Consider the following 113,957-nt stretch of genomic DNA (forward strand, 5'->3'; position numbering starts at 1 on the left):
GTTGGGTCGTATTGCTTTGGCTTGCAGGCTCATTCGGGGGTACCGATACCGAAATCGTCTATAGTGACGAAGTCCCAGCCAGCGACGTACTTGTCGTCGAAGAACTCTTTCATCCACTTTCGAAGGCCCTCATCGCCGCCGTCCTCATAAGCCCGCAACAGGGCCTCGATCTCCTCGGGACTGATGTCGTTGGCCACGCGGCGATCGCGCGCATACCCCTGGTCGTAGCCGCCCACGCCTTGCTCACCGCTGACCCAGATTTTGCTGCCAGTGCGAAGCGCCTGCCTGCCTTGTGAGCTGCTGCGGAAGTCCGCCGTGGCCCCCCGTCGACCCCGTTTGGTCGTCGTGACGCGCCGCGCCGCTGCCCGGATCGACGCCAGTCGGCCCTTCGACGGTTGTTGGGTGCCAGCGGCCCAGCGCCGTACGGTGCCCTGGGAAACTCCGAGTGATTGCGCGGCGGCTCTGGCGTTGACTGTCCCACCACGCGGGCCCCGGCCGAACACTGCCTGCAACATGCCTCGCATGCTGCTGCCCTCTGCGGAGTCGGCCTCACGCCGGCCTGAGATCCGCCGCAAGAACGTGTTGCTTTGCGCTGCTTGTGCTTGCCGGATCGCTTGGCGGACATCGCGTTTGGATGCACCCAAGCCCCGTGCGGCGCGGTCGACGTCGACCGTTCCGTTAGCGACCGAGCCGTACCCCGCCAGGTCGCTGGCACTGATTCGGCTGCGTCTGCCTCGGCGCGCCATCAGCAGCCCTCAGCGTCAGTGCACAGATTGGCGCGCCACTCACGGGCGGGGATCAAGTCTCGTTTGCCGCGGTAGTCACGTCCGTTGAGGTGCTCGAGGTGCTCGTCGAGCAGCCCAGAGCCTTCCGGCTTGTACTGCCCGAAGCCGCGGCCAAACGACTCTGGCCCGCCAGGCCAGGCTGTCACCGGATCCGGGTCATCGGAGGCGTAGAGGACCGTGTCGGTGGCCACCGCCAAGGGCCATTGCCCCGTCTTCTCACCGATTTGGTGTAGCCGGTAGACGATGTTGGCCTTGGCTTTGGCGAGTACGTGCAGCCGCCGTTCGGGGCTGTAGGCGGGTTTGCCTTTGAGGTGCTCATCGGAGCCGATGATGCCGATCCCGTGGGTGCGGATGATTTTGGCTTGATCACGCGCGGCTTGAGCGTCGGGATCGTCGAGGTCCAGCATCGCACTGGCGTCGCGGAACCGTTCGTACCAGCCCAGTAGCACTCGGCCGTGGCGCGACCACAGCCATGCTTGCAGGATTTGTGGTTGGTAGCCGAGCTCGATAGCGCGCTCCAACGTCGGGGTGCATACCCACTTGGGGCCGGTGAACTGCAGTCCTCTCGGGTTGAGGACATAGGGCAGCCGCCAGTCGGGGGTTTCGGGGATGTCGACTAGCCAGTAGCCCGGTGTCTTGGCGTTAAATGGTGCCCCATCGGGGTGGTGGATTGGGTCGCCGATGGGCAACTCCAGACCGGCGATGCCGGCCACGTAGGAGCCGCCACGGTCATAGGCGTGGATGTAGCGGCGTTGGCGTTCGTCGCTGGTGGGTCGGCGTGACCAATCGAAGTCCGATTCCACATCTCCGATACCGAACGGCGGCGCGGTTGTCGACGGCGCGAAGACGACGTCGCGCCACTCCTGTGGGGACCACGTCTTGGTTCTGGTCTGCAACATCAAGTCCACCGCGGTGACACCGGCGTTGATTTTCCACGGGAACCGCAACGCGTCAGCCAGTAGCTGCAGCCGCTTGGCGATCTGAGCTGGCGCCGGTTCATCGGACAAGATCGGCATCTCATCCGCGCCGGTGCCCATGCCGGGGATGAGCGCGATCATCACACCGCGCTTGTCGTCTCGATAGACGCGGGTCCAGGTGCCCAGCCGGTGAGCGTTAGGGTCCTCCCCCGCCCCGCCTAGGCTCCATCCTTCGTTGACCGCGCCGGTGACGAAGTCGATGTTTTCGGTGAGTTGGCGCAGCGACTTGGCGCGATCGCGGCGACTGATGGCAGCGACGTCGATACCGAATTCCTGGCACGCCGCTTCGGTGATCCAAATTTGTCCTGGCTCATTGTATTTCGCGGTGAGGCGGTACCCGAGATGGTGCGTATAGGCAAGCTCGGCGACCTGACCCACGTGCACGATCGGTGGGCCCAGTTCGACTCGGGTGCCATCGGCCAGCCAGAGCCCGTCGGTGTGTAACACCGCGGCCGGTGCGCCGCCAGATACGGCCCTGTTCGAGGCGCGGCCAGATTGGGTCCCGGCCGTCGTCGGCGACGGTGTCACATCGTCCTTGGCTGCCGATCCTTTAGCCGTTACCGACGCCCCGTTGAGGGGCCCCTGGTCAGCATCCACAGCAGCGGTTTCCGATGCCGGGCTCTCCACACCTCTTGGATTGCTGGCTTCCATCTTGGGCGCGACGGCGATGGGCGTTCGTTGGCCGGGTCCCTCGAGTGCAGCGCTCAGCGCAGCGGCGACCTCGGCGGTGTTCTCAGCGGTCAGGACCTCGAGGATGAGCTCGTCAGTCACCGCCGCTTGGTGGGTCACCGTCATGCGTCCCAGGCGGGAATGGGTGTCGGACAGATCCACTGGCTCACCCGTCGCTTCGTCGAGGCCAGTCGCATAGATCATCGCGGCATCGCGCGCATACACCGGCCACAGCCGGTATTCGCGCGAGATCCGCATCGCTGCCCGCCGGCCACGGAATCGCACTCGCGCGGCGATCGCCGCGGCCCAGGCTGGCTGGAAGTGCTGTCGCCACGCTGGATCAGCCCACGGTTCGGGGTCGGCCAGCGCCTGCAGATATTCCGCGGCAGCCGAATCGACGAGCGCACGTAGTGGCGCATCGTTGGCGAACTCTTCCCGGGCTTCGCGCAGCCGCGTCGACCAGGCTTCCAAGAGGCGGGTCTGCTGGGGCCACACGATCGCCTGCTCGATGCCGAGCCGAGCGGCGGGCAGGCCGGCGCCGCCGTCGCGGACGTCTTTGGCCAGCCCGTCAAGATCCTCGGTGGTCACCCAGGCCAGGGTTGGCGTATCAAGGCGCATCTGTGGGTGAGGCGGCGGCAGCATCTGAGGCAACCGCATGTCACCAGCTGGCGGGAGCGTGACCCTCCACAGTCCGAATGGCCGCTTCTGGCCGGTGCTGGCTGCAGCTGCTGTTATGGCGTCCAGCACCTGCGGTTGGCCGTATCCGAACGTCAGTGTTCCCGCGGCCGCCAGCTCAGGGCATTCCTGGGTCAGCCACACCAGCTGGTCGCTGTGCTCGAATTCCTCTTCGACCTCCGAAGCAGGCGCACACCAAGGTGGCTGAACGCGGATCTCGGCCATAACGTTCGCCGGCAGCACCCCGGGCTCGGACACGACGGCCCCCCGCCGCCCGGCGCGGGCCCGCATGATGCGGTCATTGATCACCGCTGCCGAGGCCGCTCCGCTGCCTGCGGGCAGCGCTCCCAGCACGGCCGACCACCGGTGCAGGCGGCGCCCCAATTCAGCCGCGTCCTCGACAAGATCGTCGCGCTCACCGACTAACCAGGGATGCAGCTCGGCCACGATCTCGACCGAAACACGTTGCGCGCCAACTCCCCGAGCCAGAACGACCGCACGTCCCTTTCCGTGCCGCAGCTCCCAACCGCGCCCCACCAGCGGCGCCAACGACCGCCCCAGCTGCTCGACCAGTCCGGAATCCCCCGCGCCGGGGTCGGGAGTAATCAAATGGCGACACCCCGCACCTACCACCCATATCCGGGCAGGGTCCGCATCGGCATCCCCGGCAGGTATCGGCTGCAGTAGGCCACGATTGCCGTGCGCCCACTCGATTAGCTTCTCAAGCTTGTCGACGGAGTCCACCGGCCCGGTAAGGACATCACCGCCGACCGTGAACGCACCCGAGCCGGTGACAATCACGACGTGACGCTCAACGATTAGCGACGCTGTGTTTGCGTCCGTCATAGGCGGCCTTCAGGCGTGCGGGCGGCCAGGTACGGACGGATGCGCGCGCTGGCCCCCTGCTGGGTCATCCCGAGTACGGCACCGACTTCGGTGTAGGTCGCACCGGCCGCGATCGCCGCCGCGGCGGCGGGTCGCTCATCGAGGCCGGCGGCGCGTAAGAGCGCGGCGCGCGTCAGCTGCACCGCTTTGGTTTCAGCGGCACTGGCTCGTTCCACAGCTTTAACCAGTCGAGCACGTTGCGCAGGTGTAGCTTTGCGACGGGCCACGCGGCGCAGCCAGACATCCACTGCGGCCGCCAGAGATGAATCAGCCATCTTCGAGGCAAAGCTTGCCGATTCCCGTTGCGCGGCAGCCTGAATCGACGCGACGCTAGGATCCGTCGTCGTCATGGCCGCCTGCGTTCTGCAGCTACGTTCAGCACGGGTGTGATGCTATCCACGAACTGTGACACCAACAAGCATTCGTTGTGCTTGTCTACAAGTGTTTCTTGTGCCCCTTGATGACCTGGTCCAGGTCTGGCCTGCATAAAGGCACGACGCAAAACTGCTTATTTGTCACACTCAACGCTTTCAGCTAGTCAGTCCACGTGCGATCACTGTGTTCGCCATACTGAGCCGCCACGTCGTGTGGCGACCCACCGTGCCTGCGCGGATTACCTGGCCGCGTTTCTCGAGGATCTCCAAGTTGTGATAGATGCGTTCGTGAACCACGTCCGCGCCGAAACTAGTTGAAAGACCGCGCCGTAGTTCAGCGGTCGTCATTGGCCCGGCCGCTTTAGTCAGCGCGGCGAGCAGTCCTTGTCGCACCGCCTCCGGCGGGAGGCTAGGCATACGATGGACCTTCGTGGGTGGTCTGCGCCGTACTCGCCGAGGTTGGGAAGAACCGCCGCCCCCACCGCTGTGCCCCAACGGCCACAGGCTGCGAGGTGGCGGACGTGTCCTGGTCGGCAGCCAACAATGTTCCTGCGGATCCGTTCATCGCAGCTTTCACTGCCGCGAACGGGCGGAATTGCATCTGCTGCAACATAATTACTCTATCTCCGCGCGAGTATAGCGTGCGGTAAAGCGCATCCCGCGGGTGTCGGATCACGCCCACAAATGGGCGCCGCCTAACATTAAGACTGGCGCATCATTGTTGCATCTGATACAACACCATGGTGGATGTCGAGTTGCCGGGGTCAGTGGCGCTGTCGCTGGTGTCAAAGGTGCTTCCGTTGGATCCGGAGGCCACGGTCTTCACTGCGATGCTGTCTGGTTGGGCTGATCAGCAGCGAGCCCGGGTGTGCAAGCCACCGACCGTGCAGGCACGGGCGAGCGTGGTCCGTCGTTTCGCCGAGTTCACCGGGACGTTTCCCTGGCAGTGGCAAGCAGACGACGCGGATGCGTTCTTCTCGCACCTGCTTTCCGGTGCGGAGCCGAAAGCTGACTCGACGGTACGGGGATATCAGAACGCGTTGCGGTTGTTCTGCGGCTTCGTCACCGACGCGCGATATGGATGGGCGTCACTGTGCTTTGAGCGGTTCGGCCAGGTCCCGTCACAGATCCTGCACGACTGGAACACGGTGAATCACGTCAACGAGTTTGAGGGGCGGCCCGGACGGCGCCCGCTGAGCTATGACGAGGTTCAAGAGCTCTTTGATGCCGCTGATGGCTTGGTAGATCAGGCGCGACGCCGGCACCGCAAGGGGGCGGTGTCAGCGTTGCGGGACTCGACGCTGCTCAAGACCGTCTACGCGTACGGATTGCGGCGCCAAGAGGTGGTGGGACTGGACCTTGTGGATCTGAGATCTAATCCCAAGTTGCCGTCTTACGGTCGCTTTGGCGGCGTGTTCGTCCGGTTCGGGAAAGCGTCGCGAGGTAGTTCGCCGAAGCGACGTATCGTGCTGACCGTGCCGGAAATGGATTGGATTGTCCAGGTTTTCGAGTCCTATCTCGAGGAGGTTCGTCCGTGCTTTCGACCGGGTCGGCATCCGGCGTTATGGGTCACTGAACGTTGCGGCCGTCTCTCGAAACGCGGTGCCAACGAAGCCTTTGTGGCGGCGCGGGAGGCCGCGGGGCTGCCCCAGGTGCTAGATCTGCATTCTCTGCGCCATTCCTATGTCACACACTTGACCGAATTCGATTACCCGGAGCGCTTCGTGCAAGACCAGGTCGGACATTCCTATGCGAGCACCACGTCGATTTATAGCCACGTCTCCGACGAGTACCGCAACCGTTTGCTCCGTGAAGCGTTCACCAAGCGCGGCGTTGCCGTCGGGGAGGATCAACCGTGATCAAGAAGATGGGTTACCAGTGGCGGCTGCGGGTGCTGATGGCGCAACGGGAGCTCTACCAGACGACCGATCTGGTGCCGCTGTTGGCAGAACGTGGCGTGGTCCTGTCGCGAGAGCAAGTGTTTCGGCTCGTTACTGCGCCTCCCCACCGGCTCTCGATGGACGTGCTGGCAGCGTTGTGCGACATCCTTGAATGCTCACCCAACGACCTGATCGAAATCGAAACCGTCAATCAATCGGTGAAGAAGGCTGCCGGAGACCAGCCACAATCAGTACCGAAGGTGCGGCGCACGACCGTGCGTCGACCTGACCACCGCTCATGAGGGGATCGGCGAATTTCAATCCCGACGCGTGGGATCGAGTCCGCGCTCACCTGGTGCGGGCTCTTCCCGGCCTCACGCTTGCAGATGCCGACCGCCTCCTCAAAGCCGCTCGTATAGATCGCCCGAAAACGCTCAATCAAGTCGACGCGTACCTGGCCGGTCATGGTGACGGGGTGCTCAACCCGGACGCGTCCTGCCCGCGCGGGCTCATGCGCTTTGCCCACGTACTGGTGGCCGATGGCCACCCGTCGGTGCGGCCGCCGGCCTGTACGAATTGTCAACAGCGCACGCCGCTGATCGCGGTCGGTCCGACCGGCCATATTTGTGGCCGCTGCAGGGATCTCAACCGACCGTTCACGTGCGCGCGATGCGCAAAGGCCTGCGTCAGCAGACGGTTCAATGTCCCCGACGGACCGGTCTGCTCGACTTGCTACAGCCGAGACCCGTTGTCGCGCAAGCAATGCAGCAAGTGCGGACGCCTGCGTCCGCGGGCGCGCCGACTCGCTGACGGCGGGGTGCTCTGTCCCGCCTGCGCCCCAGCGCGCATCGACACCTGCTCACGATGCGGGCAACGCCGCCCCGCCCCGTACCTGGCATCGGAGGGACGCATCTGCAAGAAGTGCTACGGCAGGGCCAACACCGTGTGGGTGTGCGGGTTGTGTGGAGTCACCCGTCGGCGGCAAAGCGGCAGCGTCCTGGGCCCGCACTTGTGCGGCACCTGCCGCGGCCGCGCGACGACAACCTATTCCGGGATCCGCTCACCACACTCGAAGTCCACCTGCGCGTTCTGCCGGCAACGGCGCGTAGTAGGCCGCCATTGGCCAGCGGGGCCGGTCTGCAAACCGTGCTACCGCAAGGCCAAGGTGTACCCGTCTCCATGCGCGGGGTGCGGCCAGCTGGCGGTGCTGATCGGATTCGACCCCGACGGGCGCCGAATCTGCGGGCCATGTTCTGGTTCCATACTCGACTACCGCTGCGCCCATTGCGGGCAACCCGGTGTTCGTGCACATAACCGTTGTAGCCGCTGCCACACCGCCGAACTGCTGCACACTGCCTTGGCCGGGCCCGATGGCGCGATACCGGCGCAACTGAAACCATTGGCGGGCGCCCTCGCCAGCGCCAATGATCCACGCAGCGTTGCCGTCTGGCTCGGCAAGAGCGCGGCCGCTGAGCTCCTCATGAACTTGGCCCGCACCGGGCAGACGATCACTCACCACGCACTCGACCAGCTCCCACCCAGTAGGCACGTCAACTACGTACGCGAAATTCTCGTTCGCACAGCAGTATTGACGCCTCGCAACGAATACCTCGAACGTATCGAACCATGGTTGGACCGCTATCTAGCGAACTGTCCGACCGAACATGCACAACTGGCGCGCAGCTACGCCATCTGGTACCTCCTGCACCGAGCCCGCCGTGCCAAACAGCCACTCAGCAACCCTGGGGCAGCACGCATTCGCCGCCAGGTCGGCGTCGCACTGGAATTCCTCGCGTGGCTCAAGACCCGGGGACGCACCCTGGCGACCATGGATCAAGGTGACATCGACAACTGGTTGGCCCACGGTACCTGGCGACACCGAGAGATCCGGCCCTTCCTGCACTGGACAACGCAGCGTCGTATCACCCACGGCACCTGCGCGCCGGCCACCCGAACAGGGCCGCCCTCGGTGTTCATCGAGGAAGCCGCGCATCTCGAACAGCTCCACCGTTGCCTCGACGACGACACCATTGACATCGACGTGCGCGCCGGTGGTGCGATCATCCTGCTGTACGGAATCACCACCACCCGAGTCCTCGGGCTGCGACAGAACCAGATACACGCCCGGGACGACCACACCTACCTCACCCTGCGCGACCATGAGATGGTTTTACCCCCCAAGCTCGCCCAACTGGTCGCGCAACTGCCGCGTCCAACTCGGCGCTCGACCCTGCCCGAGCCCCCAACGCCGGACCGGTTGCTATTTCCCGGACGCACGCCCGACCGTCCAGTCAACGCTGGCGCGTTCGGCAAGCGACTCAAACGCAGCGGTCTCACAATCCGCGGCGGCCGCAACACCGGCCTCATCGGCCTGGCAGCAGAACTGCCCTCCGCCGTGCTCGCCGATCTGCTCGCCATCGATATCGTCACGGCGACGCGCTGGGCCGGATATGCAAAGCGCGACTGGAACGACTTTCTCGCCGTACGTCACGCCAACCCTCGATCGGCGGGACGCGACCGCCGGCACCGTTTGTAGCGGGCCCTACCGCCCCTTACCACTGTCAACACCGACACCACACCGCCGGCGGCTGGAACCGAAACCAGCATCATCGCCCGCCCTGCGGTACTGACTGACCGTCAAAGACGTCGAGATCGCCGAACTCAAAGCCCCGTTGGCGACCGCACCATCGCGGTCCTGCAACCAACTCGACAAACTCCACGACACCAACAGTTAAGCGCAGCAGGTGGGATCCAGCGCAGTGCATAACGCCTGCAACGCATCCGGGCGCACCCGGTGAAACACATTCATCCCGCGCCGATCCGAGATCACCAGACCTGCCTTGCGCAACTGCGTCAAATGATGGCTGACCGTGGACTCACTGAGATCCAGCACTGCGGCCAGCTCCCCGGAAATCTCCTCGCCAGCAGACGAGCTGAAGAGATACGAAATGATCTTGACCCGCACCGGGTCAGCCAATGCTTTGAGCCGCAACGCGACCGCCAACGCATCGGCATCGCTGATCGGGCCTGAGGCCACCGGCGCGCAACACACCGGCGCAGTCGTATCGATCACCGGCAACGCTTTGGGCATCACACCATCCTGCCACAGAGATTGACATATATCGAAAAGGTGGGCATGCTGGGGCCCAGACCACTAGTTCGATATATGTCTCACACCTTGGAGGTTCGCTGCCATGTCACGGGTTCAATTGGCTCTCAACGTTGACGATCTCGATGAGGCAATCACGTTCTACTCCAAGCTGTTTCACACCGAACCGACCAAACGCAAGCCCGGCTACGCCAACTTCGCCATCGCCGATCCGCCGCTGAAGCTGGTGCTGCTGGAAAACCCCGGCCAGGGTGGGACGCTGAATCATCTCGGTGTCGAAGTCGAGTCCAGCGAGGTGGTGCACACCGAGATCGCCCGGCTCACCGAAGCTGAGATGTTCACCGAAGAGGAAATCGGCACCACCTGCTGTTTTGCCACTCAGGACAAGGTGTGGGTCACCGGTCCCAGTGGCGAGCGCTGGGAGGTCTACACCGTGCTGGCCGACTCCGACACCTTCGGCACCAGGCCGGGCCAGTCTCAGACCGGTGATTGCGGGCCGGGTGTCTGCGCTAGCAGCACTGCCGGCACCGCGGCAGCAGCGACGTCGTGCTGCTGACCGCCGACTGCGACTGCGTAAACGGAACGATTCCATGACGCAGACTACCGCTGCTGCTGCCCAAACCAACGCGGTGGCAAGGCTTTCCAGGCTGGATCGGCTGTTGCCGGTCTGGATCGCGGTCGCCATGGCCGCCGGGCTGCTGCTGGGCCGCTGGGTGCCCGGTGTCAACACCATCCTGCAGAAGGTGCAAATCGATGGGATCTCGCTGCCGATCGCGCTGGGCCTGTTGATCATGATGTATCCGGTGCTGGCCAAGGTCCACTACGACCGCCTCGACACCGTCACCAGCGACCGGCGTCTGCTGGTCAGCTCGCTGCTGCTGAACTGGGTGCTGGGCCCTGCGGTGATGTTCACGCTGGCGTGGCTGCTGTTGCCCGATCTACCCGAATACCGCACCGGGCTGATCATTGTTGGGCTGGCCCGCTGCATCGCGATGGTCATCATCTGGAACGACCTGGCCTGCGGAGACCGCGAAGCCGCCGCCGTGCTGGTTGCGTTGAACTCGATCTTCCAGGTCTTCATGTTCGCCGCCCTGGGCTGGTTCTACCTCTCAGTACTGCCCGGATGGCTGCACCTGCCCCAAACCACCATCTCCACCTCACCTGGGCAGATCGCCAAATCCGTGCTCATCTTCCTGGGCATCCCCCTGGCAGCCGGTTACCTGTCCCGACGATTCGGCGAAAAAGCCAAGGGCCACACCTGGTATGAAACCCGCTACCTGCCCACAATCGGGCCCTGGGCACTCTACGGGCTGCTGTTCACCATCGTGATCCTGTTCGCCCTACAAGGGCATCAAATCGCCAGCCGGCCATGGGATGTCGCCCGCATCGCAGTGCCACTGTTGGCCTACTTCGCCATCATGTGGATCGGCGGCTACCTGCTGGGCGCCACACTCGGGCTGGGCTATGAGCGCACCACCACCCTGGCGTTCACCGCAGCCGGCAACAACTTCGAACTAGCCATCGCGGTCGCGATCGCCACCTACGGAGCCACCTCCGGACAAGCCCTGGCCGGAGTCGTCGGACCCCTGATCGAAGTGCCCGTGCTCGTCGCCCTGGTCTATGTGTCATTGGCGCTGCGACCACGCGTATTTCCCACACGATCAGCCGTCGCTGAGACCTCCAGGAGCGCTCACTGATGAGCGGCACACCCAGCGTTTTGTTCGTCTGCGTGCACAACGCCGGTCGTTCCCAAATGGCCGCCGCGTTACTGACCCACCTAGCCGGTGATCGCATCGAGGTCCGTTCCGCGGGAACCGAACCCGCCGACCAGATCAATCCCGCCGCGGTCACAGCGATGGCGGAAATCGGCATTGACATCACCGTAGCCAGCCCCAAAATCCTCACTCCCGACGCGGTGCAAGCCAGCGACATCGTGATCTCCATGGGCTGCGGCGACACCTGCCCCTACTTCCCCGGAGTCGCCTACCGCGACTGGAAATTTAACGACCCAGCGGGCCAACCGCTTGCGACCGTGCGCCACATCCGCGACGAGATCGCCGAACACGTCCGGGCACTCATCGCCGAACTCCTCCCGACCACCAACACGGCGTAAACACCGGGCGGCCCGTCGCGTTCGGGCGCCAGACACAACCCCGCGGCGGCCCGTCGCGGACACTCGTGGCGACCGGCGCTTAAGCGGAAAAGCGTTGTGCTCGCGGCATCATCTCGATGGTCCTACTGGACTGTCCCAAAGCTCGGGCGCCCGAGGGGGCGTGGGTGTTTGGGGTGTGTGCAGTCCGGGTGGTCGCGGATGTTTGGGCACTAATGGTGGTGTCGCGCGAGACCGGTCGTGGGCATGCACCCGCTTCAGAGTGGACCGAGCTCACAGCCGAAATCAAAGTACTTGACCAAGGCCGCGCCGCCTTAGGATATGAGGTGGGTGACAAACGTGGGGTGCACGAGTAGCGCAACACCGAGAACGACGAGTATGGCGGCTGTCAGACGGCGAAGCTGATCGCCGTAAGGGGCCACTTTTTCCAGCCAGATGACAACCGAGAGCGCCAGCATCCACGCCAATTGCATTGTGCCAAAAGCGATCAGCACCACCATCAGCATCCAACAAGAACCCAGACAGTAGATGCCGTAGCGGCTTCCGGCAAGCAACGCCCGGGCAGGACTGTTGAGGTTGTCGTCTGACCCCCCGGACCGCGACGTGGTCCGGCGGCAGTGGCGCAGACAGGTCGCCTTGAACGAGCTGAGCTGATGCATCCCCGCGCCCAGCGCCACCGCGCCGGCGACCCGCCCGACCCACGGACAACTGTGGAGCACCGGGTTCAGGTAAGTCGAGGCCACAAAGGCCGGGATGCCCACGACGGTCCACACGGCCAGGTAGCCGGCCACAAAGATGATCGCTGCAGCGGTGTTGCCAGCCGCGGCGCGGGCATACCGGCCAACCATGGGTAGGGCCGCGGGAAGCATCATCGCCGCCATCATGGCGACCCACGCAATCAGGAACGCGGCCAACGACATCGTCGATCGGGCGTCCATCGGCATGGTGTCGCCGCGCATGCCCGCGGCGCTGACTACTGACCACCACCAGCCCAGGCCTGCCACACCCAGCAGCACTGCCGGCAACCAGATATCGGTCCACAATCGCCCACGTCCTTGGCCATTGTCCACGTAGCGACTCCCTTCGGGTTGGTGCCCAGAATACGATCTTGCACTACCCACCCGGGGTGGGGTGGGGTATGATTCGTTACGTCCGGTGTCGATGGGAGTGATGAGGCGGTTATGAGCGAGGAATTGACAGCGAAAAAGCATGCGGCGCTAAATCGGCTCAAGACGGTTCGCGGGCACCTTGACGGGATCATTCGGATGCTGGAATCCGACGCTTACTGCGTGGACGTGATGAAGCAGATCTCCGCGGTGCAGTCCTCGCTGGAGCGTGCCAATCGGGTGATGTTGCACAACCACTTGGAGACGTGTTTTTCGTCGGCGGTGCTCGATGGCCGCGGGCAAGCGGCCATCGACGAGCTGGTTGATGCCGTCAAGTTCACCCCGGCGCTGACCGGCCCGCAGGCCCAGATCGGCGGTGCGGCGGTCGGTGAACCTAACGGTCAAGAACCGGCCACGGTGGGCAGCCCGAAGTAACGGCCACCATATTTTCGTGTCGGACAGTAGCTAGGACACGCCGCGCTGCGGCGGTGCGATGAGATGACAAGGGAGCGTTGAAGATGTTGGCGTTACATGGATTGATGGCTAAGGCGGTGCCCACCGTGGTCACCGGCGCGGTCGGGGTTGCGGCCTACGAGGTGCTGCGCAAAGGGGTGGCCAAGATTCCGTTGCGTGGGGCCACCGTCACCGTGACCGCCTGGGGGATCCGTGTTGGCCGTGAGGCCGAGCGCAAGGCCGGCGAGAGCGCTGAGCGGGCTCGACTCACCGCCGCCGACGTGATCGCCGAGGCCAAAGAACGCCTCGGGGACGACGTCCCACCGGTAGCGGTGGTGGACTCGAGCAACAACGATGACCACTGACACTGCGACCGGCGCCGATCTCACGCTGAAAGTCGTCTCCGACGCGTGCGGGCGAATGCGGGTGCACGTCACCGGGTTTCGCGTCGACACGGTGCGGGCTGTGGCGATCGAGGAGACGGTTGCCACGGTGGCCGGCGTGCAAGCTGTGCAAGCGTATCCGCGCACGGCCTCGGTAGTGGTCTTGTATTCACCCGACAGTTGCGATACCGCCGCCGTGATGGCGGCGATTGCTGACGCCCAGCACATCCCCGCCGCGTCGATACCTGCGCGCGACCCGCACTCAGCTGATGTCGGCCGCATCGGTGTGGTGCGACGAATTGCCAGCGGGATTGGGCTGGCGCTATTCGGCCTGCGCCGTGGCGTGCAAGCCCGCCCGCCGGAGGTCGACAGTGGCGGTAGCTGCGGGTCGGGTTCGGCCACCTGCGGCCAGCTATCGCCGCGCGAGGAGAATCGGCGTCAGCGCCGGACGTGGCTGCGACGGCTGTGGCTAGCCCTGCCGTTGGGGCTGCTGGCGATGGCTGCGCCGATGTTGTTCGGCGCTTATCCGTGGGCGGGGTGGGTGGCGTTTGCCGCGACGGTCCCGGTGCAATTCGTGGCTGGGTGGCCGTTCCTCACCGGGGCGGTGCGGCAGGCGCGGGCAGGGTCGGCGAATATGGACACGCTGATCGCGCTGGGCACGTTGACCGCGTTTTTCTACTCCACCTATGAGTTGTTCGCCGGTGGGCCACTGTTTTTCGACACCGCAGCGTTGATCATCGCGTTCGTGGTGCTGGGCCGCTATTTTGAGGCCACCGCCACCGGCAAAGCCTCCGAGGCGATTAGCAAGCTCCTCGAGATGGGCGCCAAGGAAGCCTGCCTGCTCGTCGATGGCCAAGAACTCCTCGTGCCAGTTGATCGGGTGCATGTCGGAGACCTGGTGCGGGTGCGCCCGGGAGAGAAGATCCCGGTCGACGGTCAGGTCACCGAGGGGCGCGCCGCGGTCGACGAGTCGATGCTTACCGGCGAATCCGTCCCGGTCGAAAAGGCGGTGGGTGACCATGTCGCTGGGGCAACCGTCAACACCGATGGTGTGCTGACCGTGCGCGCCACCGCGGTCGGGGCCGATACCGCGCTAGCCCAGATCGTGCGTCTGGTGCAGCAGGCGCAGGGCGGCAAGGCCCCGGTGCAGCGGCTGGCCGACCGGGTCTCAGCGGTGTTCGTGCCCGCCGTCGTAGGGGTTGCCGCCTTGACGTTTGTCGGCTGGACACTGCTGGCCGCCAACCCGGTCGCGGGCATGACCGCGGCGGTCGCGGTGCTGATCATCGCCTGCCCGTGCGCGCTGGGCCTGGCCACCCCCACCGCGATCACCGTCGGCACCGGCCGGGGCGCCGACTTGGGGATCCTGGTCAAAGGCGGTGAGGTGCTGGAAGCCTCCAAGAAGATCGACACCGTGGTGTTCGACAAGACAGGTACCCTCACCCGCGCCCAGATGCGGCTCACCGATGTCATTGCCGGCAAGCGCCGCCAGCCTAATCTGGTGCTGCGGCTGGCCGCCGCGGTCGAGTCGGGCTCCGAACACCCGATCGGCGCGGCCATCGTGGCCGGTGCACGCGAACACGGGTTGAAGATCCCGGCCGCCGCAGAGTTTGCCAACCTGGCTGGCCACGGCGTGCGCGCCGAGGTTGACGGCCACACCGTGCTGGTCGGGCGGCGCAAGCTCATCGACGAAAACGATCTGGAGTTGCCCGAGCATCTTGGGGCGGCGGCCGCAGAGCTCGAAGAACGGGGCCGCACCGCGGTGTTCGTCGGCCGCGACGGTCAGGTTGTGGGGGTGCTCGCGGTGGCCGACACGGTTAAAGACGACGCCGCCGACGTGGTCGCCCGGCTGCACGCCATGGGGCTACACGTCGCCATGATCACCGGCGATAACGCCCGCACCGCGGCCGCCATCGCCGGGCAGGTTGGCATCGACCGTGTGCTGGCCGAGGTGTTACCGGAAGACAAGGTCACCGCGATCCGGGCCCTGCAGGACGAGGGCCGGGTGGTTGCCATGGTGGGCGATGGCGTGAACGACGCCCCCGCGCTGGTGCAAGCCGATCTGGGCATCGCGATCGGCACCGGCACCGACGTGGCCATCGAAGCCTCCGACATCACGCTGATGTCCGGACGACTCGACGGCGTCGTGCAGGCCATCGAGCTATCCCGGCAGACCCTGCGCACCATCTATCAAAACCTGGGCTGGGCCTTCGGCTACAACACCGCCGCGATCCCCCTTGCCGCATTCGGCTTGCTCAACCCCGTCATCGCGGGTGCGGCGATGGGGTTCTCTTCAGTCAGTGTGGTGACCAACTCGCTGCGGCTACGGCGCTTCGGCCGCAACACCGGACAGCAACCAGATCCGGCCCCGCACCGTGCGCCTGCACCGGCATTGACTCAATAGTTTCAGACCGGCGCAGTAATCGTCCCCGAATCGGAGAAAGCGATGACACGACCAACGGATTTGCGTGCATCAGAGGCTATTTCAGCCTTCGGCCATGCCGCAGATCACCCTTCGGTGTGGCGACGGTGCACACCGATACCTAACACCACAACCGGTCACCAACGATGGGAGGCACTGCGATGATGACGTGGTACGGCGGACCTGGCTCGGGCTGGTGCAGCGTGCTCGTCAACATTCCGTTGATGGTGGCGTTATGGGGCGCCCTCGTGACCGCCATAGTCCTGGCGGTCCGCATTGCCGCCAGGCAGCCAAACGATCCACCTGTCCCGACGCGCGCCACCCACCCCCGCCCCGACGGCACGGTCTCAACCCACGTTGCGGAATGCGGAAGCGGCGACGACGACTTTTACCGCCGATTGATGTAGCTGCCCGGGCAGCCTTGAGCGCCAAGCTCATTCGCCGCAGACACGGGATCACGGTGCCTAGGAGGTTATGGCATGGCGACATTCACTCGGCGAGCAGCACTGGCTGCGCTCGGTGCTAGCGCCGTGATGGGTATCGGGTACGCGCTGCGCGGAATCCTTGGTTCACCCGGCCTGCGCATCCGCCTGACCGACGGTGGCATGATGGGCGCGAGTCCGGCCGACATGAGCCTGTACATGGACATGTTCAACCGACACACTGAGATCACCCGCACCGTCGAGGAAATCCCGGGCGGCGTGCGCACCACCACCCAAACGAACGCTGCCGATCTCGCCGCGCAACTGCACGCACATGTCTCCAGCATGTACTCCCACCTCGACCAGGACTCCGAAGTCATGTGCATGAGCCAAAGCCTGCCAACACTATTCCGCAACGCCGGCGGCTACCGCCGCCAGCTCACGCTCACGCCCACCGGCGTCATCGCCGAGGAAACCTCCGACGACCCCGCCCTCACCGACGCCATCCGCAACCATGCCCGTGAAGTCAGCGGGTTCGTACGCGACGGCATGCCCGCAATGATGCAAACCATGATGGGCGGAATGATGGGACCTGGTGGCATGATGGGACCTGGTGGCATGATGGGACCCCGCGGACGACCATAGTGGCCGGCAACACCGCCGAATCTCGTTATCCCCCTTAGGTGAAATGCGGTCCAATAGCAGGCCTGGGGTGAACACACCGCTCAAGCACGTGTCCGCGAAGCCGCCTACCCTCGCTTCGGTGCCACCACAGAGCAGGCTGCCGCACGCCAACGCAGCCGCGACCGGGAGTATGGACTCGAATTGTGAAGGTGCCCATGGCCTTGAACGGCTCAGTGCCGTCTCCCTTGGTCCGTGAATGCGGTGTCAACCGGAGCGGACGGGAACTACGGTGGCGCGGTGAGCCAGGCGAGCATCCAGTGATATTGCGCCAGCACCGACCATGAGAAGAAAGAGGCTGCCGCACAGCTGCGCTAGGTCGACTCGGGATTCATGGATGAAGTCCCACCAGCCGTGTTCGCCACGGAAGAGCGGGGCCCGTCCCCAGAAGATCGGCACTTTCGTGATGAATAGTGCCCCAAGCATGTCGACAATCATTGGAACCGTGGCTAATCGAGTGAGCAGGCCGATGAGGATGAGCGCGCCGCAGCCAATCTCGAATACCCCATCGAGGGTGCTGAAGAACGCCGGCTGAGGTATCCCCACTTTGTTGAATCTGCCGGTTCCCAGTGAGGCGGGTCGCAAAAACTTCAGCACGCCTTCGCAGGCGAACACCAGGCCGACGTAGAGACGAATGAGAGCCACCGCGGCCGGGGCGCGGGTACACAGGAGTCGATTGGGCCACGGTATCGGTTGCATGATGTCCGATTTCCTTTCTCCCGCAACGGGATTCTTCACTCGGTCTCCGGGCTGCTTGGGAGGTATGCGGGTCACCGTCGGACAGGATCAGCTCCGCTGCGCCGGTGGGCGAGGAGGCGCCGAATTGCGTAGGCGGCGATTCCGATCGCCAGTACAGCCGCGCCGGCAAGCGCCGATGACAGCGGCAGTGCCAACGCCAAAACCACACAGCCGACGAGGCCGATCACGGGAATCGCCCTCAGTGGGCGGCCCTCATCGGGGCTGAGGGTGAACGCCGAGGCGTTGGTGACCGCGTAGTAGATCAGTACCGCGAAGGAGGAAAAACCAATGGCGCCGCGCACATCGGCGGTCGCGGCCAATATCACCACCACGACACCGATCAGAAGTTCGGCTCGGTGTGGCACTTTGAATTTGGGGTGCACGAAGGTCAGCGCGTGGGGCAGGTGGTGGTCGCGGGCCATGGCCAACGTGGTGCGCGAGACCCCCAGGACTAACGCCAGCAATGAGCCCAACGCGGCCACCGCCGCACCCACCCGCACCACGGGCACAAGCCAACTCACCCCCGCCGCCCGCACCGCGTCAGATAGCGGCGCGCTGGCTCCGGCGAGACGCTGAGGCCCCAATACGCCCAACGCCGCCGCGGCCACAAGCGCATACACGACCAAGGTGATACCCAGCGCCAGCGGAATTGCCCGTGGGATGGTGCGCGCTGGATCGCGCACCTCCTCGCCCAGCGTTGCGATGCGCGCATAGCCGGCGAAAGCGAAAAACAATAGGCCCGCGGCCTGCACCACACCCCCCAGGGTGACGCCCGCCAGGTCCAGTCGATCCACGGTCGTGGTGCCGGACGTGAACGCGGCGACTACCACCGAGGCCAGCACCGCCAGCACGAACGCGACGATGATGCGGGTCAGCCAGGCCGACTTCTGCACTCCGGCGTAATTCACCGCTGTCAGCGCCACGACCGCGGCGGCGGCCACCGCATGAGCCTGCGACGGCCACACATACACGCCCACCGTCAGCGCCATCGCTGCGCACGAGGCAGTCTTGCCGACGACAAACCCCCAACCGGCCAGATATCCCCAGAAATCGCCCAGGCGCTTGCGGCCGTACACATAACTTCCGCCGGACGCCGGGTAGAGGGCCGCCAACCGCGCCGAGGAGGTGGCATTGCAATACGCCACAACAGCTGCCACCGCCAAACCCAGCAGCAACCCCGAGCCGGCGGCACGCGCTGCCGGTGCCAGGGCGGCGAAAATCCCGGCGCCGAGCATCGACCCCAACCCGATCACTACCGCGTCGAACACCCCCAGGCTTCGCTGCAGTTCATCGGGTGTCGCGTTACCGGCGGCGGAGTTCGGGCAGCGGCGGTCTGGCACGGGTTCACCTCATATTTGCTGGGATCGAACATGACGGGCACACGTCCACCGACGCCGAAATATATCAAACTCAATTGATGTATCGTCGCCGGGTGGCCACTGATCGGCTCAAGGTTCCACTACTGATGCAGATGGCGTCTCACCCGCTGCGCTGGGCGCTGCTAGCCGAGCTTGCAGCTAGTGACCGCCGAGTCCGCGAGCTGGCCACCTCCGTCGATGAGCCGCAGAACCTGGTCTCCTACCACCTGCGGCTGCTGCGAGGGGCCGGGCTGGTCGATTCGCGGCGCAGCGCCTTCGACGGCCGCGACAGCTATTACCACCTGAACTTGCCCCGGTGCGCGGCCGCGTTCGGCGAGGCCGCTGACGCACTGCATCCGGCGCTGGCATCCACAGCCGCCAGCACAACGGCGAGGGAATCGGTCCTGTTTCTGTGTACCGGCAACAGCGCTCGCTCACCAATGGCCGCGGCGCTCCTGCGGCACCGCAGCCATAGCCCGATCAGGGTGGCAAGTGCTGGCAGTCACCCCAAGGCACAGATCCACCAGTACGCGGTGCGAGTCATGCGTGAGGACTACGGCATCGACCTCAGCAAGGAACGTCCGCACCCGCTGACTGCAATGACCAGGCCGCCCTTCGATCACGTAATCACTCTGTGCGACAAGGTATATGAATATGTGCGCGAGAAGGGGCCGGCCCCAACGATGCACTGGAGCCTTCCCGACCCGGCCGCTTCCAACGACAGCGGCCGCACGCATTACACGCAATTCCGCGGTGTAGCGAACGAAATTGATACCCGCATCCAATACCTGCTACCCACTCTGGCGCACCACACCAACGCCGCGATGAAGTGAATGAGTGGCGACCACGTCAAAGGACCTGGTAGACAACAAATCCTATTGCTGACCAACCGCAAAGGAGCCGAACCCGTGCCGGTCGATCGACGCGATTTCCTCAAATACAGCGGCCTGGCCGTACTCGGCGGCGCTGGCGCCACAGTCGGCGGTATCGCCTGTTCTCGACCCTCGCCGCCGTCCCCGCCCACGGGCAAACCTGACTACACACTACGAATCGCCACCGGCACAGTCGAATTGGCCCCTGATCAGATCGTGTCAACCGTCGTCTATAACGGTCAGTTCCCCGGTCCGCTGGTGCGGCTGAAAGAGGGCCAACGGACATGGGTGGACATCTACAACGACACCGACACACCCGAACAGCTCCACTGGCACGGCCAGCACCTCGACGCCGACGTCGACGGCGCCGCCGAGGAAGGCACTCCTTACATCCCCGCTCACGGGATGCGGCGCATTTCCTTTGTGCCCGACCCGGCGGGCTTTCGGTTCTATCACACCCACGTGGTCCCGGGCGCCGACCTGTCCCGTGGCCAGTACAGCGGACTCGTGGGCCCGGTTTATATCGAACCCAAGCAAAACCCCGGCGCGTACGACAAAGAGATCTTCTTGACGCTCAAAGAGTTTGACCCCACGTTCAGCAGCGGTGGTGACATGGCCAACGACTTCCTCGCCGGCGAGGAGGATCCCGACCTTAAGGCGAAAGGCGAATCGGCCATGAGCGCCTCACTTGCCCAGGGTGCCCCCCACGGCTACGAGGTCGGCTACGGGGCATTTGCAATCAACGGGCGCATGCTCGGCCACGGCGATCCGATCCGGGTGCAAACCGGTCAACGGATATTGCTTCATGTTCTTAACGGCAGCGCCACCGAAAACCGCAGCCTCGCACTGCCCGGACACACCTTCAACGTCATCTCACTGGACGGCAATCCGGTGCCTAACCCCGCCCCCGTACCGGTGCTCTGGCTCGGGGCTGCCGAACGAATCTCGGCCATCGTGAATATGGCCAACCCGGGCGTGTGGGTGCTGGGCGATCTGTCCGACGATGACCGTGGACACGGCATGGGTGTCGTAGTGGAATACGCCGGGCGTCGCGGGGATCCGCAATGGGCACCGGCGCCACCCTTCAAGTGGGATTACCGTCTGTTCGCGGCACCCAACCCGACGCCTGCGACCCCACCCGATCACACCATCGACATGCTGATCGAGAAACGCAATGCTGCCGATAACGGCTTCAACATTTGGACGATCAACGGCACACCGTTTTCCATGGACACCAACAAGCCTGTACTCGAACTGAACCAGAACAAGCGATACCGGTTGCGCTTTCGCAACGCCACCGACGACCTCCACCCGATGCACCTACACCGGCACACCTTCGAAATCACCCACATCGCCGGCACACCCACCGCCGGCATACACAAAGACGTCGCGATACTGGGCGGCTACCAAACCATGGACATCGACTTCGTCGCCGACCAACCCGGGCTGTCGCTTCTGCACTGCCACCAACAGATACACATGGACTACGGCCTCATGACATTGCTGAAGGTCGCCTAACCGTCGATCGGGCACGAAATTCAAAGGAAGTCGCCTGCGCCGCGTTGTCAAGGTAGTGACCACCATTCGAGCTAGGTGAGCGGGACATCTCATGCGCTCTGTTCGTGAGGGCATCGACAGTCCATCGCCAGGTCCCAGTTCCAGTCGCCCATGCGCGTGATGTCGCTAATGAGGTGGTAGACCGCCAGTTGGGCTGCGTCGATCTCGACGCGTGCTTCGCCGGTCGTTGCGGTAGTCAATGCCTCGCCTCCTTTGGTTAATCGCGTGGCGAGTGATGGCGGGACCATGAGAACCGCCGTCGGGAGTCACACGTGGAATTGGTTGCGTCACATCCGCTCGGCCATCGTGGCCTGTCCTGGCCCAACGAGTTCATAGACGGCTTCTTTGCGACCTGTCATCGCCATCAACAGGGCTTCTCCGGTGCCGCTGACTTCTGGCCCGTTGCCGTGCCGCCAGGCGACGTCGGTGGCCTTGAGGCAGAGTCCTCGGGCGCGCCGCCCTGCGCCTAGTCGTGGGTTTCCAGGCACCAGCGGCAGAATTCGTTCCAGTCGATCAACGGGCACGGTGCGCGGATAGCCGAGTGCTCGGCGAATGTCCTGGTGGTGGACAGTTCCATCAACGAGCGCAATCATCCCACCAAAGCCAGCGGTAAGTCCTCGCGGACGGAGATGCCTGCCCAGGAACTCCATCAACTCCTGAGGGCACATGAGTGCGAACTCCTCGACACCAACGTCGTTGGCATGCACGACCCAACCCTTGGCGAAACGCTTCATCAAGCCATAGGGGGTCAAGTCTTCGTAGCTGACGATGTGGGCAACGACATCCTTCACCGTCCATGCCTCGCACAGGCTCGGCGCGTGCCACTCCTGCGGGGTGAGCGTTGTAAGGAACGAGGCCAGGTCGGCCCGCTCGTCATAGGCCATGGCCATGAGGGACTTCTCATCGGCGCTCATCGCGAAGCCTCCGTCATCGCAGTCTCGACATAGCGGCTCAGGTAAAGCGCCCAGCCCGCTTCGCCGTCAATTCCGTCCGCGACGGTGCGCCAGCCGCTGCCATGGCGATCAAGGTGTCGATGCTCCAACTCGACCCGCGTCCGATCACCGGACTCGGCGATGAAACGCACCTCGACCTCACTGGTCTTGGCGGGATCACTTTCCAGCTGCCAGGTTGGTCCAATGTCCCAGGAAAACACGACGCGAGACGGCGGCTGGTAGACGAGGACACGCGACCATTCACACCGGCTGCCGTCGATCCCGACGTCGTAGATGTGCCCGCCAACTCGCGGCTCGAAGACAGTCTCGGCAATCGGGACCGAAAGCAAATTGTGTTCGCGCGGCTTGATGGCATCGAATTTGCTGACGAACAGCGTGAACGCACGCTCAACGCCAGCGTCGACAACAACGCTCTTCCGTACTGGCTCGACATTTGATGAGCTCATCCGTCTTGCTCCCCTTCATCGGCGATCAGTTTGTATGCGTCGAGAGCCTTGCCCCAGAACACGTCAAGCTCCGACCTCAGTGCCTCAATGCCTTTGGGGTCTAACTGATAAACACGCCGCGTTCCCACAGCGCGATCCGAAACCAGTCCAGCGCATTTCAGCACCTTGAGATGCTGCGACACCGCCGGCCTGCTGACGGGCAAGCCATGAGCAAGCTCGCCCACCGCCATCGGCCCACCGGCAAGGCGTTTGAATATCGCTCGGCGGGTGCCGTCAGCGAGGGCTGCCCACGCATCGACAGTGTCTTCGTAAGCAACCACAAACGGTAAGTCTACACTTACCGATGTATTCCGCTATCCCGCACTTTGCTTGCCTAAATTGGGATGTGTTCACGATCAATCGTCGCAGCATTCGCATGCCCGCACCGGTGCCATCAATAATTTGACCTGACCCATGTCTGCATCCCTACCGCTGACCTCAGCGGCCATCGGCAAGACAAATAGCGCAGGTTCGGAATACGTGCACTCCGCCAGTACAATGTGCGGCCACGGTCTACATGCCGACCCCTGGCCCGCAGTGCGCCTTCACCAATTTCGATGGCCGTCATGCCGCACACGATGATGATGCGTAGAACGCGCCACAGCCCGCACACCCGCGATCTATCCGCCATGTAGGTCAGGCGATTCCCCTCCCCCGTCGCTGATCAATCCCCGGTCGACAATTAGGTCGTCAGACCACGGAAATCCTCGTCAGCGCGGTCGCTTTCCATCGCGGCGTCCAGTACCTCCCACCCTGTATCGGAAAGCCGTCCTCTACCGTTGCCGGCCACGAGCATCGCGGCGGCCACGTCGGCGGCGGTGTCGCGGTTCCGGGTGAACATATAGTCGAGGTTGGGCTCTGCCACGCGCACTGTTTTCGGCAAGCTGCCGGCAAGGATCTCACGCACAATAGCGACCAAGGCTGGTTCACCACCAAGTAAGCCGCCAGCAATCCCGCCGGGCGGCCCAACTGCGCGCCGCTCGAGCGCACTCCACGAGACGACCCCTCGGGAGGTGCTGAACGTGATGGTCGTGGCGACCATGTTGGGGGCTCCTCGGTTCGCCGGATCAGTGCCCGTGACGTCGGTCGCACACGAGCCCGCGGTAGGGCGCGCGCACACCGGCGTCGAAACATGCATGGCGTCCTGATGTGGGCTCAGCGGACTGTTCATTGGCCAATTGCGGATCCTCTCGGTTCTGCTCTTAACTATCGGTGCTCCGAGTGACATCTCCCCCGAAACCGGCCGATCAGATCAGTCCCGCAGCCGGCTCGGGTGCAAACCTCCACTGTCCCGACAGATAATGCTTTGGTGCACACACACTATCGGCGTTGGTCGACGCGGTGAGTCCGGTCATCCGAGACGGCAAGAGTTGGCCGATTGGTACGCGCGCGGATGTCGCATGGATCACCACGGCTACCTCGATCGGCGTCAGAATCACGTCGGCGATCCCGCCGATATTCGATGACTACGCCACCGTTTTACTGCCAAAGCCCCAAGCTGAAAAGCAGAGCCACGACCAGGCTATCGTCGCACTACTCACTAGACAGTCGCCGGATCAACAGTGGTGGATTGGTTACCTCGACACTGGGTCCGCGGACGTCGTTTTCCCTGACGCGCCAAGAGTGACGTTGTATGCGAACTGGCCTTATGTACTCGTACAGGCCGGACCAGAACAGGCCGCCTGCTGGCGGTCCGACGACTTATGGTCGTCGCGGTCAACTCGCCTGCCGGACCTGATGTTCCCGGTGGATCGGTCCTGGCTGGTGTCCACGCTGTGGGACGACGACTGGACCTGTGTCGGCGGGCCGGTTCCGCTCATCGACGGCTTCCTGAGCGACCCCGATCTGAGGACCCGCGTGCGGCGCGTCGGCCCCAAAGAGGACGCCACTCCACCCGGGCGCAACGCGATCTGACCGCCGATGGGAATCGGTGAATAGCGCCAGATTTCCCCGAACCGACTGGACGTGAACAGATCCCGCGGGACTAACGCCACGCTGGATAATCACAGTCACCCTCGCGCGCAAAGTACTTGACCGTAGCGGACTTTCGCGGGTCAACAGCTGCTCCCGCTCTTCGCGACGGGCGGATGTGACTTATCAGGATGCGATCAGCAATTTGTTCCCGCTGCGACGCGCAGCCAGGCGAATTCGCGCGAATCAGTCCGGGATGAGCCCAAATTCGTATCTGAGTGCTTGTTCCACGAGTGCGCTTCGCGTGCCGGCGGCCCAGGCCTCGACGAGGTTGTCAAGCCGTTGACCGTTTGCGGCTGTCACTCCTGACAGAACGACGGTGCGTGGAGCGGTTGCGTGGCGACGCCGCCGCGGGACTGCGTGCGAGGACGGGCGTTCGAATAGTTGGCCCTCCCCTACGGCGTATCGCTGGGTAGTCCAGGTTGTCGCCAGTTTCGTCGCGTGGGTTTCGATGGCGTCCAAGACGATGGCGCCCATCGTTCGGGCGAGTCCGCGGCGTACCTTCTTTTCGGCGATCTGGGTTCGGTAGAGCTCGTCGTAGACTTCCGCTGATAGCAAGACCTCGGGTGGACGGGTTCTTGTGCTCGGCCGTCCGGTAGTTGTCTGTCGCGGTTTTGTGGGCTGTTCCGGGCTGGTCGTTGCTGGCGTGGTTGCGCGGGCCGATTCAGTCGCGGGGGCGCTTGCGAGTACCGGTTCGATGACCGAGGCACTTGCCGGCCGCGGGTCAGAGTGGGCCGGTTCGGCACTGACAGCGGTGTCTGCCGGTTGTGGCGAAACCGGCGGTGGAGTCGGCGCGGCAGCGGCGCGTGGACGGGCCGGCCACAGTTCGTCCAGGTCCTGATTGAGCGCCTCGGGGTCGAACAGCGGCTTGCCGCGGGTGCGTGAAGGGCTCATCCGACCCGCTCCCCCGCCGTCACTGATTCGTATCGGCCGAGCCGTGTGACGATTTGGCGGACGAGCTCTTGGTAGTCGGCGGCAAGGCCGGTGGGGTCACTCGTCCACATGGCGCGCTCGGGACTTTGGTTGTCGCGCAGCTTCGACAGTCGAGCTCGGCGGTCGTCGTTGGCTAGCGCAACGAGTTCGCCGGCGGTTTTGTGGAGCGTTCGCATGTCGACGGCGGCCGCGGGTGCGGAGCGGATCGTGATGTCGAACGGCGTTGTCCCGCTGCCTTCGAGCATTTCGCTGACTTGATCGAACACGTCCTGGTTGCGCTTTTTCGCTCGTGGGTTGACATCGAACAGCAGCACACCGAGAAGTTGGATGGAGGCACCGAGTTTGCGTGCTCGCCAGAAGCGTCGCGCCAACCGTTCGACACCGCCCAGGCTGGCTTGGTCGTCGCGGGTGGGGATCAACAGATAGTTGGCGACGGTGAGATAGGTATCGAGCAGCGGTACGTCACCTGGACCTGAGTCGATGAGGACCAGGTCATAGCCTTCGTCTTCGCATAGTTTGGCGAGCTGGTTTTCCAGGTTGGCGGCCATGTCAATGCCGTTCTCGGCCATCAGGTGAGCGCCGGCGCCGACGACGGCAAGTTGTGGACCGCCGGCGACTACGTCGAGGTTGGCCCGTACGTTGCGCACCGGGACAAGCGGCGCACCGAATTGCAGGGTCTGGGCCAGTGATTGTCCGCGGTCTCCGTCGACGCCGAGATCTTCGACGGTGACGTTGGCCTGTGGGTCGCCGTCGACGACGAGCACGCGACGGCCCCTTTTTCCCGCGGCGGCGATCATTTCCGCCACTGCGGCGACGGTCGTTGACTTTCCAACTCCGCCTTTCTGATTCGCTACGAGGATGGCCCGCGCATCGGGCCCAGTCATTGTCATGCGTCGCAACGTACGTACCCACCCGCGAGATGTCATGTAGGCGCACGGACGTGAAGTCGAACCGTTACCTAGCCCACTATTTGGACGTTGCGACCGACGGTCCTTCGCCCGTGGGCCCGGGCGGCGATCGGCCCGTGTGGTCACGGCACTGTGCTGCCGTCAATTCGGACGTCTGCGCGTCCGGGACATGTTGTGGGTGCACGGGTGGTCGCTAGAGCGTTGCGACCGCCGTGTGTTCACGCGGTGGGCCGCACGGGTAGTTGGCTGAGGCGTTGGACGTTGCGCCACACGGGCATACGTGCGTTGTCCGTGCGTGTGGCAACGCGTCGGTCAGCCGACAACGATGCGGCGCTAGACCCGGCACCACAGGCGTCACTGCCACGTACGCAGATTCGCACATAGGGCGGGCAGTCACCCGTTGATGACCCTCATGTTATCCGGTGCGATACCCGCGAGTCACACGTCTCGTTATCCGGTTATCGCCCGGATATCGCAGGTCACACGGGCTATATGGACGCGGCAGTGGGGGAGCCTGGTCGTGCAGCGGGAGGACCCTTCACCGCCCCTCGTGTCCGATGCGGCGCCAGGGCACTGAGTCGCGGCTTCGGATTCTCATGGGCGTAAGGCGAAATCAGCCCGGGTTCTTGAATGCGGCGGCGTGCGCACTCGGGTCAGCAACGTGACCTCAGTATCGTGTGCATTTGGCGTCGCCGCATGAGCCCGACGGCTCATCGTGGAGCGGCGGGGCTGTCAACGCGCCTTAGCGTCGCCCCGGTTCGAGGGGTTGTGGGTCGGGGAGGATCTCGCGGCCCTCGTTGTAGTCGTGCTCGATTACGCGCAGCTGGGCGACGATAGCTTCCTCGATGAATTGGGTGATGGTGTAGCGGCGGCCTGTGACGCGCTCGACGATGCGCACAGCCGCGCGGGCCCTGTGGTGCAGCTCGGTGGGGACATTGACCTTGCTGAGGTCGCTGGATTTGGCGGGGCCGTCCACGGAGCTAGGCTTTGATGGCTGCTGGGCGGAACATTCCTTGGCGCTTCATATGGTCAATGACGTTCTCGTAGTCTTTGCTGACGTCTTTGGCTCGGTATCCATACAGCGGGACGGGAAGGTAGTTGGTGTAGGCCTCATCCACGATCGAGCTACGTCGGACCGCCGGTGTGACCTTGTCACCGAAGCCTTCCTGTAAGTACTCCATCTGTTCGCGGTACACGCCGCCGGTGCCTGGCACGGCGCACGGCACGATGGCCAAAAGCGGGATGTCGATCCTGAAGGTCTTTTTGATGATCGCGAGTTCTTGCAAGAGCGCCTGGATGCCTTCTGATTCCTTGCCTGCTGGTTTGGTGCACATGATCAATCCCCATCCGCCGGAAGGGCCGTCCTCGTCGACTGAGGACGCGATCAGTGCCGTGGTGACTAGTGCGCTGTTGGAGCCGGGGGAGTCGATGAGGGTGACGTCAACAGGAGTGGCCGCTTCGAGGGCATCCCGCAGGCGCAGTACGCCTCCGGTCACGGCCGGTAGTTCGACCATCAGTTTGTCCAGAGTCGAGCGGGCGGCGGGCACGACCGTCAGGTTGCCGATGTGCATTTCGGTGGCCTCGTCGGTGGTGTATTCGGGTTCGCCGGCGTCGGTGAAACCCTGGATGATGCGAGCGGGCCGTTCGATGTCGTCGATTGTGGCTTGCTGGCGTAGTACATCGGCGATGGTGACACCGCTGATGTCGGGGTAGCCCAGCCAGGTGCTGGCGTTTGCTTGGGGGTCGAGATCGATGACGCGCACCCGCAGGCCAGAGCCTGCGAGCTGGATGGCGGTGGTCACGACGGTCGTCGTTTTCCCGACGCTGCCAGACATGTTGGCGACGGTGTAAGTGGACATCGATAATCTCCTTTGAGCATGGGGCGGGTGATGCAGCCTGCATCACCCGAGGCGGTTGTGACGGTCGATGCGGATGGTTTAAGCGCCGGCGGTCTCGAGCTGGCGGTGTTCCCATGGAGTCGGTTGGTAGCCGGCTCGGTTGATGAGCAGGTTGACGTGGGCGACGGCGTCGTCGTCCCAGGCCTTGTCTTTGAGTTCCGCGGTGTGTAGTTCAGCCGCGGCCACCGCACGGTGCCAGGCCCGTGCGTTTCGCGCCTTCTCCGCTGGGCCGTCAGCGGTGGCGTCCCAGTCCCGTAGCAGCGCGCTTACCGCTGATGTTGCGCTGCGCGCGGCCACGCCGGACAGGTATTGCGCCACCAGTATCTTGAGGAGCTCGGCGTTGGAGGGCTGCTGATTGATCAGTACCGCGCAGAATTCCCGCCTTGCGCGTTGGGCCTGGGCCGCGGCTTGGGCGTCTGCCTGTCGCTGGGCGGCTTCCGGAGACGGTTCGTCACTGTGGCCTGGATCCTGCCCTGTTTCTTCTCGAGGCGGGGGTGCGTTCGATTCGGCTGGCGGGTCGAGAATTTCAGCAGCGCCCGGCTGAGCGGCCGGGTCCGCGGCGGCCGCGTCGCCGATGCTCGACGTCGTCGACGTCAACCCTTCGCCGGCCAGGGGCCGTGCGTAGAGATCTAGGGCCCCTGAGGCGGGGTTGATGGCGCCGATGATCTCGGCGCCGGGCTCGTAGTCGGGGACGCGGTGGAGGTGGTAGTTCTCGCCGAGCTCGGCGCGGGGGTCCTCGACGAGGGGGATCCCTAACTCGTCGGCCTTGGCGCGGGCAGTGCGCTCGGCGATGACCCGCTCGGCGGCGCGGGTAGCGATCATCCCACGCGTGAGGATCAGGTGCAGGGCCTGCGTTTGTTCTTCGTGGCGCAGGTCGCTGAGCTGGTCGGGGTCCTTGGTCTTCTGCCAGCGCCGAGGCGGGCCATAGGGCAGCTTGCCGGCCAAGGCCGCGGCCTCGGCGCTGGGTAGGCGGCCGTCGTCGACGGCGTCGCGGACTTCGGGAGCCAGTAGCTTGAGCGCGAGCTTGCGCGACACTGTGGCTTGGTCGACGCCCAGTCGCTCGGCAATGGCGCGTTGGGAAAGTCCAATCTCGGAGTAGCGCGCGTACAACTCGCCCTCGGCAAGGTCGGAGAGGTCTTGGCGGCCAAGGTTTTCGGTAGCCATCGAGTCCAGATCGCCGTCGTCGACCATGATGGCGTCGTCGACGACGGCTGGGACGGTGTCTCTGCCGGCTTCGATCGCCGCGACGCGCCGGCGGTGACCGTAGACCAGTACGTAGCGCGCAGTGGCAGCGATGTCGGCGGCCGATGGTCGCGCCGCCATGAACGCATCGCGGGTGACCACCAGCACGGGCAGCCGTACGCCGCTGGCACGTACCCCGTTGAGGAGGTCTTCCCATTTGGGATCGCCAGGCTGCGGCTGTGATCGCCGGGGATCGTTGAACGGGTGCGGTGCGATCTCGGCCACGTGGATCTGGACGACCCGGTGCGCTTCGTTGGCGACCATGGCTGACATGCCCGCGATAAGGCCGGTTTCTTCCTCCGACGCCGCGGAGTCGGTAGCGGGGGAGGGGTCTGTGCTTGGTGCGGCGTCTCCGCCGGCCAGGGCCGCGAATCGGTTGGCGGTTTTGCGTCCGGCTGGCTTGGCTCGGCGGGCGGGGCGGGCTGTCGTTTGGGCCACGAGCACTCCTTTCTAAATACCGGTATTAGAGTAATAAATCGCGCGGCGCCTCAGCAAGCCTTTTGGCGCCTTTGCACGCTTGACCAAAGTGCTGCGGCCGTGATGCAGCGTGCATCACCCAACCCTCGAAGGCCACCGCAAACAAATCCTTCGTGTCACGTGACGATTTGGGGAGCGGGGGATTGGATAGCACGCGGTAGGGGCCTGGAAGACTCTGACGGGTTCACTCGCGTGGTCCCCATCATGGCAGCTCTTCGCGACACTGGCGAGACATGGGCCGCGCGCCCTGCGGTCATCGGGGAAAACGCATAGCGCATACCGAGCGCATACCGGGCGATGCGCCTCGCGCATACTCGCAGACTGCCTACCGGCATCGGCGGCTCGCGCATTGTGCTTTGGTGCGCGCGGTTGTCGCGCTGACTTCTTCGCTTCCCGAATTCTGCGGGGTGCGAACCTTCGCGATGGCTGCGCGAGGGCATGATTGGCGAACGGGATAGGCGATCTATTTGCCGTGTCCGCTTTATGTGCTCTACTGCGAGCGCGCGGGCAAAAGACCCATTGCGAAAGGGGTGACCGATGGCTGAATCAGACCTGGTACGGGAGTTGAGTGCCCGCGTTCTCGCCCAGGACGACAAGGTCCCGACTACCTTCCGTCTCAACCGGCGGACCCTCAAACGGCTTCGGACTCAAGAGAAACGCTGGTCGACATCGATGTCGTTCATCGTCGAGCGCGCCCTGGAACCGGTGCTGACCCAATTGGAGGAAGCCAAGCTGCCCACCGATGGAGCCGGTGCCGATGACGAATAGGTACGACGCGGTCGAGGTCGATGCGCACCAGGCCTGGTTTCTCGCCGACCACCTGCGCGTGGGGGCCTATCCGTGGATGCTGGCGATCACCGCCCCTTATGTCGATCCAGCGGAGCGGGAACCATTCAACCAGCGCTGCCTCGCGGAGCTGGCTGAGGCCGGCGTCATTGACGCAGAGGGGGACATCAAACCGTCTGTCGCGCAGGCGGTTAAGACCGTATGCCAGCCGCGCCAGTGGCTGGAATGGCGCACGATGATCGATCCCGAGCAGATTTTGCGGGGGGTGCTGGCGCGCACCTCACCGCCAGATGCCGTGGTCGCGTTGCGCTACGCGCAGATGGTGACGCTCACGCCGCTGCAGCTGACCCACAGCGAAGCGATCGTGCCGATCATCACCGCGGGATTGCCCCCCGATCAGCCGCCGGCTCGCTTCGAGGAGTTCTCACTGCCGATGGACACCGGCAAAGCCATCGACGACCGTGTCGCTCGTGGCGCTGACTTGATGGAAGCCCTCGTCGAGCTGGGCATCCCCGAACGAGAAGCTGAGATCATGGAAGTGGCCCGTGCTGGCGATCGCATCACCGTCGAACTGACCGCCCATGAGGCCACCAACGGCGCTCACCATCACACCGATGTCAGTGTCAACATCATCAGCACCGAGGTCGGGCAGATCCTCGTCAGCCCCACACCGGGGCAGCCTCGTGCCGGCGGGGTGTCCATTTTCGCTCCCGCTGAACCGTTTTCGATCGCCATGGCGGTGCGCGACCTCACCGAACGCCTCCCCTCGGGCTCGTGGTTCCCCGACGAAAACTTCAGTATCTGACCCTCTACCAACCCGAAAGTAGAAACCGAAGCGATGAGCACACCTTCTGATTCCTTCCCCCAAGACGACACCCCCCACCACGAACAGCCCACCTCAGACCAGCGCTACCCCTATCCTTCTGGGGCCGCCCCCCAGGAGGACGGCAGGCAGCCCAGCAACGGGCCAGACACCGGGCCAGGGCAGCGTGTGCGGTGGCCGGCGGCACCGCCTCCGCAGCAGGGGTCTACTCCCGGCGGCGAGGCGCCGCATCAGCCGCTGCCTCCTCCGCCGACCCGCGCGCCAGTGCCGCCGCCGTCGCGGCCACAACATGCGGCAGCGCACGGAGCGCCAACGTTCAAGCTGCCTGAACCGGCGCGGCCCAATGCCGAACCGCGCCAGCCGGATCCCGCTTGGCAGGCTGTCGAGGAGACGTCTAACGACAAGACCGCCGAGATCTCACTCGACCAGATCGCCGCGCACCGCGGCCAGCCCCCGCAGCACGAGCAAGGCCTTGACGGCTTTTTCACTGACACGCCGCTGCCGCATGAGCAGCACCTGCCGGCGGGCTGGCCTTCGACCGGGCCCTCGCAGCCGCCGGCCGCTGACCCGCACCAGCCGCTGTTCGGAGACCAGCCAAGCTCACCGGCAGCCTTCGCGCCCAGCGGCTACGGCGCGCTTGACGAAAGCCAACAGTTCGTCACCTCGCGGCGCCGACCTGTAGGCAAGGGCTGGCGAAAGCTGGTGTCGCAAATGACCTTCGGGCTCATCACGCCCGGGCCCAGCGCCAAGCAAGAAGAGCACGACAAGCTCATCCGCAGTATCACCGCACCGCTGCTCGACGTCTACGTGGTGGCGTTTGTCAGCGCCAAGGGTGGCGTGGGCAAGACGACCATGACCGTCGCCGCGGGCAGCGCGATCGCCCGCGAGCGTGGGGATCGGGTGATCGCCGTGGACGTCGACACCGATCTCGGCAACCTCTCGTCGCGGTTCGAGCAAAAAGGCGGCGCCGACGCCAACATCGAGGCGTTGTCGTCGCTGCAGGACGCCAGCAGTTATCCAACAGTCGCGACCTTCACCGTGCAGAACAAAGACCGCCTCGAAATGCTTGGCGCTCAGAACAATCCACGCTCCTCGTACACGTTGAACACGCAAGACTTCGAAGCGACGATGAAGATTCTCAAGAAGCACTACAACGTCATCCTGCTCGATTGCGGCACGGCGATCACATCACCGCTGTTTTCCACCATCGCCAATCACGTCGACAGCCTGGTCGTGGTGGCCTCTCAAGCCCCGGATGGACTCAACGGCGCCTGGACCACCATCCAGTGGCTGCAGGCGCACGGTTTCGCGCGGCTGTTGCCCCGCACGGTGATCGCGTTGAATTCGACGTTCAAGAACAAGCCGTTGGTGGACCTCGATGACGCCGAACAGGAGTTCACCGCCAAGATCCCGGGTGTGAGCGTGGTCAGGATCCCCTACGACGTCCACCTCGCCGAGGGACGCGATGTCACCTTCGTGGAACTCAAATCGCGAGCCCGAAAGGCCCTGATGGCGTTGGCCGGCTCGATCGCCCAGCACTATCCCGCCCGGGGGCCGCATCAGCACCGAACGACTGAAACTGGGGGTTTCTGATCGATGGATCCGGCCGCCGCTACCGGCCAAGTCCGCGTCGCCATCATCGGTGAAGACGCCGCGGTGGACTTGGCCCTGCCGACCACACTCGCCATTCGGGAACTGATTCCGCGGATCCGGGCAACACTGGCCACGGGTCGCGACGACGACGACGTGCCAGCCGATGCCGTCAACGACGACGGGTTGCGCCCTTACTCGCTAGCGCCTCTCGGAGGAACACCGTTTAGCTTGGACGCCACCCTGGCCACGCTGAACATCGATGACGGTGAGCAGCTCATCTTGTGCAAGCTGCCGCCGGGCCCCACGGCGCCGCCAGTGGTCGAAGACATCGCTGACGCCTCGGCGATTCATTCGGCCAGCCAGTTCAAGCCCTTCGAGCACGCCATGTTGCGCACCGCCGCCCAAGCGGTGGTGGTCACCGCGGCGACCTTAACGTGCGGCCTGGCGATCTATGGCTGGCACCGCGGCTACCGCGTGTGGTCGGCTGCAGCTTTGGGTGCGCTCGCGGTGGTCTTCGTCGCCGTCACCATCTGGCTGTACCGGCGCGGCCTGCTTGCTACCGCCGGCCGCCTGGGTCTCGCGGCCGCGGCGCCGCTGGCGTTGGCCGGCGCCGCGGTAGTGCCGGGTGATGCCGCGGCGCCGCGGGTTTTCCTGGCGGCGGCTTTCCTGGTCGCCTGGTCGTTGCTGCTGCTGGCCGTCACTAATAGTTGGGTGGCCACCCACACCGCGGTCGTCGCCGTGACGGCCACCGTCGCGGCCGCGGCCGGCGCCCGCATCCTGTGGCACTTGCCGTACTTGTCCCTGGGGTGCGGAGTCCTTGCGGTGTCCTTGCTGTTGGCCTCCAACGCCCCCACGGTGTCAGCGATGTGGGCGCGCTTCCCGCTACCGAATGTGCCCGCACCAGGCGAGCCCACACCCGCCGCGTCGTCGCTGGCCGAACTGGAAGATCTGCCCCGTAAAACCGCGACCTGCAACTCCTACCAGAGCGGTCTGATCGCGGCCTCGGTGATCTTGTCGGTGATCGGATCGGTGCTGGTGGTGTGGTTGCCTGACGCACCGCCACTGTTGGCGTGGTGGCTGGTGGTGGTCACCACCACCGTCACCGTGCTGCGGATGCGGATCTGGGACTCAGCGATCCCCGCACTGTGGTTTCTGGCGACCCCTTTTCTGACCGCGATCGCGTTGACGGTGTCGTTCACCGCCGCCGGCCACCTGGTCTCGGGCCTGTACGCGGCAGCCGCCGTGGTGGCTTTGACGCTCGTGCTGCTCGGCGCTGCAGCCATCAAACCGCGCGAGCTTTCCATCCCGCAGCGCCGCTGGCTGGACCTGTTCGAAAACGCCCTGCTGATCACGATTCCGCCGGCCATGTTGTGGCTCATCGGCCTGATCAGCCTCATCCGCAACCGAGGAATACTGTGATGATCCGCCGACTGGCCTCACTCGCCGCGACCATCGCTGTGCTGGTGGTGTCTAGCCCCGTGCCTGAGGCCGCCGCGCTGGCATATCCCGTCGTCGACCCAGCTGCGCTGCCCCCTGACGGTCCGCCCGCTCCAGGGCAAGAAATGCGCCAGAACGGCCAATGCCAGGTCTACGGCGCAATGCCCGGGTTCGACCCGGCCGCGGTGCCTCCCAGCCAGGCCATGCTCAACCTGCCCGAAGCGTGGAAAACCTCACGCGGCAGGGGAGTGGTGGTCGCGGTGATCGATTCCGGTGTCACACCACAGCCACGCCTGCCCAACCTCGCCCCGGGCGGGGATTACATCGATCCACCCGCCGGGGGTTTGTTCGACTGCGATGGACACGGCACCGCGGTCGCCGGGCTGATCGCAGCCCAGCAAGGCCCTGACGGATTCGCCGGCGTGGCCCCCGAGGCCGCGATCGTCTCAATCCGACAAACCTCAGCGCAGTGGGCACCCAAGACACCCTCAGGACAAGATGCCCAGCAAGCAAAGACCGCCGGCGATGTCGCCACGTTGGCGCGGGCGGTCCGCCACGCCGCCGACATCCCCGGCGTCCGCGTCATCAATCTCTCGCTGATCGACTGCTTCCCTGTCTACAAGCAGGTCGACCAAGCAGCGCTGGGCGCGGCCGTGCGCTACGCCGCGATCGACAAGGACATCGTCGTGGTGGCCGCAGCTGGAAACACCGGTGAGAGCAACTGCACCAGCAATCCGCTCACCGATCCCAATCGTCCCGACGATTCCCGAAACTGGGCCGGCGCCACCACCGTCTCCACCCCATCGTTTTGGCAGCCCTACGTCTTGTCAGTGGGCTCCCTGACCCCCGAAGGGCAGCCGTCGAACTTCACTATGGCTGGCCCATGGGTGGGCGTCGCTGCACCCGGTGAACAGGTCGTCTCGCTCGGCAACGGCCCAAACTCGGGCATCATCAACGGTCTGCCATCCAGCAAAGAGCCGTTGGTTGCCATCAACGGGACCAGTTTCGCGGCAGCCTACGTCTCCGGCGCCGCCGCCCTGGTCCGCTCCAAGTTCCCCAACTTGACCTCCCGTCAGGTGGTCAACCGCCTGGTCGCCTCGGCGCACAACGCCGCCCGTGCACCGTCCAACCTCGTCGGGGCCGGCGTCATCGACCCGGTAGCCGCGCTCACCTGGGACATCCCTCAAGGTGACGCCCTGCCGGCGCAAATGCCGATCGTGCGAGTCGCCCCGCCAGCACCACCGCCACCGGATAATCGGCTGCCGCGCCTGATCGCCTTCGGTGCGGGCATCGCGGCGATCGCCGCCGCCGTCATCGCTGTCACCGTGATTGGAATGCGCCGTGGTCGCACCACCCGCTAGCCGCGAGTCGTCTCGATTCTCCCCAGCGTGGCCCAGCTGGCGGCGCCTGACAACACTGGCCTCGCTGCTGCTGCTCGGGTGGGCGACGCTGCTGCCGCCAGGGCGAACACCCCAGTGGTGGCACTACGCCGCGGCGGTCGCGGCGGTCGCCGCATTCGTGGGGTCCTGGCACGGCCAGCACGTGTCGACGACGGTGGCCCGCTGGACTCCCATGGCGTGGCATAACCGCCGTCAACGCTCCCAACGCACCGGTCACCGCAGGCGCAGCGCAACCCCGGCGCAGCCGCCGCCGACGCCCCGGGAGAGCGCGCTGCAAGCCCGCATCGTCATCCACCTGCGCACCCATCCGCATGCACTGAGCGCCCCCGGCGACCACAGCGACCAGCTTCCGTGGGAGTTCATCACCGCTTGGCTGGATCGTTATGGGGTGCGCGCCGACGCGCTGACCATCTGCTCGGTGACCCGCACCCCACCGGCCAGCGGATTGCGCAGCGACTCAGCGCCGCTGCTCAGCGGCCGCAACAGCCAGCACCGCGACACGTGGCTGAGCTACACATTGCGCGCAGAAAACAACGTGGGGGCCTTGACCGCCCGCCGGACCACACTGAGAACTCCTCCCGGCGTGACCTCCGACGACGACACCTCGCAATCACAACCGCATCGCGCGGCGCTAGCCGACACCGTGGCGCGCCGGCTTATCGCCGAACTGCGGGAACGGGGATGGCTGGCCACCCTCAGCGACGAGGAAGAACTTCCTCGGTTCGTACCGCCGTCGGCAACGGTGCGCAAGGAAACCTGGACTGGCACAGAGTATTCCGATGGCTTCCGCGCCGTGTACGCCGTGGATCCCGCAGCGCTGCCCGATGTCCTGGAAACCCTCACCACCCTGCACACCAAGGCCACCTGGGTGGCGGTCACCATACGCTCACGCGGCCGCCAACCAGCCACCGTCGAAGCCGTGGTCGGCACGCTGACTGCCAGCCGGCCGCCCCGGCAACTGCCGGGCCTTACTGGGTTTCACGGATTGCATCGACACATCGCGCCGGTGCTGGCAGCCACCGGCATCGATGCGGGCGCCGACGTCGAGCTGCCGGCGACCGAGGTGGCGCCGTCAACACTGGCGGCGCTGCGGTGGCCGACGGCGGCGATCGGTGTTCCGATCGGCTATAACCGCGCACGCCAGCCGGTATATCTGGGGCTGGCCTCACCGGAGCCGGTGCGGATCACGGTGACCGGCACCCGACAGTTCCACATCGGCATCATCGCCCGCCTCGCCTTATCAGGCCAGCCGGTTGCCCTCTACACCGCCGATCCACGCCAGTGGACCGCTCTGGCCAATCACGCGGCGCCGCAACAATTCTCGATACGCCCTACCACACCGCCGCCTGACGCGATTGTCGTCAGCGACGCCAGCAGCGATGCACCCACCGGTGCGATCACGGTGACACTGCGCCGCCCGCAGTCTGCTCAGGCTCCCGCCACGACGATCGTCATCACCCAGGACGGCCGGCACCCGGACCTGTTCTACATCACCACCGCGCATGGCCGTCAGTGGCTTAGCACGCGCCTTGTTCCCGTGCCCAACGAGTAAGCGAGGTCAAAGGTCATGTCGACTACCCCAGAGGAATTCCTCGCCGATACGGTCGAGCTGCCTGAGCGGATGCCGGCGTTACCGTTCCCTGCCGAGTCGGCGTGTCGACTAGGTTCAGGGTTTTTTTGAGTGCAGTCTGGGGATGGCGCGGTGGCTGGTCAGCAAACCAGTCGCGGGAGGGTTTCGCTTGGTGGGCTGGCGAGTTTTCTGGGTTCCGGGTGCATGCTCAGCTCAGGGTGTGCGACCGCGGCTGTTAGCCGGCTGGGTTAATCTCGCGAATCGCGAAGAATCGGTTGGGGTTCGGCCGGGTGACCCTATCTTTTTGTCACCGGAGCGGTGAGTCGACGCGCGGCTGTCCGCGTATGCCCAGACGAGAGTCTTTCGCGGTTACACCGCTGAGACACGGCGCAACCATGTGACCGACCTGCGCTTATTTTTGACCTTTCTGTGGGCAAAGAAGGTGGGTTGGTGGGAAGCGACCCGTGATGATGTCGAGGACTATGAGCATTGGCGTCGGTTCGCCGAGCACAATCCTCGCCGTATCGGCGGGGCGAAGTGGGATCGTGAATTGTCAGCGTTGGCAAGCTTTTACGCTTGGGCTTCCGAACACCGGCATGTTCCGCGTAGTCCCGTAGCGATGAAGCGTGTGATCGCTCGTGATGGCGCGGCGGTCACGGTGCCCGCGGCACGGGCGAAGGATGTGCGCCGCAGTAATGTGCACTGGCTTACGCCTCGCAGCTGGCGGCGGTGGATTGATGTCGGGCTACGCGGCTATACCTGCGACGGTGTGCTTGACCGCGGTTGGGGTGGACGTTTAGAGGACCGCAACGTCGCTTATGTGCGGCTGATGGTGACATCGGGTCTTCGACGAGCCGAGGGTGGTTCCCTTCTGACAGTTGAAGTCCCGGCCCGTCGCGGGGATACGAGCCGCTACTGTCGAGGACGGATCGCCGCCGAGGTCACCAGGGCGAAGAAACCGAGAACGTTCTACGCTGCCGCTGATGCTGTCGCTGAGGTGGAGACTTACTGCGATTCCTCCCGCGCGCTCGCGGTCCGCGGCGCGCAGCAGGCGCGGCGCTATGAACGCCTGGTGGAGCGGCGTGTTGTCACTGAGATAACCCGCGGTCTTAGCCCGCTGGTGGTATGGCGGTGCCCGGATGGCTCCATCGTGCGACGTGAATTGAACAGCCTGACCGTCAATGAGCGAATTACCCTGTTTGTTGAAGGCGAACATGGGCTTGAGCCGTTGTGGCTGTGGCTGAATGAGCAGGGACTGCCGTTTCAGGTGCATTCGTGGGACGGTGTTTTCACCGCGGCTAATCGCCGATGCGATACGGTCCTGACTCCGCGGCAGCGGCTCGGGTTGGATCCGCACAAGGTGTATGCGCCTTATGCCACACCGCATTCCGCACGGCACAGCTTTGCCCTCTACATGCTGGTCGTGCTGAATTCTTTGATGGATCAACGGTATGGGCTGACACCTGAGGATCGTCGGGACTTCCGCCATCTCTACGGCGATCCGTGGTTCATGGTGCAAAATCTCCTCGGTCACGCTTCCCGGGAAACCACCGTTGAGCGTTACCTCGCACCGGTAGCTGATCTGCAACTGCGCTCGATGCTGGCAGATGCTGTCGATCCGGTGCCAGCGCCCATGCCTGAGCTGGATGCCGTATTCGCGCGTATTGCCCGGGAATCGGAAGGCATTCAAGACGTTGATGACTTCGGTTGGGCAGGCGGCGGCACATGACTGTGCGTGGCCGGCCCGCAGTGCTTCCGCCTTCCGATCACCGTCGACCCAAGGCGCTGGCACCGCAGGGCTTGGTTGTTTTCCACTGCAACGCTGCGGGCCGGGTCAAGGAATATGACTTCGCCACGTTGCCGGTTGACGAAGCTTTGCAGCGATCGTTAGCGGCGTTGTTCGCCCGCCGCTGCGTGCCACAAACCTGGACCACGCATAGGACCTCGCGCGGCATGTGGCGACAAATCGTGCGGTTCGCCGAATTCCTCGTCGAGCAACCAGAGCACGTGCGCGATCTCGATGATCTCAGCGCCGCCATGGTCAGACGGTGGCGCAATAGCGTGGTCATGCTCAACGACAAACGCCCCTTCACTGAGGTCGCGCTGCTGTTGCAAGAGGATCCGCGACTGCAGTGCGGGCCGGTGGCCGACGAACTTGTGCGCCGCTTCAGGCGAGCGCAAAGCGCCACACAGTCATACAGCCACGACGAGTTTCAGCTCATCAAGGTCGCGGCCCGACGGACCTTCCGCGCCGCGTTAGCGCGCATCGAACATAATGCTCGGCACTTGCACCGTTGGCAGCAAGGGGAATTCGTCGGAGACAGCCCGGATTGGCTGGTCGGGCACGCGTTGAGCGTTCTCGCCGATACCGGGTCCATGCCCGAGTACACGATGAAGAACGCCAGAACCAAAGAGGGAGCGCATCTGCTCAAAAAGCGATATCACGGACCGCTGGGTGGCACCAGGGCAGAGGTGACGTGGCAGCGGCTGTTTTTGTCCAGGATGGAGGCGGCAGCGCTGGGGGTGCTGATGATGGCCGAATACGGGTGGAACTTGTCGGTCATCGACGGGCTGGCGGTGCCTAAGGCATCACCTGATGCTGGCCACGATGGTCGGCCGACGTATCGGGTGGCTTTGGAAAAGCCGCGACGCGGCGCTGGGCGGTATCACGAATCCAGGAACTTCACCGATGACGGTGCCGCCTCGGCCGGGCGGTTGATCACGCAGGCCTTGCGGGCGACCCGTTTTGCTCGCGCGTTGGTCGAACAGATGGCTCCGGGAACTGACCGGCTCATCGTGTGGCGCACCGGCAACCGCGGTCATGTGTGGGTGCGCGGGGACCGTCATCCTCCTGTCGGGGATTTCCGTTTCGGGGTGTCGTCTTTTGACGCATCACTGTGGGCGCAAGCTCAAGGGTTGACCGGTTCGCCATTTCGTCGCGGTCGCAGAACGGTTGTCGCCCTGGGCCGCCGTGAGCCCACGCAACACTCTGAGCAGACCTTCGATCGTAGTTATGCCTTGGTGGACAAGCGTGTTCAGGCCGAAGCCGTCGAGGTGATAGCCGCGGGTGCTGAGGATGCGTTGGGTCGTGCTCAAAAGGGGGTTCTGGTCGCCGAATTGCGCGACCGGCCGGCAGCGGGCGATGTTGAGACAGCGACAGCCGATTGCGCCGACCCTGCGTCAAGCCCGTTCGCAACCTCACCCGAAGACGGCTGCACAGCTTCGTTTTTGATGTGTCTGGCCTGCCCCAACGCGCACGTCCATCCCGGACACCACGCGCGACTGGCGCATTTGCATCAGGCTTTAACGAATCTGCGCTCGGTCCTTCCCTCCAAGACGTGGCGTCGCGATTGGGCCGAACACCATGGCCGCCTTGAAGACCTCAAAACACGTCTTGGCGATCCGCTCTGGGAGCAAGCGCTGTCACAACTGACCGATACTGACCGCGGTCTGGTCGATCATCTGCTGGTGGGAGTGCTCGACACATGAGCACTGCGGCGCAAGATGATCCGTACTTGTTGCTGATGCCTGGGCCGCGTAGCCCGGTGGTGGCACCAGATCTGGTCAAACCTATTCACGCCCACCTCAACCCGTACTACGGGGATCCTGTGTGGTCGCTTGCTGCTCTGACAGAAAACCCTTCGGCGGTACGGCCCAAGATCCACTGGAGAAACTGCCCCGCAGCGTTCGAGAACGAACTGCGCCTTGCTGTCTGGTGTCTTATCAATGGCGAGCTGCGCCCCACTTTTGTCCGCAGCCGCGGTACCAGGATGCGAACGCGCCCGGCGGTCTCGACGCTCATTACCATAGTGCGTCACTGGCTAGAACTGGCCCAATGGCTCGACAGTCGCGGCGTCCGGGGGCTGGCCGATTGCGACACCACCACCCTTGATGGCTACGGTCGGTATCTGCTGGCGACCAAGGCCGAAGTCCGCTCCAGCGCGCTTCGGCGCCTGGTCGCACTGACTCGATTGTGGGCGCTCGACCAAATCAGCCCCGCCCCAACCGGTCTTGGGCAACCTCCGTGGGAAACCACCGGAGTCGACGACTATCTGCCAAGGCCAATCCCGTTGGGTAATGAGAATGCCGCTGCGCCGTTAGCTGAGGAAACGCTCGGGCCGCTCCTTGTCTGGGCCATGCGCGTGGTCAACGACCTAGGCGACGACATCCTTCGCGCGCACGCCGAGCATGCGCGTCTGCTCAATGCGATACCCGACAGTGCGCGTCCCGAGGGCCGACGGGCATTGTGCGCCTACCTTGATGCCCTTCTTGAGTCCGGTGATCCGTTGCCCGTTCATATCGAAGGGGACCGGGTCACGTTCGTGGCCGCCTACATTTGCGGTCGCGTCGGCGCTGCGAAGTCGCAGATGAAGGAATATCCGCGCCGCGACCAACTGCTGGCGGCCGCGACGCAACGCCTGTCGGGCTGTCCGCTTGGCATCCCGATCACCGGCCGCATCGACGGAAAGCCCTGGCGCGACGACATCGACTACGTGGAAGCGTGGCCCTTGTGGCGCCATCTCGGTACGGCGGCATTCATCGTGTGTGCCTATCTCACCGGGATGCGCCCCAGCGAAGTACTTGGTCTGACAACGGGTTGTTGCCCTGACCCCGAGCCTGACGCCGCGGGCACAGTCGGGCGACACTTGATCCGCGGCCGCGAATACAAAAGCGCGGTCGACGAACACGGCAACCATCTCTCCGCCGGGACGGACCGCGACGCGCCGTGGGTGGCAATCACCCCCGTCGTCAACGCCATTCGCGTTCTGGAGAAAATGGTTCCCGACGGGGGGCTTCTGTTCGACTCATCGGCCCACGATAGATACAACCAACCCACCGCGACGGGTTCAATGGTCCATAGGTCGATGCGTTCCAGGATCGATGAATTCGTTGACTGGGCCAACACTCAAGCCGCACGACACAACCTGGCCAGCGAGACAATCCCGCCCGACCCGCACGGCAGAATCGGGCTCAAACGCTTCCGCCGATCCCTCGCCTGGCACATCGCCCGGCGACCAAATGGACACGTCGCACTGGCCATCCAATACGGGCATATGCGTTCGGCCGTCGTCTCCGGACGCTACGCCTCGCGCGGCCGCGACGGTATCCACGACCTGCTCGACATCGAAACCGTACGCGCCGTAGCCGACACCGTCGCCGAACTTCGAGACCACCTCAACGACGGCGGTGGAGTCTCGGGCCCAGCGGCCCGCGACGCCATCAAAATCGCGGCACACGCACCCACATTCAGCGGGACAACGATCACCGCGAAAACCGCTCGCCGGCTCGTCGCCAACCCTGACCTGATGATCTACGACAACCCGCAAGCGTTACTGCTGTGCCGCTACAAGCCAGACCGGGCCCTATGCCAACGCGACGGCATCAAAGATGCCCCCAAGCTGGAAGCTTGCGATCCCCGCTGCGGCAACGTCATACGCACCGATCGGCACGCCGCCCAGCTACGCACCCGCGCCGACCAGCTCGAACAACAGGCCACCCACACCCCCCAACCGATCGGTGAACGGCTGCGCGCCAACGCCGCAAAACTCCGCCACTACGCCGACACCCACGACAACACGCGCGTCACCTCGAGCGGGGAAGACAAACACCACCTGACCGAGGAGCCCATGTGACCGCTGCACTCGACGAACGCGACCGCATCCGCGCCGCCATGGACCGCATCTTCGCCGGCACACCCCAGCGTTCCAACGGTGCACTGACGATCGTTGCCCTCGCACAAGAAGCCGACGTACCCCGCAACGCCCTAACCCAACGCCACACCGACCTGAAAAACCAGTTCTACCAACAGGTACGGGGAAAGGGCGGACCATCAGAACTGGAGACAAGACTTCGTAACACCATTGCAAAGCTTCGCAAGACCATCGTCAACAAGAACGGCGAGCTTAAACAACTCCGAACAGATGTCCCCGCCCTCGTACGCGTCGTCAACCAGCTCACCCTGGAAAACGATCTACTACGCAGCCAGTTAGCCCAATCCGGACGCACAGTCATTGCGTTTCCCAAGGTGCACCCGCCCATGTGAAGGCCCCCCAAAGGTTATGCCGCGTTACCTGGAACGGTTTGTGCCGGACGAGGATTTCCGGGCCGAGGGCCGCGACGGGGGTCTGTCTGTCGGGCGGCGGTGCGCGGCGAGGAAATCATCGACGATGCGTTCACAGTCGTGACGATCGATTGCGCGCAGCCCGGTGAGTCGAGCGAACGCCACCGGGCCGACGAGCTGGCACAGAATCAGTTCTAGATCGAAGTCGTCGAGATCGGCCCGGGCTTCAGGGCCTTCCAGAAGGCTGTTGAACGGCCGGCGATAATGGTCGATGATCCGCGTCCGCAGCGCGTTGCGATCGTAGGTCTCCTCTGTGCCGTCCGGTGTTGGCCCGAGCGCGACCCAGGCCAGCGTGGTGACATGCAGCGGCGCCTCTTGAAAGAGGGTCGCCTGTCGGCTCAGCAGCTCGATCAGCTGGTCGCGTAATGTTCCCGTGGCAGGTGGTGGGGTGACCTGCGGTAGCAACCGTTCAAATGTTGCGGCCAGCAGCTGAGTAGAGCTGCTGAAGTGCCGATACAGCGTGGTGCGTGCGACCTTGGAGGCTTTGGTGACCGCGTCTATGGTGACGGCTTCGATGCCACCGGCATTGAGGAGTTTCGTGGCCGCATCCAGCAACCGGGTCCGTGACCGAAGGCGGCGGGGATCGACGTCGTCGTCGACATCGACATCGACATCGATCGGGATTTCAGCGTCACGCTCCACGTAGTCACCGTAAACCCCCCACGGACCTGGCCTACAGCGAATCGCATCGGGGAAGTCGTTCAATCCGACGAACGGTACTAGTAGTATCGTAGCGATACTACTAGTACACTTCGGCGGTGTAGGCCAAGCACCGAAGGAGGATTGGTGATCAGGCAACCGGTCGAGCGGTTCGGGACCCGGGGGAGTCGACGGCGCTGCCCCCAATCGGCCGGCCGCGTGGCGATCGAAAAATCCAGCTTCTGCCTCCGCGCGGCGACCTCACGGACGAAAGACGTCAAATCCTGATGAATGTGCCGATTTCGCTGACTAAAACCCACCTCTGGAGACGTGCGGTTCGGGATATCCGGCTGGCCAGTCGCGGTATTGCCAAGCGGCTGCACCCAGCGCCGCCGGTCCACCAGGGCCGCGTTCGTCCACGTCACTATCCCCCTCGCTCTTGCTCGTACCTGGACGACGATCTGATGAGTCGGGAAATGTACGATCATGTTCGCGATGAGCCGATCAGGCTCAGTTCCCGGCTGGCATTTCGCCTACGGCGTTCGTGAGATTGTCAGCAGCCAGAGATGACCCATGGCCAACGTCAAATAATCTGCATACCAATGGATTACGCAATGACGTACCCGATACGGAACCGGCAACAGGACATCGAGGTCGAGCGCAAGGGCCGACGCGGCGTCGCGGCGTGGGCGGGCTGGCGGTAGCAATTTCGCCGACACCATGAAAGGGTACCGATAGTACTGTTGCGATACCATTGGTTTCTTTCCAGTAGTGGAGACGGGGGATGGTAGATACCGGGTGGGTTTCGTCGGGCGTGGCGACGTTGAGTCGGCCGGTCCGGGAAAGACTCCGTAAGGTCACCGCTGGTGAGGGCGTTTACAGCGATCGATTAGCCCGCGTGGCGCGGTTTAGTATCCGGCACAAGGTGCTGGTCATCGGTGCGTGGGTGGTGGCTGCCGGCGTCCTGGCCGCGGTGTTTCCGCAATTGGAAACAGTCGTAAAGCAGCAGTCGGTGAACCTCATTCCCTCTGATGCGCCGTCGCTCCAGACCGTTGAGCGGATGGGGATCGCATTCGGCGAGCAGGGGTCCAAGACGACCGTCTTTGTCGCGGTGGAGGAACCGACGGGCCTGAGTGCGCCGGTGCGTCAGCGTTACAACGCGATGGTTTCGCGGTTACGTGCCGATTCCAAGCATGTGCGACTGGTTCAGGATCTGTTGGCCGACCCGGTTACTGCCGGTCAGGCGGTGAGCCAGGACGGCAAGGCATGGTATCTGCCGGTCGGGATAGCGGGCACGCTCGGCGATCCCCGAGCGGCCGAATCCGTCCAAGCGGTGCGCGCTATCGCCGCCAATTCGTTTAGCGGTACCTCCACGACCGTCCGCGTAACCGGCCCTCCCGCGACGTTCAGCGATCAAATTGACTCGGCTGAGCAGGATTTGATTGTCGTCTCCGTCGTGACCGCGGGGCTGATCGCGCTGATTTTGCTGGTCATCTACAGGTCATTGTTTACCGCGTTGCTGCCACTGTTGGTTATCGGCGTCAGTCTGGGGGTAGGGCGTGGAGTGCTCTCGGGGCTGGGCGAAGCGGGAATGCCGGTATCGCAATTCACCATCGCGTTCATGACGGCGATTCTGTTGGGTGCCGGCACCGATTATTCGGTGTTTTTGATCAGCCGGTACCACGAGCAACGCCGCCAGGAGGTCTCGGCCGACCTCGCGGTGATCAATGCAACCGCCACCATCGGACGCGTGATCCTGGCCTCCGCGGCCACTGTGGCGTTTGCATTTTTAGCCATGGTGTTTGCAAAACTGAGCGTTTTTGGCGCGCTGGGCCCAGCGTGCGCGATCGCCGTCTTCGTCGGAGTCGCGGCCACCGTGACGTTGTTCCCACCGGTTTTGGCGCTGGCCGCTCAACACGGCATCGGCGAGCCCAAAGCCGACCGCACACGCCGCTACTGGAATTGGATCGCGGTGGCCGTAGTCCGCCGGCCCGGCCCATTGCTGGCCGCCAGCCTGGCTCTCGTGTTAGGGCTAGCGGCTGTGGCGCTGACCATGCGCATGAGCTACGACGACCGCCAAGGCCAGCCGCCCTCGACCGCCAGCAACGAGGGTTATCACCTGCTGGACAGACACTTTCGCAAAGATATTGTCATCACGCAGTTCATGGTCGTCGAATCACCGACCGATATGCGCACCGGTAAGGGCCTGGCCGACCTTGACGAAATGGCGTCTCGCGTGTCGCAATTGCCGGGTGTCACCAAAGTTTCCGGCGTCACCCGGCCCACCGGTGCGCGACTGGACCAGGCGCAGCTTTCTTGGCAGAACGGCCAGATCGGGACCAAGATGGCCGATGCCGTCGCCAAAGGAGACGCCCACAAGACCGATCTCACCAAACTCACCGGTGGCGCCGACCAACTCGCGGGCGGCTTGGCGCAACTTGACACTACCCTTCGCGCGGCGTTGACTCCGCTGACCGGGATCCTCAGCCAAGCCCAGTCCAGTGGGGCACAATTTCAGCGCTTTCGCCCGCTGCTGCAGCAGCTTTCGGCTACCACACCGACCATCGACCAAGCTATCCGAAGCGGGCCCGGCTTACGCCAAGAAGCTCAACAAGCCCAGAATGCGATCGCCACCATCGACCCGTTGGTTAATGCGCTCAATACATCCCCTTGGTGTGCCACCACACCCGAGTGTGCCCAGATCCGCGACCAGGTACGGATTCTAGTGACCTTGCGCGATGGCGGCTTTTTCAACCAGCTCGCCAACCTCGGCGACATGTACCAGCCGGGCGGCGATACGGCGGGGGGCACTATGGCAGACCTGCAGAACACGGTCACCTCGCTGAACAACGCGTTCGGAGCGCTCGGCGACCCCGCCGACATGGCCGGCAACATCCGCCGCCTCCAAAACGGCATCAGCCAGCTCGCGTCGGGCGCACAAGCCCTAGCTACTGGTGTGCACACCCTCGCCGACAGCAACATCGAAATGTTGTCCGGCATGGGTCAGATCGCCACGCAGCTACAGAATTCCGCGCGGTCTAGCGCCGGTTCGGACAACTCTAGCGGCTTTTACCTGCCCGCTAACGCCTTCGAGAATCGCCAGTTCTCCGATGTGGCGAAGCACTTTCTGTCTGCTGACGGCAAGACCGCGCGCTTTGCCATCGAATCCAGTTACAACCCCTACAGCAGCGAAGCGATGAATCTCGCGCAGAAGATCACCCGCGTTGCTGATGCCGCACGCCCTAACACCTCGCTGGCCAACGCACGGATTTCGATGGCCGGCTTCCCCGCCGTCAATTCCGATATCCAGCGCTTGCTGTCGGCCGACTTTCACCTACTGGCTTTCGCCACGCTCGTCATCGTCGGTTTGATCCTCGTCGTTCTGCTACGCGCCTTGGTGGCCCCGCTCTATCTGCTCGGTACAGTGGTACTCAACTACGGGGCCGCACTGGGCATCGGCACACTCGTCTTCCAATACGGCCTAGGCAAGGAAATCGCATGGCCCGTACCGCTTTTAGCGTTCATCATCTTGGTCGCGGTGGGCGCCGATTACAACATGCTGCTAATCTCGCGGTTACGCGAGGAATCTGCTCACAACGTTCGCGTCGGCGTGCTGCGCACGGTCGCGAACACCGGCTCAGTCATCACTTCGGCCGGGCTTATCTTCGCGGCCAGCATGTTCGGCCTTATGGTCGGTTCGGTCGCGATCATGATCCAAGCCGGACTCATCATCGGCTGCGGCCTACTCTTGGACACCTTCGTGGTCCGCACTCTCACGGTTCCCGCGATCGCCACATTGCTCGGTGAGGTCAGCTGGTGGCCTCAACGGAAGTCCTTGGCCCCACGCGGTAGAGCACGCTGACGATGACCTGTCACCCAAGGGACTGCATAGCGTGACCGGCGTGGACTTCGTCCGGTTCGACGAGCGAATCGCCGAGCAGATGCTCGGTGCGGCGGCGACTGCGGGTGGGCTGTCGACCTACCTGAACTTGCGCCATACCCAGCTAACCGCGGGACGATTAGTTGCCGAAATGGATGCCCGCGAGGACCTGCTTACACCGTTTGGGAATCTCCACGGCGGTTGTCTGTCCGCCATGGTTGACCACTGCCTCGGGGTGGTGTTCTATCCGGTCATGCCTGCAGGATGTTGGGTCGCCACAACAGAATTCAAGGTGAATTTGGTTCGACCTGTCTCGGGCGGAGTGTGCGTCGCCGTCGCTAACATCATTTCGTTGGGCAAGCGCAGCGGTGTAGCACGTATCGATATCACCAACAGCGGGATGCTTGTGTGCGCCGCTCAAGGCACCATTACCGTCATGCCGCCGAAAGAAACCAGGCAATGACTAAGGCCGTACATGCCTCTCATTAGGGGGCGTTCCGCCCGAGGGAAACGAACTACATGACCATTACTCAGGAGCGCATCCGCACGCGCGACGGCATCACCCTCGTGGCGGATTGTTACACGCACGCCACGACTGGTCCTGTGGTGTTGCTCCTCCATGGCGGCGGCCAAAACCGCCACGCCTGGGCCACCAGCGCGCGTCGCCTCCACGCCCATGGCTACACCGTCATCGCGTACGACACCCGCGGCCATGGCGACAGCGACTGGGACCCAAGCGGACAGTACGACGTCGAAAAGTTCGTATCCGATCTGCTCTCGGTACGAGACCACGTCAGCCCCGACGGTCCCCCCGCCGTCGTTGGCGCGTCGCTGGGCGGGCTGATCATCCTCGCTACCCACCAGCTGGCCTCACCCGACCTCTGGGCAGCCGTTGTCCTGGTCGACATCACCCCGCGAATGGAATTTGATGGGGCCCATCGCATCGTGTCATTTATGGCCGCACACCCCGACGGATTCCGCACGCTCGGTGATGCCGCCGATGTCATCGCCGAATACAACCCACGCCGCGCGCGACCCGAAAATCTCGATGGCCTGCACAAAGTTCTGCGCCAACGGAGCGACGGCCGATGGATCTGGCGCTGGGACCCCGCCTTCATCAGCTCCAACTTCGATGTCCTGCAAGGCAATCTCATGACCGGAAGCGAGGCATTCGACACCATCAGCGGATTTCTCGCCGAAGGAGCACGTCGAATCACGGCCCCAACGCTGCTCGTGCGCGGCGCACTTTCAGACGTCGTCTCCCAGGACACCGTCAACGAATTCCTCCAGCTCGTCCCGCACGCCGAAGCGACGGACGTCACCGGGACCGGTCATATGGTTGCCGGCGACAACAACGACGCGTTCACCGGCGCTGTCACCGACTTCCTCGACCGCACAATGGGGATGGCATGAGGATCCAAGCGTTGGACGCGACCCGCACTGCTATTGATCCTCGTTGAATTCGACGAATCCGGCCGCCATTACGACTAAGAGCCCTAGATGGTTCCCTACGTCCTGCATGTAGCGAATTACGTATTATCCGAGTCGTCCTCTTCGGCAGAAAGGTCGTGCCGAACCGCTCGGACTCGGCCCCGAGGCAGACACGCCATGTAGCCGTGCCGTTTGCCATAGAGTTCCCACGCGGTCGCTGCCGCGTCTGGGGGGACATCGATGCGGTGTCCACCGGAGAACCCGAGATGGAGCGACCCGTCATCATCGAACCAGGCCCGCGTGCATACCGCTCCGGCCAGGTCCAACAACGTCCGCTCTTCAGGCGAAAGGTGGGCAGGGTCGATCAACACCTCTTCCTCGGGCCAGGCTCCTACTGCAGGAAGCGTCAACCGCATCGGCCGGGAGATTACGAGCTCGCTGTAATCGTCGAGGTCGAGTACCAGGCCTTCTTTCAGTGAGACTCGCTGGACAGTGCACTGCTCGATCCATTGTGTGTGCATAGCCGCTCCCTTCGACACGTCAGCGGAGCCACACTTATAATACTGATCGTATCGCAGCGATACGATCGGTATCGCTATAGGTTGCCAGCACCCTCCCATGCATCCAGAACACGCCGTGTAGCTCTGTTGATGCACTTGCGTGTCTGCTCCGCTGTCGCCCGGCCGCCGACGAAGGCCATCAGGTTGGCCAGCCAGATATCAGCGATGAGGCTGGCAATCTGTCGCTCGTAGATTCCTTCCGTGCCGCCACTGAGTGCCCGTGCCAGCATGCTTTCGATCAGGTCGGCGGCATGTTGCGCCCCCAGAGCTTCATCGGTGTCAGCAATAATGAATGCGCGCATCACGGCCTCGGTGAGCTTCGCATTTTGCTGCCATTCGTCGTGAAGTCGGCGAGTCAAGGATTCCACTCGCCGAATCGGGGATGCCGCACACGTGCTCCAGTCGCGTTCTTGATCCAGCCGCACAAATTCACGGGCGAGTAGCGTCACCAACAGGTGGGTCTTCGACGTGAAATGGTCACACACCGACCCGACCGTGACGCCGGCCTGCTTGGCGACCGATTTGAAGTGGACCGCCTTGAAGCCGCCCAACGTTGCGACCACCTGGGTGGCATCGAGGATTGCTGCGTTGCTCGCGGTGTGCCTCCCAGGGCGTGACATCGCGGCCTCTGACTCAGCCAACAAGACACACACACCTCTCCTCGAGGATGGACCTAGCAACCTGAGGCTTGCGACGTGCCATTTTCCAGTGGAACGCCGGCAACCGGGACAGCGCCGTGAACGGCAGGCGCGAGCGCACTGTCTGGCGAGGGATTTAGCGGGCGCCTGGGGCCGCGGCTGCTCGCGAATATTCGTGGGGCAGCCGCTATTTCCCATGCAATCCGCGTCACCTGCCACGGTCCCCGACATCGCGACACCAGCAATAGATCCCCTAGTACTGTTGGTTTCGCTACGCTACTGTTCGTACAGTAACTCAGGAAGCAGCCTGGAATGTCGGATTGACGAAGGCGATGTCATGCCCTCCGCAAATACTGGCTCGTTAAGGGACCGGCGCCGCGCCGAGCTGTTCTCGCAGATCCAGGGCACCGCACACCAACTTTTTGCCGAACGTGGATTTGCTGCCGTGACCACCGAGGACATCGCTGCCGCTGCGGGGATATCCATCAGTACTTACTTCCGCTACGCGCCTACGAAGGAAGATTTGCTAATCGCGCCGTTGCGGCAAACGGTCGCCGAAATCGTTGCGGCCTACGGCGCTCAGCCATCGGACCAATCGGCAGCCGACGCGCTGATCGCGTTGTTTGCCGAAACCGCCTGGGACAAAACCAATCCGAACCCGCACTACTGGCAACAAGCCATGCTGACCGCCCCCCACCTACTGAGCGAACCGGCGCTGATCAGCGACAACGATGACCGCAAGTTCATCGAGCTCGTCGCTACAAGGATGGGCATCGATGCGGGATCCGACATCCGTCCCTCGCTGCTGGTCCACACGGGGTTGGCCACCGCACAATTCATACTTCGGCGCTGGCTGAGCGCAGACATTAAGACACATCCACCGCTGCACGTTCAGTTGGAACAGGCCTTGAGAATTACGCTGGCAGGATTCGACTAGGGCAGACTACTTTGAACCCCGGGGCATACGGTTGGCCAGGCAGACGGAATCTGATCCCGTCACAATCTTTGCCTGGGGCCCCACGGACACCGCTCGCCACGACCGCCCGCAGGGCGGCAACCAACTAGCCCAGCGACCCAACACGCTCACCCGATTAAACGAACCCAGCAAAGCCATAATCGCGATTAAAGAGCGCGACGTATCGCTAGTGTGAACGCTATGCCGAGCGCAATCGATGACACCCTTACCACCTGCGCCAACACGCACAATGAATAGGGAACTGCCCCCGGCGCGCGACTTCCTGGTCTCAGGCGGGTTCGGTGGCGCGGCAGCACTAGTCGCCGTACTCATCTTGGCCCTGATCGCGGTGGTGGCGCTGCGCCAGGCTGCCAAAAGGTTCCGCCTGCTATCCGAACAGCGGGAACGCCACCACCAGGAGCTTCGGGACGACGAACGGCACGCGGCGGCGATCAAGGAATGCCGTGAGCGCCTGGCGTGGGTCGTGGACAAAGGCAGCATGGAGCCGGCCGCGGCCGCGGATGCCACCGTGGGATTCGGGCCAGAGCTGGCGCTGACGGTTCTACAAGGCCTGCTCAGTGAGGCACGCCAGCTCGAAGACGCCACCTTGGCGGCCGCCGCAGCGGTGCAGCTCAAGCAATTCTCGCGGGTGCTGGCTCAACAAGGCAGCGCACTGCTGGCAACCGCCGACGCCGCGGCACCCGCGGCCGCCACTGGCGCTGACGAACCATCCAGCCCTGAGCCGGATCACCCACCGCTTGAGGTTGCCGCAGATGAAACGCCCAGCGCTTCACGCCAGCAGGCCAGCACGGGCGGCAGAAGGCGGCGCCGATGACCACGTTGCAGCAACACATCGAGGACCTCGATATCGAGGAGTGGGCCGCGTTGACCAAACGCGCTGCCATGGCCGCGGTGGCCGCCGCTGAACAGCTCGGGATACCCGCGTCCGAAGAGCTCGCCAGGGTCGCGGCGATGAGTGAACGTGAGCTCGTCGACCACCGCAACCGCTTCGGCTCGAGCCCCAAGCGCCTGTCCCCGCTGATGCGGCTCGTCCAAGCAGACCAGCTACGCGTCTCGGCCGAGCGTCAGGCCCGCCAAGCCGAGCAGGACAAGCAGGATGCTGATGCGGCCGCGCAGATGGCCCGAGATGAAGCTGCGCAGTCCGCCCGTGTGGCTCAGGACGCCCGGGAACGCGTGCGCGCAATCCAAGCTGAGGCCGCACGCAAGGACGCAGAGCGCGCCGATCAACGGCTGGGCGAACAGCAGGCCTTGCAGCAGTTGCGCGGCGAACTCGAACAAGCACACGCCGACCACGCCAGCGAATTAGCCGCAGCACACGAACGGACCCGCGCCGCAGAAGCACGCGCACAACAACGCGCTACCGAACGCGCCACCGAACGCGCGAGCACCCAACAAGCCCTCGAGGAGCTCCGCGGCCAACTCGAGCAGGCACACGCCGACCACGCCAGCGAACTGGCCGCAGCACACGAACGGACCCGCGCCGCAGAAGCACGCGCACAACAACGCGCCACCGAACGCGCCACCGAACGCGCAAGCACCCAACAAGCCCTCGAGGAGCTCCGCGGCCAACTCGAACGTGCCCAGGCCGACCACGCCACGGAGTTGGCCGCAGCACGCGGTCAGGCCGAGGGGCAGGTAGCGGCGGCCCGCCAAGCCGCTGATGAGCGGATCGCGCAGGCGCTCGCGGACGCCGAGGCTGCGACAGCTCAGGCGCAGGCAGACGTTGAGCGCATCGGCGCGGAGGCGGAGTCGCGGGTGGCCGCGGCGCATGAGCATGCCGAGCGGCAGGTCGCGGCGGCCCGCCAAGCCGCCGACGAACGAGTCGCGCGGGCACGAGCGGACGCCCAGGCGGCTGTTCTCGCGGAACCGGGACAGCTGGGGCTTGCCTTGAGCGTCCCTATTCCGACAGCGGAGCTGCGGGCGCACACAGGGCCGATCGAAGAGGCGTTGGCCGCGGTCCGCGAGATCGACTATCTGCTCGAAGCCGGTGTGGCCGACCAGCAAGCGCGTCAACCGTGGGACATTGAGCGAGTGCGCGTCTTGGTGCACACAGTCGCGCAGCAAGCCTGGGATTTGGCTCAGCAGTTGCGCGGTCTGCCGGCGCGGTACAGCGCTGCACCGCAGGTGCAGGCCGCCGACAGCTACGCCAGCGCTGCAGCCAGTGTCTATAGCGCGTTCCTGCAGCGCATTGCTGCCGCTAACGAGCGCCTGGCCAGCCGCGGTGACAGCCGTGATTCCGATGTCGTGGACGTGGTCGCTGCCATGTTGGACGACCACCCGTGGCGAACCGCCGGCTAACAGGTCGTAGCGGGAGCCGCCTTCAGCAACGAGCTGCCCACGTGGGCGAGCAGTCGCCGGCGCCGCATAACACGCAGGTGGGGCGGCCACCTTGTATCGGTGACCGCCCCACCTGTCTGTGTTGGAGCTAGTTGCGCCGGGTCAGACCCACTTGGCGGCTTCGTTCTGGTCGTAGTTCATCATGTTCATCGTGTTCTGCTCGTGGATCTCGACCAGGTTGTTGTGGCGCTGAGCGAGCTCCTCTTGCGCCTGGTTCCACTGGCTCAGCCACTGGTTGGCGGTCTGACCGGTGTCGCCTTGCCAGTTGGCGGCCAAGGCGGCCTGCTCGGTGCCGATGGTGGAACCGATCGAGCGCAGAGATGCGTTGTGGGTCCGCATCTCGCCGACGTGCGCGAGCATCGCCGGGTACTGGTAAGTGATTTGGCTCATGAGATGTACCTTTCGCTTCGTCTAGTGGATGTGTAGCCGGGGTTACCCCCGGGCTGCTACATGACGTATTCGCCGGCCGCGTTGGAGTCGGCGGTGGTGTAGGTGGTCGCGCCTTCGTGCACGTTCTGCTCGGCGATGGCCAGCAGCGCGTTGACCTTGTTGGCGCTTTCGACGAAGCGGGCGTGAGCCGCTTGGAAGGCCATCGCCGAGTCGCCCTTGTGGAAGGCCTGGGCGGCCTGGGCGGATTGCTCAGCGGCGGCCAGGGTGCTCTTGTAGATGGCCACGTTCTGACCGAAGCTGTTTCCGGCAGAGACCATGGCTGGAACGTTGGTGTCAAGCAGTCCCATTGTCGGTGTCCTTTCTTGGCGTACCGATGTTGATTTTTCGGTGGTAGTTGGGCTTGTCGTGAGTTGATGCGATCCGCAGTGCGTGGGTGAAGGCGTCCTAGCGGGTCATTGCGTACGCCTCCTTTTCGCTGTCGGCGTCCTCGTCGACAGCGTCGTCGGCGTAGGTGTTGACCCGTTGACCGCGGGCTCGGGTGTTGTGGACGCCGCCGCCCATCATGCCGCCGCCAGCACCACTGCCGCTGGAGCCGGCGGCGCCGGGGAGTCCGGTGGCAACAGGGGTGATGGCACGCGCGCCATTGGCCAGCGACGAGGTGGTGCTTGGCGCCGCACCCCAGGTGGAGGGCATCAACGGTCTGCTGGGCCCGCTGCCGAATGCACCGCCGGCCAGGCTGGTCATCCCGGCAGGGTTGAACCCTGCGAGGGCACCCGTGCCGGCGAAGCCGACCGGCACCGACTGCTGTCCCAGGGAGCTGCCCCCTCCGCTGAATTGGCCCAGCAAGCTGCTCAATTGCTGGGGTGCCTGCAACAGTTGTTGGGGGGCTTGGGTCAGCAGTTGTCCGGGGCCTTGGGTGAGCCCCTGGGCGGCTTGCGGGCCGATGGATGCGGCTTGCTGCAGGAAGCTGCCGGCCATGTTTTGGGTCAGCCCCTGCTCGGCGGTGCCGTCTTGGTTGCCGACCCCTTGTGCTTGATTTTGCGCCGGTGGCAGTTTGTCCGTGACCGATGCCGGGCTGCTCGCGGCTTTGCCGGCGAGCAGCTTGTCACTGGCAATATCGGAGCCGGTTGCCGCGCCGCCACCGGTGGTGCCACACCCGGCGGTATGGAATCCCGCTGTGACGGCGGTCGCCAAACCGGCTTCCCCGGTACCGACGCTCAAGGTGACCGGAGACATCGGGGTGGGGGGTATGGAGGTTGCGGCGGCGCTCGAGGCGCCATCCCAGGTGCTCATCACATCGGCGGCCAGCTGCCACATGCGCTGATAGTCGGCCTCATTGAGTCCGATCGGAATGGTGTTGACGCCCATGAAGTTGGTGCCGATCAGCACGCCGTGAACGAAGTGGTTTTCGAACAATTCCCCTAGGGTCGGCATCGCGCCGACAGCGCCCTCGTAGGCTGCTGCGATCTCGCCGTGGGATGCGGCCGTGAACGCCGCCTTGGCTGCGACGTCGGCCAGCCACAACAGCATCGGCTGGTGAGCGGCGACGAACTGGGTGGCTGCCTCGCCTTGATACTGGGATTCGACCGCCGCGATGATCCCTTCGAGTTCGGCCAGGGCCGCCATGTATTCCGCACTCAGATGCGTCCACGACGTTCCCGCGGCGGTGATTCCCGCCGCGGTCGCGCCGGCGTTGAGCAACGCCGAATGGACTTCGGGCGGCGCCGCCACCCAAATCTGGGCTAGGACCGTATCGAAGGACATGGGTGCACGCTTCGCAGATAACCGAAGTTAGACGCTGATGCCGGCGTTAGCCGCGTAGGCGCCGGCCTGGATGCCGTCGACGAGGGTGTAGCCGATACCGGATTCGCCGACGCCTTCTGAAGAGGCAGCTAGCTGGGTGTTGCCCATGCCAGCCATCGCCTGGTGCGACACGCCCTCAGCGACTAGGGATGCAGCGGTTTTCACCGACACCGCGTCTGCGCCAGGCGGCAGAATGGCCCCGGTGGCCACAGCATGGGCGGCGTTGGTGCCCAAAAGACGAGCGGTCAGTGCAGCCACCTGAGCTGAAGCGGCTGCCAGCGCTTCGGGTGTGACATCAACAAGCATGGAACAACATCCCCTCTGGTTTCACTATGTGCGATTGTTCCTGTAGTAATTGTCGCTGCCCCGCCTCAGTGCGGCCACCGACAATTCGCCTCCCCGTGGCGGTCCGGTTGAGAGCACGGTACCGCCAACACATGACAACTGCCTGTTATTGCATCAGGTGCAACTAACACGCTAACACCTCTATCGTGCACATTTAACATTCCGGTTACATTCGGTCGGGCATCGCCAACTGCGCATATCCCTCGTTTTGACCGCCGCTGGCCAGGACATAGCCGCGGCCTGGATCGAGGTCCTGGAATTTCATTCCACCGACCTTGTCGTTGACCGCTGTAGAACCCAGCATGATGCGGACGGCGTTTTGGTTGGCCAATTGACCCGGCACTGAATTGGGCGACATTTCCGCAGCAGCGGCTCCTTGGGCCCGGTGGGTCATGATCACCCGCAACCCCACCTCGTTGGCAGAGGCGAAATGGCGCAGCATCGGCTGCCAGGTCTGCACCATCCGACCTGATCCACTGGCCGGGACACCGCCGGCGGGGACGTGGTCATAAATCTGCTGCTGGGCGGGAATGGCGTCGAGGTCGTCGACGAAGAGGTAGATCAGCGCCCCTTGCAATTTCCAGGCCCGCTTTTCTTCCCAGGGCAGATCCTTCGGCGGTGTCCTGCCGTCGAGGACGTGCGCCATCTGCTCGAGGCGTTGGGCCATGGAGGCGAAGTCGGTCTCGTAGTAGTCCTCGCCCTCGATGAGCCGGGCGGTCTCTGCGCTGAGCCCAAGCCCCCTGTCGAAGACGCACACAATCGCTTGCTCGGGGCCCGAGCGGCGGGCGACCACGCTGCGTAGCAGGTGGGTGAGGAACGTCGTCTTGCCCTTCTCGTCGTCGCCGTAGACGCCCACGAGGGGGCTTCGGGTGAAGTCGTGCACCAAGGGCTGCAGGTCTCGGCCACGCAGGCCCAGGGCGAACTGCTCTCCGTCGAGCCGATCTTGACCGAGGCCGCTAACGGTGACCACTGCGGGCAGCAGTTGCGGGCACGGCACCGCGGGGTGGCCTGCGTAGTGCTGGGACACGGTGGCCACGGTTTCGCGCACCTTCTCGTCCAGGTTGTCCATGCTGGGCTGGCCGTCGAGGCGACCCACCGCGAAGCGGATGACATCACCGACACCGTTGATGCCGCGACCCAGATCGTGCTTGGGGATGCGGTCTTGCGGTCGGATCATCTCGTCGGTCTTCTGCGGCTTGATTTGGGAGTCCGACGCTTGGGAGAGTTTCAGCTCGAAGCGGGTGTTGATGTGGTTTTGCACCTCGTTGCCGAACTTCAACCAGCTAGCCGCCGAGATCAGCACATGCAGGCCTCGCCCGGCGGTGGCCAACCGTTCCACGCTCTTGAGGTGCGGGTTCTTCGGATTCAGCAGCGTGGTGTTGTCGTCGAGGAAGTTGTCCCAGCCGTCGACCACCAAGAACAGGTCGGTGGGGTAGCCGTCGTCGAGTCCTGGCTCATCGCCTTGGCTTCGGCGCCGCCGGAACTCACCGAGCGAGCCGATGTTGTACTGGTCGAAGATCCGCCGCCGGCGCGCGATGACGGCCTCGAGGTCGCCGAAGATCCGCAAGTTCAGTTCATTGCGCTCGTTGCCGCCGATCGCGCCGATATGGGGCAGGCCGTTGAGCGTCCCCACCGCGGGCCCGCCGTAGCTCATCACGTAGAACCCCACGTCGCGCGGGGAGTGGCGGGCGGCTGCGGACAAGATGAAGGTCTGCACCGCCATCGATGCTTCCTCTTTGCGCATTCCCAGGATCGACACGTTGCCGTCATCGACGCTGTAACTGAGCAGGCTGTGGGTCAGCTGGCGAGGCCGATCGATTTTGCCCAGCGGCCAGCACGGGGCCGCTGACGGTGCGGCCGCGTCGGCAGCAGCGGCCTCGGTCAGCACGGCGTCCAGCGGGATCGGCTCATCTAGCGGCGGTGACCACAGCTGCGGTGAGGGCTTACCGTAGGCGGCGGCCAGCTGCGGCCCGACGGTCAACACCAGCGACCGCGGCGGCCCCTCGATCACCGATTCGCCGGCGATTTCCTCTTCGATCACGGTGTCGGGGTCAGGCTCGACCCGACCGGCGGTGAACACCCGCGCGCGGGGCTTGGCGTTGATCACCTTGCGGCTGATGGTGGTCGGCGGCTCGTAGCGGGCAGGGAGCATGAAGCCGCGGTATTTCATCGGCTCGGCACCAGGCGCGCGCACGAAATAGCCTGTCCCTTTGACGTTTTTGCCGTCGGGAATGTGGTAGGCGTCGCCGTTGCCGATCACTTGCCGCGAGATGGATTCGCTGGCGACCTTCAACCCGATGCGGTAGTTGGTGTTCTTGTCGATGTCCTTGATGTGGCCCTGGTCGAGGGTCTGGCTGGCAAACAGAAAGAAGATCCCTTGCGAGCGGCCTTTGCGGCACACGGTGTCGAACACCTTGGCCATCTCCGGATGCTCCCTGAGCAGCAGTGAGAACTCGTCAATGATCACGAACAAGAACGGAATCGGTGGGAGGTCTTTGCCGGCGGCGGTGGCCCGCGCCTCGTTGTATTCTCGCAGCGACTCAAACGCCGCGCCTCTGATTCGGCGACCGGCGTGAGCAAACGCGACACCGCGCTGGTCGAGCAGTCCCAGGCAGGTCTCACCGAACCGCTCGACGTGGGATCTCTTTTCCTCGAGGTTGGTGATGACAGCAACCGCGTGCGGGTAACCGGCGAAGCCGTCGAAGCCGGCACCGTCTTTGAAGTCGACGAGGATGGCCTGCACGACGTCGGGGGAGTGGTGCGCAAAAAGGGTGAACACCAACGTTTTCAGCGACGTGGACTTGCCTGAACCGGTCATGCCGATCATCAGCCCGTGCGGCCCGTTGCCGCCGTCGGCTTCGTCTTTGAGGTCAAGCATCTGCGGTGCTCCGCTGGGCTGCAATCCCAGCGGAACCCGCAACATCGGTGACAGATCCACTGGCTCTCCGGTGCCCACGGGCAGCATCCGTGGTGCCCACAGCGACTCGACGTCCAGCTTGGCGGCGTTGGTGATCCCCAGCAACGCCAGCAGATTCTGCGCGGCTGCCGATTCGGCATTTTGCCGGCTGGTCGGCGCCGCGTCCCACTTCGACATTTGCCGAGCCACGTGCCGGGAGACGTGCGCGTCGAGCACGTCTGGCTCGGCGCAAAAGGTCTGCCAGCGAAAGTTCTGCCACGTGTCCATTTGCACCGCGGCGGCGCCGTCGTGGGCGTCACGGCCTACCCGCAGCAGCAGCTCGCGCGAGTGGGGCGCGTAATCGCGGTCTGGGCCGGCGGTCGCGCGATAGACGATCACCGTGACGCCGTCGCGTGCGGCGATGCGCCGCACGACCTCGTGCGGGGCGCCGGGGTCATCGACGACGACCACGACGTGTTTGTGCGATTTGCTCACCGCCGCCGAGTCTGTGTTTCCTTTGTCGTCGACGACCTTGTCGCGATCTTTGATCAGCGGGCTCAGCATGGTCTCGACGTCACGCAACGAGATGCCGAGCAACCGTGCTGGTCCGGCGCCGTCGATGTCGTGGCTTTCGGTGTGCGGCAACCACTTCGCCCAGTTCCATTGCGACTCCAGCCGCGGCGAGGCCACCGCCAAAGCGATGTCGTTGGGGGTGTGCCAGCACACCAGTTGCGCGATCCAGGCCCGCAGGATCGCCCCGAAAACAACCTGGTCACCGTAGACGGTGATCATGCCGAAGCCGGCCAGGTCAATCGCCTTGGGGCAGTGGGGAATCGATTGCTGCACGGCCCGTAGATGCTGCAGCGCCGTGTAGGTGACCGGTTCCAGATCGAGTTCGGACTCAACGGGTTTGACCTTGATTTTGCTCTGCAGGCGCACCTCGTCACGTCCGACGCGCACGTGCAGATAGTCTGGGTCTGTAGCGCCGCGTTCCCACATTCGAGGTGATCCAATCACCGCTTCTAGCACCTCGGGGTCTGGGTGTGACCACTCCGCGCTAGCTTTCTGTGTGGCCGCGACCTCCCGGATTTCTTCACCTTTGCCCGACAGCCAGCGCAAGTACTCCGCGCGTTCGGAATTGACTTCGGGCGTCGACATTTCGCTGGTGCCGCCCTGGGCCTGCATGGACTGAAACAGCGCGATCACCATCATGGCGACAAAGAACAGGTACATCGGCTGCATCTGCCGGTACCCAGTCATGAACATGAAGATCACCATGACGACCATCGACGCGCCGAAAACCCAGGGCAGCGCCTTCTTGAGGGCGCCGACTTCCACGGTGCGTGGCAGCTCCGGCGGGGGGTTGAGGGTGAAATCCTTGGCCTTGTGCTGGGGGCCGGCCACGCGGCGCCGATGGGGGAATCGTTCTCGCATCAGGGCTCTCCATTATCAGTGCGCAACCAGCGCATCGGCTTTGGACAGGGTGGGGCCGGGGGCGAACAGGCTCAGCACCGACCAGGGAATCGGCAGTGGAGGCGAGCTCAAGCCCAGCACTTCTGCCGTGGATGTCGTTGACTGGCCGGCTGCTGGGTCCTCCAAGCCGTAGCGCACGCCGAGGTCAGAGACCCAAAACAGCGACTCTTTGGTCGTCGCCTGCGGTTGCTGCCCGGTGACTTGCACGTAGTAGCCGTTGCCCCGGGGCAACACGACGCGCGCGGCGGTGGTGGGCCCGGCGCCAGTGAGCCCGACGGACTTGGCGTCGGCGGCAATGGGCAGGCTCTGCCCGGACAGCAGCGTCAGGCTCGACGTGGGCGCGCCGCCCAGTTTCACCCATTGCCCACAGGTCACAGGGTCGGTGTTGGGATCCATGATCCGCAGCGCCGATGACGGGTAATCGTCGACCGAAATCGGCGTGGCTTTGGGCGCTTTGGCGACCTGGTCTGGCGTCAGGGCGGGCGGCTCGACAAGACCATAGGCGTCGTTGGCGCGCAGGATCGCCGCCACCACCGGGGAGATGGCCTGTAGCCCGTCTGCGGTCACGACGTAGTAGCGGATCTGGTTGTTGGTGTCATGGTCGATCACCACCGAGGCGACCGGCGGGGGCGTCTGTCCAGGGACCGGCCACACAAAGCGGGGCGGATCGCCGGCGTTGGCGACGAACGGCACCACCAGCGGCGCGGATTCGGGAATCAGATTCAGCAGTGAACGGTTGATGGTCCGCGGTGCGGGTGTGTCGGCGTTGATCCCCACTGCCGCGGTGACCGCGGCGTTGTGCAGGTCGATTTGACTGCGTTTGCCGCCCCAGATCAGCCAGGCGGTCTTGCCGCCGTCGCTGGTGGCCAGCACCGCCGAGGACGCCGGCAGCGCCGCCGCATGTCCTGGGCCGGCAACCGGATCGCCGAAGATAACCGTTGCGCCGCTTTCCGCGCCGCCGATGGCGTCACACACCATCCAGCGCGCGTCGCGGACACTCGACTGCACCATGCGCGAGGGCGCATTGGGGATGCCCAATGTGTTGCCCAGTGGGAACTTGTCGATCTCGCTGGATTTCACCACGGTCGGGGTGTCGGGATGGCCCGAAATCAGGCGGGCGCTGGCCAGGTTGAGCACCGGATGCAGTTCATCGTTGACCACCACATACAGCGCGTTGGTGGATCGGTCAGCCAGCACGTGCTTGGTGCCGGTGACGCCGGCGGGTTTGAGGATCGACAGCACCAACGCCCCGGCCACCAGCACGGCCGCGATCAGCGTGCCCACGCTTAGCGCGCGGCCCTGCCGGCGTAGCGGATCGGTGAGCATCCGCGTGTCACGCAGCGCGACGCCGTTGCTGATCCGGCGGATCAGGAACCGCCAGCCCGAAACCTGGTGGCGGGTAACGAATCCCCAGGGCCGCTTGCGCGCCGCGGTCGGGCCTAGCTCGACGCTGCGGGACTTAAACCCCCGCCGCGGACGTGGGGTGACCGGTGCGCTCATCGCGCGCCTCCGTCGGCTTGGGTACCGCCGCGGCGCCATAAGTCGGGTTCAGCCGAACCCACCGGCTCTGCGCGCTGCGGGGCCGCCGTCCCTGCGAGCGGTCCTTGATTGCGGTCGTGGCGCGATAACTTGATGTTCTGTTCCTTGTCGGCCCGCTCGAGTTCACGCGCCACTGCGGTGCTCACGTCTTCGGCGGTGATGGTCTGCAACTCCTCGGCGGTGGTGTCGTCGTGGTCGAGTTTGCCGGTGACGTCGAGGCGGTGGTCGCGCTGCTCCTCGGCGAACTGGATCAGGTTCTCGCTGAAGCGGGCGTTACCCAACACGTCCATCGCCGGACGGCGCCGCCCGCTGGTGTCCACGGCGGTGGCAGCGGCGAGCTCGGCGTAGGCCGCGCGCAGCGGCTCGGTATCGGAGATGATGCTGCCGCCTTTGGCGGCTTTGCGCACCGTGATCTCCACCAGCTCGTCGACGGTGTAGGACGGCAACCTGATGCTGCGTGTAAACCGGGACCGCAGCCCCTCATTGGAGTCGCGGAATTCCTGCATCTTGTCGGCATAGCCGGCCGCAATCACCATCAGCTTGCCGGCGTGATTTGTCATGGCGCGCAACAGTTCAGCGATCACCACCCGCCCGTAATCTCTCTCCGAATCTGATTCGGTGAGGGCATAGGCCTCATCGATGAACAGCACCCCGCCGCCGTCGTCGATGATGCGGTCGATGATCGCCTTGATCTTGGCTTCCGAGCCGCCGATAACCCGGTCCACCAAATCTGAGCGGCTGACTTCGACAAAGGTGTCCGACGGCAGCACATCGGCAGCACACAGCAGCTTGGCGATCACCCGGGCGATCGTCGTCTTACCGGTGCCCGGTGGGCCTTCAAGTATCAGGTGCAGCGATTTGTTGCGCACCGGCAGCCCGAGAGCTTCGCGTCGCTTGTCTCCGCGCACGCTCGATTCCAGCCGCGCGATTTGGTCTTTGACGTCGACCATGCCGACGAAGTCGGCGAGCTCGGCGGCGGCTTCGGCCTTGAGCTCTTCGCGGCGAGCCGCTCCGAGCTGGCGCGCGAAGTCACGTTCGCCGGGCTCGGTGTCGGGATCCCAGTAGTCGTTGCGGGCATCGATGCGCGCCGCGGTGGTGGGGTGGATACCGAAGCCCGGATCGCTCAGCGCGGTCGCGATCGTCGAGCGCACATGGTCGGAGACCCCCACCACGGCGTAGGCCTCGTTGAGCAGCGCGGTAGCCGCCTCGGCGCGGCCCAGCGCTCGAGCGCACAAACCCGCACCGAGCAGCGCCTCAGCGCTGGCCGCCGCGATCGGCCCCTGCCCCTGGCTGCTCAATTGGTCAAATCCCTGCTCCCACAAGCCCAAATAGGCGCCGGACAAACCGAGGGCCACCTGGACTGCTTGGTGCAGGAACGGATCGTTGCGTACCTGTGCGGCCAGCGGCGCCAGGACCCGGCGCACGTCATGCCAGCGTTTTGCCCGGAAATAGACCACCGCCAACACCCAGCCGGCAGGGCCGGGGACGGCCGAAAGCACCCGGTCGGTAAGCAGTTCGCCGGCGCCGGCGTAGTCACCAGCGGCGGCGCGCGCGGCCGCGCACGCCATGATGACGCCGTCGGCGCCGCGCGCGTGCAGCTGGATGTACATGCCGGTATCGAAGGCGAAATCGATTGCGTCCGCGGCCACGTCACCGGCCGTGATCAACTCACCGCAGGTGTCCAGGGCGCGGTAGGCGTTTTCCAGGACGGCGCGGCTGACGTCTCCGCTGGCCGCCAGGCCCAGCCATCCGTCGCACTGATCGGGGTACTGCGCGGTCAGGCGCTCGAATCCGCTGCGCGCGGCGCGCTTGTCGGGTACCTGCCGGCGTCCGTACACCTCGGCGCCTAGGGCTGCGCAGCTGCTCAGGAAGAGGTCCAGCGCGTCGCTGCTTGTCATCGCTGCTCCACGACCGCGGCGACTTGGGCGCTGACGTGTTGTGACACCTGGGAATATCCTTCCTCTGACATGGCCAGCAGCAGTTCACTGAGCTTGTCGCCGGGGTAGCGGTCAAACAGGTCCGCGGCGAACGACGCCTCGACGATCATGCCGTCGCCGTCGAAGACGAGCGTGTTGTCGCCGTCGGGGCAGCTCACCGTGACCCGTAGTTGTTCGAGGTTTCGGCGCGCCGATCGGATTCGTTCGAGGAATTGCTGGCCGCGCGCCATTTCGGCGACCACAGCGGGGTGCAGGGGGATATCCATCAGAAGATGTCGCCTAACACTGGTGGGCTGATGGGATCGCACAGCGGGTGCGCCACCGCAGCTGACCCCAAGGGGGTCGCACTGTGGTGTGCGGCGGCTGGCCGCACCGGCTGATCGGTCATGCCATTAGCGTGGCACAAAAGTGCGACAGCGGGGGGTGCAAGGGTAAGCCACCGCTAGGCGTCGTCGCCGGTCGCGGTTGCTTTCTTGCGGGCAGCGATGCGCGCCTTGACGGCGTTGTGCGCTTCGGGTTTGACCACGGGCTCAGCTTTGGCGGCAGCCCCGACGACTCCGGGCCTTCCTTCGGGTTCGACTTCGGGTATTGGCTGCTCGTAGCTGTGCACCTTCTTGGAGTCGGTGCCTTCAGCGTGGCGCCCCATCGGCATCATGCCCATGCCGCCGGATCCGCTGGCGCTCGCGGCGGCGGGGGCCGCCGGCTTGCTCGGCGCGGCAGGAGGCGAGGAGGCCGGGGTTCCGGTCAGCCCGGCCGAGTGGACCCCGCCCAGAACGGCAGGTTTGATCGGGCTGCCACCGCCTCCACCCTTGTGGGCTCCACCTCCTGCCGGATGCGCGTGAGTTAGCGCGGCGGGCTTGATCGGTGGTTTGGTGGCCTTGGCCAGATTGCCAGCCTGCTGGCTGAGCTGCTGGCCGAGTTGGCCCAGCGACTGTAGAGGATTGGCTTGGCCCAGTGACTGCATCAGCGGACCGAGTGCCCCCATGAGGGAGCCGAGCATGTCCTGGAAACCCGATCCTTCCCCGGACGTCGCTTTGGACGTCTGCGGGGTGCCATCACCTGATGTCGGCGCGTGGGGATCGTCTTGTTGATCGGTTTGGCCCGGTTTGTCAGCGGTGTTGGGCGTGGGTGAGCCGGGAGCGTTTGGGGTGGTGGGGGCCAATCCGGGACCGGGGGGAAGTGTGCTCGGCGGTGTGCTGGCCGCGGTTCCGGTGGTGGTATAGCCGGTCAACGTGACTCTGGCGGTGTGCTGCATCCCGGTCAACTGGGCTTGGTAGGCCTGCGCTCGAGGCGCCCCGAACGGGTCCGCGCGTGCCTCGGCCAAGTTCGTTTTCGTGGTGCGCCACACCGTGGGGTGGCCGACTGCGGTCGTGGCGGTGGTGTGGGCGCCGGCGGCGGTGCTGTAGCCGTTGGCCAGTGCGCTGGCGTGGGTGGCGACCTGCTGAGTCCAGCCGATGGCCCGGTCCAGCCGTGTCACCAGCGGTGCGCTCAGCGCGGCGTGACCGGAGGCGAGCAGCTGGGTTCGGGCCCCGGTGAGTGCGGTATGCGCGGTCACTGCTTGGGCGGCCACGCCTTCCCACTGCGCGGCTTTGGCCAAAGCCGGCGCGGGCCCGGCGCCGGAGTGCAGCGCCAGGGCGAGCTTCTCACCGTCGCGGCCGCTGATGTCCGGCACGGGTGAGTTGGCCGGGGGCCCGGTAGGTGCAGCGCCCGCCGCGCCCGGTCCGCTGTGGGCGGCAGCCGGCGTGGCCACTGGTGCGTGGCCGCCGGCGCCGCCGTAGGCCGCCGCGGCCGCAGCGTCGTGGGTGTCGAATCCGCCGGCCGCGTTGTGGATACCGGCCGCGGCGCTAAATGCTTGCTGGGCACCGGCTTTGAGGTGCGCGACCAGCCAGCGTTGCCAGGCGTTGAGGTTGTCCATCAGGGCCTTGGACACTTCATCGTCCCCGCAGGGCGGCGCGTCGGCGTCTAACTGCTGGTGTAAGACCTCACCGGCGGCGTGAACCAGTTCGCCGGCGCGGCGCAGTCCACTGGTGTCGATATCCAAGCCCATGACGACCCTGCCGCTACTCGGACAACAGTGGGTCGTAGCGGTGGGCGAACGCCGCCTGCGCGCAGGCCAGGAACAACTCGGTGAATCCCTCGACACCCAGCGGACGCAGCGTCTTGACGGCAGCGTCGACATCGACGATCGCGCCGGTGGTGCACACCGACACCGACAAGGCAGCCGGGTCGGTCTCGGCAGTGGTGATGACCTCGTCGTCGTCGTCCTTGAATTGCGTCACAGTGATGGAATGCATGGCGGCCCCTTTATCCTGCCTGTCGCGTGAGATCGAAGACCACCGGATCCCGATCGGGTCCGGCGACGGTCGCGAGGAACTGTCCGCGCAATGCGCGGAACGCGTCCTTGTCGTGGCCCTCGAGAGCCGCCGCCAGCGCGACCTGCCACAGGTCCTGTCGAACGCTGTCATACCACAAGCCTTTGCGCGCGACTTCGACCGCGGCCCCGAACCGCTTGGCGTCGTGGTGCCGGCGCGCCAGGGCCACCGCAGCTGCGGGAACTCGGTCACGTAACTCTTCGCGCAAGTCTTTGGTCCAGGCCCATTCTTTCGGCGGGATTCTGCTCAGCGGCGGCCCGGTGACCAGATCCATCGCTGCGATCAGGTTCGGGGTGGGGGTGGTCTCGACGAGGATTTCCACCAGCCGCTCGAATTCCATCCAGTCTGAGCGCACCGCGTTGTCGAGGTGATAGCCACCATCGCTCATGGGCGGCAACGCTTTTGGCCCACCGGGGCGCACGACTCCCAGCCGTGCGCGCAGCAAGGAGAGCTGCTGGGTCACCGTTTTTTCTGAGGCCGCCCCGCCGTAGACACAGGCGATGATGTCATCGGCCCTGGCCCAGGGGCGGTGCTGAAGGAACACGGTGAGTTCGTTGAGCCGCTTTTCCCGGGGCCCGGGCTCTTGGGTGCTGTGCGGTGGTTGCAGTACTACCTGGCCAAGGATGCGGTTCCACATCGGCGCGATCACCGGCGCTGGCCCATCGGTCTGTTGCCGGCTTTCGGTCGCCGCGGCAACAGGCAGTGCAGCTGCCGGCAGGTCGGCTTGTGCAGCGTGCGGGGCCGGGCCCGGAGCGTGGTGCTCGTCTGCGGGTGCCGCAACGGGGGCGCGTTGGGCGGCTTGGCTGTCATCGGGGTGGTCGGCGACCAGGAACGTCGGCGCCGCGGGCGTCGAGGTTGCGTTCCCGGGGGCGAAGAAGTCGATCGGGCCCTGCTCGCCAGGCGCGGGTTCAGGCCGGGGCGCGCTGTCGGCAAGGCCTGCAGTCCCAGTGGTCGGGCTGTCCTCGTCGAGGCCGGTCGTATCGAGGGCCGAGTCATCCCAGTGCACTGCGCCGGCGGCGGCGCCGCGTTCGGCCGGCACCGCTTCAGGGGTGGCGACCGGATGCTCAGGCTGGTCGGTCAGCAGTTCGGCGCAGCGCTCGACGACCTCGGCGCTGGGAACGATCAGTGTGGCCGTCATCGGCCGCGACGAGGAGCCGCGACTGATCTGCCCGAGCCGATCGGGACCACAGTTGATCACCCAGGTGCTCGACATCGCCGCGTCTTGACCGAGGTCAATCAGGATCGGGCTGGTCGCCGCGGCCACGATCTGGGCGCGTTCGGCATAGGTCAGCCCGGGACCACACACCAGCACGTCGACGCCGGGAACAGACCCCGGCGCCACTGGTTGCACCCGGGTGGTCCATGGCCCCGTCCACACGTCGTCGGTGATCCCAATGCTGATGGCGGGATGGGTAGCCACCAGTTCCAGCACCCAGCGGCGGATCAATGCGGCAGCGGTGTCGGGATCTCCTTCGACGCGCAGCCGGGGAAATGCGGCCAGGTTCAACCCCACCAGTCCACCGTCATCGGTGGTCCCGAACACCACCAGGTAAACCGGATGGTTGGGGTCCGGTGGGTACCCGGGGTCGACGGCTTCCCAACCGATGCGGGCTTCGCGGCCGGCGGGCTGCCACGGCTGGGGCAGGGGAGCTTTGAGCCCTTCGACGAAGGTCACCGTCAGTTCGTCGCGGCGGGCGGTGATCACCCCGGCGGGCCCCGGTGCCGGTGAGAGCCCCGACAGCGATTCCAGGCGCCGCGCAACGTCGCGCGCTCGGCTTTGCCCGTACCACCATGAGGTGACCGGGACGCTACTGACGGCGGTGGACACCATGACCTGCGCGCTGTGCCCGGACTACTTGCTGCCCGTAGCGCTGGTGGCCGGGTCCGCGGGAACAGCGCCGCCATCACCGCCGGAAAACGCATCCAGGTCCACACCCGAGGTGTTCGTCGCGCTCGCGCCTGGCTTGGTGCCGCCGCCGGTCGCCGGAACAGCCCCCGCACCGCCGCCACCGCCTTGTCCGCCGGGGTTGTCTGCGGTGGTGAAGGGGTTGGTGGCCGCGTTGGGGTTGCTGCCCGCCGGGGTCGCGTTGGTGGCGCCGGTGGGGGAGCTGGAGAACGGGTCTGAGGTGGCTCCCACGGTGGTGGCCGCCGGCGCGCTCGGCGAGGCCAGCGGGTCGGCGAAGGGGTTGGCGGCCGGGCTGGTCGCACCGGCCTGCTGCGCACCGTAGGGGTCGCCGAACGGGTTGGCGCCAGCACCGCCCATTCCTTGCCCGAACGGGCTCATGCCCTGACCCAACGGGTTCATGCCTTGCAGCCCTGAGCTCCCTGAGCCGAGCAATTGGCTCAAGATGTCCATCAGGCCGCTACCGCCTTTGGAGTCGTCTTTACCGTCGTCGTCTCCATGGTGGTGGTGACCGCCGTTGGCGGCGTCCTCGCCGTTGGCCTGCTGGGTGGCCGCCGATTCTTCAACTGTGCCAGCGCTTTTGGACTGGTATTTCTCGATGATCGCCAGGATCTGACGTTGGCCTTCGGGTGATTGCGGATTGGGGACTGCGGCGATCTCGGCGGCCTCGGCTGCGGAGTTACCCGCGATGGCGTTGCCGCCGTTGATGTTGACATCAGCACTGCCGTCCGCGGCACCACCGGCACCGGTGGCGTTTCCGTTGAACCCGTCCAGCGGTACGTGATCATGACCGGTTGACTGGGCGAAAGGGCCGCCGTGACCGCCCATTAGCCGAGCACCGCCGTGGAGAAGTTCGAATCCAAGACCTGTTGACGGATTTCGCGGGCCTGCTCGGCGCATTGCCGGCTCAGTTCGCCGACCTCACGCAGCCCGTCACCACGCACCGGGTTATGGCCGAACAGGTCGTAGTAGCGGCGGTGCTGCTCCTGAGACTCTTGGACCAGCGCGTCGATCGCACTCATCAGTACTCCCCTCGGTTGGCGGCGCCCACCGAGGCCAACGCCGGCTCGGCTGATACACCGTTGGTGTGTGAATCAGAAGATGGCTCGGGCCGCCCCGCGGGGGCATCCGGCTTGGACCCCGGCGAGCTCTGCGAGGTGGGGCCGGCCGGGGTTCTGGGCGGCGGTGTGGGCAACTTGGCGGTTTTCTTGTAGCCCATTTGGTCGAGTTGATCGTTGGTGACCGCACCACCTTTGACCGCCGCGGCGCGCGCCTCTTCGTAGCGCTCCCGTGCCGCCGCCGCGTCGTGGAGCTGGGCCACGTAGGCGTCCCAGGTTTCTCCGACATCACCGACGAGGGCGGTGTTGTCTTTGAGTAGGTTGGCATACGCGGCCTCCGCGGCAGCCCTGCCGTTTTTCCTTTTCCTGGGCGCCATACCCACCTCCGTTGTCGCTAGTGCATATGCAGTTTGCGAGCCTGCATCACCTCGTAGGGATCGACCTCGATGTCGGCGGCGTCGTGACCGTCATCGAGGTCCCGATAGGGGATCACCAGCCGGTCAAGACCGTCAGCATCTTCGGTGAGGTAAGGCTCGGCGTGAACGTACTTCCAGTCTGCGACACCGTCAACGGAAAGGTCCACCAGATCACCGTGGGTGATCTCGTTGGCCGCGACCGGGATCGCGGCAGCGTATTCGTCTTCGATGGTCGGTAAATAGTCGTCGTCGAAGCCGTCAACGGGCGCCCCGAATGACGCGGCCGCCGGCGCTGTGGCGCCCTGCCCATCGTGGCCGTGTGGTATCCCCGCGAGGTCGGCATGCTCGTCGTCCATGGTGGCCTGGCGGACCGCGCTCAACGGTCGCACGTACTGCTCGCTCAGGGGGTCCAGGTCGGGACGTTCGGAGGCGAGCACGATCGGTGATTGGCGGATGTCGGCGAACGACAGCGACTGGTCTTCGTCCTCGGGGTCGTAGCCGCGCAGCGCACTGTCGACCACCCGGCGCGGCCAGAAGCTGTCGACGTTGCGCAGCTCGGTGAGGATGGCGCGTTCGTGGTCTGTCAACGCCGCCCACTGCTCCTCGGTGGCCGGGATTTTCGGCGTGTAGAACGCTTGCATCTCCCGGAACCGGCCGTCGGGCAGCTGCACGGTGCCGCGGCCCTTGATGCCCGGTTGGATGCGGGTGCCCGCGACCGCGTCGTTGAACATCATGATTGCCGCGTCCTTGGATCGCAGGCGGCCCATCGCCACCCGCAACGCGGTGTTGTCGCGCGCCTCACCAGAGATGAACATCGTGTCGGGACGCTGGATGCCGATCGCCATATGGATGGCCACTGCTCGCGCGGTCCGCAGCAGGATCCCGACGTCTTTGGTGGTGGGCGGCGCTCCTTTTTCCTTGCTGGTCTTGTACGTCGCGTAGAACTCGGCCAACGCCACCACCAGGTTGGAGAACTCGTCGGTGATCACGATGATGGGGTCGAAGTCGTCGGCGCGGTTGGGATTGATCTTGACCTGCGAGAGCCGATCGCGCATGGTGTCGGCGATGAACCGCAGCGCGGCGGTGTGCCCGACCAAGCCGTCTTCGTCGGTACCGGCGGTCACCAGCGACACGTTCGGCCAATCCCGCATCCCTGGGGAGTCGAAGCCCTTCGGGTCGATTTCGACCACGTTGAAACCCCGCCGGGCGCACTGCGTGGCCACTGTCATCAGCGCCGACGTCTTGCCCGAGGAGGTCTGGCCGGCGATGAGCATGTGCGGGGACTGTTTGAAGTCCCAGCTGATGGTGTTGCCGTAGGCGTCGACGCCGAACGGGATGACCGTGTGCTTGTACAGGGAACGGATGGTCGCCCGGGTGACCGTGGGGAATTGCAGCGGCGGGTCGACCAGGACGGGAAGGCCGGGGCTGCGCACGAACCGCACCCGCCGCGAGGCCATGCTCCATTCGGCTTCCCAGGATCCTCCGAGCGCATCAGAGACCATGCCTTCGATGACTCCGCGGCGATAGGCCGAGCTGACCTTCAGGTTGTAGGCGAAGCCGACGGTGAATTCGCGGATCCGCGAGGCGATGGCGTCGTTGCCGGTGGCGGCCGCTCGTTGCGCCAGCTCCTCATCGACATCGGCGGGCGGGCTGCTGGCGGCCTGCCCGTCAGCCTCGTCGGTCACCGGGGCTGGGGTGTCCACGGTCACCGAGGCGATGTGGGCTGCCGCATCAAACCAGGAGGCGACCAGCGGAGCGAGCACCGTTTCGGCGTCGTCGACGGCGTCGTGCTCATCGACGGTCACGGTGTGGGTGGCGGTCAGTGTGCGGGTCAACGCCTCATGTTCAAGGGTGTAGGTGTGGCCGGTGACCTCGCGCAGCACCGCGCCGACTTCGGCGATGAGGTCGTCGCCGACTGCTCGGGGATGCTGGCTGTAGAGCAGCTTGACCACCTTGGGGAATGCTTTTTGCCGGCGCGGGTAGGCGCAGCGTATGACCTTGACGCGGCCAGCTCGCAGGTCATCGGTCCATCCCAGCGTGAACGACGCCAGGTAGGTGACCTTGTTGATCTGGCGGGTGATGGTGCCGCGCAGGTACGCCCACCAGGCGAATTGGGTGAACCCGTAGCCGGCCGCGACCAATAGCGCAACGACCACCAGCCGACCAGGCAGGGTGCTCGCCGCGGGCCCGGCCCAGCGCAACAGGGCCCCGGCCAGGGCCAGGGTCACACCAGCGCCTCCCACAATCAGCGGCACCGTGGGGTACTGCTCACCGGTCCAGGCCTGTCCGGCACGCAGCTGGCCCAGATGGCCGGTGCGGGCGCGGTGGTTGGACCACGCCAGCATGGCCCACCACAGTGCGGCCGCCGCCGCGGCGATCGCCGGGGCGGCGATGAACAAGATCCAAAACCAGCCCACGCCCACGCCGGCGACGACGTAGATCGGGTTGGCTGAGGGGGGCAGCAGGTAGTCGCGCACCGGTGAGGGCGAATAGAGCAGGTGCTGGGCCGCTGGCCAGATCTTGGTGTAGGTCAGTAGCGCGACCACAGCCAGCGCGGACAGGATGATCCACCGCCACCCTTGGGCGGCCTGCTTCTGCTCGGCCGCGGATTCGCCGGCGATGTGGGGGCGTTTGAGCTCGGCGTTGTTGATCGCGTAGGGCCGCGGCGGCGGCGCCGTCCTGGTGTCAGCCTTGGCGCCGGGAGCTGTCTTGTTCGCTGCCATCACCGCACCCCCGGGCCCGGGGAGGAGGAGGCCGGCGCCGGCGTGGTGTCGGAGTTGACCGGCACCACGTTGGCGACCTTCCAGCCGTCTGCTGCCAGCGCCAGACGGATTTCGATCTGGGACCCGTCGTTGTAGGTGGCGCGAAACGCCACGGCGCCGGGCAGCTCGTCGAGCGGCCCGTCCAGCGAGCTCACCGCGGCCTGGGGGACGTTGCGGATATCGGTGAGCCGGTATTGCTCGATCAGCTGCTGCGACACATCGGGGCTGATGCGGGCCAACCAGTCGTCGTGATTGTCGTTCGGGGAGGCGAAATTGGTGGCGAACCGCGCGGCGAGGGCCCGAGCGGCGTCGATCGAGGCCAGCTGCGGCGCCACGGTGGGTGCCGGCAGCTGGTCCACCGCAGGGTTGTCGCCGTAGTCAGCAGGCGGGGCCGCCGGCGCCGGCGCGGGGGTGGCGCTGGCGGCTGGCCGCTGCTGGTGGCGCTCGCTGGCGGCGGTCTCACCGTGGTGGGTGCTGTACTGCCAGCACAATCCCGCCACGGCGACGATGCCGGCGATCACTCCCAGGCGCAGACGCAGCGGGACCCGCCGCATCCACCACCGCAGGCGCCACCATCGGGCTCGCAGTGATCGCTGCTGTGTGCTCATGTTCATGTCAGCCTGCCTCTTTTCTCGGTCATAGGACGCGTTTGATGACGACGAAGCGGGAGGGAAACGGTGAGAGCTTCACCGGGATCCCGAAGTCTTGGGCTTCCACGATCGTGGTGGGGTTGACCACCATGGCCACGTGTCCGGGCCCGCGGGAGTCGGGGTTCAAAAACACCAGATCGCCTGGCTGCACGGCGGTACGTGGGACGATGCTGCCGTAGTGGACCATGTCGTAGGTCAAGTGGGGCAACACAATTCGGTGTCCTGAGGCTTGGTAGATGGCGTAGAGCACCAGACCTGAGCAGTCGAATCCGCCCCCGGTGGGGCCGTTGGTGTTTCCGCCGCCCCACACATAGGGCAGCCCGATCTGGGCTTCTGCGGCTCGCGCGGCGGCCACCCCGGCCGCGGTGCCGGGCCCCAGGTTGCTCGGCGCGCCGGCGTGCGGATCGCGTACCACACCGCAGATGTCGCGGCCGCTGTCGTCTTTGGTGGACTCCGGCGGGGTGGGATGACCAGAGCTGGCCATCACTTCGTGTAAGTGCTGGCGGTAGAACGCGGTTGCCTGTGTCACGAATGCGGCGTAGGCGTCGGGAAAGGCCGATCCTTGGACTGCTTGGGCGGCCACCGTGGGGGCCATGTTCTGCCAGCCGCCGACTTTGAGCAGCTTGGCGAAGAACTTTTGAGCCGCAACGCCGGGGGTCATCAGGTCACGCAGGCTGCCCCACCATGGTTGTTGCTGCATGATTCCGACCGACTTGTGGTCGTGTCCCACGCCCTCATGGGGAATGCCCATCGATTCGGGCACATTGGAGTTGGCCAGGTTCCGCAGCCCGGATTCCTCCATGCCCACCGCCAAGCCGATGATGATGCCCTTCTCGGGCACCTTCATCTGCAGGCCGGCGGCGATGACAGCTTTGCCGTTGTTGATCGGGCCCGGCCCAAACGACACCCCGGTGTCGGGGCTGATTCCCTGGGACTGCAGCTGGTGCTGGCACTGCGGGGTCAGCCCCGCCGTGGCCGGCGGCGCCCCGCCACCGAGGAACACCACGAAGATCACCAGCAGCGCGGTCAACGCGAACGGCGCCAGCAACGCCAGCGCGGCGTAGAGCTTGCGGCGATGCGCCCATACCGTGCGGGCGATCGCCACCCATTCCATCGGTTCCATCAGTGCCCGGCCCTAGTCAGGCAGCCTCAGACAACGCGTGGCGGCCCTCGCGGCCGCCCCCGCCCCCGCCGCGGCTGGCGCGGTAGATCCGGACCGCTTCGGCCAGCCGGTCGTGAACTCGGCTGGCATCGCTGACCACGACCGCCGGTTCGGCTGGCTGCGGCGCACGCTGGTGGCCGCCGGCATCCGAGGAGGTGTCGGCGTCGCCGCCGGCGCGGCCTGCCCCCGATGCGCCTGCGCCACCTGCTGCGGGGTCGCTGATGGATGCCGGCCCGGATCCAGGTCCGTCGCCGCCGTCTGGACCGGCGCCGCCACCGCCCCCGCCGGCGCTGCTGGAGGAGTCCGATTCTGGTTGGATGCGGCCCGGCTCGCGTTTGTTGCTCGAGGCGCCGCGCCCGCCGGGCGCCAGGTTGCCCTTCAGTGCAGCCAGGTCAGCGGACTTGGAAAGCCAGCCTCGGCCGGACCCGCCGCTGTTTCCGCCGCCGAGTTTGGCGGCCATGGTGTCGCGGCTGCGGTCGAACATGCGGCGCAGCGGCCCGAAGAACGCGAACCCGAACGCCAGGACCAGCGTGGTCAGAAAGATCGACTGGATGGCGTTGGTCGACTCCTTGAAGACTTGGTCGAGGATCACGTTGTAACCGCCGAACGCCGCGGTGTAGATGACCATCGCCGCGAACGCCATCGCGCAGTCCAGCAGGGTTTTCCACGCGAACATCTGCGGCCCGCCCGGTATCACGCCGATGGCGAACGCCGGCGGGGCCAGCGCGGCATACAGCATGGCTTGTACCGCCGCGCGCACCACATGCCACACGAAGTAGCAGGCGAAGGCGACAAGGATGCTGGCCAGGAAACCGCAGATGGACAGCGGCACCAGGAAGGCGGCGGGGTTACCCATAGACTTGTCGTGCATTTGGTCGCCCTTTTTGGAGTCGCACCCCTGAATGTCGTCTTTGAGTTTGTCGCCGTGCTGGTCTTTGATTCCTTTCGACCATGCTTCTTTGCATTTACGCGAAATCGAGTCGCTGACTTGCCCGAAATTGATCATCTGGGTGGGCGAACGCAAAAACCTATCGGCCAGACGTGACACCATGTCGTCGATGTTGGCCTTGCCGCCGTTGTCGCTCATGTGTCCGTCCGACACCGACGACGCGATCTGCAGACCGGTGTCACGCCCTTTGGCCAGCAGCCCATCGGGGCCGACGAGTTCGGCCAGCGGGTTAGCGAAAATCGTTGCGGCAATACCGATCATCACCATCGCCATGGCGATGTTGGACACCGCTTTGGCGGTGCGGCCGGCCAGCACCGTGCAGACCGCGATGATCGCCAAGACCGCCAGGGCGGTCGCGGCCAACCCGAACCGGTCCATCGCGGTATCCACGCCGTGACCGATGGTCTGAAACGGGCCGGTGAATAATTTCAACCACGAAAAGTCGAGCACGAATTTGATCAGCCACAGCGCGGTCGTCGTGACGCACAGATACACCTCGTAGACGACAGAATCGACGTAGGAAAAGATCTTCGCCGTGGGATCGTCCCAGCCGCCCTGATTGAGGGTCAAGGTGTATTTGGCGACCGGCACATTGTCGGAGTCTTTGATTCCCATCCAGGAAATCAGCACGTCCCCGGCCCCGGTGTCGGCGCCGGTACCTGGATCCGCGCTCGCCTGGGCCGCGCCGACCACGAGCAGCAGAAATCCAATCAGCACCGCCGTGGTCACCGCACGGTGACGTGCACACCACCGCAGCACGGCCGCGGGAGTCCAGGCCCGAATCCCTTGATCCCAACGCGCCAGCCGATCGGCGTCGACGAGCACCCGGCCGCCGCTGTTGGGCCGATGGTCCCTCACATGAACCTCCGTGGGCTAGGCGACTTGGCTGTGGTCGGGGGGAGTGGTGCTCATCGCTTCGCGCCGCAGCGGCGAGGAGGGGCCGAGCACCTTGATGCGGCCGATCGCGCCGCGGGCGTCGCGCATGTAGCCCTCGCCCTCGCGGCCGCGCACCACCTTGCCGTCGGCGCCTTTGGGTGAGGTGTTGGTCGTCAAGTCACGCACGATGTGCGGGTTCTTGTCGGGGTCGATCCCCAGCCATTTCAGTGACCGCCTGGCCAGCGTCTCGTCACGGTGGCGCATGACGATCCGCATCGGTATCAGGTCCAATGCGGTGCCCGCGGGATAGTCGTTGACCGGGTCGTGGCTTCCCAGGATCAACGAAATGTTGTCTTTACGGCCGTCGCGCGCCAGCCGCGCCGTACGGGCCAAACCGGTGGAGGTGGAGGTCACGTGGTAGGCCTCATCGAGGGCCACCGCGGCCGGTCGCGCTTTGTTGAGCTGGAATGCTTGGCGACCCAACTCCATCGACAGCCCATAGATCGCCCGACCGAACACCTTGCTCGGACTCAGCGCCTCGCGGCCCGCCACTTCCTCACCGGTGGGCACCTCGACCCTGTTGGTGCGGATCACGATGCCTTCGGTGTTGAGATCCAGCGACGGCAGATTCGGGTCGAACAGCGCCGCGGCATAGCGGCGGCCTGACCAGTAGGCCAGGTGGCGGTGCAGCTCATCCCATCCCGAAGGCAGCGGCTTGCCGTCGGCCAACTTGCCCATGTCAGCCCCGCGCTGCAGCACGGCAAGCAGGTCCGGGATCGAGCGCACCCCCCATTCCGGGCGCAGCACCTCACCCAGTGTCATTCCCATCGGGGAGTTCGCTTCGCACTCGAACAGCGGCGTGAGCAGTTCGACGGCGGAGTCGACCCCAATATCGGCCTGGAAGGTGCGCAGCGGATCCATCGACCACTGCGGCCGCATCAGGTCGATGATCGCGTGACTACCCAGGGTGGCCGCCGGGCGCGCGTACTCCCCGGAATCGGTGCGGTCGATCGCCAAGAACTGACCGCCGATGTCGACCAAATGGAACAGCATGTACATGATCAGCCAGGTCTTGCCCGCACCCAATTCACCGGCGATCGCGATCGCCGAGGACGCGTCTTTGAGCGGCTCACGCCACCACTCCAGGTGCACCGGCTGATTGCGCCGACCCGACAAATTCAGCGCGATGATCGGCCCCTGCGCATCACCGACGGCATTGGTCGCGAACGGCACGCTGGCGGCCTGGTACTCACTGATGGTGACGTGGGAGAAGTCGGCAACCACACGCAGGCCGGCACCGCCGGGATTCATCGCCGACCACAGCTCGCGTTGCCCGCCCAGCGGGGCGACCACTTTGATGCGGTTACGTTCGAAGGCCTGCACCAGTTTGAGCGCCCCGTCCTCACACTGGGCCCGCGAGGCGCCGGCGATGGCGAAGATCGGGCACATCGACACCTCGATCTCGTCGTCGTTGGTTTCCAACAGCGCGTTGTATTCGCCGAGATCGAGCGCCTGCTGCGACAGCATGTCTTGGGCGAAGGACACCTCGGAGTCGCGCTCACCGACTTGCTCATTGAGCCGCCGCAGGTTCTTGGTGTTGCGCGCGATCGCCTGCTCGCGGCTGGTCTTGCTGATCCGCGCTGCCCAGTCGACGTCGAATCCATCGACGCGGTCGGCGATGGTGAAAAACTCCGACCCCGGAAACTGCAACCCCTCGAGGGGAAGCGATTCGATCGCCAGCAGCGTCTGCCATGAGGTGGCCGCGCCGATCCGGCCGGGCTGGCTGATCTTCACCAGCGGCGCAAAGCTGTCCGGCCGCCACCGCTTGCGGTCGCCACGCCGTTCACCTTCGTCGAATTCCGCTGCGGCGAACGCTCCGGCGGGGGAGGACACGTTCGACGAAATCGAGGGCGGAAACACCTCGCGGCGCGTCCCGCGTGACAACGCATGGTTCCACAGCCACACCATCTGCGCTGCCGTCAATGGCTCGAACGCAAACACCGACGGAAGACGCGCGACGATCGCGGCCGCTAGCGCTGCCGCCCTTGCCATCTCGACGCGGTCACGCTCCGCCGAGCGGCGCGCCACGCCGCCCCAGCCGGTGAGATCGGATACGACGTCGGCGTCGGTGACCGGAAATGACAGCACGAAAATCCGCTCGGCGGCGTGCACCGTGGACGAAAAGTACTCGTGCTTGCCCTCGCATTCCTCGCGCCACATCGGACGGGCGCTGAGGTCTGTTCCGGCGATCGCGCGCGCAAGGATTTCGTCCGGATTCATCGCCGCGATGACGCCTGCGATGACCGCGTTGTTCGGCAGCGCTCGGATCAGGTTTTTGTGGTGGATCAAGGTGTCGTATTTGCGTTCGTCGCTGGTGTATCCATACGCCAGTCCGGTGAGCCGGTAGTCGGCCCAGATTGCGCCATCGCGCATGCGGCGCAGGTTGCCCATCACCGACATCGTGGGTTGCAGGTTCTGGTCGAGCTGGTGAGCCATCAGAGCGTCCTTCTTCGAGGGTGTTTGAGGCGGTGATCAGGTGAACAGTTCTGCTGCAGTGCTGTGCGGCCGGTCGAACAGGTCGTCCCACCCGGAATCAGTGACTGTTGCGGTCGGCGCATGTGGGCGCGATTCGGCGCGGTGCGATACCGGCGCCGCGTCGATTGCGTCGAGAATGGTGATGGTTGGCCGCACCGTCGACACGGCCTCGACGCGGCGCTGTTCGTTGACGCTGCTGCTTCGGGGACTGGTGTAGAGGAGGAAGATTCGGTGCAGCCGAGTGCTGAATTTGACGGGGGAGTACGGCATGCGCCGCATCACCCCGACCGCGGCGACTGTGACGCTCACTCCCACCGCGCCGGTCAGTAAGGGATCGCCGAACCGGGGCAGCGCGAACAGGGTGATCAACAACCCACCGACGAGCGCGATCAGCTCGGGGATCGGGAAGGGTCCGCCGGGGAGCTTCCATCGCCCGTCGAACTTGGCGATGACGATGCGGACCCGCGAGGCTCGGGTGTACCACTTGGCGACAAACATCGGCGCTGTCCCGGCTCAGCGGGTTCCGCTGTTGGTCAGGCTGTGGACGGTGTCTTTGGACACCACACCCAGCGAGGGCAGTGCCCCGATAATGCCGATGAGAATGACACCGACAGCGACGGTTTTCAGCGCGGCGGTCTTGTTCTTGACGACGAAGTATTCGAACACCGCCAAGACCGCCGTGCCGCCCATCGCCAAGAACACCGCGAAGCTGATGCCCTGGTTTTTGATGTTGGCGCCGATATCCCAAATCGGGGCTGCCACGGTTCGGACATGGGTGGCTGCTGCTGAGGCGGATCCGTCCGCGATGAACGAGGCGACGGTGGTGATCATTTGTTAGCTCCCTTCGGGGCTGTTGGTGGCGTAGCCGCGCGGTGATTTGGTGGACGTTGTGGCGGTGGTCGTTGGGGTCAATGACGGTCCAGACGGCCCTGCTTGGTTGGGCGGGATGATGCTGGGCGCATCGTTGATCCGGTCGACTTGCCAGTGGCCTGCTGCCACCGACATCACGAGGGGGAAATCCATCGGCATCAGCACGCCGCTGGCGGTTTGCATCACGGCCCGCACCGTGACCTCAATGCCGTCGGCTGCGGGAGGAACGTCCTGGGCGGTGGCAGCCTCGGAATTGGTTTGCACGCGCTCGATGGCCATCGTGGTGAAGCGCGGTGGTTGTTCGGCCGTGATTTTGGCCGCCGCAGAGATGTAGGGCGTCAGGTCTCCCTGCCCGGTGAGCATCGCGGCGAGGAACCCGGCGACGGTCTTGTACACCGGCCGGTCTTCGGAGACCAATGTTTGTGTGGCCAGCTGCACCGGCAGCCCCGGTTGGCGATCCGGTCGTGCGTGCGGAAGCGTGAACGCGCGGTACAAGTTGTGGGTGTCTGCTGAGATATCGACTTGGAGCTTGACCGGCACCATGGACGCGGCGTTGGCGGCCTTCGGGATCTCGGCGTCAACGACGACCGAATAGGTCTGAAAACCGTCGTTGAAAACACCCGGAAGACATGACGCGGCGCGCAGCGCCCGCCCGCCGGCCGGCAGCGCAGACGGGGGGATATCGCCGTCGTAGAACTGCTTGATCGCCGCCGTGTTCGACGGGTCTTTCAGATAGGCATCCACGTAGCGGGTTGCGTAGGACTTCACCGCCGTGAATTGGTCTTGTTCGGCCGCTGTATCGGTTGCATGCGGCCGATTCATGACGAGCAGCACAACCCCGGCTAGAAGCGGGATGTAACTGATCATGATGAACGCCAGAAACGACGCGCTCGCTCGGGCGCGAAGCTCATCGGCGCGGATGGTGTCCCCGCCACTGACGCGCAGAAAGAGCGAGTCCAGCGCACCGGCGATGGAGCGCGTCAACATACGGACCCCACCGCCTGGGTTTCCAGCACGTCAAGCAGCTGCAGGGCCGTGCTGCGGTTGTTGATGATGTGCGCGACCAGGGCCACGGACTTGGCCTCGTTGAGGGGGTCGGACCGCAGCTGGTCCATGAGCTCGCGCAGCTGGTCGCAGTAGGAGCGGACCGCAGCGTGGGTGCGGCGAATCGGCTGCGCCATCGGTAAGGCCTCCAAGAGGGGTAGATGCTCGGACGCCCTCTAATGCGGGCCAAAACACCGATTTGGCGACAACCGCATACATAACGAATTGGTAACGCATACGCGCGTATGACATCGCGATGTTCGCTCGATGCTTGACAGGGGGATTACGCTCGGCTCGGCTGTAGCCGCGAGGCGGAAGCCACGGACGAGCGCCTCCCCCTCCTGCATTAGCTCGTCAACGTATGCGCCAAGCGCATCACCGCATATGCGGTGACGACAGCCCGGACGAATCCCCGCCGCACCCCGGCCGAAGGCCCCCACGCATCGCTATGCCCAGGTGCCGCCCCGCGAACCGATGCGCCGGCCTCCGGGTACGCCGCGCTCAGCAACCTCCGACAGCGGCGCCCACCCATTTCCCGTCAACCAAGCTGACAACCACATAACCCAAGGTCACCACTCCAGGATGTGACGCACGTCACCTCCATGAGGACGGGTTGTCAACCGCTCTAAACACCGCTTCGCAAACCCCCGCAACAACGTCCCCGGATTCCATAAGCGCGTCACCTCCCCGCGACGCCAAGGAATCCAATGACCATCTGGGACCAACTCGCCGACCAGGCCCACCGCCTGCTCACCCAGCCCCGCCGCGGCGACCTCACGCCCGCAGTAACCCTCATCCAATCCCTGCACCCGCGCGCCCCGCACACCCCCAACGCCATCTGCGCGCACCTGCCCACCGCATCAACCGTGCTGCCCACCCTCGCGCGCTACGCCCGCAACGGCGACCGCCACGCCCTGCTCATGGCAGCCGTCCTGATGCGCCACGCCCTGCGCCGCATCGCCGAACTCGCCGACCCCGACGGCTACCTGTCCACCGACCGCGACGCCCGCGACAACGACACCCTGACCATCTTTTTCACCCTCATCCGCACCGCCGCAGAACCACAGATCTTGACGTCGCGCTACCTCTACAACGCCACCCTGCGCAAAGTCATGGCCGCCCGGCCACGCGCCGGCACCCCCACCGCGGCGGTGCGCGTCGACCCCCACTCCGCGATCCTCGACCGCAGCGACACCGGCACCGACGAAGACCACACCGCGCACCTGCTCTCCCAGGCCCGCGACCACCGCATCATCACCGCCCTGGAATACGAGACCCTCAAAGCGCTCTACCTCAACACCGACATCTACAGCCCCAGAAGCGCAGCACGCAGCCTCGGCGCCAACGTCGGCGCCATCGAACGCCGCGCCCAACGCGCCATCCGCAAAATCAGCAGCCACTTCGAGAGCGCGGCAGCAGCAGCATGACCATCCGCCACCGCTGCACTCCACTGGCGGTGTCGCTACCCCTCACCGCCACCCTGCTGCTGTCCACCGCTGCGCCTGCCCATGCCGCACCGGCCACCTGCCCAGCCATCGAAGCGATCGCGATCCCGGGCACCACGCAAACCACCCCGCAGGCCGACCCCACCAAACCCGTCGGCATCCTCGGCAACATCCTCGAACCGATCAAACGGATCGTTCACCTCACCGTCGACACCTTCTACACGCCCTACCCGGCAACCATCTTCGGCGGCACCGACGGCGGCGGCTACCTGGCCTCCAAACAAGCCGGCATCGACAGCGCCGACGCCCACATGAGAACGGTCGCCTACCGCTGCCCACATACCAACTTCCTGCTGACCGGCTACAGCCAAGGCGCCGACGCCGCCGGCGACATCGCAGCCGCAATCGGCCACAACAGAGGCGCCATCCCCGCCAACCGGCTCCTCGGCGTCGCCCTCGTCGCCGACCCCTCACAGTCCCCGGTAGGCCAGCCCACCATCGGGCTCAACCAGCCCGGCGTCGGCTTCGCCGGCGTACGCGCCGGCGGCTTCGGCGCGCTCACTCAACGCAACGGCATCCTGTCGATCTGCGCACCGCTGGACTACTTCTGCAACCTGCCCCAAGCCGACCTCGTCATGCGCTTCATCGGCCACCTCGGATCTCACCTCGACGCCTCGGATCCAGCCGGCTCCGCCCAAAAGCTCGCCACCATGTTCATGGCCGGCCTCATCGCCCCCGCCACCGCCGCCGTCAACCAAATCCTGCAGCTCGTCAAAGACCCCAACCTCATCCCCGACCTCGTCCACCGCGGCGTCGCTTTCGGCGTCGCACTGGCCCAACAGCTGTTCTGGCTCGCCGGACCACAGGTCGCGGCCACCGCATCCGAGCTGTTCAACGCCGCCGGCCAAATCATCAACCTCATCCAGGCACGCGCGTGGACCGCACTGCCCGTGCTCATCACGGCCATCGCAACCAAAGCCGCCAACGTCGCCAACGCGCTGTCGAAAATGCAGGAGCAGACCAACGCCATCAACGTCAGCGCCTTCGGCCCTGTCGGGGCCGGCCTCGCCCACCCAGGCCCCGGCCTCGGCGATCTGGTCACCGCAGTCATCAACGCCATCAGCGTGGCCACCGGCGGCATCGGAACCCAGGCCACCGGCATCTTCGGCCCCACCTTCGCCCAGTTCAGCGCCGCCACCGTCGCCACCGCACTCAAACACTTCGCCGAATTCATCAAGGGCGACTACCACAACGACTACGACACCGCCCGCCTCGACCCCGCCGGCCACACCGGCACCCAGCTCGTCCAACGCTATTTCGTCAACCAACTCAACAGAATCGTCTGAAAGGCACCCCGGACACCCATGACCCCAGACACCCCCGCCCAGAGCTCGTAAATGACCGTCTACCAGGAGACCACCCACATGGATTACGGGCTTTGGCTGCTGCGCGAACCGACCGGCGCAATCACCCTCACCGGCTGGTCGGAAACCCCCGGCGCCACCAGCGCCGTCGCCGCGAGCAAGACCGAACACTGGCCCGTCTATACGCTGTGCCGCGAACCCAGCCAGCTCGCCGCGCGCCTCACCGAGCTCGGCCTCGACCTGGCCGCCGGCCACGACCTCAGCGACCTAGACAAGAACTGGGATGTCTACGTTCGCCACCCCGACATTGCCGCGCTACGCGCCGCACTCGACACCGACCGAGCACGCGACCGCCGGTAACCGACCGACCGCTCCAGGCCGCGCCAACCCACCTCCAAACGCCTACCGGCGGGCCCCGCCGCTCGCGATCAACCAGCAGCCCCACCGCCACCAAAACGCCCTGCCCCGGCCGGTGCTGGGATGCCGCTCCACAGCGCGCCACCACGCACCAATCACGGGTCGCACAGTCCCCGTCATTGGTCACTCAACCCGCCCTCCGAGCCCGCGCCCAGACCTTCCGCCAAGGCTCTGCAGGCGCCCCGACCGACCCCGGCACCAAGCCGCCGGCCACAGCCCCGCAAGCACCGGCAGACCGCGGTTCATCCCGACGCTTCACCGCCCTCAAACACCCTCGATCACCGGATGCGCGCCAGCCCGCGCCAACGTGCGCCACGGCGTGCCGAGCCGCCCGCGCCGGTACCGCGCGACCGGACCCTTCCGCACGGGTCACTGCGTGAGCCCCCGGGGCCAGGGAGTGGCAGAACACAGTCCGTGGGTGTGGCAGATGCGGCAGTTGGGTTGTCGTCTCCGCGTCGTGGTGGTGACCGCGGATAACGTCGCCGCAGGGACAACGATTCGACCTCACCAAACGGGACGTTGGGCCTCAAGTGCAACGAACAAACTCGCCGCCGCCGGGGCATAGTCGTGGGCACGTTGACGTCCTCCTCTGGTCGGAGCCAGGGGAGCCCCACCTGTCCCTGCCCTCCAGAGGGACGTCAAAGCGGCCATTTCTCGACGAGTCCCCAAACCGTTCCCGCTGCACCGAGGCTGAGGACGGTAACGCCCGTCACCTTATCGATGAGATGCGGGTGATCCCATGTGATCCATAGACCTAAAAGCGCCAAGACGATGGCCACAATCGGCCACCGCAGTTTCGCGTTGTGGTTCACCGTTTCTCCGATCCGAGTCGGTTCTCATGCGTCAGGCTGAGTACGCCGACCCGTGCTTCACCCTGCTGCCGTCCGCCGCCGCGTCTCGCTCGTTCGACTAACGGTTGGCATCGACTAGTTTCCGTCAGAGGAAGTCGTCGCCGTCGCGGATCCGCTGCCGAAGCGGGTCCAGCGGCACCTCGATCAGGTAGTCGTCGTCGAAGAAGCGCTGCCGATAGGCGTGCAGCGCGAATTTCAGCGCGTGACGGTTGGCGTGCTGGCCGAGGAACTGCGGGCCCGCCGTAAGCGGCACCATACCCGCGGTCATCCAGTACTTGTTCAGGCGTTCGACCGTCTCCAACTGCTCGACGGACGGTGCCGGATCAGCCTCGGAATCCCAATGCGGATGCATCAGGATCAACCCGTTGGACGTGGGGATCATCGGTTTGTCGCGGCGTGGAGACCCGTAGCTTTAGCCGCGGGAGGAAACGCCGCTTCTCCTTTCACTCTGGTGTCGGTGGTGGGGGTTAGGTTGCGGGGGTGTCGCGTTATCGGTTGCTTCCCGCTGCTGGTCAGGTGGTGGGGTTGGCTGAGCATTGCCGGCACGCCCGGTATGTGTGGAATTTGGCGGTCGAGCAGCAGCAGTTTTGGCGACCGGGCCGTCGCGCGCCGGGCTATCACGAGCAGTGCGCCCAGCTGACTGCCGCGCGCGCCGAATCAGCCGCAGCGGTTGGGGTTTGCTCGCCGCGCGGCTGCAGCACAAAGCTTACGGTCGGGTCGAGCAGATCCCGGCCGCATTCACGTCGCAACGTTGCTCGGCGTGCGGGCACGTCGCTGCCGGAAACCGCAAGAGCCAAGCGGTATTCGACTGCGAGTCCTGCACCACAGGTCCGTGCAACGCCGACGTAAACGCTGCACGCAATATCGCCGCCGGACGGGCGGTGACAGCACGGGGAGACCTCGGCGCTAGCCGGTCTATGAACCGTGAACCTCAACACGACTCTCCTGCCGCATAGGTTGTAGGGGAAGGTTGGAATCCCCTGGCTTCAGCCAGAGGAGGACGTCAACGTTTCGATGCATTGGCAGCATAGGGACCACGCGCCAAGGCGGTGGCCCTGCAGCGCGGGGTCCACGACGATCCACAGCGCGATCATGACGACCTCGACACAGTCGGAGAACTGTTGTGCCAGCTCGGGTCCGATGCAGTGGTCGTCGAACAGTGGGGCGAACCGGTCGGTGCGTAGGTGGTGGAACTCCTCGCGGCCGAGCAACTCCTGGGCGAGACCTTCGACGCCGGTGCGGGCCATGACAAAGTAGCTCTGGCCGACGACCACGTCCGGGTCCCCCACGTGGGAGTCGACGTGGGTCATCGTGATGTCGGCGCGCCACAGCACCGTTCCGGAGTCGTAGACGGCGTCGATGGTTTCTAGGTGCAGGGACGGGCTGAACATCTCAACAGTCGCGCGGGCCGGGTCGAGGGTGTTGACGAAGTCGTCGAGAGAGATCCTCGTCGTCGTCTCCTCCGCCGCAGGCCGCACGCGACTGGCCGCGCCTGATCTTTGTCAAGGCTACTCAGCAGCCACCCAAGGCGTACGAATCGTTGGTCGGAGACCAGGCACTTTGAGGCGAGTTGGGCACCTAGCCGTCGGAGAATCGTTCGAGGTGTGGGCAGCCAAGGGAGGCAACTTGAAACAACGGTCCAGATTGTGTACCTCATGTAGCACGCTGAGTTACGATGTGCTACATGAAACGGGTTGGTGTCCGTGAATTGCGCCAGAATGCGAGTGTGCTTCTGCGCGCGGTGGCCGACGGCCACACCATCGAGATCACCCACCACGGGCACCCGGTCGCGCAATTGATTCCCGCTACCAACGACGCCTGGTCGGCCCTGATCGCCAGCAAGGAAGTCACGCCCGCCCGCCTCACCCCGGCCCAGATCCTTGACCACCCGCACCGCCGCTACAGCCCCCAGTCCCCGCCGCCGTGATCTACCTGGATCCCACCGCCATCATGAAACTCATCACCACGACGCCTGAGTCCCCGGCCCTCGCCGACTACCTGCGCTCGCGCACCGACACCACCTGGTTCACGTGCGCCCTCAGCCGCGCCGACGTCATGCGCACCGTGGCCACTCTTCACCCCGACGCCGCCGAGCACGCCCACCACGTCCTGGCCGGCCTGGACCTCGTCGCAGTCACCGACCGGCTCCTCGACGTCGCGATCGAGCTCGCCCCCGCCCCGGGGCACACCACCAACGCGCTCCACATCGCCGCCGCCCTGTCCGCCGGCCCCCGACTCCACACCTTGATCACCTACAACCCCGAGCTGACCCGCGACGCCGCAGCCCACCACATCACCACAACTTCGCCCGGAGGTTCACCGTGATACGCGCCCTGATCGCCGCGGTGCTGCTCACCGGCGCCGCCGTCCACTTCTTCGGCGCCCCCGAAGACGCCGCGCTCGGTTACAGCCTTCTGCTGTGCGGAGCGCTCTGGTTCACCTGGCCCGCCGCCCGCGTGGCCGCCCGCCAGATCCGCCGTGTGCGCCGCCGGCGCCATCCCCGCCGCGCTCCCGCCAAGGCCGCCGCTCCCGGCCCCCACCTGACGCAGATCAACCACCATCACCACTACTACAGCGGTCCGCCTATGGCGACACCGCCGGTCACGCTACGCCCGGACTACAGCCGCCCGGCACTACCTGAGCGCAGCAGCCAGCAGCTCGCCCATGACGCCATCTACAACACCATCGACAGCGACACCCTGTAGCCCATGAGCAGCACAGACCAAGTCCTCCACACCGACCACGGCTGGGAAAACGGCCGCCTCATCTTGGCCTCGCTGGCCCCACGCACAACCACCCGGCCCGCCCGCCGCGGCCTACCCCCACCACCCGACGACGACACCCCCAACGACAGTCAACCGCCGGACAAGCCGGGCCTGCTCACCCGCGCCCTACGCGCGTCCGGACGCGCGGCCCGCGCCGGCGGCCGCGCGTTCAACAAGCGAGTGCCGCCCGATCGCCGAATGCACACCGCATTCATCACCGCGGCCGCCGTGGTGATCCTGCTGGTGGCCCTGGCCGCCGTCAACTACCTCACCTCTGACATCAACCCGCAACCCCACATCACCACACCGGCCGCGACCGCACCGCCACCACCCTCACAGGCGCCGCTACGGCAAGACACCATCCTCAAAGGGGTCACCGCCAGCGACGTGTGCCCGCGCGACGCCAACTACTCCGACGCCAACCGGGCCTTCGACGGCGACTTCAACACCGCATGGGTCTGCACCCGGGTCAAGAACCAGGACGGACAAACCCTGCAAGTCGACTTCGGCCGCCAAGTCACCCTGACCCAACTCCGGGCCATCGGCGGCTTCGACGCCACCGCGCCCGACGGCTCCGACCAATGGTCCAAGCACCGCATTGTCACCCAACTCGAGGTGTGGTTCCCCAAGGACCTCAAACGCGACCCCGTCGTCATCGACACCGCAGGGGCCAGGGATTGGCGCTTCATCACCTTCAATCCACCAGCCACTGTCAGCAAACTACTCATCCGCGTCAAAGCAACCTCTGATCCGCCTCAATCCGCAACGTCCCCAAGCCCAACCGCGTCGGGGACTCCCGATGAGGTGACCACCGTAGCTATCAGCGAGATTCAATTCATCGGCACCGAAGGCACCCACCCGACGTGAGGTATGACGTGCAGATCCGTCGCGCCGGCGAAGCGCCGCGGAATATCGTCCACGCCCACTAAGCCGTGATGCAGGCTGCATCACCGGACCATCACCACGCAGATAGATCCCACCGCCGAGCGGGCGGGTACCGTCGATCCGGTGGCCACCCAGACGCCTGTGCGAAATCCGGCATGGGCACCGATGCTGGCGACGCTCGGCACCCCGCCACGACGCGCGGATGGCTGGGCCGTCGAGTGGAAGTTTGACGGCCAGAGAGCAACCGTCCACGTCCAGCACGGCGCGGTCACGGTCTTCACCCGCCATGGTGCAGACGTGTCGCGGACCTTCCCCGAACTCGCCGGCGTGGCCGCCGCCATCGGCGATCGCCAAGCGGTTCTCGACGGCGAGATCGTCGCCGTCGATCACACCGGCCGGCCATCGTTCACCCGCCTGCAGCGCCGCTGGCCACAGCAACGTCGACCACACCCCGAGCTGCTGCGCGAAGTGCCCGTCCGCCTGCTGGCTTTCGACCTCCTAGCGCTCGACAACCGCAGCCTCACCACTCAGGCGTATATCCAACGCCGCGAACTGCTCGACGCACTCATGGTCGTCGACAAGTCGCCCACCCTGACCATTCCGCGTGCCCTGACCGCGGTGGTCCCGGCAGACATGCTCGACGTCGCGGCCCGCCACCAGATGGAGGGAATCGTCGCCAAGCGCCTTGACGCGCCCTACCGGCCCGGCCGCACCACCCAGTGGATCAAGTCCCTCGTCCGCCCAACTTGCGAACTGATCATCGTGGGCTACTGCCACGCCGCCGGTCCCGGGGGACGCACCAGTATCGGCTCACTGCTGCTAGCCGGCCACAACGACGACGGCGACCTGATCGTCGTCGGACAAGTCGGAACCGGATTCAGCGACACCACCCGCCGGTACCTCTATGCCATGCTCCACCCCATCACGCGCACCGCCACACCCGCCGCCAATCCCGTTGAGGCACACGGGGTGTCGTGGGTCGAACCCGAACTGGTCTGCGAAGTCGCTTACCGCGAATATGTGGCCCACCGCTGGCTTCGCCACGCCAGCTTCAAAGGATTACGGAACACCGACCCCGCCCACATCCGTATCCCGAGCGACCGCTGAAGCAGCTACGACGCGGTTGCCTCAGGCGGGGACAAACCCGGACCCTGTTGGGGGACCTCACGCTTTCTCATCGAACCCGGGGCGAACCGCCTTCTGGTGACTCGCGACCGGGCCGTACCGCGGGTATATATCGCGCGCCTCCCTGTATATACTAGGCACGTGGGCAAGCATCTGATCGACATTGACGAACAGGCATTGGAGATGGCTCGCGCAGAACTGGGAACAACCACGATCAAAGAGACGGTGAACGCGGCTCTGCGCCGCGCGACGTCGCACCGCGCAGAACACGTGGCCTCCGCTCTGGATGCACTGGCCGCCGCGCCGTCCGAAGATCGCGCCGAGGCATGGCGCTGACGTTTCTTATCGACACCAGTGTGATAAAGCGACTCAGCCAGCCCAGCGTCCGGGAGGTGGTGGAACCGCTCGCGGCTTCGGGCGAACTCGCGCGGGCCCGTATCACCGATCTCGAGGTCGGCTATTCGGCGAGGAATGAAGCCGAGTGGGACGACTTAATAGCGGCGTTGGATGCATTCGAGCTTGTGGAATCGACCGAATCGCATCATCGTCGCGCGCTTCAGGTCCAGCGACTCCTGGCTCAGCGAAGCCAGCGCGGCCGCAAGATTCCTGACCTACTCATCGCCGCCGCCGGAGAAGAACACGGACTCACTGTTCTTCACTACGACGCAGACTTCGACCTGATTTCGGCAGTGACTGGCCAACCTTGCCAGTGGGTGGTGCCTGCTGGGACCGTCGACTAGAGCGCCCTTGACCAGTTACGGGCACAACGACAGCCCGTCACGTGACGAAACGCGGAGAGGGTCAGAGGACGCGTGAAATCGACGCCATAACCTTCAGACGCCGGTGCGATACTTGTCCGATCTCAGTGAACCTTGGGCAGCATTCTCATCGAAACTGGGGAATCTGGCCATGTCCGCGATTAGCTGACAGCGGATCCAGCGCCGGCTACGACCGAGGCTCTTTTCCCCGCCCGCTAAACCGAACTGCCCTCAATCACGTTGAAGCGCAACGAAGCTGCTACAAGCCGGACGTTGGGATGGTGGTGACCCCACCATCACGCGGTGGTTGGTCAGCGACCCTTACGCTCGCGAGGCCCACGATTTATAGCCACGTATAGGCGCGTATAGCAATCGGCTATACCGCGCTGGGGGCCGGCCATCCGGGAGATGCCGGTTGGGTAGGAAAGTCGCCGCGAGGATATCGGCCGCCGCGTTTGAGATCGGGGTGTTGAGGCGCCTTGGCGATACAGGTGTTTTCGTCTTCGATGACATTTGGCCATTCGTCGCCGATCCCGGTCTGCGCGAAGTAGCCGCCTTGATGGCTGGTGATCCGCCAGCCGTTGAAGACGTCGGCCGACGGTGCGCGAGCCGGTCCCTGCTGGGGGAATTGGGGTGCCGGCTTTGCGGGAGCCGTCATGGTGATCCGCATGGATGTAATGCCTGAATGCGGTGGCGGCAGAGCGATGTTGGGTTCGTACCCGTCTCGGGCTAGTTGAGCTGTGCCAAACGTGTATTCGCAAGCCAGCACCGTCACGTCGCGGCCGGACGTCGTTACAGAGGAGATGTGCACCTGGTCAGTGCCCACCCACGGGTGTTCGCGTTCGTAGTGCTTCGGCCAGAGGTATTGCGTGCCGGTGGGATGGTCGATGGATTGGTTGGGATCGACGGACTGCTGGAAGCCGGGATACAGGTAGCGATTGTCTCCTGTGATGGAGGCGAGTAGGTAGGACTCGGCGTAGGCGCGTACCGCTACCACGGGCCCGGTCGTGACGTCGATGCCGGGTTCAGCGGTCCAGACCACCGTGAAGTCGTTCAGGGTTGTCGGCCAGCCGGAGGCGCGGGCCGTCGGCGTTGGACTTCCCTGAGCGTGACGCGTTGAATCGCAGCTCGCGGTGGCACAAAGGGTCGCGATGATGGTCGAGACCGCGGCGAACCTGGGCAACGCGCGATGGGTGGCGGTCATCCTTGGTCCTTGTCTGGCCCGCGCAACCGAGCCGTACATCAAAATTGGCTCGACGAGCGGGAGATGCGCCAGAATCCCGGATCGAGTTCTTCGGCCAGGTCTGCCAGCTCGTCGACGAACTGCGCGGCAGACGGACCCTCGATCACCAGCGTCACGTAGTCACTGCCTCCTCGAGAGGAGGTCATGTGTGCGCCTTCACGCCCGGCCCAGGCCGTAGCGGTGAGCTGCTCGACCCGCGCCACGTCATCACTGGTCTCCAAATCTCCTGTGGCAACAGACAAATAGTGCTTCCCGTGCGCCGCATCCTCTGCTTCGGCGACCAGCTCAGCCTGCCGAAGCTGTTCGAGATATGCCTCAACCGCGTTGCGCGGCCGCCCAGCGTTCCCATCCTGCCGCATCCCTGGATTATGCGGTCCACCGCTGACAAGGTGATGCAGCCTGCATCACGTGACGATTGAGGGAACAAATCCACCTATCTGGCTCGTACCTTCAGCGGGCCTCTTGCGATAGCTTCCGCTGGGCCGGGGCGAGGATATGCGTCTCTTTCTTCTCGGGCAGGTCGCCGGCGCAGGTGCTGATCCCTTCAATGGTGGGGGAGGGCTGCTCGTTGATCTGCCGCCTCACGGGGATCGCCAGCCGACCGGGCCACCGGTATATCCGCTGCTGTCGCTTCGCGGACTTACAGTCCCACCAACGAAAGGCGGAAGACACATGACTCACCTCGCGAGCGCACACCACACCGGTCACGGATTTTTCAACACGCTGGTACACGGATTCGCTTGGCGCACTGGCAGTGACGCGGCCGGCGCTCTCTTCCGCCTAGCGCCAGGACTCGTCATCCTCACGGTGGTCGCGGTGGTGATTTTCATCGGCGCGCGTTGGCTGCGTCGCCGCAACCTTTGACCGACTGAAGGTCGGTGCGAGCGCCTTGTCCTGGCCGCTGCCAGTTGTCGACGGTGTCTGGGAGCCAGCCTGGGTGGCGGATGTCGGCGCCGTCGGTCAGTTCTCCATCGGGCTGCGGGAGTCGGCCTTCGACGTGGTAGCGGCGCACGGTCCCGTGTGCGAGGCCGCGGCGGTTGGCGAAGCCACGCAGGGACAGCAGCTCGATCACACGCACGACTTTACAACACAATTGACCTTACAGCGTGTTCGCTGTAAGGTTCGTGGTATGCCCACCCCCACGGTGCCTTTCAAGGCCGGCGACTATCTCAGCGCCGGCGAAGCATGCCAGGACGCCGTCAGCCGGCTCGATGCCTTCGACGACGTCGCAAAGATCGTGGCCAGAAACGCCGTCGTCGAACTCATCAACCTCCAAAACGGCACCATCAACTGCCACCAGGTCGCGGTCATCGCCAGCATTACGCCAGTTGGCCAGCCTTCATGGCGAAGGCGACATCAAATCAGAAGCCGGCGCGCTTCGCGCGTTGCTCCACGCCGGCGCGGAAGCGGTGGGGGAGCGCGTGCTCGACGTCGGGTACGCCGAACTGGCGGCCGAGTTCAACAGTGAACCCGCCAGCGTTGAGCGGCGAACTGCGCGCAACCTGCACGTCCGTAGGAGCAGGGCCGAGCGGTGAATCGCGGGGTGCGGAGCAACGTATACCGCGTCGATTTTGGACACGGACCCGAATCCTGGGTGGTCCTGAGCAACAACTCTCGCAACAGGAACCTCGACACTGTGTTGGCGGCGCGGGTCACCACGACGACCATGAGTGAACGCCGCCTACCCACCGTTGTCTCGTTGACCGACGCTGACCCGCTCGACGGCTTTGTGCTTGTCGACGACATCGTGCAGCTCTATCACGACGAACTCATCGAATCGCTCGGCAGCCTTTCGCTACCGACAATGCGGGAGATCAGCGCAGGGCTGCGGATATCTCTGCCCTAGGGGATGGAATCGGAGGGGATCTGAATGCTCACCATGTCACTGGACCGGGATACCGCGATCGCGTTGATTGTCCGAGCGCGCCAGCTCCCGGCCGCGGACTTGGATGCCCTCGACGACCGCGAGTTGCAGGACCGACTCCGAAGTGTCGATATCCGCCGCATGCTTGCGATCACTGACGGCTCGACAGAGGAGCCCGCTGCACATACAGTGCGGCACAACGGAATCGGGCTCGACATGCAACTCACCCCGCCTGAGGCGCGAGTTGTCGCCGACGAGTTGGTGCTGGTTGGGGATAACCTGATCCGCAAAGCGCTCGCCCAGCTCGACCGCGGCGCGGTGCTCGATGAGCTGATGCGGGCGGCGAACGGCCTGCTGCAGCGCGGGAACGAACTCCTTCTTGCCGCGGAACGGGCTGAGAACGGGCAGGCGGCGCTCTAAGCGTCTATCGGTTTCGACGCCCAGTATTCGCGCAAGCTGGCGATCCGATCGCCGTCGAGCTCGAGGATGGCCACCTCTCGCATCAGTTTGCGGTGGCCTTTGACGAGGTCGTCGAATCGGGCTTCCCATTCCGCGATGACGGTGGATCCGTCGACGTACAAGGTGATGAGCCGCGCGTCGATGTTGGCCTGCTCGCGCGCAACTTTGGTTTCCCAGTACCGTCGAATCTCGGCGGTGGTGCGCATCGGCTCGTCGAGGACGCGTTCGTGATACGTCGCCCCGGGCGTGAAGATCGTGACGATCAGGTCGGGGTCTTGCGTTGTCCATGCGCGCAGATAGGTGTCGATGAGTTGGCGCACGTGCTGGTGGCGTGTGGGTGCGTTCACGGGTGCTCCGTTACCTGGGCGAGCGGGATTGGCCCGTCGAAACGTGTTCGGTCGCTGAGGATTTGGAAGATCGTTTTGGGTTCTGCCAGCTTCACGGTCGTTAGATCCACGCCCGCGCGGGATCCAGGATCTACTCGAGCCCATCGCCATCGCTCCGAAGTGACCTCGGTGTCGGTTAGGACTGCGGTGTAGTAGCCGTCCATTGACGTTTCGCCGGGCAAGACGGCCAGATGGATGGAGCCATAGAAGTAGCGGTCGTTGACATTGCGCCACTTTCCGATGATGTGGCGGCCGAAGACTTCGGCTTCGATGTCGTTGGCATAGCCGCGTTCGTGGTCTTCGAGTCGTGGGCTCGGTGGGTAGTTGGTCGCTGTTATGCCGCCTTTGGTGACGTCGACCTGTGATAGATCGGCGTGATGCAGCCCGTCGACCATGTAGCTCGTCACCCATAGGCCGGCGAGGTCGGTCGGTTCAATGCCGGGCCGGACACCGGTCAGCAAATCGCCCCGGTGCGGGGTGTCGGGGTGTCCAAACAGTTCTTTGGCGGACCAGCCGGGGAACATCCGCTCTAACACGGCGCAATGGTAGCCGCGTGGGAGATTCTGGATTTCGCCTCCGAGCCAGCGGTAGTACTGCGCCTTCGTGGGGGGTGCTGCTTGGCGTGAGACGCCCAATTCCTTTGCGGTCCGGTTGTATTCGGCGACGAACTCTGAATAGGCGTGCAGGTGGCGTTCCTCGAGGAGGGATTTCAGAGCTATCACACGCACGTTGATCAGCCTACCTATCAACGAGACTGAACGAGACGCAGAGAGACTTACCGCGCACTCCACGCGCCCCTTCGAAGGGCTAGACGCCTACGGCTTTAGGTCGTCTTTCCCTAGGCTATATGTCCATATTATATTGACTGTCGGTTTTATCCGGACATATGATCGGTTTATGCGTACTGCGGCGCCGGCGTTGCTTCCGGTCTTTCGGTCCCAGCACCAGGGCGAACTCCTGGCGCAGCTGCTGCTCAATCCCGACCGGGAGTACACGGTCACCGACCTCGCGCGCACACTTGGCGTTTCGAAGCAAACCGCCCAACAAGAGGTCGAACGCCTCGTCACCGCCCACGTGTTGCGCGATCGCCGCCAGGGCCGCAACCGACTGATCAGCGCCAACACCAGTCATCCTGCCTACACGCCACTGACCCAGCTCGCGCTGCTGACTTTCGGTCCGCACACGGTCATTGCCGAGGAATTCGGCGCCATCCCCGCTGTGGAGCAAGTCCTGATCTTCGGGTCCTGGGCCGCGCGCTACACCGGGCAGCCCGGGCCGCCGGCCAATGACATCGATGTCCTCGTCATCGGCCAACCCACGCGTACCGATCTGTTTGATGGGGCCGACCGCGCCCAGAAGCGCATCGGCATTCCGGTCAATCCCGAGCAGGCCACACCGGCGCAATGGGCCGACCCCAGCCAGTGGGCTCTACTTGCCGAGATTCAGCGGCGACCCTATGTCCAAGTCTTTCCCACACAGGACGCAGCATGAGCGGTTGGAAGACGGGCCGAGCGGAGATCTCTGCGCTGGTTGAGCGCGGGCACCTTGAGCGGGTCAGCGGGGACGCCGCCAACGGCGCTTACCTGCTTCAACAGGCTCGACAGCGGTTGGCCGGTGCACGCGCCGCCCTCGCTGCAGATCACATCGGGGCTTTTGAGCTGGCCTACGACGCTACCCGCCAGGCGCTCACCGCGCTCCTGGTGCAGCAGGGCCTGCGTCCGACGACTGCAGGGGGCCACATCGCTGTCGCCGATGCGGCCGAAGCACAGTTCGGCGCATCGTTTCGGGCGTTCAACCGAATGCGCAGAATCCGTAACCAGCTCGAATACCCACGCAGCACAACCGATCTCGATCTTCCTGCCGCAGACACCGACCATGCGCTCGCTGACGCCGAACAGATCATCGACGCCGCCGACAAACTTCTCCCCGAACTGGGGATGTGGCCATGACCTCGACAAGGCGCAGGTCAGCGTTCAAAGCGGTTTCCATTGTCGGCAGATGCTGGGACAATGCACCCATGGGGACCAAATCGAAGCTGCAGATCGACACCCAAGAGTTGGCGTCTGCGGGCGGTAAAGCAACGCAGACGCTGACCGGTAGCGCCGCGCCGACGTTCGCCCCGCCACCGCCTGCCGCCGCATCCAAACTCGACGCAGCATTGGTTGGCGTGATCGCGAAAACCGAAGCTGTACGCACGAACGTGGACACCCAAGACTCGCTGTGGGCCACCAAGCAGCAAGCGGCACTCACCCAGTCACCACCGGTGCTGGCCCAACAGGATCAGCACGCCGCCCAGGACTACAACCAGGTCCAGTTCCCGATGCCGGTCATGAAACCAGGCAGCGGACCCAACCTGCCAAAAGCTACTTAACCAGGAGTTTTCACCATGTCGATCGCCCCACCGGCCCAACCCGCGTGGCCGCCGCCCCCACCGCTGCAGCGGCTGCGCCGCTGGCCGGCGATCGCGGCAGCCGCAGGCGTCGGGGCAGTCATCGCCGGAGTCATCACCACACTGGTCACCATCGCCGCCACACCCCGCGTGGCCAATAACAGCACGCCAGCCCAGGCACCGACGGTCACCGTGACCGCCGCACCCCCAGCACCAACCGCTCCACTGCCGGCCGCTGAGGCCGACAAGAAGACCTGCCAAGCGTGGGCGATCACCGACGACCTGGTCACCACCGCGGCCTCGGGCCTCAACGTCATCCCGCAGAACATGCCGTTCACCGACCCCGCCGTACAGGCCAACCCCACCTGGAAGGCAGCAGTGGACCGCGCCAGCCAGCTCTACGGCCAGGCCGCCGAAACCCTGGCAGGCCAGATCGCGCCCGGCACCAGCCCAATGCTGGCTGGGTTCGCTGACAGCACCGTCAGCGCGCTACGCACCCTCGCGGTGGCCTACAAGACCTTCGACCCCACCTCAGGAAAAGTTGTCGACATGTTCACCGCCGGCCGTGACTCCCTCGATTGGGTGTGCGGACGATGACTCAGCACCACACCGTCGACATCGCTTTCCCGCCGCCGCTGCCTCCGCCGCCGGATCCAGGGAAGTGGCCGCCCCCGCCCGGGCCGCCGCCACCTCCTCCTCCTGGCGGGTCGCGGCGGAGCTGGCCCGCACTCGCCGCCGCAGCAGCGGCGGGCGCGGTTGTGGCCGCGATCATCGCCGCGGTGATCACCATGCAGGTCCGCGACACCACGCCGGCCGCCGCGCCGACGCACGCGCCCGTGACGAAGACCGTTCAGCCGCCGGCGCCGGCGTCCCCGGCGCCTCTGCCGAGCGCGCAAGCAGACCACCAGACCTGCTACCAAGGCTGGGACTCCGCCGACCACTACGCCAACATGGCGCACGATGCACTGCCGGTATTGCCGAAGGACGTCAAGATCGGCGACCCCGCGATCCAGTCCAATCCGGATTGGACAGCCGCCTTGCAAAAGTCTGGCAGCCTTTACCAGCAGGCTAGCGATGCCTTGCGCTCACAGATTGCGCCGGGCACGACGCCGGTTCTGCTTGAAGCGTCAAACACCGCAGTCAAAGCACTGCAGACGTTAGGAACCGCTATCGCCACCGGCTCGCCTGCCAATGGCAACGCGTTCGGCATCGCCGACGCCGCCGCCAAGGAAGTTGGCACTCTGTGCAATCGCTTGGCACCTTAGGCCGAAAGGACTGGAATGGCTTCTGGCGCTGGCGATCCCGCAAAACCTACTACTGAGCACTCGCAGGCGATCTTGGGGACGTCCTGGCCGTTGCAGATGGCCTCCGCGTGGTCGGCTTATGCGGAGAGCTTCATGGGCGCGGCAAACAAGTTATTCCCTGAACTCCATACGCAGCACGACATCCGCAGCATCGTCGCGCCGATGGAGGGCGCCTTTATCGATGCGGCCCGCAGACTCGTCGACGGTCGTCAGACGACGCTGGAGAATCGTATTGAGGGCTACCGTTACCTCGCCAAGAGAGCGTTGTGGGCCTCGGGCGAGATCCATGCCACGAAGGCCGATTTGGTCGAAATCGTCAATAAGGCCGAAGAGGACATCAAAGCCGCACGCGAGGCCGCCGAAAAGGCCAAGCAGGCGGCCGCGGCCGTCCCGGGTGCTGCTGCAGCGATCGACGCTCAGCTCAAGGCGGACATCGCTTCAATCGTTGCCGGCGCCGCGGGTCTGGCCCAGGCGCGCGATGCCGAGGGTGCAGGGAAGATAGCGACATTGGCGGCCGATGTCGGCAAGTGGGCGGTGCCGTACGGCAACCCAACACTGCCCGAATCCGGCGGCGTCCCCGGCGTCGGCGCTCCCGCGCCTGCCGCACCAGCTCTACCTGCGCCTCAAGGCGGTGGCCCTAAGGTCGAGTCCGTTCATAACGGCACCGGGCTAAAAGATAGCCCGGATACAACCCAGTTCAACAAGGGTGACACTCCGCAGTCCCAGCAGCAGAATCAGGTGCAGCAGACCGCCTTTCACAAGCCGGATGGAACTGATCAGAACGGGACTAACCCGAAGCAGGCACCGGCTGCTCCGCAGATGGGATCGGGCGGTAGCAATCCGAGTTCGGTGATCGGACAGATGATGAAACCGATCTCGTCGGGCGCCGGGGGAGGCGGATCGCCCGCGTCGATGGGATCGATGATGTCGCCCGGATCGGCAGGTGCTGGCAACGGTATGGGTAACCCGGGTGGGATGAATCCTGCTGGGACACAAGCCGGGCAGTTCCCCAACGCTACCGGCGCGGGCACTGGAGTCGGGACCGGCACCGGCGCGGGCGCGGGGGCCGGTCGTGCGCCGGGGTTGGCGGGTTTGGGGTCCGGTATTGCTGAGACATCGGCGCGGATGGCGACTGGAGCGGTCAGCGGTGTCGCGAATGGTCTTGGCGCGGCAGCCAATGTGGGTCACCAGGTCGCGCAGAATGTTGCCGCGGCGGCGGTGCCGGCTGCTACCACTGTCAGTTCGTCCGCGGTAACAACTCCTGCGGCTGCCGCACCCGGCGTTGGTGGTGCCCCGATGGCGATGATGCCGTCGGCCGCCGCGGGTGCGACACCGGTGACTCCGGTGAGTAGCACGGGGCCGGCCGGGCCTGTGACGCCGTCAACGCCCGCGGGCGGTCCGCCAGGGGGTAGTGGGCCGCCCCCGGCGGCGGGCGGCGCGCCGAATGGGGCGCAGGTGGCGCCGTTGGCGATGCCCCAGCAGCATGCCCGTATTCAGGCCATCGGTGCCGACGGTGCCAGCGGTGAGGTGTTGTTCCAGCAGGCCATGGACGCCGGCCATGACGTCATCGAGGCCATGCTGGCCCAGACCCTGGCCCAGGGCTATATCCAGACTCACTACGCGGTCTCGCTGATTTACGAACGCACCGGGGGAGTTACGGCGTGGCTGGCGACAAGCGAGGGCCCCTCGAGCATCCCGCTGGGGGTACGGGTGCCGCAGGATGTGCGGCTAGCGGTCACCGATCCGGTCGTGGGTCGCGAGCTGTGGGAGGCCAGCGCCGCCGTCGGCGGGATCAATCCCCTTGATGTGGTGGTGCGTCACGCCCAAGCCCGAGAGATGGCCGCTCCAGGTGCACGCGTGTTGGCGATCGCCTCATCACTGCCTATGCAGCAGATGACCGACTGGACCCATCAAGTCAATGCGCGGGCTGTCGAGGTCAACCCTCGCGACGTCTCGCCGACCACCAACCCAGGCGGGCATTTTGTGCATCGCTGCCAAGTCGCGATGCCGTGGGAGTGGCGGCAGGCCAACGCTTTTGATGAGCAACAGCGGTTGCAGATCGCGGCCCGGCACATGCACATGGCGGCCCTTTCTGGTCACCTGCACGGGGCTGCGAGCGAGAAGGTTATGCGGCTGTTCGAGGAACGCAAACCGATCGGGGACGAGTTATGGGCGCAGGTTCGCCAAGAGCGGTTCATGGCGCTGATCGAATACGAACAGGCCATAGGCGGCCAGGGCCATGGCGGATCAGAGCCAGCGTTGTCCTTGGCGACGGTGCGGGCCGCTGAAGTAATTGAGTCGTTGCGTCACTACGACACCGCGGAGGGGTGTGCGGACTTGTTGTATGCGACGCGGTTGGCCGGCGCCCCGTTGAGTCCCGCGGCCGCCGTCGCCTGAGCAGGGGCGTGTGGCGGGTGGAGTACGGCAGTGAGTGTTGGCAGAAGGCGGCAACCGTCACCTACGTCGAACGGCGCCGCAGCTGCGCGGAATCGATTCTCGATCGGTCGCGGCGGGGCGCGTTGGAGGTTGATTGGCGCGACCAACTCGTCGACGCGGCTTTGCTGCGCGTCGCCGCGGTTCCCATCATGCAAACCTACGTCGACATCGATGTGATGGTGGCGATGGAGGTGGCCGGCTGGCCCTGTCGGCCGTGGGAGCCGTATGCCGCCAACGGCGACTGGCGGCTCGCGCTCGAGACGTGGTATGAGGATCGGTTGGCCGTCGAGGAAGCTTACGAGGCGGCCGGGCGGACCGGGCTGATCAACCTTGCCCGTGCAAGAGAGAGCAGCTGGTGGCGCGACCAGCAGCGCGGCCGAGACTTCATTGGCGCGTGGTATCGCGCCGGACTTGCCGCCGGCGGCGAGCCGTGCGACTGGAGGAGCTGGTTCAAACAGCGGATCAGATTGCGTGAGGAGACCGATCCGCTGCGGATCCGCGGCCGCGATCGCAGCTTAGCGGGCGTCGACGCGAACAGCTGGATGGAGGTTCTTCCCGAATGTTGGACCCGCACTCAGCCTTGACGTCAGGCGGCGCTCGCCTTGCATGCCACGCCGATCCTGCTGCGGCAGTGTTGAATTCGCCGAGGAGTCGTTGAGTGCCGCCCACTTCATTGCTTGACGCGGCACTGCCGGCGACTCCGGTAGTCCCTGCGGTCGATGAGCGTTGGGTTGCACCACCAGCTAGCAGCGTGCGTCGACAGCAGACCGTCTCGACGCCGGCGGCCACAACGACGATGGCGGGCGCCCGCCACGCGTTCTGGCTCAACCCTGATGATCGCAACGCTCATCAGGCGCAATTCCGTGTCCGACGGCCCGATAACACCGCAGGCCCGAGCGTGCTGCTTTCAGTGACCGTTGAAAGCACGAAAACCGTTGTCACCCAGCGCGGATCTGATAAGTCCGGTTTCTTGTCGTTCGAGCTGCGTAGCGACACCGCGATGATGACGGGAACATTCACTTTCACACGGGCCGGCATCGTAGGGGCCAAAGTTGTTGACGCGCTACCGAGCATCGAGCTACTTCAGGACTTTCGGGCGCCGAACGTGTTACAGGTGTCCTGGGCGTCGGGGGAGTTCGTCGACTTCCAGGAGCTCCCGCCTTCGGACGAAATGTTCCCGGAATCGCTGATGGAGTACTTGCGCGCGTTGGCGAGCCTGCAGCCATACGCGGGTACGCCGGTGGTGATTCCCGACTTGAGCAGGGTGAGCCGCCGGGACGCGCGAGCTGTCAAAGACGCTGCCCGCCTAGTCGGAGGCGACACAGTCGAGGGCGAATGGGAAGCCTTCACTCTGGCGCCGGGAACAGCCATCGACCCCAGGGCGCACTACGAACTGATCATCGTTGAGCCGCTAATCGTGCCCGTCGGCACACACACCTACACGCTGGGCGCCATGCACACACACTTGCCGTCGGTACGGTTCGTCGTCGACGACGAACGCCTGCGGGCCCAGCCCTTCCTCAACGACACGATGCGGCGGACATTCGCGCCAGGGGAGCCGGTACCGAAGCGTTCCCATCGCCCCGTGAAAGGCAGACCGGTCGGCTTCATCGACCACCCCGAGGCGAGCGCGGCGTCGGCAGAAGCTGAGAGGCCTGAAACGTTGCCTGAGCGCGACAGCGTCGCGGTGCATGCGGCGCTGCGTACACGCGTCTTGGTCGATGCGCTGGCCGAACCGGTGTCACTGCGGCAGGCGTTGTGGCATGCCGTCGACGAAAGCCCCTTCGCGACACGGCAGCAAGCGTGGGCTGATGCCGCGGCGGCGGTGCGGTCGCTGGCCGCCGACGGCCTGATCACCCTCGCAGACGAGACCACCGGCGACGCGACGCCGCTGGCCGACGAACAGGAACACCTCAACGCCGTTTTGGACACAGTCACCGCGGAGGTTGAACAGGGCGGGCGGCCAGCGTGGACCGAGGGTCCCTGGCTCACCTTGACCGGCAACGGTCAACAGGCGGCCTCGCAGTTAGCGCCACATCCTGAGCGGCCCTCGGCGAGGCGCCGGCGGCGTTTGCATGCCGCGGCCGCCGGGCGCAGCGCGCGCAGTGATAGCTCCGAGCGTGTCGACGAAATCCTGGCCAATGAGGTGTGGAAATAACCGCGGTCATCGTCGACGCCGGGCCGTTGATCGCCTACGGCAACGCCGGCGATAAACATCACGAGACGTTCCTCGATTTTCTCGAAACCCATTCGGGCCCTTTCATTGTGCCCATGCTCGTCATCGCGGAAGTCACTCATGTTCTGTGTCGCGACCTAGGTGTAGTGGCCGAGCAGAAGTTCCTCAACGACCTCGATGAGGACGACTTCCAGGTGGAGCCCGTCGTCGATGAGGACTGGCCGCGGATCCGCGAACTGGTCGCCCAGTACCGAGGATTTCCGCTCGGCACGGTGGACGCATCGGTCGTTGCGACTGCTGAACGCCTCGAAATCACCCAGGTCGCGACCGTCGACCTAAGGCACTTTCGGAACGTGGAACCTCGCCACTGCCCAGCGTTCACGCTTCTGCCTTACGACGACACCTAGCCGTGTCCACACCCCCTTAATGTTACCTTAAGATACTCTTATTTTTCTTAAATTTGGTGTACGGTCGCTCGTCATGGGCTTGAGAGGCCAGCAACACGCCTTTGCGTTCGGGGCCGGTCAAACAACCCGTTTCGGGTCGACATCCCGCACGCCCGAGGGCCCACCGCGTTGATCGGCAACCAGAAAAGGAGAAGCCTATGCACGACTCAGCCGGGACGAATACGGACTTTGAGCAGCGGTTGTCAGTGATGACCGCCGCAGCGTTGCAGCGACGATGCGTGGTTCGTGACGACTTGCTCGCCGTGCTGGCAAGCAGTGACGATGACCTGCTCGATGTGATCGCCGCGGCGGCACGGGTGCGGCGCAAGTTTTTCGGTCGGCGGGTCAAGCTCAATTACCTGGTGAACATGAAATCCGGTATGTGCCCGGAGGATTGCGGGTACTGCTCGCAACGACGCGGCTCAAGCGCTGAGATCCTCAAGTACTCCTGGATCAACCCCGATGAGGCCGCCGGCCACGCGCGCTGCGCGATCGACGCCGGCGCCAAACGCATCTGCCTGGTCGCCGCCGGCCGCGGGCCCGCCGATCGCGATATCGAGCGCGTCGCCGACACGATCGCCGCGATTAAAAGCTCCGCCCCAGAAGTGGAGGTGTGCGCCTGCCTGGGATTACTGAAACAGGGGCAAGCCGAGCGGCTGCGTGGGGCCGGCGCCGACGCGTACAACCACAACCTGAACACCAGCGCAGAGAACTACGCGCGGATCTGCTCAACCCACACCTTCAACGATCGGGCCGCCACCGTCGCCGCTGCCAAATCCGCTGGTCTGTCGCCATGCTCAGGGGCCATCGTTGGAATGGGCGAATCCGACGACGACATCGTCGACGTCGCGCTGGCATTGCGCGAGCTCCAGCCGGATTCGGTGCCGGTGAACTTTCTGATCCCGTTTGAGGGCACCCCGCTGGGTGGGCATTGGGAATTGACCCCGCAACGCTGTCTGCGCATCCTGGCGATGTTCCGGTTCGCCTTCCCTGACGTCGAAGTGCGCATCGCCGGTGGACGCGAAATACATTTGCGCACACTGCAACCGCTGGCCTTGCACCTGGCCAATTCGATGTTCCTCGGCGATTACCTCACCAGCCAAGGACAGCCAGGCCAGGACGATCGGGCGATGATTGCCGAAGCCGGTTTCGTGATCGAAGGCCTCGAGGAACCCGCGCTGCCAGTCGAGCGCCACGACCTGGTCATCACCCGCCAGCGCGGTGCCGGCACCACCACTCCGGCCAACACCTAAGCCGTTGATGACTTCGCACAACGAGGTGAACTCAATCGTGTCGCACAAACCGGTGATCATCGTCGGTGGCGGCCCCGTCGGATTGGCCGCCGCCCTGGAACTCGCCAGGTTCTCGGTTCCCAGCGTTGTTGTCGAGCGCCATGATTCGACGTCGTGGCATCCCAAGGCGCGCAATCTGAATGCGCGGACGATGGAGATCGCCCGAGGGTGGGGAAGTGTGGTGTATCAACGGCTGCGCGGCATCGATACCCCGCCGGGCTGGAAGAGCCCGATGAGGTATATGGACACGATTGTCGGCCAGCAGGTGGGTCAGATCGAGACGGGAGGTTTCGAAGGGCCCGGGCCGGCGATCAGCCCGGTGCTGCCGATCATGTCGTCGCAGGATCTGACCGAAGCCATCCTGCGCGACGCGGCACGGGCCACGGGCATCGTCGACCTTCGGTTCGGTCACCAGGTCACCGACATTCTGTCCGGGTCACGCGAGCACGACGTCGAGGCGGCCGTGGCGGTGCGCGTCACCGCCACGGGAGACACCTACACCCTGGCCGGGGATGCGCTGGTGGCCGCCGACGGTGCCGACAGCACGGTACGTCGCCAGCTGGGCATCGCCTTGAACGGCGAGCAGGGCATCCATCATTTCGTCAACTGCTACTTCCGCGCCGATATCGAACACCACGTCGGAGACCGCCGGGGAGTCGTGTTTTTCGTCGCCAACCCCGACGCCGCCGGTCTGCTGCAACCACTGGACGCGCGCGGGCGCTGGCTGTGTCAGATCGGTGTGTCGCCTGACCAGTGGGTGCTCGAGCTCTGGGACGCCGAGCGGGTGAGGAGCTGGGTCCGCGGCGCGGTCGGGGTTCCAGATCTCGAGGTTGAGGTGAAAGGCGTTGGGCTGTGGCAGATGAACGCCGCGGTCGCCGATCGTTGGGTCCAAGGGCGCGTGGTGTTGTGTGGCGATGCCGCTCACCAGTTTCCGCCCACCGGGGGACTGGGCGTCAATACCGGCCTGCAGGGCATGCACAACGCCATGTGGAAGTTGGCCCTGTGCGTGCGTGGGCTGGCTGGGTGGTCGTTGCTCGAGACCTATGAGCACGAGCGGCGAGAACCCGCGATCACCACCATCGAACAGTGTTTGCAGAATCACGGCAATCTCGCGCGGCTTGCCGCGGCTTACTACTATCCGGCCAGCAGTGACCTAAGTGCCCAGGAGGCCGAGCGGGCCAGTCGACGCTTCGGTAATCATTTCGGCGTCGAGTTCGGCACCGCGTATCGCTCGACCGCCGTCATCTCCGATGGCACACCGGCTCCCGACGTCGACGACGACTACAGCGACTACGCGCCCTGCGCGACACCGGGCTGCCGGGCCCCACATGTCTGGCTCGGCGCCGAGTCTGAACCGGTCTCCACACTCGATCTCTTTGGCGCCGGGTTCACGGTGCTTACCGGTCCAGGCGGGACGATCTGGCGAAAAGCAGCCGCGGTTGCAGCTCGAGAGCTCGGCGTGCCTATCGCCAGCTACGCGATCGGCGATCCGGGATTGGCCGACCACACCAACACGTTCTTCGACCTTTATGGAATCGGCTGCGACGGGGCGGTCCTCGTGCGTCCCGACGGGTATGTCGCCTGGCGCAGCTCGGCCGGCTGCTGCGACGGCGCGCCGCTCATTCAAGCCGTCGAACAGATCCTGGATCGCCGCACGTAACTGGACTTTCCGGGGACCAGCGAACACGAAAGGTTGCATGTGGCAGACCATGCGGTAGTTGTTGCCGGCGCGGGCCCGACCGGGCTGATGCTGGCCGGTGAGTTGGCGCTGGCAGGAATCGACGTTGCGATCGTCGAGCGCCGCGGCAACAGCGATGAGTTGATCGGCTCGCGCGCGGGCGGGATGACGTCGCGCACGATTGAGGTTCTCGATCAGCGCGGGATTGCTGATCGATTCCTGTCGCAAGGATGGACGGGCCAGATCGGGCACTACTCAGGGATTTCGATCGACATCAGCGACTTGCCCACCCGGCATAACTATGGGTTGGGGCTGCCGCAGTACCGCATCGAGGGCATCCTGGCCGACTGGGTGAGCGAGTTGGGGGTGCCGATCTATCGCGGCCGCGAGGTGAAAAGTTTCACCCAAGACGACGCTCGTGTCGACGTCGAGATCTGCGACGGCCCGCCGCTACGGGCCGCATATCTTGTCGGGTGCGACGGAGGACGCAGCGTCATCCGCAAAGTCGCCGGCATCGAATTCCCGGGGTGGGATCCATCGATGAGTTGCCTGCTCGCTGATGTCGAGATGGACGATCACCCGCCGTGGGGCATGCACCGACACGGCGGATTTCATTCATTCTTCAAACTCGAGGATGGCGGGCCGGTTCGGGTCATGGTCGCCGAACCGCATCTCGAGCAAACCGGTGAGCCTACCTTGCGTGAACTCAGGGATGCGCTTATCGCCGTTCGCGGAACCGATTACGGAATACGCAGTGCCATCTGGGTTTCCCGGTTCACCGATGTGACGCGACAAGCGGCGTACTACCGGGACAGGCGCGTGCTTTTAGCCGGCGACGCCGCGCACGTGCACTTCCCGGTCGGCGGGCAAGGCCTCAACACCGGTATCCAGGACGCGGCGAACCTGGGCTGGAAGCTGGCCCAGGTCATCAACACGACCTCGCCGGAACGCCTGCTGGACACCTACCAAGACGAGCGGCACCCGGTCGCCGCTGGTGTGCTACGCAACACCATGGCCCAAACCGCGCTCATCGCCCCCGGCGAACGTCTCGACGCGTTGCGCGACACCGTATCTGAGCTGCTGAACATGGACGAGCCGCGCAAGCGAATCGCCGCGATGATGACTGGTCTCGACATTCAGTACGACCTCGGCAACGGACACCCACTACTCGGGCACCGGATGCCTGATCTCGACCTCCTCACCCCCACTGGTCCACTGCGACTATTCACACTTCTCCACGACGCCCGTGCGGTGCTGCTCAACCTCGGCACGCCTTGGGATTTCGACATCTCTTCGTGGGCACATCGGGTGAAAGCCATCGACGCCGAGTACGCCGGGCCGTGGGAAATTCCCGTTCTGGGCGAAGTAACAGCCCCCGAAGCCGTATTGGTTCGACCCGATGGATACATCGCCTGGGTGGGAGATGGCACCGATACGGGCCTGCACGCGGCCCTGACTACGCGGCTCGGGCTCAAGGAAAATTGAGAGTCAATCGATGGTGGGCGGCATAACTGCTTCGCCGGCCCCCGGGTCATAACCGGGGAAGACTTCATTTCTGCGAGAACTCGGGGGAGTCGCGCGGCGATCTGTAGTGGCGGGGTCTCCGCCAGCGCCGAGCCGGACCGGCGCAGCCGTTCAGCGCGCGATGTCGCTGTCGTCGGCGACAATCAACGGCAGTCGAAACAACAGGTAGGAGGACGGGGTCGTGGGTGCACTCGATGCCAACCCAGCTGACCTGTTGCGGTTCGCCGACGCCTATTCCGAGCTGGCCACGCGTGCGGCACAGATTTCCCCGCAGGCAGCCCAGGAGGTGCAGCGCATCGCCGACACCCACGGCCTGATGGGTTATCCCACCGCGGTCGGGATCGCTGCGGGACTCGCGAAGGCGGAAGGTCCGCTGCAGGCGAAGGTCGACGACTTCGACGCGTATGCGCAGCGGTTGACTGAACACGCCGCCACCTACACCACCGCCGACGGCAGCGGGACCGCGAAACTCGACGGTCTTGACTTCGATCCCAGCAACCCTCCACCCAACGGACACACCGGCGATGTCCATGAAGCGGGCTTCGGAGAGCGCGGGCCCGGCATCGACGGAGGACCGGTTCCCCTGGACACCGGTGGTGGCATCGAGTTTCACCGGCGCTGGACCGATAAAGATCTGTTCCCTCACCCGCCCTCGGCGGCCGACATCAAGCAGGACAGCGTTGGTGACTGCTACTTTGACGCCACGATCGGGGCGATCGCGGAGGCCAACCCTCAGTGGATCAAAGACCGGGTCCATTTCGACGAGGACAACAACTCCTTTGATGTGACGTTGTGGAACGGCCATGCGTGGCAACACATTACGGTCACCCAAGACGACATCCAGACCGATATCGACCATCACGGAGCCAGTTGGTTGGATAACGGGCAGCCCAATGCGCCGTTGTGGCCCAGCGTGATGGAGTCGGCGTACGCGAAAATGCAATGCCCTGGCGATGACCTCGGACATGCACTCGATTACGGGATCGGGCGCGGCGGCTCAGCCCCAGATGCGTTGCAGGCGTTGACCGGTAACCGCGGGGTGAGTATCGACCCGCGGGAGGTGTGGTGGACCAATCAGCACATCGATCAGTCGATTTCAGGGGCGCTGGCAAGTCATCAACCGGTGACGATCTCGACCACCCCCACCGGTGGCCCACTGCTGAACACTCACGTCTACATCGTCGAAGGCATCAGCGGCAGCGGCAGCGACGCCCAGCTGACGCTGCGTAACCCCTGGGGAAACAACCCCAACGATCCGGGGAACCCTCTGATTCAGGTTCGGCTTGGCGATGTCATCGGCTCCGGACCGACCGGCAAGTTCGGCGGGCTAGGAACCCATCCAACGTTCAATGTCAACATTGGAGAACTGGGGAAATGAACCGTTCAACAAAGCTATGGGCTTTGGCGGCAACCACATTGGTCATCATCGCGGCCGCAGCATATATCGGGGCGCAGTATGTGTTCGCGCACAAGCCGTCCTCGCTGGCCAGCCTGCCCGAGTATCCGTTCGTCGGCTCCGCCTACCCACTCGATGCCGTGCCCGGGCCCGAGCGTGCCCGTGCCGAAGCGGCGTTGCGTCAATTCGCCGCCGGTGTTGAGCCCGGCTACCGGCCGACCGCGGAACGGTTTCTGGCGAGCAAGGGCGACTTCATCTGGGACGCAGTGCGTAACAGCGTTGGCGGCTACCTGTCCGCAACGAGCTTGCGGGTTCACAACGCGGGGCAAACCAGGCCCAATGGTGAGGACCTTGCATTCGTGGTGTGGTCGCGCACCAACCGGTTACAGCGGTGGTTTAACCCCACCCAGATCCTGGCCGTCGGCTCTCAAGACGCCCTGCAGCCCGCAGCGCCCGGCGACCAAGTCCACGTCTACGCCTACTTCGACCTCACACCGGAGCGCGCATGAGCATCGACCAAGATCGGATTGACCAGGACGACGCCTACTGGCTTCGCATGATGGGCACCCGGTGGTCACAGCCGGAGCTGTCTGCCGGCGACGTCGCCGAGCTACTCGATATCGGTGACCCCGCAGACTTGCCGCGGCGCGCACCCCGGCTGCCCAGCCCGCAGCGTGAGCCTGGCGGTGCTCAACGGTGGTCGCACGCAACGATTTACAACTACATTCTGCTGCACCAACCAGAACTGCGGGACCGGGTCCCTCGGCTGTATCCGTTCACCGCGGCACTGGCCCCGGCCGCGTTCCTGTTCGGTCAGGTTGTCGACGGGATGGCCGTGCACGCGTGGCAGCCCGGCGATGGACGGGGCCCGATCGCGGTGGCCTATGCCGGACACGAGCAGCACGAAAACGAGCTCTATCCGCTCGCCGCACCGTTGTTGGCGCGCCTGCCGTGGGCCACGGCGGTCTACCTACCGGAAATGTCGACCCACAGGGCCAACGACGGCGGTTCAGCGCCCTACGTCGCCGTGGCAGACCGCCATCATCGCGTGGCCACCTGCGGCTGGTTCGAGGTGGCCGGGCTCCTACGGGTCGACCTCCCGTGGTGGCCGCCGGCGTTGCGGAACGTCGACGCGATCGCGGCCTGGCAGCCGGGTGCCCCGGTACAGCGCATCCGAGCCCGGGTGGGAGATGGCCCGGATCCGCGACGGCTGGCAGCTCTTGTCACCACCGACACGACGGAATACGTGAGCTCTCTGGTGGGCCGTGCGATCGAGTACCTCAACCGGGACGCGGCATCGGGATGCATCGGTGATCAGGATCGCCAGCAGATACCCGCCCGGCCCGGTCTGCTGCATGCCGCGGTAGCCGATGTCGACCTCAGCCGCCCGGCAGTGCAGATCACCAAGGCGGAGGTGGCGGTGCTGCTGCACCAAGTCTGCGACGATCCCGCGATCGCCGAGGACATGCTCAAGCTGCTTGTGGGTCATAGCCCGATCTCCGACGTTCTTGCGATCCCCATCGCTTCCAATCCGTTGGCACAGGAATGGATCACCCGCCTCGAGCCTGCTGATGGCCGCGAGCTCGGGTTCTGGCGGGCGCGGGCCAACCGCGCCGCCGCGGCGGACATGATGACCTACCGGGACCCGTTCAATCCCCACTGCTGGGTCATGGCGAGCCGGGACACCATCTACTCGACGGTGGGGCGATCGGTCCCGGCGACTGGCCAACTGACCGAATTGTTCTACGAGCGCGACGGCGGTATGTTCCGCGACTCACGGGGCGCGGTGTGGCCTTTGCCCGCAACAGGTTTCGGAGTGACAGACACCGGGCCTAGCGGCGGCAGAGCAGGCAAGCAGACGTTGGTGCAGATCCTGACGAACTTGATTCTGGACGCCAGCGGCGACATCACACGCTACGAGGTGCCCTACAGTCCCACCTCGCCGTTGGCGCAGCTGGTCGCTGGCACGAAGCCGCCGTTGGTGATCAGACCGGGCGACCCGGTCCTGGCGATCGAGAATTGGGGACGACACTGATGCTGCCTGAGCCACCGCAAACCTGGGAGGAAGCCAGGCCGTTGTTGCGGTCCATCTTGCGGCCGTCAACCTACGCCAGCTTGCGCCGACCTGGTGAGGCGGTCGCGTGGCGGCAGCCGGTGTCGGCGTTCGCACATGAGTTGGTGGCGCTGGACTTCCCGCAGGCGCGCCTCATCGTCACCGTCGCGAACACCAAGCAGTGGGGTGTGAGTTGGCGGGAGGCTTTCGCCGCCGGCCGAGACAATGTTGCAGCGCTTCACCCGGTGAGCACCGAGGTGTCGTGCACCGAGGCGCCGGCCTTCTACGACGTCGAGCAGGCGACCTACATCAGCTCGGCGATTCTGACGCCCGGGTGGCTGGCAGGGTTCGGCCGGCCTGAGGGTCCGCGCCCGGTGGCGTTTGTGCCCAGCGAAGACGTCTTGATCATCGGCAGCGACGACCCTGATGAGGGGGCGAAGTTCTTCGAGGTCGCCGAGAAGATGTATTGCGAGGCCGAAAGACCGGTCTCCCCAGAGGGATTCACCGTCCACGGCGGGCGGCTGGTCCCCTTCGACAAGGCCGGTCCGCATCCGTTAAGACGGTTGGCAGTGCGGGCGCGCACGTGCGCGGCGTTTCGCCAATACGAGGAACAGACCGAGTTCTTGAAGCAGGCCTACGAGGATGACCTGGTCGCGGTGTATGTGGCGGCCGCGCAAGTCATCGAAACCGGGCACGGCCTGGCCTCGGCCACCGTGTGGGGTGAAGGCGTGACCTACGACTTACCCGAGGTCGACTACATCGTGTTCATCGACAACAACCACGAGCAGTTCCTGGTGCCCTTCTCGGTGGTCGTCGACGTGGTCGGGATCGCGCCAACCTCGGCGGTGTTCCCGCGGCGCTATCGGGTCTCCGGGTGGCCCGAACCAGCACTGATGGAGTACCTGCGCCTGCACGCCGTGCCGCTGAATGCGCCCTGAGCGCCGCGTCGGCCGACGACGGTTCTACCGGCCACGGTCACCGATAGGTGATCCGGGAAGCCCGGGCGGCTGGTGGGTCAGCGCGCCGTGCGGTCGTCCGAGTAACGGCATCAGAAGTGGCGGCGAACCACTGCCCAAAATCCAGTTAAACCAAGCAAGCACACCGACACCGCGCTAAACAATGCGCCGAAAAAAATTCCGGCAACGATCTCACCGGCCGCGTAGCCGACCATACCTCCGGTCGCACAACGGATCACAGAAGCTACGACAGTGCTGACGCCAAGCAGTCCCGCAGTCAGCCATAGCCCATAGACGACACCACGCCGTCGCTGGCCCTCCGACGTCGCAGCCGCACGGTAAATAAACGAACCGAGCAACATACACACCGCCGAAGAAGCCATCAGAAGCTCAAAGACAGTCATGCCAAGCATCATCCTCTCGCGGTACGACATTCATCCTCGAAGGCGGCCGGCGACGCAGCACGCTGTGGTTGATGCCGCGCATCGGGCTAGGTGGGCGCCCGCGGGGCCGGTAGCATCGAATCCGCTGGTCGAGTCGTCAAGGAGGTGTGCCCCGTGGAACGTAGAACGCCGAAGAAGGTCGTGGTCTCGAAGGCTGCGGTGAAACGCTCTGCGATGCGCGCTGTGAAGGCGTCGGCCAAGTTGGAGGGACGGGTCGTTCCGGCCGGCCACCAACGATCGGCCGCAGCGCAGGCCTACCTCGCAAAGCAGCAGCCGCCGACGCGCTGATGCCCCTTCCGCTCATCGAGGGCCTGGGCGCGGCGCTGGAGGATCTGCGACGCCTATCCAGAAGACGCTGGCTCCGGTGTGGGTAGCCACACCTGGGGTCTGAGCGGGTGGATTCCGACTAAAATTCGTCCGGATCGTTCCGACGGAAACGGTCGCTCGGGTCGGTACTTCGTAGGTAGGTGCCTAAGAAGGGGCACCGTTGATCTCATGGAAGGACCACACAGCCGATGACCGAGCATCAGGACACCACCCCCGAACCGACATCCGAACGGCGTGGCCGGGTGGGCGCGATCACCCGCGCGGCTATGGCCGTGGCCGTCGGCATCGGCTACGGGTATTGCACCCACGATGTCGGCCAGGCCCTCACCGCTACCGGTGTGGCGCTGAGCTTGCTGCGCGAGACCTTCGGGCGGCCGTCGCGGTGAGCGCGGACTCCTGCCTGGTGTCCCGCGTGCGTGCCACACTTATGCCATGCCCGGCAATCGCACCAGGGTGAGCACAACGGTGGACGCCGATCTGCTCG

At 65.0% G+C, this 113,957-nt stretch carries 109 protein-coding genes and 2 pseudogenes (1 of these 111 cut by a window edge); 61 read left to right on the forward strand and 50 right to left on the reverse strand.

Features of this window, described 5'->3' with window-relative positions:
- Positions 1–29: 29 nt before the first annotated feature.
- The 3 genes from AC5Y30_RS21020 to AC5Y30_RS21030 form a co-directional block, all read right to left on the reverse strand.
- Positions 30–515 (reverse strand): terminal protein, encoded by a 486-nt coding sequence (locus AC5Y30_RS21020; RefSeq protein WP_231122296.1) that lies wholly within the window; start codon positions 513–515, stop codon positions 30–32.
- A gap of 230 nt (positions 516–745) precedes the next feature.
- Positions 746–3,952, reverse strand: a complete 3,207-nt coding sequence (locus AC5Y30_RS21025; RefSeq protein WP_036473503.1) for a hypothetical protein — start codon at positions 3,950–3,952, stop codon at positions 746–748.
- Positions 3,949–4,341: a hypothetical protein gene (locus AC5Y30_RS21030; RefSeq protein ID WP_036473501.1), complete on the reverse strand. Its 393-nt coding sequence runs from the start codon at positions 4,339–4,341 to the stop codon at positions 3,949–3,951. The genes AC5Y30_RS21025 and AC5Y30_RS21030 overlap by 4 nt, the downstream gene beginning before the upstream one ends.
- Positions 4,342–5,105: 764 nt before the next feature.
- Here AC5Y30_RS21030 and AC5Y30_RS21035 point away from each other — a divergent pair.
- The 3 genes from AC5Y30_RS21035 to AC5Y30_RS21045 all read left to right on the forward strand — a co-directional run bounded on the left by AC5Y30_RS21035 (position 5,106) and on the right by AC5Y30_RS21045 (position 8,781).
- Entirely contained in the window at positions 5,106–6,224 is a 1,119-nt protein-coding gene (locus tag AC5Y30_RS21035) for a tyrosine-type recombinase/integrase (protein WP_225337305.1), read from the forward strand.
- Positions 6,221–6,547, forward strand: coding sequence for a helix-turn-helix domain-containing protein (locus AC5Y30_RS21040; RefSeq protein ID WP_225337306.1), 327 nt, complete (start codon positions 6,221–6,223; stop codon positions 6,545–6,547). The genes AC5Y30_RS21035 and AC5Y30_RS21040 overlap by 4 nt, the downstream gene beginning before the upstream one ends.
- Positions 6,548–7,449: 902 nt before the next feature.
- A complete protein-coding gene (locus AC5Y30_RS21045; RefSeq protein WP_499920821.1) occupies positions 7,450–8,781 on the forward strand; it encodes a hypothetical protein in 1,332 nt (443 codons plus the stop codon).
- A gap of 195 nt (positions 8,782–8,976) precedes the next feature.
- Here the strand turns inward: AC5Y30_RS21045 and AC5Y30_RS21050 are convergent, their stop codons facing one another.
- Entirely contained in the window at positions 8,977–9,336 is a 360-nt protein-coding gene (locus tag AC5Y30_RS21050; RefSeq protein WP_225337308.1) for an Rv2640c family ArsR-like transcriptional regulator, read from the reverse strand.
- A 103-nt stretch (positions 9,337–9,439) separates the two neighbouring features.
- Between AC5Y30_RS21050 and AC5Y30_RS21055 the strand changes: the two genes are divergently transcribed.
- Positions 9,440–9,910: an ArsI/CadI family heavy metal resistance metalloenzyme gene (locus AC5Y30_RS21055; RefSeq protein WP_308012935.1), complete on the forward strand. Its 471-nt coding sequence runs from the start codon at positions 9,440–9,442 to the stop codon at positions 9,908–9,910.
- A gap of 34 nt (positions 9,911–9,944) precedes the next feature.
- Positions 9,945–11,467 (forward strand): annotated as a pseudogene (arsB, locus tag AC5Y30_RS21060) (ACR3 family arsenite efflux transporter).
- Positions 11,468–11,778: 311 nt separating this feature from the next.
- Here the strand turns inward: arsB and AC5Y30_RS21065 are convergent.
- Positions 11,779–12,534, reverse strand: coding sequence for a copper chaperone (locus tag AC5Y30_RS21065; protein WP_499920824.1), 756 nt, complete (start codon positions 12,532–12,534; stop codon positions 11,779–11,781).
- Between the two features lie 111 nt (positions 12,535–12,645).
- On the opposite strand from AC5Y30_RS21065, the gene csoR reads away from it, so the two are divergent.
- The 4 genes from csoR (at position 12,646) to AC5Y30_RS21085 (ending at position 16,892) form a co-directional block, all read left to right on the forward strand.
- On the forward strand, positions 12,646–13,005 hold the full coding sequence (gene csoR / locus AC5Y30_RS21070) for a copper-sensing transcriptional repressor CsoR (protein ID WP_225337310.1): 360 nt from the start codon (positions 12,646–12,648) through the stop codon (positions 13,003–13,005).
- An 86-nt stretch (positions 13,006–13,091) separates the two neighbouring features.
- Positions 13,092–13,388: a DUF1490 family protein gene (locus AC5Y30_RS21075; protein ID WP_225337340.1), complete on the forward strand. Its 297-nt coding sequence runs from the start codon at positions 13,092–13,094 to the stop codon at positions 13,386–13,388.
- Between the two features lie 55 nt (positions 13,389–13,443).
- Positions 13,444–15,807 carry a copper-translocating P-type ATPase gene (locus tag AC5Y30_RS21080; protein ID WP_225337341.1) on the forward strand — a complete coding sequence of 788 codons (2,364 nt, stop codon included), beginning with the start codon at positions 13,444–13,446 and terminating at the stop codon, positions 15,805–15,807.
- 497 nt (positions 15,808–16,304) lie between these two features.
- Positions 16,305–16,892, forward strand: coding sequence for a hypothetical protein (locus AC5Y30_RS21085; RefSeq protein WP_225337311.1), 588 nt, complete (start codon positions 16,305–16,307; stop codon positions 16,890–16,892).
- Between the two features lie 243 nt (positions 16,893–17,135).
- Here AC5Y30_RS21085 and AC5Y30_RS21090 read toward each other — a convergent pair whose 3' ends face one another.
- Complete coding sequence (locus tag AC5Y30_RS21090; protein ID WP_372457216.1) at positions 17,136–17,666, reverse strand: DoxX family protein; 531 nt, start codon at positions 17,664–17,666, stop codon at positions 17,136–17,138.
- Between the two features lie 32 nt (positions 17,667–17,698).
- Complete coding sequence (locus AC5Y30_RS21095; RefSeq protein ID WP_225337312.1) at positions 17,699–19,006, reverse strand: APC family permease; 1,308 nt, start codon at positions 19,004–19,006, stop codon at positions 17,699–17,701.
- Positions 19,007–19,098: 92 nt separating this feature from the next.
- Here AC5Y30_RS21095 and AC5Y30_RS21100 point away from each other — a divergent pair, with 92 nt between their 5' ends.
- Both AC5Y30_RS21100 and AC5Y30_RS21105 read left to right on the forward strand, forming a co-directional pair.
- Positions 19,099–19,857, forward strand: coding sequence for an arsenate reductase/protein-tyrosine-phosphatase family protein (locus AC5Y30_RS21100; RefSeq protein WP_225337313.1), 759 nt, complete (start codon positions 19,099–19,101; stop codon positions 19,855–19,857).
- Positions 19,858–19,932: 75 nt separating this feature from the next.
- Positions 19,933–21,414, forward strand: a complete 1,482-nt coding sequence (locus tag AC5Y30_RS21105) for a multicopper oxidase family protein (protein WP_225337314.1) — start codon at positions 19,933–19,935, stop codon at positions 21,412–21,414.
- A gap of 89 nt (positions 21,415–21,503) precedes the next feature.
- Here AC5Y30_RS21105 and AC5Y30_RS21110 read toward each other — a convergent pair whose 3' ends face one another.
- The 5 genes from AC5Y30_RS21110 to AC5Y30_RS21130 form a co-directional block, all read right to left on the reverse strand.
- Positions 21,504–21,653, reverse strand: coding sequence for a hypothetical protein (locus AC5Y30_RS21110; protein WP_225337315.1), 150 nt, complete (start codon positions 21,651–21,653; stop codon positions 21,504–21,506).
- An 87-nt stretch (positions 21,654–21,740) separates the two neighbouring features.
- Entirely contained in the window at positions 21,741–22,367 is a 627-nt protein-coding gene (locus AC5Y30_RS21115; protein WP_225337316.1) for a maleylpyruvate isomerase family mycothiol-dependent enzyme, read from the reverse strand.
- Positions 22,364–22,852, reverse strand: a complete 489-nt coding sequence (locus AC5Y30_RS21120) for an SRPBCC family protein (RefSeq protein WP_225337317.1) — start codon at positions 22,850–22,852, stop codon at positions 22,364–22,366. Before AC5Y30_RS21120 ends, AC5Y30_RS21115 begins: the two co-directional genes overlap by 4 nt.
- Complete coding sequence (locus AC5Y30_RS21125) at positions 22,849–23,172, reverse strand: ArsR/SmtB family transcription factor (protein WP_225337318.1); 324 nt, start codon at positions 23,170–23,172, stop codon at positions 22,849–22,851. Before AC5Y30_RS21125 ends, AC5Y30_RS21120 begins: the two co-directional genes overlap by 4 nt.
- Before the next feature lie 401 nt (positions 23,173–23,573).
- Positions 23,574–23,933: a hypothetical protein gene (locus AC5Y30_RS21130; protein WP_051641682.1), complete on the reverse strand. Its 360-nt coding sequence runs from the start codon at positions 23,931–23,933 to the stop codon at positions 23,574–23,576.
- 287 nt (positions 23,934–24,220) lie between these two features.
- On the opposite strand from AC5Y30_RS21130, the gene AC5Y30_RS21135 reads away from it, so the two are divergent.
- Positions 24,221–24,805: a hypothetical protein gene (locus AC5Y30_RS21135; RefSeq protein WP_139813795.1), complete on the forward strand. Its 585-nt coding sequence runs from the start codon at positions 24,221–24,223 to the stop codon at positions 24,803–24,805.
- Between the two features lie 947 nt (positions 24,806–25,752).
- On the opposite strand, the gene AC5Y30_RS21140 is transcribed toward AC5Y30_RS21135, so the two are convergent.
- From AC5Y30_RS21140 to AC5Y30_RS21155, 4 genes are all read right to left on the reverse strand, one after another.
- Positions 25,753–26,685 (reverse strand): ParA family protein, encoded by a 933-nt coding sequence (locus AC5Y30_RS21140; protein ID WP_036473497.1) that lies wholly within the window; start codon positions 26,683–26,685, stop codon positions 25,753–25,755.
- Positions 26,686–27,445: 760 nt separating this feature from the next.
- Positions 27,446–27,679 (reverse strand): hypothetical protein, encoded by a 234-nt coding sequence (locus AC5Y30_RS21145; RefSeq protein WP_051641681.1) that lies wholly within the window; start codon positions 27,677–27,679, stop codon positions 27,446–27,448.
- 4 nt (positions 27,680–27,683) lie between these two features.
- Positions 27,684–28,562, reverse strand: coding sequence for a ParA family protein (locus AC5Y30_RS21150; RefSeq protein WP_036473494.1), 879 nt, complete (start codon positions 28,560–28,562; stop codon positions 27,684–27,686).
- Between the two features lie 78 nt (positions 28,563–28,640).
- Positions 28,641–30,281, reverse strand: a complete 1,641-nt coding sequence (locus AC5Y30_RS21155) for a ParB/RepB/Spo0J family partition protein (RefSeq protein WP_036474044.1) — start codon at positions 30,279–30,281, stop codon at positions 28,641–28,643.
- A gap of 576 nt (positions 30,282–30,857) precedes the next feature.
- On the opposite strand from AC5Y30_RS21155, the gene AC5Y30_RS21160 reads away from it, so the two are divergent.
- The 10 genes from AC5Y30_RS21160 (at position 30,858) to AC5Y30_RS21205 (ending at position 43,972) form a co-directional block, all read left to right on the forward strand.
- A complete protein-coding gene (locus tag AC5Y30_RS21160) occupies positions 30,858–31,088 on the forward strand; it encodes a hypothetical protein (RefSeq protein ID WP_081284089.1) in 231 nt (76 codons plus the stop codon).
- Positions 31,063–31,911, forward strand: a complete 849-nt coding sequence (locus AC5Y30_RS21165; protein ID WP_225337319.1) for an ESX secretion-associated protein EspG — start codon at positions 31,063–31,065, stop codon at positions 31,909–31,911. The genes AC5Y30_RS21160 and AC5Y30_RS21165 overlap by 26 nt, the downstream gene beginning before the upstream one ends.
- A 33-nt stretch (positions 31,912–31,944) precedes the next feature.
- Positions 31,945–33,522 carry a MinD/ParA family ATP-binding protein gene (locus tag AC5Y30_RS21170; RefSeq protein ID WP_036473488.1) on the forward strand — a complete coding sequence of 526 codons (1,578 nt, stop codon included), beginning with the start codon at positions 31,945–31,947 and terminating at the stop codon, positions 33,520–33,522.
- A gap of 3 nt (positions 33,523–33,525) precedes the next feature.
- A complete protein-coding gene (eccD, locus tag AC5Y30_RS21175) occupies positions 33,526–34,941 on the forward strand; it encodes a type VII secretion integral membrane protein EccD (RefSeq protein ID WP_036473487.1) in 1,416 nt (471 codons plus the stop codon).
- Positions 34,941–36,320 carry a type VII secretion-associated serine protease mycosin gene (gene mycP / locus AC5Y30_RS21180; protein ID WP_036474042.1) on the forward strand — a complete coding sequence of 460 codons (1,380 nt, stop codon included), beginning with the start codon at positions 34,941–34,943 and terminating at the stop codon, positions 36,318–36,320. Before eccD ends, mycP begins: the two co-directional genes overlap by 1 nt.
- Positions 36,301–37,911: a hypothetical protein gene (locus AC5Y30_RS21185; RefSeq protein ID WP_225337320.1), complete on the forward strand. Its 1,611-nt coding sequence runs from the start codon at positions 36,301–36,303 to the stop codon at positions 37,909–37,911. The genes mycP and AC5Y30_RS21185 overlap by 20 nt, the downstream gene beginning before the upstream one ends.
- A 352-nt stretch (positions 37,912–38,263) precedes the next feature.
- Positions 38,264–39,658 carry a site-specific integrase gene (locus AC5Y30_RS21190; RefSeq protein ID WP_081285079.1) on the forward strand — a complete coding sequence of 465 codons (1,395 nt, stop codon included), beginning with the start codon at positions 38,264–38,266 and terminating at the stop codon, positions 39,656–39,658.
- Positions 39,659–39,729: 71 nt separating this feature from the next.
- Positions 39,730–41,418 carry a hypothetical protein gene (locus tag AC5Y30_RS21195; protein WP_081285078.1) on the forward strand — a complete coding sequence of 563 codons (1,689 nt, stop codon included), beginning with the start codon at positions 39,730–39,732 and terminating at the stop codon, positions 41,416–41,418.
- Positions 41,415–43,562 (forward strand): hypothetical protein, encoded by a 2,148-nt coding sequence (locus AC5Y30_RS21200; protein ID WP_064942977.1) that lies wholly within the window; start codon positions 41,415–41,417, stop codon positions 43,560–43,562. The genes AC5Y30_RS21195 and AC5Y30_RS21200 overlap by 4 nt, the downstream gene beginning before the upstream one ends.
- Positions 43,559–43,972, forward strand: a complete 414-nt coding sequence (locus AC5Y30_RS21205; RefSeq protein ID WP_036473482.1) for a hypothetical protein — start codon at positions 43,559–43,561, stop codon at positions 43,970–43,972. Before AC5Y30_RS21200 ends, AC5Y30_RS21205 begins: the two co-directional genes overlap by 4 nt.
- A gap of 24 nt (positions 43,973–43,996) precedes the next feature.
- Here AC5Y30_RS21205 and AC5Y30_RS21210 read toward each other — a convergent pair whose 3' ends face one another.
- Positions 43,997–44,692 (reverse strand): TetR/AcrR family transcriptional regulator, encoded by a 696-nt coding sequence (locus AC5Y30_RS21210; RefSeq protein ID WP_036473479.1) that lies wholly within the window; start codon positions 44,690–44,692, stop codon positions 43,997–43,999.
- A gap of 781 nt (positions 44,693–45,473) precedes the next feature.
- On the opposite strand from AC5Y30_RS21210, the gene AC5Y30_RS21215 reads away from it, so the two are divergent.
- From AC5Y30_RS21215 to AC5Y30_RS21225, 3 genes are all read left to right on the forward strand, one after another.
- The gene (locus tag AC5Y30_RS21215; RefSeq protein ID WP_081285076.1) at positions 45,474–48,551 is read left to right on the forward strand and encodes an MMPL/RND family transporter; all 3,078 of its coding nucleotides are present in this window, start codon (positions 45,474–45,476) and stop codon (positions 48,549–48,551) included.
- A 79-nt stretch (positions 48,552–48,630) separates the two neighbouring features.
- The gene (locus AC5Y30_RS21220; protein ID WP_100882369.1) at positions 48,631–49,032 is read left to right on the forward strand and encodes a PaaI family thioesterase; all 402 of its coding nucleotides are present in this window, start codon (positions 48,631–48,633) and stop codon (positions 49,030–49,032) included.
- 56 nt (positions 49,033–49,088) lie between these two features.
- The gene (locus tag AC5Y30_RS21225) at positions 49,089–49,982 is read left to right on the forward strand and encodes an alpha/beta fold hydrolase (protein ID WP_023870467.1); all 894 of its coding nucleotides are present in this window, start codon (positions 49,089–49,091) and stop codon (positions 49,980–49,982) included.
- Between the two features lie 116 nt (positions 49,983–50,098).
- Here the strand turns inward: AC5Y30_RS21225 and AC5Y30_RS21230 are convergent, their stop codons facing one another.
- Entirely contained in the window at positions 50,099–50,521 is a 423-nt protein-coding gene (locus tag AC5Y30_RS21230; protein ID WP_036473472.1) for a DUF6188 family protein, read from the reverse strand.
- Positions 50,522–50,595: 74 nt separating this feature from the next.
- Positions 50,596–51,201: a TetR/AcrR family transcriptional regulator gene (locus tag AC5Y30_RS21235; protein WP_225337321.1), complete on the reverse strand. Its 606-nt coding sequence runs from the start codon at positions 51,199–51,201 to the stop codon at positions 50,596–50,598.
- A gap of 334 nt (positions 51,202–51,535) precedes the next feature.
- Here AC5Y30_RS21235 and AC5Y30_RS21240 point away from each other — a divergent pair, with 334 nt between their 5' ends.
- From AC5Y30_RS21240 to AC5Y30_RS21250, 3 genes are all read left to right on the forward strand, one after another.
- Positions 51,536–52,135 carry a TetR family transcriptional regulator gene (locus tag AC5Y30_RS21240; RefSeq protein ID WP_023870462.1) on the forward strand — a complete coding sequence of 200 codons (600 nt, stop codon included), beginning with the start codon at positions 51,536–51,538 and terminating at the stop codon, positions 52,133–52,135.
- A 268-nt stretch (positions 52,136–52,403) separates the two neighbouring features.
- Positions 52,404–52,988, forward strand: a complete 585-nt coding sequence (locus AC5Y30_RS21245) for a hypothetical protein (RefSeq protein WP_036473470.1) — start codon at positions 52,404–52,406, stop codon at positions 52,986–52,988.
- Positions 52,985–54,472, forward strand: coding sequence for a coiled-coil domain-containing protein (locus AC5Y30_RS21250; protein ID WP_036473468.1), 1,488 nt, complete (start codon positions 52,985–52,987; stop codon positions 54,470–54,472). Before AC5Y30_RS21245 ends, AC5Y30_RS21250 begins: the two co-directional genes overlap by 4 nt.
- A gap of 141 nt (positions 54,473–54,613) precedes the next feature.
- Here AC5Y30_RS21250 and AC5Y30_RS21255 read toward each other — a convergent pair whose 3' ends face one another.
- The 23 genes from AC5Y30_RS21255 to AC5Y30_RS21365 all read right to left on the reverse strand — a co-directional run bounded on the left by AC5Y30_RS21255 (position 54,614) and on the right by AC5Y30_RS21365 (position 81,628).
- On the reverse strand, positions 54,614–54,901 hold the full coding sequence (locus AC5Y30_RS21255; protein WP_036473467.1) for a WXG100 family type VII secretion target: 288 nt from the start codon (positions 54,899–54,901) through the stop codon (positions 54,614–54,616).
- 56 nt (positions 54,902–54,957) lie between these two features.
- Complete coding sequence (locus AC5Y30_RS21260; protein ID WP_036473466.1) at positions 54,958–55,248, reverse strand: WXG100 family type VII secretion target; 291 nt, start codon at positions 55,246–55,248, stop codon at positions 54,958–54,960.
- A gap of 97 nt (positions 55,249–55,345) precedes the next feature.
- The gene (locus AC5Y30_RS21265; RefSeq protein WP_036473464.1) at positions 55,346–56,665 is read right to left on the reverse strand and encodes a PPE family protein; all 1,320 of its coding nucleotides are present in this window, start codon (positions 56,663–56,665) and stop codon (positions 55,346–55,348) included.
- Positions 56,666–56,692: 27 nt separating this feature from the next.
- Positions 56,693–57,010, reverse strand: a complete 318-nt coding sequence (locus AC5Y30_RS21270; RefSeq protein ID WP_036473460.1) for a PE family protein — start codon at positions 57,008–57,010, stop codon at positions 56,693–56,695.
- Between the two features lie 205 nt (positions 57,011–57,215).
- The gene (gene eccCa / locus AC5Y30_RS21275; protein WP_064942974.1) at positions 57,216–61,379 is read right to left on the reverse strand and encodes a type VII secretion protein EccCa; all 4,164 of its coding nucleotides are present in this window, start codon (positions 61,377–61,379) and stop codon (positions 57,216–57,218) included.
- A 15-nt stretch (positions 61,380–61,394) separates the two neighbouring features.
- Positions 61,395–62,918 (reverse strand): type VII secretion protein EccB, encoded by a 1,524-nt coding sequence (eccB, locus tag AC5Y30_RS21280; protein WP_036473459.1) that lies wholly within the window; start codon positions 62,916–62,918, stop codon positions 61,395–61,397.
- Complete coding sequence (gene eccA / locus AC5Y30_RS21285; RefSeq protein WP_081285072.1) at positions 62,915–64,855, reverse strand: type VII secretion AAA-ATPase EccA; 1,941 nt, start codon at positions 64,853–64,855, stop codon at positions 62,915–62,917. Before eccA ends, eccB begins: the two co-directional genes overlap by 4 nt.
- On the reverse strand, positions 64,852–65,160 hold the full coding sequence (locus AC5Y30_RS21290) for a YbaB/EbfC family nucleoid-associated protein (RefSeq protein WP_036473458.1): 309 nt from the start codon (positions 65,158–65,160) through the stop codon (positions 64,852–64,854). Before AC5Y30_RS21290 ends, eccA begins: the two co-directional genes overlap by 4 nt.
- Before the next feature lie 176 nt (positions 65,161–65,336).
- Positions 65,337–66,941, reverse strand: a complete 1,605-nt coding sequence (locus tag AC5Y30_RS21295; protein ID WP_036473456.1) for a PPE domain-containing protein — start codon at positions 66,939–66,941, stop codon at positions 65,337–65,339.
- 13 nt (positions 66,942–66,954) lie between these two features.
- Complete coding sequence (locus AC5Y30_RS21300; protein ID WP_036473454.1) at positions 66,955–67,188, reverse strand: hypothetical protein; 234 nt, start codon at positions 67,186–67,188, stop codon at positions 66,955–66,957.
- Positions 67,189–67,198: 10 nt separating this feature from the next.
- Entirely contained in the window at positions 67,199–69,097 is a 1,899-nt protein-coding gene (locus AC5Y30_RS21305; protein ID WP_036473453.1) for a hypothetical protein, read from the reverse strand.
- 21 nt (positions 69,098–69,118) lie between these two features.
- Positions 69,119–69,997, reverse strand: a complete 879-nt coding sequence (locus AC5Y30_RS21310) for a hypothetical protein (RefSeq protein WP_036473452.1) — start codon at positions 69,995–69,997, stop codon at positions 69,119–69,121.
- Positions 69,997–70,191 carry a hypothetical protein gene (locus AC5Y30_RS21315; protein ID WP_036473449.1) on the reverse strand — a complete coding sequence of 65 codons (195 nt, stop codon included), beginning with the start codon at positions 70,189–70,191 and terminating at the stop codon, positions 69,997–69,999. Before AC5Y30_RS21315 ends, AC5Y30_RS21310 begins: the two co-directional genes overlap by 1 nt.
- Positions 70,191–70,604: a hypothetical protein gene (locus AC5Y30_RS21320; protein ID WP_036473446.1), complete on the reverse strand. Its 414-nt coding sequence runs from the start codon at positions 70,602–70,604 to the stop codon at positions 70,191–70,193. Before AC5Y30_RS21320 ends, AC5Y30_RS21315 begins: the two co-directional genes overlap by 1 nt.
- 17 nt (positions 70,605–70,621) lie before the next feature.
- Positions 70,622–73,366 (reverse strand): FtsK/SpoIIIE domain-containing protein, encoded by a 2,745-nt coding sequence (locus AC5Y30_RS21325; RefSeq protein WP_036473444.1) that lies wholly within the window; start codon positions 73,364–73,366, stop codon positions 70,622–70,624.
- Positions 73,366–74,013, reverse strand: a complete 648-nt coding sequence (locus AC5Y30_RS21330; RefSeq protein ID WP_133259259.1) for a hypothetical protein — start codon at positions 74,011–74,013, stop codon at positions 73,366–73,368. Before AC5Y30_RS21330 ends, AC5Y30_RS21325 begins: the two co-directional genes overlap by 1 nt.
- Positions 74,014–74,041: 28 nt before the next feature.
- Positions 74,042–75,178, reverse strand: a complete 1,137-nt coding sequence (locus AC5Y30_RS21335; protein WP_051641675.1) for a C40 family peptidase — start codon at positions 75,176–75,178, stop codon at positions 74,042–74,044.
- A gap of 16 nt (positions 75,179–75,194) precedes the next feature.
- Positions 75,195–77,024 carry a hypothetical protein gene (locus AC5Y30_RS21340; protein WP_225337322.1) on the reverse strand — a complete coding sequence of 610 codons (1,830 nt, stop codon included), beginning with the start codon at positions 77,022–77,024 and terminating at the stop codon, positions 75,195–75,197.
- A 15-nt stretch (positions 77,025–77,039) separates the two neighbouring features.
- Entirely contained in the window at positions 77,040–79,538 is a 2,499-nt protein-coding gene (locus tag AC5Y30_RS21345) for an ATP-binding protein (RefSeq protein WP_036473441.1), read from the reverse strand.
- Between the two features lie 36 nt (positions 79,539–79,574).
- A complete protein-coding gene (locus AC5Y30_RS21350; protein ID WP_036473440.1) occupies positions 79,575–80,075 on the reverse strand; it encodes a hypothetical protein in 501 nt (166 codons plus the stop codon).
- Positions 80,076–80,090: 15 nt separating this feature from the next.
- Complete coding sequence (locus AC5Y30_RS21355) at positions 80,091–80,408, reverse strand: hypothetical protein (protein WP_036473439.1); 318 nt, start codon at positions 80,406–80,408, stop codon at positions 80,091–80,093.
- A 3-nt stretch (positions 80,409–80,411) separates the two neighbouring features.
- A complete protein-coding gene (locus AC5Y30_RS21360; protein ID WP_036473437.1) occupies positions 80,412–81,434 on the reverse strand; it encodes a hypothetical protein in 1,023 nt (340 codons plus the stop codon).
- Positions 81,428–81,628, reverse strand: coding sequence for a hypothetical protein (locus AC5Y30_RS21365; RefSeq protein WP_051641674.1), 201 nt, complete (start codon positions 81,626–81,628; stop codon positions 81,428–81,430). Before AC5Y30_RS21365 ends, AC5Y30_RS21360 begins: the two co-directional genes overlap by 7 nt.
- Positions 81,629–82,198: 570 nt before the next feature.
- On the opposite strand from AC5Y30_RS21365, the gene AC5Y30_RS21370 reads away from it, so the two are divergent.
- The 3 genes from AC5Y30_RS21370 to AC5Y30_RS21380 are packed head-to-tail and all read left to right on the forward strand — an operon-like array spanning position 82,199 to position 84,660.
- A complete protein-coding gene (locus tag AC5Y30_RS21370; RefSeq protein ID WP_036473435.1) occupies positions 82,199–82,918 on the forward strand; it encodes a hypothetical protein in 720 nt (239 codons plus the stop codon).
- On the forward strand, positions 82,915–84,282 hold the full coding sequence (locus tag AC5Y30_RS21375) for a cutinase family protein (protein ID WP_036473434.1): 1,368 nt from the start codon (positions 82,915–82,917) through the stop codon (positions 84,280–84,282). Before AC5Y30_RS21370 ends, AC5Y30_RS21375 begins: the two co-directional genes overlap by 4 nt.
- 51 nt (positions 84,283–84,333) lie before the next feature.
- On the forward strand, positions 84,334–84,660 hold the full coding sequence (locus tag AC5Y30_RS21380) for a hypothetical protein (RefSeq protein ID WP_036473432.1): 327 nt from the start codon (positions 84,334–84,336) through the stop codon (positions 84,658–84,660).
- Between the two features lie 993 nt (positions 84,661–85,653).
- Here the strand turns inward: AC5Y30_RS21380 and AC5Y30_RS21385 are convergent.
- Positions 85,654–85,950 (reverse strand): hypothetical protein, encoded by a 297-nt coding sequence (locus AC5Y30_RS21385; RefSeq protein WP_036473430.1) that lies wholly within the window; start codon positions 85,948–85,950, stop codon positions 85,654–85,656.
- 98 nt (positions 85,951–86,048) lie between these two features.
- Between AC5Y30_RS21385 and AC5Y30_RS21390 the strand changes: the two are divergent.
- Positions 86,049–86,144, forward strand: a pseudogene (locus AC5Y30_RS21390) (helix-turn-helix domain-containing protein); the annotation flags it as partial.
- A 50-nt stretch (positions 86,145–86,194) separates the two neighbouring features.
- Entirely contained in the window at positions 86,195–86,524 is a 330-nt protein-coding gene (locus AC5Y30_RS21395) for a zinc ribbon domain-containing protein (RefSeq protein WP_225337343.1), read from the forward strand.
- Positions 86,525–86,554: 30 nt separating this feature from the next.
- On the opposite strand, the gene AC5Y30_RS21400 is transcribed toward AC5Y30_RS21395, so the two are convergent.
- A complete protein-coding gene (locus tag AC5Y30_RS21400) occupies positions 86,555–87,046 on the reverse strand; it encodes a hypothetical protein (protein WP_036473429.1) in 492 nt (163 codons plus the stop codon).
- A gap of 206 nt (positions 87,047–87,252) precedes the next feature.
- Between AC5Y30_RS21400 and AC5Y30_RS21405 the strand changes: the two genes are divergently transcribed.
- The 7 genes from AC5Y30_RS21405 to AC5Y30_RS21435 all read left to right on the forward strand — a co-directional run bounded on the left by AC5Y30_RS21405 (position 87,253) and on the right by AC5Y30_RS21435 (position 91,083).
- Positions 87,253–87,495 (forward strand): type II toxin-antitoxin system Phd/YefM family antitoxin, encoded by a 243-nt coding sequence (locus AC5Y30_RS21405; protein WP_196771116.1) that lies wholly within the window; start codon positions 87,253–87,255, stop codon positions 87,493–87,495.
- Complete coding sequence (locus AC5Y30_RS21410; protein ID WP_051641673.1) at positions 87,492–87,893, forward strand: PIN domain-containing protein; 402 nt, start codon at positions 87,492–87,494, stop codon at positions 87,891–87,893. The genes AC5Y30_RS21405 and AC5Y30_RS21410 overlap by 4 nt, the downstream gene beginning before the upstream one ends.
- Positions 87,890–88,273: a hypothetical protein gene (locus AC5Y30_RS21415; protein WP_036473426.1), complete on the forward strand. Its 384-nt coding sequence runs from the start codon at positions 87,890–87,892 to the stop codon at positions 88,271–88,273. The genes AC5Y30_RS21410 and AC5Y30_RS21415 overlap by 4 nt, the downstream gene beginning before the upstream one ends.
- A 3-nt stretch (positions 88,274–88,276) precedes the next feature.
- Positions 88,277–89,200, forward strand: a complete 924-nt coding sequence (locus AC5Y30_RS21420) for a discoidin domain-containing protein (protein ID WP_036473425.1) — start codon at positions 88,277–88,279, stop codon at positions 89,198–89,200.
- A gap of 141 nt (positions 89,201–89,341) precedes the next feature.
- Positions 89,342–90,325 carry a non-homologous end-joining DNA ligase gene (ligD, locus tag AC5Y30_RS21425; protein WP_306460743.1) on the forward strand — a complete coding sequence of 328 codons (984 nt, stop codon included), beginning with the start codon at positions 89,342–89,344 and terminating at the stop codon, positions 90,323–90,325.
- Between the two features lie 159 nt (positions 90,326–90,484).
- A complete protein-coding gene (locus tag AC5Y30_RS21430; RefSeq protein WP_036473423.1) occupies positions 90,485–90,679 on the forward strand; it encodes a hypothetical protein in 195 nt (64 codons plus the stop codon).
- Positions 90,670–91,083: a PIN domain nuclease gene (locus AC5Y30_RS21435; protein WP_036473422.1), complete on the forward strand. Its 414-nt coding sequence runs from the start codon at positions 90,670–90,672 to the stop codon at positions 91,081–91,083. The genes AC5Y30_RS21430 and AC5Y30_RS21435 overlap by 10 nt, the downstream gene beginning before the upstream one ends.
- 394 nt (positions 91,084–91,477) lie before the next feature.
- Here the strand turns inward: AC5Y30_RS21435 and AC5Y30_RS21440 are convergent, their stop codons facing one another.
- The 3 genes from AC5Y30_RS21440 to AC5Y30_RS21450 all read right to left on the reverse strand — a co-directional run bounded on the left by AC5Y30_RS21440 (position 91,478) and on the right by AC5Y30_RS21450 (position 93,416).
- Positions 91,478–92,305, reverse strand: coding sequence for a hypothetical protein (locus AC5Y30_RS21440; RefSeq protein ID WP_225337324.1), 828 nt, complete (start codon positions 92,303–92,305; stop codon positions 91,478–91,480).
- 38 nt (positions 92,306–92,343) lie between these two features.
- The gene (locus tag AC5Y30_RS21445; RefSeq protein WP_036473420.1) at positions 92,344–92,703 is read right to left on the reverse strand and encodes a hypothetical protein; all 360 of its coding nucleotides are present in this window, start codon (positions 92,701–92,703) and stop codon (positions 92,344–92,346) included.
- 467 nt (positions 92,704–93,170) lie between these two features.
- Positions 93,171–93,416: a hypothetical protein gene (locus tag AC5Y30_RS21450; protein ID WP_036474016.1), complete on the reverse strand. Its 246-nt coding sequence runs from the start codon at positions 93,414–93,416 to the stop codon at positions 93,171–93,173.
- Between the two features lie 256 nt (positions 93,417–93,672).
- Here AC5Y30_RS21450 and AC5Y30_RS21455 point away from each other — a divergent pair, with 256 nt between their 5' ends.
- The 3 genes from AC5Y30_RS21455 to AC5Y30_RS21465 are packed head-to-tail and all read left to right on the forward strand — an operon-like array spanning position 93,673 to position 94,628.
- The gene (locus AC5Y30_RS21455) at positions 93,673–93,879 is read left to right on the forward strand and encodes a hypothetical protein (RefSeq protein ID WP_139813875.1); all 207 of its coding nucleotides are present in this window, start codon (positions 93,673–93,675) and stop codon (positions 93,877–93,879) included.
- Between the two features lie 8 nt (positions 93,880–93,887).
- Positions 93,888–94,190 carry a type II toxin-antitoxin system PemK/MazF family toxin gene (locus tag AC5Y30_RS21460; protein WP_225337325.1) on the forward strand — a complete coding sequence of 101 codons (303 nt, stop codon included), beginning with the start codon at positions 93,888–93,890 and terminating at the stop codon, positions 94,188–94,190.
- A 24-nt stretch (positions 94,191–94,214) separates the two neighbouring features.
- On the forward strand, positions 94,215–94,628 hold the full coding sequence (locus AC5Y30_RS21465) for a hypothetical protein (RefSeq protein WP_036473418.1): 414 nt from the start codon (positions 94,215–94,217) through the stop codon (positions 94,626–94,628).
- On the opposite strand, the gene AC5Y30_RS21470 is transcribed toward AC5Y30_RS21465, so the two are convergent.
- Positions 94,625–95,014, reverse strand: coding sequence for a nuclear transport factor 2 family protein (locus AC5Y30_RS21470; protein WP_225337326.1), 390 nt, complete (start codon positions 95,012–95,014; stop codon positions 94,625–94,627). The genes AC5Y30_RS21465 and AC5Y30_RS21470 overlap by 4 nt on opposite strands.
- A complete protein-coding gene (locus tag AC5Y30_RS21475; protein ID WP_225337327.1) occupies positions 95,011–95,781 on the reverse strand; it encodes a hypothetical protein in 771 nt (256 codons plus the stop codon). Before AC5Y30_RS21475 ends, AC5Y30_RS21470 begins: the two co-directional genes overlap by 4 nt.
- A gap of 169 nt (positions 95,782–95,950) precedes the next feature.
- On the opposite strand from AC5Y30_RS21475, the gene AC5Y30_RS21480 reads away from it, so the two are divergent.
- The 16 genes from AC5Y30_RS21480 to AC5Y30_RS21555 all read left to right on the forward strand — a co-directional run bounded on the left by AC5Y30_RS21480 (position 95,951) and on the right by AC5Y30_RS21555 (position 112,685).
- Positions 95,951–96,544 (forward strand): MarR family transcriptional regulator, encoded by a 594-nt coding sequence (locus AC5Y30_RS21480; protein WP_036473413.1) that lies wholly within the window; start codon positions 95,951–95,953, stop codon positions 96,542–96,544.
- Complete coding sequence (locus AC5Y30_RS21485; RefSeq protein ID WP_036473412.1) at positions 96,541–97,002, forward strand: hypothetical protein; 462 nt, start codon at positions 96,541–96,543, stop codon at positions 97,000–97,002. The genes AC5Y30_RS21480 and AC5Y30_RS21485 overlap by 4 nt, the downstream gene beginning before the upstream one ends.
- A gap of 68 nt (positions 97,003–97,070) precedes the next feature.
- On the forward strand, positions 97,071–97,424 hold the full coding sequence (locus AC5Y30_RS21490) for a hypothetical protein (protein WP_051641671.1): 354 nt from the start codon (positions 97,071–97,073) through the stop codon (positions 97,422–97,424).
- 15 nt (positions 97,425–97,439) lie between these two features.
- Positions 97,440–98,039, forward strand: a complete 600-nt coding sequence (locus tag AC5Y30_RS21495) for a hypothetical protein (RefSeq protein ID WP_036473410.1) — start codon at positions 97,440–97,442, stop codon at positions 98,037–98,039.
- 161 nt (positions 98,040–98,200) lie between these two features.
- Positions 98,201–98,707: a hypothetical protein gene (locus tag AC5Y30_RS21500; protein ID WP_081284880.1), complete on the forward strand. Its 507-nt coding sequence runs from the start codon at positions 98,201–98,203 to the stop codon at positions 98,705–98,707.
- A 15-nt stretch (positions 98,708–98,722) separates the two neighbouring features.
- Complete coding sequence (locus AC5Y30_RS21505; protein WP_036473408.1) at positions 98,723–101,143, forward strand: hypothetical protein; 2,421 nt, start codon at positions 98,723–98,725, stop codon at positions 101,141–101,143.
- A 188-nt stretch (positions 101,144–101,331) separates the two neighbouring features.
- The gene (locus tag AC5Y30_RS21510; protein WP_142279400.1) at positions 101,332–101,766 is read left to right on the forward strand and encodes a hypothetical protein; all 435 of its coding nucleotides are present in this window, start codon (positions 101,332–101,334) and stop codon (positions 101,764–101,766) included.
- Positions 101,767–102,092: 326 nt separating this feature from the next.
- Positions 102,093–103,340 (forward strand): hypothetical protein, encoded by a 1,248-nt coding sequence (locus tag AC5Y30_RS21515; RefSeq protein ID WP_139813873.1) that lies wholly within the window; start codon positions 102,093–102,095, stop codon positions 103,338–103,340.
- Positions 103,331–103,765, forward strand: coding sequence for a type II toxin-antitoxin system VapC family toxin (locus tag AC5Y30_RS21520; protein WP_225337328.1), 435 nt, complete (start codon positions 103,331–103,333; stop codon positions 103,763–103,765). The genes AC5Y30_RS21515 and AC5Y30_RS21520 overlap by 10 nt, the downstream gene beginning before the upstream one ends.
- A gap of 197 nt (positions 103,766–103,962) precedes the next feature.
- Complete coding sequence (gene bioB / locus AC5Y30_RS21525) at positions 103,963–105,057, forward strand: biotin synthase BioB (protein WP_244904178.1); 1,095 nt, start codon at positions 103,963–103,965, stop codon at positions 105,055–105,057.
- Positions 105,058–105,094: 37 nt separating this feature from the next.
- Entirely contained in the window at positions 105,095–106,756 is a 1,662-nt protein-coding gene (locus AC5Y30_RS21530) for an FAD-dependent monooxygenase (RefSeq protein WP_158085874.1), read from the forward strand.
- 39 nt (positions 106,757–106,795) lie between these two features.
- Complete coding sequence (locus tag AC5Y30_RS21535; RefSeq protein ID WP_036473399.1) at positions 106,796–108,259, forward strand: FAD-dependent monooxygenase; 1,464 nt, start codon at positions 106,796–106,798, stop codon at positions 108,257–108,259.
- Between the two features lie 220 nt (positions 108,260–108,479).
- Entirely contained in the window at positions 108,480–109,676 is a 1,197-nt protein-coding gene (locus AC5Y30_RS21540) for a C2 family cysteine protease (protein WP_051641670.1), read from the forward strand.
- Entirely contained in the window at positions 109,673–110,203 is a 531-nt protein-coding gene (locus AC5Y30_RS21545) for a hypothetical protein (RefSeq protein ID WP_084954312.1), read from the forward strand. Before AC5Y30_RS21540 ends, AC5Y30_RS21545 begins: the two co-directional genes overlap by 4 nt.
- Positions 110,200–111,729, forward strand: coding sequence for a hypothetical protein (locus tag AC5Y30_RS21550; RefSeq protein ID WP_036473396.1), 1,530 nt, complete (start codon positions 110,200–110,202; stop codon positions 111,727–111,729). Before AC5Y30_RS21545 ends, AC5Y30_RS21550 begins: the two co-directional genes overlap by 4 nt.
- Positions 111,730–111,809: 80 nt before the next feature.
- A complete protein-coding gene (locus AC5Y30_RS21555; protein WP_155766721.1) occupies positions 111,810–112,685 on the forward strand; it encodes a DUF1444 domain-containing protein in 876 nt (291 codons plus the stop codon).
- Positions 112,686–112,795: 110 nt separating this feature from the next.
- Here AC5Y30_RS21555 and AC5Y30_RS21560 read toward each other — a convergent pair whose 3' ends face one another.
- Positions 112,796–113,107, reverse strand: coding sequence for a hypothetical protein (locus AC5Y30_RS21560; protein ID WP_139813872.1), 312 nt, complete (start codon positions 113,105–113,107; stop codon positions 112,796–112,798).
- Between the two features lie 554 nt (positions 113,108–113,661).
- Between AC5Y30_RS21560 and AC5Y30_RS21565 the strand changes: the two genes are divergently transcribed.
- Positions 113,662–113,859: a hypothetical protein gene (locus AC5Y30_RS21565; RefSeq protein ID WP_036473391.1), complete on the forward strand. Its 198-nt coding sequence runs from the start codon at positions 113,662–113,664 to the stop codon at positions 113,857–113,859.
- Positions 113,860–113,905: 46 nt separating this feature from the next.
- Positions 113,906–113,957 carry the 5' end (the start) of a hypothetical protein gene (locus AC5Y30_RS21570; protein ID WP_036473390.1) on the forward strand. The gene runs 191 nt beyond the window's last position, so the window shows 52 of its 243 coding nt (coding positions 1–52); it begins with the start codon at positions 113,906–113,908; its stop codon lies beyond the right edge, outside the window.

The sequence above is a fragment of the Mycobacterium sp. NGS27 genome (genome assembly GCF_059813005.1).

Coding starts and splice junctions, on each gene's coding strand:
- AC5Y30_RS21020 (WP_231122296.1), bottom strand. CDS start 515: ATGTTGCAGGCAGTGTTCGGCCGGGGCCCGCGTGGTGGGACAGTCAAC.
- AC5Y30_RS21025 (WP_036473503.1), bottom strand. CDS start 3,952: ATGACGGACGCAAACACAGCGTCGCTAATCGTTGAGCGTCACGTCGTG.
- AC5Y30_RS21030 (WP_036473501.1), bottom strand. CDS start 4,341: ATGACGACGACGGATCCTAGCGTCGCGTCGATTCAGGCTGCCGCGCAA.
- AC5Y30_RS21035 (WP_225337305.1), top strand. CDS start 5,106: ATGGTGGATGTCGAGTTGCCGGGGTCAGTGGCGCTGTCGCTGGTGTCA.
- AC5Y30_RS21050 (WP_225337308.1), bottom strand. CDS start 9,336: ATGCCCAAAGCGTTGCCGGTGATCGATACGACTGCGCCGGTGTGTTGC.
- AC5Y30_RS21055 (WP_308012935.1), top strand. CDS start 9,440: ATGTCACGGGTTCAATTGGCTCTCAACGTTGACGATCTCGATGAGGCA.
- csoR (WP_225337310.1), top strand. CDS start 12,646: ATGAGCGAGGAATTGACAGCGAAAAAGCATGCGGCGCTAAATCGGCTC.
- AC5Y30_RS21080 (WP_225337341.1), top strand. CDS start 13,444: ATGCGGGTGCACGTCACCGGGTTTCGCGTCGACACGGTGCGGGCTGTG.
- AC5Y30_RS21085 (WP_225337311.1), top strand. CDS start 16,305: ATGGCGACATTCACTCGGCGAGCAGCACTGGCTGCGCTCGGTGCTAGC.
- AC5Y30_RS21115 (WP_225337316.1), bottom strand. CDS start 22,367: ATGAGCGCCGATGAGAAGTCCCTCATGGCCATGGCCTATGACGAGCGG.
- AC5Y30_RS21120 (WP_225337317.1), bottom strand. CDS start 22,852: ATGAGCTCATCAAATGTCGAGCCAGTACGGAAGAGCGTTGTTGTCGAC.
- AC5Y30_RS21130 (WP_051641682.1), bottom strand. CDS start 23,933: ATGGTCGCCACGACCATCACGTTCAGCACCTCCCGAGGGGTCGTCTCG.
- AC5Y30_RS21140 (WP_036473497.1), bottom strand. CDS start 26,685: ATGACAATGACTGGGCCCGATGCGCGGGCCATCCTCGTAGCGAATCAG.
- AC5Y30_RS21150 (WP_036473494.1), bottom strand. CDS start 28,562: ATGTCCACTTACACCGTCGCCAACATGTCTGGCAGCGTCGGGAAAACG.
- AC5Y30_RS21160 (WP_081284089.1), top strand. CDS start 30,858: ATGGCTGAATCAGACCTGGTACGGGAGTTGAGTGCCCGCGTTCTCGCC.
- AC5Y30_RS21165 (WP_225337319.1), top strand. CDS start 31,063: ATGGAGCCGGTGCCGATGACGAATAGGTACGACGCGGTCGAGGTCGAT.
- AC5Y30_RS21170 (WP_036473488.1), top strand. CDS start 31,945: ATGAGCACACCTTCTGATTCCTTCCCCCAAGACGACACCCCCCACCAC.
- eccD (WP_036473487.1), top strand. CDS start 33,526: ATGGATCCGGCCGCCGCTACCGGCCAAGTCCGCGTCGCCATCATCGGT.
- mycP (WP_036474042.1), top strand. CDS start 34,941: ATGATCCGCCGACTGGCCTCACTCGCCGCGACCATCGCTGTGCTGGTG.
- AC5Y30_RS21200 (WP_064942977.1), top strand. CDS start 41,415: ATGAGCACTGCGGCGCAAGATGATCCGTACTTGTTGCTGATGCCTGGG.
- AC5Y30_RS21215 (WP_081285076.1), top strand. CDS start 45,474: ATGGTAGATACCGGGTGGGTTTCGTCGGGCGTGGCGACGTTGAGTCGG.
- AC5Y30_RS21220 (WP_100882369.1), top strand. CDS start 48,631: ATGCTCGGTGCGGCGGCGACTGCGGGTGGGCTGTCGACCTACCTGAAC.
- AC5Y30_RS21225 (WP_023870467.1), top strand. CDS start 49,089: ATGACCATTACTCAGGAGCGCATCCGCACGCGCGACGGCATCACCCTC.
- AC5Y30_RS21230 (WP_036473472.1), bottom strand. CDS start 50,521: ATGCACACACAATGGATCGAGCAGTGCACTGTCCAGCGAGTCTCACTG.
- AC5Y30_RS21240 (WP_023870462.1), top strand. CDS start 51,536: ATGCCCTCCGCAAATACTGGCTCGTTAAGGGACCGGCGCCGCGCCGAG.
- AC5Y30_RS21245 (WP_036473470.1), top strand. CDS start 52,404: ATGAATAGGGAACTGCCCCCGGCGCGCGACTTCCTGGTCTCAGGCGGG.
- AC5Y30_RS21250 (WP_036473468.1), top strand. CDS start 52,985: ATGACCACGTTGCAGCAACACATCGAGGACCTCGATATCGAGGAGTGG.
- AC5Y30_RS21255 (WP_036473467.1), bottom strand. CDS start 54,901: ATGAGCCAAATCACTTACCAGTACCCGGCGATGCTCGCGCACGTCGGC.
- AC5Y30_RS21260 (WP_036473466.1), bottom strand. CDS start 55,248: ATGGGACTGCTTGACACCAACGTTCCAGCCATGGTCTCTGCCGGAAAC.
- AC5Y30_RS21265 (WP_036473464.1), bottom strand. CDS start 56,665: ATGTCCTTCGATACGGTCCTAGCCCAGATTTGGGTGGCGGCGCCGCCC.
- AC5Y30_RS21270 (WP_036473460.1), bottom strand. CDS start 57,010: ATGCTTGTTGATGTCACACCCGAAGCGCTGGCAGCCGCTTCAGCTCAG.
- eccCa (WP_064942974.1), bottom strand. CDS start 61,379: ATGCGAGAACGATTCCCCCATCGGCGCCGCGTGGCCGGCCCCCAGCAC.
- eccB (WP_036473459.1), bottom strand. CDS start 62,918: ATGAGCGCACCGGTCACCCCACGTCCGCGGCGGGGGTTTAAGTCCCGC.
- eccA (WP_081285072.1), bottom strand. CDS start 64,855: ATGACAAGCAGCGACGCGCTGGACCTCTTCCTGAGCAGCTGCGCAGCC.
- AC5Y30_RS21290 (WP_036473458.1), bottom strand. CDS start 65,160: ATGGATATCCCCCTGCACCCCGCTGTGGTCGCCGAAATGGCGCGCGGC.
- AC5Y30_RS21295 (WP_036473456.1), bottom strand. CDS start 66,941: ATGGGCTTGGATATCGACACCAGTGGACTGCGCCGCGCCGGCGAACTG.
- AC5Y30_RS21300 (WP_036473454.1), bottom strand. CDS start 67,188: ATGCATTCCATCACTGTGACGCAATTCAAGGACGACGACGACGAGGTC.
- AC5Y30_RS21305 (WP_036473453.1), bottom strand. CDS start 69,097: ATGGTGTCCACCGCCGTCAGTAGCGTCCCGGTCACCTCATGGTGGTAC.
- AC5Y30_RS21310 (WP_036473452.1), bottom strand. CDS start 69,997: ATGGGCGGTCACGGCGGCCCTTTCGCCCAGTCAACCGGTCATGATCAC.
- AC5Y30_RS21315 (WP_036473449.1), bottom strand. CDS start 70,191: ATGAGTGCGATCGACGCGCTGGTCCAAGAGTCTCAGGAGCAGCACCGC.
- AC5Y30_RS21320 (WP_036473446.1), bottom strand. CDS start 70,604: ATGGCGCCCAGGAAAAGGAAAAACGGCAGGGCTGCCGCGGAGGCCGCG.
- AC5Y30_RS21325 (WP_036473444.1), bottom strand. CDS start 73,366: ATGGCAGCGAACAAGACAGCTCCCGGCGCCAAGGCTGACACCAGGACG.
- AC5Y30_RS21330 (WP_133259259.1), bottom strand. CDS start 74,013: ATGAGCACACAGCAGCGATCACTGCGAGCCCGATGGTGGCGCCTGCGG.
- AC5Y30_RS21335 (WP_051641675.1), bottom strand. CDS start 75,178: ATGGAACCGATGGAATGGGTGGCGATCGCCCGCACGGTATGGGCGCAT.
- AC5Y30_RS21345 (WP_036473441.1), bottom strand. CDS start 79,538: ATGGCTCACCAGCTCGACCAGAACCTGCAACCCACGATGTCGGTGATG.
- AC5Y30_RS21350 (WP_036473440.1), bottom strand. CDS start 80,075: ATGTTTGTCGCCAAGTGGTACACCCGAGCCTCGCGGGTCCGCATCGTC.
- AC5Y30_RS21355 (WP_036473439.1), bottom strand. CDS start 80,408: ATGATCACCACCGTCGCCTCGTTCATCGCGGACGGATCCGCCTCAGCA.
- AC5Y30_RS21360 (WP_036473437.1), bottom strand. CDS start 81,434: ATGTTGACGCGCTCCATCGCCGGTGCGCTGGACTCGCTCTTTCTGCGC.
- AC5Y30_RS21365 (WP_051641674.1), bottom strand. CDS start 81,628: ATGGCGCAGCCGATTCGCCGCACCCACGCTGCGGTCCGCTCCTACTGC.
- AC5Y30_RS21370 (WP_036473435.1), top strand. CDS start 82,199: ATGACCATCTGGGACCAACTCGCCGACCAGGCCCACCGCCTGCTCACC.
- AC5Y30_RS21375 (WP_036473434.1), top strand. CDS start 82,915: ATGACCATCCGCCACCGCTGCACTCCACTGGCGGTGTCGCTACCCCTC.
- AC5Y30_RS21380 (WP_036473432.1), top strand. CDS start 84,334: ATGACCGTCTACCAGGAGACCACCCACATGGATTACGGGCTTTGGCTG.
- AC5Y30_RS21385 (WP_036473430.1), bottom strand. CDS start 85,950: ATGATCCCCACGTCCAACGGGTTGATCCTGATGCATCCGCATTGGGAT.
- AC5Y30_RS21405 (WP_196771116.1), top strand. CDS start 87,253: ATGAAACGGGTTGGTGTCCGTGAATTGCGCCAGAATGCGAGTGTGCTT.
- AC5Y30_RS21420 (WP_036473425.1), top strand. CDS start 88,277: ATGAGCAGCACAGACCAAGTCCTCCACACCGACCACGGCTGGGAAAAC.
- AC5Y30_RS21435 (WP_036473422.1), top strand. CDS start 90,670: ATGGCGCTGACGTTTCTTATCGACACCAGTGTGATAAAGCGACTCAGC.
- AC5Y30_RS21440 (WP_225337324.1), bottom strand. CDS start 92,305: ATGACCGCCACCCATCGCGCGTTGCCCAGGTTCGCCGCGGTCTCGACC.
- AC5Y30_RS21445 (WP_036473420.1), bottom strand. CDS start 92,703: ATGCGGCAGGATGGGAACGCTGGGCGGCCGCGCAACGCGGTTGAGGCA.
- AC5Y30_RS21465 (WP_036473418.1), top strand. CDS start 94,215: ATGCTCACCATGTCACTGGACCGGGATACCGCGATCGCGTTGATTGTC.
- AC5Y30_RS21480 (WP_036473413.1), top strand. CDS start 95,951: ATGCGTACTGCGGCGCCGGCGTTGCTTCCGGTCTTTCGGTCCCAGCAC.
- AC5Y30_RS21485 (WP_036473412.1), top strand. CDS start 96,541: ATGAGCGGTTGGAAGACGGGCCGAGCGGAGATCTCTGCGCTGGTTGAG.
- AC5Y30_RS21490 (WP_051641671.1), top strand. CDS start 97,071: ATGGGGACCAAATCGAAGCTGCAGATCGACACCCAAGAGTTGGCGTCT.
- AC5Y30_RS21495 (WP_036473410.1), top strand. CDS start 97,440: ATGTCGATCGCCCCACCGGCCCAACCCGCGTGGCCGCCGCCCCCACCG.
- AC5Y30_RS21505 (WP_036473408.1), top strand. CDS start 98,723: ATGGCTTCTGGCGCTGGCGATCCCGCAAAACCTACTACTGAGCACTCG.
- AC5Y30_RS21510 (WP_142279400.1), top strand. CDS start 101,332: ATGCAAACCTACGTCGACATCGATGTGATGGTGGCGATGGAGGTGGCC.
- bioB (WP_244904178.1), top strand. CDS start 103,963: ATGCACGACTCAGCCGGGACGAATACGGACTTTGAGCAGCGGTTGTCA.
- AC5Y30_RS21545 (WP_084954312.1), top strand. CDS start 109,673: ATGAACCGTTCAACAAAGCTATGGGCTTTGGCGGCAACCACATTGGTC.
- AC5Y30_RS21550 (WP_036473396.1), top strand. CDS start 110,200: ATGAGCATCGACCAAGATCGGATTGACCAGGACGACGCCTACTGGCTT.
- AC5Y30_RS21560 (WP_139813872.1), bottom strand. CDS start 113,107: ATGACTGTCTTTGAGCTTCTGATGGCTTCTTCGGCGGTGTGTATGTTG.
- AC5Y30_RS21565 (WP_036473391.1), top strand. CDS start 113,662: ATGACCGAGCATCAGGACACCACCCCCGAACCGACATCCGAACGGCGT.